The following is a 114,185-nucleotide window of genomic DNA, read 5'->3' on the forward strand; positions in this document are numbered from 1 at the left end:
TCCGCCGACGGGGTCGTCTTCGAGCTGGAGACGCTCGATCCGGGCGCGTGGGCCGCTTTCTGGCGCACCCTCGGCGCACCGGCGGACGCGGTACGGCACGGCTGGCGGCCCTTCCAGTTCCGGTACGCCACGGCCTGCGCGCCCTTTCCGCAGGAGCTGCACGCCGCGACCCGCGGCCACGGCTGGGAGCGCGTCCGGGAAGCGGCCCGGTCCTCCGGAGCCGAGGTGTGCGCCCTGCACCCGCTCACCGAACGGGCCGTCGAGTACGACGGGGCTCCGCCCTGGAAGCTGACGGCGCACGAGGCGTCGTACTCCGGATCCGGTGCACCACCGCCCGTCGACGCCCCGCTGGCCGGGCAGACCGTCCTGGAGGCCGGGCGCCGGATCCAGGCGCCGCTCACCGCGCATCTGCTGGGACTGCTCGGCGCCGAAGTGGTGCGGATCGAACCGCCGGGCGGTGACCCGCTGCGCGGCATGCCGCCGACCTGCTCGGGGGTCTCGGCCCGCTGGCTCGCCCTCAACCGGGGCAAGAAGGCCGTCGAGGTGGACATCAAGTCCGCCGCGGACCGCAAGCGGCTGCGCGCGATGGCGGCGGACGCCGACGTGTTCCTGCACAACTGGGCGCCCGGCAAGGCCGCCGCGCTCGGCCTGGACCACGAAGACCTGTCCGCCGCCAACCCCGCGCTCGTCTACGCGTACACCAGCGGCTGGGCCGACCGGCTGCCCGGAGCGCCGATGGGCACCGACTTCATGGTGCAGGCCCGCACCGGAGTGGGGGAGGCGGTGCGACCCACCGACGAGCCGCCCGTGCCGTCCCTGATGACACTGCTCGACGTACTCGGGGGGCTCCTCGGGGCCGAGGCCGTCCTCGCGGGGCTGCTGCTGCGCCAGCGCACGGGAGCCGGTGTGCGGGTGGACTCGTCCCTGCTCGGGGCGGCCGACGTACTGACCGCGCCGGCCCGGACCCGTGCGGCCCGGGGCCTCGACCCGCGCCGGCCGGCTGGATTCCGCCGGCCCGTGCCCACGGCCGACGGCTGGATCGCGCTGCCCGACCACGCGGCGCGCCCGTACGACGTGCGTCACCTGTCCGCGGCACAGGCGCTGGAGCGGCTGCATGAAAGCGGCACGGCCGCCGTCCCGGTCGTCACCGACCTCGCCGGCCTGCTCTCCTCCGGCCCGATCAGCCGCGACGCGCACGGCTCCCCCGCCGTTCCCGCCCCCTGGAGGTTCGCATGACCGTCGCCCTGCACGACCTGCTGCCCGCCACGCTGCGCCGTACCTGGGCCGTGGAGGGGACCTGCCCCGACCTGGATCTCTACAGCCTCTACCGTGCCCGTCAGATCGCCGACCCGCACCGTACGGCGGTCCTCGACGGCAAGGGGAAACTCTGTTACACCGCTCTGGACCGCAAGGCCCGATGTCTGGCCGCCGGGCTCTCCGGCCTCGGGATACACACCGGTGACGTCGTCGGCGTCCAACTGCCCAACGGCCGCGACGCCGTCATCGCGGACCTCGCGCTCGCCGCCCTGGGCGCCGTCGTGCTGCCCTTCCCGGTCGGGCGCGGACGGCGCGAGGCGGCCTCGCTGCTGCGCAGATCGGAGGCGGTCGCGGTGATCGCGGCAGCCGAGCACCGGGGCAACCACCATGCGGCCGACCTGCTGGCGCTGACGGATGAACTGCCCGCCCTGCGTACGGTCGTCTCCGCCGGGCCGGCGGGCACCGCACCGCAGGGAGCCGTCCCGCTGTCGGCCCTGATGCGCACCGACCCGAAGACGTTCGTGCCGGCCCGCCCCGATCCCGACACCGCCGCCCGCATCCTCGTGTCCTCCGGGTCGGAGTCCGAGCCGAAGATGGTGGCCTACTCGCACAACGCCCTGGCCGGCGGCCGGGGCAACTTCCTCGGCTCCCTCATCCCCGACGGGCGCCCACCGCGCTGCCTCTTCCTGGTGCCGCTGGCCTCCGCCTTCGGCAGCAACGGCACCCCGGTCACCCTCGCCCGGCACGGCGGAACCCTGGTCCTGCTCGACCACTTCACCCCCGAGGCCGCCCTGGAGGCACTCGCCGGACACGAACCGACCCATGTCCTGGGTGTACCGACCATGATCCGCATGATGCTCGACCGGATCGCGGAGGGCGGGCACGGGACGTTCACTCCACCGACGGCCGTGGTCGTCGGCGGCTCACCACTGGACGAGGCCACCGCGACCGAGGCCCGCCTGGCCTTCGGCTGCCCGGTCGTCAACCTCTACGGCTCCGCCGACGGCGTCAACTGCCACACCGGGCTGACGCACGGCTCCCCCGACGGCGACGGACGGCCCGGCATCGCCGCGGGACAACCCGACCCCCGGGTCGCCGACATACGGATCGCCGTCCCCGGCACCCGTGAGCTGCGGGAGGTCAGCGGGGGCACGGTCGGTGAGATCGTCGCCCGTGGCCCGATGACACCGCTGTGCTACGTCGCCGCCCCCGACCTCGACACCCGCTACCGCACCGAGGACGGCTGGGTGCGCACCGGGGACCTCGGTCTCATCGACGACGACGGCACGCTCCGGGTCGTCGGACGGCTGAAGGACGTGGTGATCCGGGGTGGTGCGAACATCAGCCCCGCCGAGGTCGAGGTCGAACTGGCCGCGCACCCGGCGGTCCGGGACGTGGTCTGCGTCGGCGTGCCCGACCCGCTGATGGGCGAGCGGCTTGCGGCCTGCGTCGTGCCCAGGGACGAGGCGGCGCCCACGCTGGAGGAACTGTGCGCCCACCTGGACACGCGAGGTCTGGAACGACGCAAACACCCTGAGCGCCTGCTGGTGCTGAGTGAGCTGCCCCTGACGCCGGCCGGCAAGCCGGACCGGGCGGTACTGCGGGAACGGTGCACGCCCCAGGCGGAGCGACAGCAGCAGCCCTTGGCTTCGGCCGGCTGACCCGCCGGACGACAAGGGCCGCTCGGAGTGTTCCCCGAGCGGCCCTTGTCGTCCGGTGCCTCGGATCAGGAGGCGTTCATCGCCTTCTCCAGCGTCGTCGCCGCGTTCTTGTAGACGGTCAGCAGATCCAGGTCCTTGTCCGGGTAGTTGACGATTCCCACCTGGCGCGCGCCCGAGTCGGGCAGCACGGTGCCGGCCGTCATGTGCACGTTGTCGAGCACCAGTTGCGGCTTCTTCTTGGACAGGTCGGACAACTGCTCGGCCGTCACGGCCTCGGGTCCGTACATGCCGACCACCTCGGCCCCGGCCAGCTTCGCCGACCAGGCGGAGTAGACCTGGGCGACGACGGTGGGCGCCTTGCCGTCCGGCCAGGCGCTCTTGAGGTCCTTCTGCAGCTTGCCGTACTCGGTGTCGAACGAGGTGATCCACCCGGCGGCGGTGTCCTCGGTGCCGAACATCTTGCCCAGCCGGGTCATCTCGGCCTTGGCCTTGTCCGCGTCGTTGTCGAGGTTGACCTCGACCAGTTCGGCGTCTCCTCCGGCGGCCTCCTTGAACTTCTCGGCGTACGGCTCGAAGGGGGCGTACAGCACGAAGTCGGCGTCCGCCACGGCCGCGAGATCGGAGGGTTTCGGGTCGTAGTCGGGGGCGTGCTGCACCGACTCCGGCACGATGACCGTGACGTCCTCGGCACCGGCGGCCTTGGCGAACGCCCCTTCCCAACTGGTCGTGGCGACCACGACCGGGCCGGTGCCCTTCCCCGCCGCGTCCGCGTCCGCGTCGGACGAGGAGGACGACGTGTCGCTTTCCCCACCGCAGCCGGTGGCCGTCAGCAGGAGGACCGCGCTGAAGCTCAGTGCGAGGAGGGGAGTGATGCGGACGCGGGTGCGCGCCATGAGCTGATTCTCCGTTCGGGTACGAGATGGACGGCGAGGACGACCACGCCGGCCGTGAGGACGAGGACGGGACCGGGCGGCCAGTCGAACCGGAGTGCGACCAGGAACCCGGTCAGGTTCACGACCACACCGATGCCGACCGCCCACACGGTGATGGACAGCAGGGAGCGGCCCAGCCGCCGGGCGGCGAGGGCCGGAAGAAGCGTCAGCGCGTCGACGAGGAGGGCGCCGGTGAGTTTGATGGCCCCGGCGACGGACACCGCGACCAGGACCAGCAGCACGAGGGTGAGCCGGTCGACCCGCACGCCCGAGGACAGGGCGAGTTCACGGTCGTAGAGGAGGAGCGCGATGTCTCTGCGACGCCACCAGAAAAGAGCCGGTACGACGACGGCCAGCACGACGAGCAGCCACAGGTCGGCGGTACCGACCGAGAGGATGGACCCCCAGAGCAGGGAGAAGGCGCCCGCCGCGTTGACGCCGGAGACGGCCAGCACGAGCAGGGCGGCGGCGATCGCCAGACTCATCAGCAGACCCATGGCACCTGACAGACCGTCCGGGGTACGGGCCAGCGGAGCGACTCCGGCGCCGGCGAGCGCGCAGGCCACCAGCGCACACAGCATGGGATCGAGCCCGGTCAGCAGAGCAACGGCGATGCCCAGGAGTGCGACATGCATCATCGCGAACCGCACCGGCATGATGTCGAGGCCGACGATGACGACACCGATCACCGGCAGTCCGACCGCGGCCACCAGCAGGGCGACACCCGCCCGTTGAACGGGCACGAGCTGCAGGAGCTGACCGACGTCGGCCGCGGCCAGGACGCTCACCGGACCTCCCGCAGACGTCCCGCGGCCATCTCCAGCACCCGGTCGCAGCGCTCGGCCAGAGCCCGGTCGTGGGTGACGACCACGACGGTCACCGGCAGGGAGAGCAGGACGTCGGCCGCCTCCTCCTGACCGGAGAAGTCGAGGGCGGCGGTCGGCTCGTCGGCGAGCAGGACGCCCGCCCCGGCCGCCACACAGCCGACCGCCCGCGCCAGGTACATACGCTGAAGCTGACCACCGGACAATGTGTGCAACGGCCGGTCGGCGAGATGCCCGACCCCGAGCTTGCCGGCCGCCTCCGCCGCCTCGGCACGCGCACCGCCGCTGGCCAGCAACTCGCTTGCCAGCAAGGGAAAACGTCCGGTCGCCGGCTTCTGCGGGATCCACGCGCACGCCCGTCGCCGCCACGCCCACTCGGCAGCACTCCCGGTGTCCCGGCCACCCACCAGGATCCGGCCCGCGACATGCCGGTGCAGCCCCAGAACAGCACGCAGCAACGTGGTCTTGCCCGACCCGTTGGTACCGGTCAGCGCCACCCGTTGCCCGCGCACGACGTCGAGATCGACGTCGCGCACGGCCTCGACCCGGCCGTGCCGGCACACGACGCCCGACATCCGGACATCCAGCCCTTCCATGCCACCTCCCTGCCTCCTCACAGCAGTCGGACGGGAGAGACGGACGGTTCCCGGGCGGGGCGAAGGATCCGCGACGGCAGCGGACTTGGCTTCCCGGACGGGCCGCGGCGCGTTCGGCCCGCGATGGCGGGGCTCGGGAATTGCGGCGCCATGGGCGCCGGACGGTGCTGGTCGAGAAGACGGTCACGAGCAGGACGTCATACAACCGCTGCGGTCGGGGGTCCGGCAGACCTGGCCCGCGCCGCGGTGGCCTTTGTCCCCTTCGGCCGACGCCTGGGGACTCGCATGGCCGAACCAGCGCCGGAGAAGCCACTGGGAGCGGCGGCCACCTGAGGGGAGCGCGCCTCGGCCCGGCGGGCACCGCAGACGGGCAGGTCGGACCACATGGGTAAGGCTGTGGTAGCTTCCGGACGCCAGTCGAACTCGTGGGCGTGTCCGTACACGTGCACGGGTCAGGGAATCCGGTGAGAGTCCGGAACTGACGCGCAGCGGTGAGGGTGACGGGCGGGGCAGCGAAGCCACTGGACGACGGTTACGGCCGGGTCCGGGAAGGCGTCCCGCCGGGGTGATCCCGAGTCCGAAGACCTGCTGGCACCCGATCGTCCGCACGGACCCCGCGTATGGGTCCCGACGCCTAGGAAGCCGCAACCGTGCACTTGTCACGTCCCGCCCATTGTTCCGTCCTGCTCCTGACCGGGGCCCTGCTGCTCACCGCGTGCGGTTCCGGCTCCGACTCCGGCTCGTCCCCGAAGTCCGGCGGCTCGGATGCAGGAGCCGTCACGTTCGACAACTGCGGGCAGAAGGTGACGGTCGAGGCTCCGCCGAAGAGGGCTGTGTCCCTGAACCAGGGCACCACCGAGATCCTGCTCTCCCTCGGCCTCGCCGACCGCGTGGTGGGAACCGCCACCTGGACCGACCCGGTCATGAAGGGACTGGAGAAGGCCAACGCCAAGGTGCCCCGGCTCGCCGACAACCAGCCGTCGTTCGAGCGAGTCCTGGACACCGAACCGGACTTCGTCGCCTCCTCCTTCACCTCCACCCTGAGCAAGGGCGGGGTGGCCTCCCGCGAGAAGTTCGAGGAGCTCGGCGTACCGACGTACCTGTCACCCGCCGACTGCGAGGGCAAGGACAACAGCGGCGACGGCGACGGCTCACGGACCAAGCCCCTGACCATGGAGACGGTCTACCGCGAAGTACGGGAACTGGCCCGGGTCTTCGGCGTGGACGAGCGGGGCGAGAAGCTCGTCGCCCGGCTGAAGAGCCGGGTGACGAAGGCCACGGCGGGGATCCGCGCCGAGGACACCACCGTCCTGTACTGGTTCGCGAACCAGGAGTCCCCCTACATGGCGGGCTGCTGCGGCGCGCCCGGCATCATCACCCACGCGCTCGGCGCGCAGAACGTCTTCGACGACAGCACGCAGGAGTGGCCCCAGATCAACTGGGAGACCGTCGCCGACCGCGATCCCGACGTGCTCGTCATCGGCGACCTCACGCGCAAGTCGCAGACCGCCGAGTCGGCCGCGAAGAAGATCGCGTTCCTGCAGTCGAACCCGGCGACGAAGAACATGAAGGCGGTGAAGGAGAAGCGGTACGTCGTGCTCAGCGGGCAGGCCATGAACCCGACGATCCGTACCGTCGAGGGCGTGGAGAAGGTCGCCGCGGCGCTGCGCGAGTACGGGCTCGCCGGATGAGAACCGCCCTGCGGTCCTCCCCGGTCCGCCCCATGCGGGGTGCCGTCCGGGTGGTGCGCGTCGTCGCCGGCCTGGGCGCCGGGCTGGCGGTGCTCACCGCGTCCGTCGCCGTGGCCATCACCATCGGTCCGGCGGACATCGCGGTGGGCGACGTGTGGTCGGTGATCGCCTCCCACCTGGGCTGGGGTTCGACGGATCTCACGCCGATCCGCGAGGGCATCGTGTGGAACCTGCGGCTGCCTCGCACCCTGCTCGCCGCGGTGTGCGGGGCCGGACTCGCCGTGTGCGGCGCGGTGATGCAGTCCCTGCTGCGCAACCCCCTCGCCGATCCCTTCGTCCTGGGCGTCTCCTCCGGTGCGTCGACCGGCGCCGTCGCCGTGATCGTCCTCGGCGCCGGCGGCGGCGTCCTGACCGTCTCCGGCGGCGCCTTCGTGGGCGCCCTGAGCTCGTTCGCTCTGGTGCTGCTCCTCAGCCACACCCTCGGCGGGACGACCGACCGGGTGGTCCTGTCCGGGGTGGCCGCGATGCAGTTGTTCTCCGCCTTGACCTCGTTCGTCGTGACGACGGCGGCCGACGCGGAGACCACCCGGGGCGTGCTGTTCTGGATGCTCGGCTCGCTCAGCGGGGCCGGCTGGACCGAAGTGGGGCTCTGCGCGGCCGTCCTGGCGCTCGCCCTCGTGCTGTGCCTCGGCTACGCACGCACCCTGGACGCCTTCGCCTTCGGCCAGAACGCCGCGGCCACGCTCGGGGTGTCCGTCGCCCGGACCCGGTTGGTGCTGCTGTGCGTGACCGCGCTGCTGACCGCCGCGCTGGTCAGCTCGGCGGGGGCGATCGGCTTCGTCGGCCTGGTCCTGCCGCACGCCGCCCGCGCCCTCGTCGGCCCGGGGCACGCCAGGCTGCTGCCGGTCACCGCGCTCGCCGGGGCGGTGTTCCTGGTCTGGGCCGACACCCTGGCCCGTACCGTCCTCGACCCCCAGGAGGTGCCGGTGGGCGTGGTCACCTCACTCGTCGGTGTTCCGGCGTTCGTCCTGGTCCTGTACCGCACGAGGAGGATGCGATGACGACCGGCACCGAGCGGCGGGACGCCGGTACCCGGCCGCCCGGCCGTGGACAGGCACCCGCCGGGCCGCACACCCTCGCTGCCGACCGCGTGAGCCGCACCCTCGACGGGCGGCTGATCGTCGACGGTGTGAGCCTCACCCCCCGGCCCGGCTCCGTGACCGGGGTGCTCGGCCCCAACGGCTCCGGCAAGTCGACGCTGCTGCGGCTGCTGTCCGGCGTCCTCGCCCCCGCCTCCGGCATCGTCACCCTCGACGGGCGTCCCCTCGGCGACTGGGGCCGCCGCGCCGTGGCCAGGCGCGTTGCCGTCGTCGAGCAGCACTCCGACACCCTCGTCGAGCTGACCGTTCTCGACGTCGTACGCCTCGGCCGCATCCCGCACCGACGCGCTTGGACCCCCGCCACCGCGGCCGACGAGGAAGCCGTGCGCAGCGCCCTTGAGCGCACCGGCCTCACCGGCCGCGCGGACCAGCCCTGGCACACGCTCTCCGGCGGCGAGCGCCAGCGCGTGCAGATCGCCCGCGCCCTGGCCCAGGAACCGCGCGAGTTGCTCCTGGACGAACCCACCAACCACCTCGACATCCAGCACCAGCTCGACTTGTTGAAGCTGATCGTCGAACTCCCCGTCACCAGCGTCGTCGCCCTGCACGACCTGAACCTGGCGGCCATGTACTGCGACCAGGTCGTCGTCCTCAGGGGCGGCCGGGTGGTCGCTGCCGGAACCCCGGGCGACACATTGACCGAGCCCTTGATCGCCGACGTGTACGGCGTACGCACCGAGGTCACCCGCTCCGGCCCGGGCGACCGGCCGCACATCCGCTTCCTGGGCACGGTGGCAGCGAACTGAGGGCGGCCCCAGGCCCCGAACGACGAGACGCGGCCCGTAGGATCGCGCGCGCAGCTGGTTCGCCCCGCCCTCCCCCATAGCCCTGAAGGCATGGGGCCCCCACGGCAGGGCGTCGTGAGAGGGAACCCGGTGGGACACCGGGACTGCCCCGCAGCGGTGAGCGGAAACGACCGCCGTCATACGCACTGGGTCCGACGTACCGGGCCTGGGAAGCGACGGCCGGCAGGAGCCTCGTACGACGAGACGTGCCCGCGAGTCCGAAGACCTGCCACCTGCCCGCGCACCCGTACTCGCATGCGGTTCCGCCCTTGTCCCGACTCGCGAAGGAGAGTTGACGTGGCCGACCGACATGCCACCCTGCCCACCGACACGAAGCACCCGGCCGCATCACGGGTGACGCTCGCGCACATCATGAGCGAACACGACACCAACCTGTACGGCACCATCCACGGCGGAGTGGTGATGAAGCTGATCGACGACGCAGCTGCGGCTGCCGCCGGACGACACGCCCACGGGCCCCCGGTGACCGCCTCTGTCGACGGGATGGCGTTCCTGGCCCCGGTACGTGCCGGCGATCTACTCACGGTGCACGCCGAGCTCGAACGCGCGGGAAGGACATCCCCATCGTGTTGTCAAGCCGCAACCGTGACGGGAGGTGAACTTTGATGGCACTGACCGTCACGGATCATGGCCCACAGGACGTTGAGGCGACGGCGTGCGAGCGCGAGCAGGGCCTGCTTGTGTCCCCTCCCCTCGCTCCGCTTGCGCCGGTAGTACGTCTTGGAGGCCGGGCAGGCCGGCCATCGCCGAGAGGTACATGGCCCACAACAGTCCGCGATGGTAGCGGCGGGGTCTGCGCAGGTTGCCGCCGACGCGGCCGGAGTCACGGGGCTGCGGAGCCAGAACGGCGAAACCCGCCAGGCGGTCGGCGCTGCCGAAGACGTCCATGTCTCCGCCGTGGTTGAGGTCGACCGCCCAGAGCACGTCGGTGGATATCGCCAGGACATCGCCAATGAGTTCCAGCAGTTCAGACCCGTCGTTCTGGACGCGGCGGGACAGCAGCCGGTCGCCGTCCGTGTTGATCACCAACACGGTCACCTCCGCCGGCTCGTCGTCACGTCAACCCAGCGGACGACCTCGCCGACGTTGGCCTATGCAGCGATCGAGTCACGTCTCCCAATGGGCGGTCGAGTCGTCGCGGGGCCCGGGGCGGCCATGTCTATCGAACCCGGAGCAGTTCAGTGAGCCTGGACCCCACCGGCAAGGACCAGGCCCGCTGGACCATGCCCTGGAAGACCGCCCTGAACGCCTTCGACATCACCTTCGACGGCCGCCTCTCCGCAGCCCGTCAGTCCCCCCAACCGCCCTGGTTGCACCGCTCGTTTCAGACCCCGGTGAGGGCCAGGAGGATCTGGCGGGAACTGAACCGTCAGGGCCACGAGGTAGCCCGCTGCACCGTCGAACGCCTCATGCGCGAGACCGGGATCACCGGCGCCGTGCACCCGGTCTTCATATCCCTTGGTGACATACGCAGGTTTCACTGGATCTCGGGGAAGTGACAAGCCGCCTTACGCATTCCCGAGCCGACAACCTGCAGAGAAGGCTGTTCGGTGCGGCAGACCGGCTGTGCCTTCGGGCAACGTGGGTGGAAGCTGCAGCCCGTCGGGGGCGCGGCCGGACTGGGCGGGTCGCCCAGAAGAATGATCCTCTCTCTACGACGCTCCTGTGCGGGATCGGGCAGCGGTACAGCCGAGAGCAGCGCACGGGTGTAGGGATGGGCCGCCGCAGTGTAAACCTCGTGCTTGTCACCGATCTCGACGATACGACCGAGGTACATCACCGCCACCCGGTCGCATACCCGCTTGACGACAGACAGATCGTGCGCGATGAAGAGGAAGGCCAGGTCGAGCTCGCGTTGAAGACGTTCCATCAGGTTGACCACTTGGGCTTGCACGGAGACGTCGAGCGCCGAGACGGGTTCGTCGGCGATGACGAGGCGGGGTCCGGTGGCCAGGGCTCGCGCGATGCCGACGCGTTGCGCCTGGCCTCCGGAGAACTGGTGCGGGTAACGGTCCAGATGTTCATCGCCGAGGCCCACCATCGCCAGCAGTTCCGCGGCCCTCAGCCGTGCGGCCCGTGCGGAGGAGCCCTGGACCAGCAAGGGTTCGGCGATGATACGGGCGATGGTCTGCCGGGGGTTGAGGGAGGCATAGGGGTCTTGAAAAATGATCTGCAGACGCCGGCGTACAGGCCTCAGTTCACGCGATGAGGCGTGTGTGATGTCCCGCCCCTCGAACTCGACTGTGCCGGCAGTGGGTTCCAGGAGACGCACAAGCATGCGTCCGGTAGTGGACTTCCCGCATCCGGACTCACCGACCAGGCCGAGCGTTTCGCCCCTCGCCAGGTCGAGGTCCACCCCGTCCACTGCTCGGACCGGAGCGGCGGCCCGGCCCCGGACGCGGCGGCCCGGGAAGGCTTTGGTCAGCCCGCGGACGGACATCAGGGGCGTCTCGACGGCAGCGGTCCGTTCCTCTGGACTCTGGGAGTCTCGTCGAGCATGGATCATCGGGTCTTCTCCTCCTGATCGTCTTCGCTGTGAGGCAGGGCGGGTCGGGGCCTCACGGCGGGGAGCAAGGGCAGGTGGCAGGACACCGATCGGCCGGAAGAGTGCTTCTGTGGCCGGGGCCGTTCCCCTGTGCAGCGGGCGCGGACCAGTTCTTCAGCTCTTTCTGCCTGAGGGCAACGAGGGGCGAAGGGACAGCCGGATATCGGGGCGGCAAGTGAGGGCGGACTGCCGGGGATGACGCGTAGCGGTGCATCATCGGGATCGTCCAGGCGCGGCAAGGATTCCAGCAAGCCGCGGGTATAGGGATGGGCAGGTCGCAGGAAGAGGTCATCGACCGGAGCTTGTTCAGCGGCCCGGCCGCCGTACATGACGAGCACGTCGTTGGCGACACGCGCCACCACGCCCAGGTCGTGGGTGATCATCAGGACGCCCAGCCGCCTCTCCTGCTGCACTCTTGCGATGAGTTCGAGGATCTGAGCCTGGACGGTGACGTCGAGCGCGGTGGTGGGTTCGTCGGCGATGAGCAGGTCCGGTTCGCAGGACAGGGCCATGGCAATCATGGCGCGCTGGCGCATGCCGCCGGAGAACTGGTGAGGGTACTCACCTGCCCTGCGGGCAGGCTCGGGTATGCCGACCTCACCGAGCATGTCCACAGCTTGTCGGCGAGCGGCTCGCCTGCGGGTGCCGAAGTGGTGCCGATGGGCCTCGGCGATCTGTTCGCCGACTGTGTAGGCGGGGTGCAGCGCGGACAGAGGGTCCTGGAAGACCATGGCCATCTTCCGCCCTCGCAGCCGGCTGAACTGATGATCAGTGAGAGGAAGCAGTTCCTGTCCGGCCAAGGTGATCGATCCACTGACCTGTGCCCGTTGGTGCAGGCCCATAACGGCCAGTGAGGTGACCGACTTACCGGAGCCGGACTCTCCCACGAGGCCCAGGGTGCGGCCCGCTTCGACAGTGAAAGAGACCCCATCGACTGCCTGGACCGTGCCGGCGGGGGTGTCGAAGGCGACCTTCAGGTCACGCACGCGCAGCAAGGGCACGCCGGGCTCAGTGGTGGACGGCATCATTTCCTCACCCTGGGGTCGATGACGGCGTACAGCAGGTCAATGACGACGTTGGCTGCCACGATGAAGAACGCGGCCAGGAGGGTGACGCCCAGGACAACGGGCTGATCGGAGCGCTGCAGAGCATCGTAGAAGAGGCGGCCGACGCCGGGGATGCCGAAGATGGACTCGGTGATGACGGCACCGGCGAGCAGGGCTCCGAGATCCATGCCGAAGATGGTGATCACCGGCATCATGGCGGAGCGCAGGCCGTGTTTGATCACTACGACGCGGCGTGGCATGCCCTTTGCCCGGGCAGTGCGGATGTACGGCTGTGTCATGGCCTCGATCATGGAGCTGCGGCTCTGGCGGGCGTACATCGCTGCGTAGAGGAGGGCCAGGGCGGTCCAGGGGAGCAGAAGGTTGGCCGCCCATCCGAACGGGTCGCTGCTTATCGGGATGTACGTGGGATACGGCAGGAGCCCTCCGATCCGGACCAGCCCGTAGATGAGCATGACCGCGGTGAAGTAGACGGGGAGGGAGGCGGTGGCCACGGCGCCTACCATCAGCGTCCGGTCGAGCAGTCCGCCTTTTTTGAGTGCGGCGGTCACCCCTGCGCCCAGTCCCAGGACGAGCCACATGCAGGCGGCGCCGAAAGCCAGGGAGGCGGAGACGGGGAGACGGTCCATCAGCAGGCTCCACACCGGCAGGGCGTTTTCGTAGGAGTAGCCCAGGCACGGGAAACCGCAGTGGATGGTGTGAGGGCCGCTGCCCAGGTCCCGGCCGGCGAAGATGCCGGTGAGGTAGTCACCGAACTGACGCCAGACGGGCTGATCGAGTCCCATGAAGTGACGTACCTCTGCGAGTCGTTCGGGACTGCATGTCTTGCCGCAGGCGGCAGCGGCGGGGTCGGCTGGGAGGAGATAGAAGATGACGAAGGTGACTGCGCAGATGGCGAGCAGCACCCCAGCCACGCCAAGAGCCCTGCGCGCCAGGTAGACGATCATTGCCGGCCTCCCTGGGGGTCGAGGATGTCGCGCAGTCCGTCGCCGAGCACGGTGAAGGCGAGGACGGCGAGAAAGAGGAAGGCGCTGGGGACGAGGAAGTACATCGGGTCCGTCTCGTAGTATGCGACGGCCTCGGCGATCATCTGGCCCCAAGATGACGTGGGTGGGCGTACTCCTACACCGAGGAAGCTGAGGGCCGCCTCGGTGCTGATCATGCCGGGGATCAGGAGGGTGGTGTAGGCGATGATGGGGCCGGCGATGTTGGGCAGCACCTGCCGGGTGAGGATGCGCCATGAGCCGGATCCGCAGGCGCGCGCGGCTTCGACGTACTCGCGGTGGCGCAGGGCCAGGGCTTCGCCGCGCACCACCCGAGCGATGCCGGGCCATCCGAAGACGCCGATGACGACTGTCATCAGTACGACACGGTTGACGTCCTGGGCGACGGACATCATCGCGATCATGAAGATGAGCGAGGGGAAGGACATGGTCAGGTCCATCAACCTGCTCAGCACGGTGTCGATGCGGCCGCCGAAGTAGCCTGCCACGATTCCTGCGGCGGTGCCCACACCGACGACGATCGCGGTGGCGGCGAATGAGATCAGCAGGGAGACCTGGGCGCCGTGCACCACTCGTGCGAACAGGTCGCGACCCGTGACCGGTTCCACGCCGAGCCAGTGCTCGGCGCTGATGCCGCCGAGGGGCCCCCGGGGCATCCCGCCGAGATAGGGGTCGATGGCATCAGGGTCGAAGGCGGTGGGTGACCATCCGCCGAGGCGGCTGAGGAGTGGTGCCGTGAGGGCGATCAGGACCAGGAGCGCGGTGGTGGCCAGGGCGATGCGGCTGCCCTTGTTCCGGCAGAGCCCTCGCCAAGTGGTCCGCCAGAGGTTGTCGGGCAGTGGTGCCGTGCCGGTCTGCACGGGAGTGTTGAGCGGAAGGGTCATTGCGGTTCGTCCGTGTCTCTCAGTCCCGGCTCTTTGCCGGGTCCTTGAGTCCGATCACCGCGAAGTCGAACTGTCCGGTCCAGGCCGCGTGTCCGAAGGCGCCTGCGATGTTGTCGCCGACCAGCAAGGGCTTGCGTTCCCACAGCAGGGGAACGGCCGGGGACTTGCGCTGGATCACGGGGTCGAGGTCGATCCATGCCTGGTTGGCGCTTGCGGCGTCGGACATCTCGGCGATCTCGTCCATGCGCTTCTGTACGGCTTCGTCGCGGAACTGGGAGACGTTGCCCTGGTTTCCCTTCTCCTTGATGGTTCGGCCGTCGAACACGAAGGGCAGGAAGGTGGAACCAGAGGGGTAGTCGGGACACCAGCCGCTGATGACCATGTCCGGGGCGTTCTTGGTGTCGCCGATGGTGTCGTAGTACACCGAGGGGTCGACGGTCTGGATCTTCAGACGGACATCGATCCGGGACAGGCTCTGCTGAAGTGCCTCAGCACGGGTCTTGTCCCCGGTCGAGACGGTGATGGTCGCGGAGAAGCCCGCAGGCTTGCCCCCCTCGGCGAGGAGCTTCTTGGCGCGGTCCACGTCCCCCGTGTCCGATGTGCCGTAGACCGGGTCAGCGACCTGATTGCCGGTCAGAGCCGGTGGGAGGTAGCCGGTTGCGACGTCGTTGAGGGCTGGTCCGCCGTTGGCAGTCACCTGTGCCTGCTTGTCGACGGCGTACTGCATTGCCTGTCGCAGCTTGAGGTTGTCGAAGGGCGGGCGAGAGGTGTTCAGAGCGAGCATGTCGGTGCAGCCGGTCCGTTCGGCAGACAGCCGTTTCTTGATCTCCGGCCTGGTGAGTACCTTGGAGATGCTGGACGGCTGCATGTCGGACCACTCGACCGCGGATGCGTCGGCTCCCTGGCTGGCGATGATCCGGTCATCGATCTGGCCGCCCTTCAGTCCCTGGACCACGACGATCCGGTCGGGGTAGGCCTTGCGTACCGGATCGGTGCCAGGGTCCCAGTGGGGGTTGCGGACCAGGACCAGCTTCTTGCCACGCGCATAGCTGTCGATCTTGTAGGGCCCCGAGGAGAAGGGGCGCAGGTCGTACTGGACACCCTTCTCCTGTGACTGGGGAACGGGAGAGAAGGTGGGCAGCGTGACCGTGTAGGAGAACTCGGCGACCGGTCTGCGCAGCGAGAAGACGATGGTGCGGTCGTCGGGGGTCCTGATCGAGTCCAGGTGTTTTCCTTGCAGCGGCCCGGCGTATCCCTCGACATCAGCCAGGTACTGCTGGGCGTAATCGGGGCCTCCCGCGAGGTCCGGGGCGAAGGAGCGCTCCACGTTGTACTTGATGTCGCGGGCCTTGATGGGGGTGCCGTCCTCGTACTTGAGGCCGGGCTTGAGTGTGAAGGTCCAGGTCCTGCCCCCGTCGGAGGACCTGCCCAGGTCGGTGGCGAGGTCGGGGACGATCTCGCTCCCCTTCTCCCCCGGTTCGGCCTTGAACGTGGTCAGGGTGCGGTACAGCAGCCGGGTGCCGAAGTCCATGGTGGGCATCACCCAGTTGCGTGCGGGGTCGAGGTGGGCGAAGTCCTGATTGGACAGCACGGTGAGGGTGCCGCCCTTCTTCGGGGTACCGCCGATGACGGTTCCGGTCGTGAAGTCCGGCCGGTTCGCCTTGGAGTCGTGGCCTGCCTGATCGGTACAGGCACCCACGACGACGAGGGACAGGGAGGCGCCGAGGGATGCGGCCAGGACGCGAGCGTTGCGGATCATGTGCCACTCCTTGCTGGAGGCGGTGGGAAGCACCGACACCTATGAGGTGTGACCCGTAACATAGTAATGTGAAATTTTATAGCCAAGGGGTAGGCCTGTCCGTTACCGAGCTGTGTCCTGCCTCGGATGTGCCGCCCTCTTCCCGCCCCGTTCTCGAAGGAGCTCAGTGCCGTCCGACGACATCGCCCGCCCGCACACCCGCAGTCATGATCTGCCCGTCTCCACAGCCCTGGACGTCTTCATGTCCGCCGGCTGGGCACCCTCCCCGCTCCCGCCGGACACCCGAGTGCCGGGACACGCCCATCTCCCCGCCCGCCGCGAGCGGCTCTCGGCCCGCTTTCCAGGTGAGCGGCTCGTCGTGCCTGCCGGGGTCCTCAAGGTCCGCTCCAACGACACCGATCACCGTTTCCGACCGCACAGCGCCTACGCCTGGCTGACCGGTCTGACCGGGGAGGACCAGCCCGGTCATGTACTGGTCCTCGAGCCGACAGGCTCGGAAGGGCACGAGGCGGTGCTCTACGTCCGCCCGCGCTCGCCGCGTGACAGCAGCGGCTTCTACCGCGACCGCCGTTACGGGGAGTTCTGGGTGGGCCGCCGCCCTGACCTCGACGAGACGACGATGATGACCGGCCTGCGCAGCGAGCACCTGGACGATCTGCCCACGACGTTTGCCGGTTCCCGACCGCCCACCCGCCTGCTGGCCGGGGTGGACCCGGTGCTGGAGGACCTGGCGTCCCCGGAGGGCCGCACCGAGGCGCGGGACACCGAGCTGGAGACTGTTCTGTCAGAGCTCCGCCTCGTCAAGGAACCTTGGGAGGTCGGCCAGCTGCAGCTGGCCATCCAGCACACCACCGCGGGTTTCGACGACGTGGTGCGGGCGCTGCCGCAAGCTCTGCGGCACCCCCGCGGTGAACGCTGGATCGAGGGCGTGTTCAACCTTCGTGCGCGAGCGGAGGGGAACGGGACCGGCTACGACACCATCGCTGCTTCCGGTGCTCACGCCTGTGTCCTGCACTGGATCCGCAACGACGGCGCGCTTGACCCCTCGCAGCTGCTGCTCCTGGACGCAGGCGTGGAGACCGACACCCTGTACACGGCGGACATCACGCGCACCCTGCCCCTGTCCGGTCGCTTCTCCGCTGCCCAGAGAGACGTCTACGACCTGGTCCTCGCAGCCCAGGAGGCCGCCATCGCCGTCCTGAAGCCTGGGGCCAGGTTCCGCGACTTCCACCGGGAGGCCATGCGCGTCATAGCCGAGGGTCTGCACGAGTGGGGCATCCTGCGCCTGCCACCCGAGAGGGCGCTGGACGAGGACAGCGGCCTGCACCGCCGCTACACGCTGTGCAGCAGCGGTCACATGCTCGGCATCGATGTCCATGACTGCGCACAGGCGCGAGCGGAAACCTACCTGGACGGAGTCCTGGAGGAGGGCCATGTCCTCACGGTCGAGCCCGGCCTCTATCTGCAGCCCGACGACGAGACACTGCCGCTGGAACTGCGAGGCATGGGGGTGCGTATCGAGGACGATCTGTTGATCACCGCGGACGGCGCGAAGCTTCTCTCGGACGCCCTGCCCCGCAACGCCGCCGATGTGGAGGAGTGGATGGCCCGGCTGCTGGAGAGCTAGCCGTGAGCTAGCCGGCCATCGCAACGAGCGCGGTCTCCGACAGGCCCTGCCCTGTCGGAGACCGCGCTCTGCCTGCCCTCCCCCGGCCGCTTGAAGCTGCTGAGCCACGAGGCATCCGCCAGGAAGCGCTACTTGGCGCGCAGGACCTCTGTGACTTCTTCGCCTCCAGGGGCCCTCAGGCGACAAGACTTCCGCACGTGACCGAACGTGCCACCAGGACCTATCACCGTGCGCAGTTGCTCGGACGCTGCCAGGAGACGATTCGCTCTTGCCATGTGACATGTCACCCTCCATATTGTTCCTGTCATGTCCCCGACGCCGGGCATCCGTCCAGACACAGGCAAGGGCCCGGGCCCGGCATCGGTCCCACCACATGGAGGTGCTCCGTGCACAGTGCTCCGTTACGGCTGTCAGGGCCGATAGCAGCAGTGGCTGCGTTGATCGCCACGCTCCTTCTCGCGCCGACGACCTCGGCCGCTGAGAACACCTCGGACCAGCCGGCCCCGAACGCACAGCAGAAAGCCGCAGTGACCCAACTGGTCGAGGACTACGGCATCCCGGTCGCAGAAGGACAACGCCGCATAGCCCGGCAGGACGAACAGACCGCTGTCATCACCGAACTACGCACGAAACTGGGCGAGCGGTTCGGCGGGGCCTGGGTGGACCACCAGGACGGCGGAAAGCTGAAGGTCGCAGTGACCGAGAAGGCCTCGGCCTCATCGGTGACCGCTGCGGCTTCAGGCAAGTCCCCGGTCGACACCGTGGTCGTCGATCGCAGCATGAGTGAGCTGCAGTCGATGTCGGCCTCGCTGAGCAAGCGGATCGCCAAGGCGAACAAGGCGGCGCAGCACGGCCTGCAGTCCGCGGTGGTGACCGAGAAGAACGCTCTGCGGTTGGATCTTCCGCGAGGAAAGAAGCTGACGGACGAGCAACGGCGCGTCGTGCGCTGGGCCGAGCGCACGTTCGGAGACGCGCTGGTCGTCGACAGCTACCGGCACGCGTCCCGGCCGCTGTACTGCGGCGGGCAGTACTCGTGCGATCCTCCGCTGCGCTCGGGGCTGGCCATCTACGGCGGCAACACCCGCTGCACCAGTGCGTTCATGGCCTATGACCGCTCCGGCTACTACATGATGACGGCCGGTCACTGCACCGAGGCCGCCTCCTACTGGGAGGTACCGACCTACAGCTACGGCTACCAGGGCGTAGGCAGCACGGCGAACCACCACTTCGGCTACTACGGCGACTACGCGATCGTCCGGATCAGCGACACCGCCTTCTGGCAGCCGCGAGGCTGGGTCTACACCACCCAACCCATCCGCAACTGGGACTACGACTACGTGGGTCAGTACGTGTGCAAGCAGGGCTCCACCACCGGCTACACCTGCGGGCAGATCACGGATGTCAACGCCACCGTCCAGTACCCCGGACGCACCCTGACCGGGATGACCTGGAGCACGGCGTGCGTGTCGCCCGGGGACAGCGGCAGTGGCGTCTACGACGGCTCGACCGCGCACGGAATCCTCAGCGGTGGTCCCAACAGCGGATGCGGCATGATCCACGAACCCATCAGCCGGGCCCTCTCCTCCCTGGGAGTCAGCCTGCTGGCCGGCTGACCCCCGCAATGACGCCGCCTCAGTAAGGCGAAGGCAGGAAGGCCAGCCTGGCCGAAGAGCGGCGAAGCCCAGGGCAGTTTCCCGCTCACATCAAAGACGAGAGTGCAATGTCACCTGTCGCATTGCACTCTCACCGGCCGTCCGGAGAAGTCGCCTCTCCCGAGCGCTTCTCCGGACGGCCGGGATGACCACCTGAGCCGTGTCATCCGCACGGCTGCTCCTTCTGGAGGCAGTGAGTGAAAAGAAACTTCGAGCGACCAAGCATCGCGAGGCTGGGCGCACTGATACTTGCGTTGTGCCTCGGGATAGGCCTGCTGTCAGCCCCGAGCTATGCCGCATTGAGCCGTCCGATCCAGACATCGGACGGCGAACGGGCGCACGAGGGCATACCTCCGCAGGCTTCGTTGCATGCGGCACTGGGAGAAGACCCCGAGCACGTGCACGGCAAGCCGCTGCCGGTAGAAGAACGGGCGCCGCTTTCATCGGCCACAGACGTGGTGCGTCGGGACTACGACAGCCCGGTCTCCCCTCCCCCCCTTCAAGAGGCCCTCCATGAACGAGTCTTCGGACAGGAAGGCTGCTGGTAAGGGGAAGGGAGCCGCCGCGGGCTGCAGCCCGGCAGACTTCACCAGCCGTTCGGGCAGCAGCCTGGTCAAGCAGGTCAGGACGTCCACGACCGAGTGCATCGACACGCTCTTCGACCTCAGCGAAAGCAGCGCGCAGCGGGCCTTCCGCGAGGACCGGATGACGAGCGTCGCCTACGCACTGCGGGACGGCTCCGCCGCCTACCCGGGTGACAGCAGCACCGGCATGACCCAGCTCCTGCTCTACCTGCGCGCCGGCTACTACGCGCACTGGCACGACGAGGCCACAGTGGGTGCTTACGGCCCGAAGCTGCGCACCGCCGTCCGTGCCGGTCTCGACGCGTTCTTCGCCAGCCCCCGTTCGCAGGACGTCACCGACGCCAACGGCGAGGTCCTGGCCGAAGCAGTCACCCTGATCGACAGCTCCGAGGAGAACGCCCGCTACCTGTACGTCGTCAAGCGGCTGCTGAAGGACTACAACAGCACGTACGACTCGTCCTGGTGGATGCTCACCGCGGTCAACAACGTCCACACCGTTCTCTTCCGTGGCCACCAGGTGCCGGGCTTCGTCACCGCGGTGTCTTCCGACCGGAGCGTCCTGAAGGCCCTGTACGGCTTCGCTTCCTCGCACAAGAACCTGCTCGGCACCGACCGGAGCTACCTCGCGTCCAACGCCGGACGTGAACTCGCCCGGTTCCTGCAGCACACCGCTACCCGGGAGACAACTCGTCCCCAGGTGGCCGCGTTGCTGGCCAAGAGCTCCCTCAAGGGCACCACTGCTCCGCTGTGGGTGGGCCTTGCCGAGATGACCGAGAGCTACGACAAGTCCAAGTGCAGCCTCTACGGCACCTGCAACCTCCAACAGCGCCTGGCGAGCAGCGTGTTGGTGATCAACCACACCTGCAGCGCGAGCCTGCGTATCCGCGCCCAGGAGATGACCTCGGCACAGCTGGCGTCCACCTGCCGGAGCCTGGCCGACCAGGATGCCTACTTCCACAGCATCGCCAAGGACAACGGGCCTGTCGCGGGTGACCGCAACACCAGCCTGGAAGTGGTCGTCTACAACAGCAGCACCGACTACCAGACCTACGCCGGGGCCGACTGGGGCATCAACACCAACAACGGCGGCATGTACCTCGAGGGGAACCCCTCCGCGGCCGGCAACCAGGCCAGGTTCATCGCCTACGAGGCCGAGTGGGCGCGTCCGGACTTCGAGATCTGGAACCTCAACCACGAGTACACGCACTACCTCGACGGCCGCTTCAACATGTACGGCGACTTCAACGCCAACGTATCGACCCCCACCATCTGGTGGATCGAGGGCTTCGCCGAGTACGTGTCCTACTCCTACCGCAACCTGCGCTACGACGCGGCCATCACCGAAGCCGGCAGGCGCACCTATGCGCTGAGCACGCTGTTCGACACGACCTACAGTCACGACAGCACACGTGTGTACCGCTGGGGCTACCTCGCCGTGCGCTACATGCTCCAGTCCCACCGCGCCGAACTGGACACCGTCCTCGGGTACTACCGCACCGGCAACTGGAACACTGCCCGCGCCTACCTCACCGGCAGCATCGGTACCCGCTACGACAGCGACTGGTACAACTGGCTGTCCCGGTGCGCAGCCGGCGACTGCGGGGGCTCCACCACCCCGCCGGGCAACCAGGCTCCCACTGCGGCGTTCGCGGTGTCCGTCAGTGGTCTGACGGCCAACTTCACCGACCGCTCGACGGACTCCGACGGGACCATCGCCTCCCGTTCGTGGAGCTTCGGCGACGGAACCACCTCCGCCACGGCCAACCCGGCCAAGACCTACACGGCGGCAGGCACCTACACCGTGACGTTGAAGGTCACCGACGACAAGGGCGCGACCAGCACCGCGACCCAGAGCATCGCCGTCGGCGGCGCGGACGCCACTCCCGAGTGCACCAGCAGCGACGGGCGGGAACTCGGCCGCAACTGCAAGCGAAGCAACCTGTCCGCGACTGCGGGGAACTACGCCTACCTCTACATCTACCTCCCCGCCGGCGTCCAGCAGCTGAAGGTCACCTCGTCCGGTGGCACCGGCAACGCCGATCTCTACTACAGCAACAGCACCTGGGCCACCACCTCCAGCTACACCAGCAGGTCCACAGGCGCAGGCAACAGCGAAACACTCACCATCACCAATCCGCCCGCCGGCTGGAACTACATCAGCCTGGCCGCTGCCGCGGACTTCTCCGGAGCGACGGTCAAGACCGAGTACTGAGCCCTGATCCACCGCCGACCGCCGGGGCGGGCGCGATCCTCGCGCCCGCCCCGGCTTCCTCTCATCGGGATCCCGACCGTCGGCCGGGTCGCCCGGTCGGCCTCATGGGAAGAGCTCGAGGCCGTGCGCCCCGTAGCCGAGGAGATCGTGGCCGCCGCAAGCACCGGCGACCTCATCGCCGACTTGAGATCAAACCGTCGTTTCCATCTCGGCCTGCTCGCCCTGCGGCCATTCCCGCCTCGTCGATACTGTGGCCGACGTGCGAAAGCGCTCCCGACCATACGGATTCTCTGAGCTCGCGGAAGCCGGGGCGCTGGTGGCCTCCGTGCAGGAGCACACCGCATTGCTCGACCTCATGCTGTCTGGCGACGCCGCAGCAGCTGGACTTCCCCCGTGACGTTGGACACTCGATGCTTACGCCGCGAGGGCGTTTCCTTGCTCGTACCGTTGCCGGATCTCCAGCGGCGTCAGGTAGCTCCATGCGGGTGCTTCCGTAGCCGCTTGCGGTTGTAGAAGATCCCGACAAAGGTGAAGATCTCGGCGCGGGCGGTGGCCCGGTCGCGCCAGCGGCGCACTCCACGTGCGACGTCATCGGAACAAGGTCGGTCCGAGCAAGCCGAAGAAGAGGCCAGGGCAGAGGCGGTTTATCGGCTCGCTGTGCAGGTTGAGGGCAGCCAGAGCGTCAAAACGAGCGGTTTCGCGCCCGCAGGCATACCCGCCTGCTGTGGGTCGGCTCCCGGGGCCGACCGAGAGAACGAGCTCACTTCGCCGGAAACAGACTCGCCAGCAGTCCGCTCCCCTGCGGAGCCAGTGACCAGCGTTCCCGGTCCGCCGCGAAGCCGGGGTCCGCCTCCTCAGCCGGAGCCGGCTCGGCAACCGGCTCCTGCGGCGTCCGCAGCGGCAGAACCGCCCAGCAGCGCTTACCGCGGGAAGTCGTCTCGGCTCCCCGTATCAGACTGAGGTCCTCGATCAGGGCGAGTCCCCGCCCGTACTCGTCGTCCACCTCTGTCAGCCGAGGCCGCGGGAGCTCCCGGCTGTCGTCGAGGACCGCGACGACGACCATGTCGTGCACCAGCGTCAACTCGACGGTCATGGGCCCGCCGGCGTGCCGCAGCCCGTTGGTGAGGAGCTCGGAGGTCACGAGTTCCACGCTGAAGCGGAGATCATCCTCGACCGGCCCTCCCCACCAGCTCAACGCGGTGGAGACGCGGTGGCGGGCGCGGTGAACCGCGGCCCCGGTCGCTTCGACGGTGAAGCTGATGCAGGTGTGAGGCATGATGTCGCTCCTCGAAGGCGGTGCGCTTCAGGCTTCCGCAGTCGCCTCTGCGGAACAACACGCAGGTCCGAGACTTGCACGGCGGTCAAACGCAAACAACCGGCCAGGCCATACCAGAGACTCCGGCTCACCCATAACCCTCGGACCCTCGGCCTGCTGGTCGACCGAAGGCGTCGGACCGTCTCGGATTTCCCACCCACTTCTTCGTGGCGCATAATGGACCTCTGTTCGCCCGGAGCGAGGTGCCTGCGTGGAACTTGAGCTGCGCCACTTGCGTGTGCTGTGCGCCATAGCCGACGCGGGGGGTGTCGGCCGGGCCGCCGCGGCGCTCGGGTACACCCAGCCGGCGATGAGTACCCAACTGCGCCGCATCGAGGGGCTGCTCGGCGCGGGTGTCTTCCTGCGAAGCAGCACGGGCGTGGAACTCACCGCCTACGGCGCCCAGGTCGTCGGCCGGGCCCGGGAGATCCTGGCGCTCTCCGACGATCTCGCGCGTCTGCGGCCGCCCCGCTCGTCCGGGACGACACGTCGGCTTCGCCTCGGTGCCATCAACACACCGGTGGTGCCCACCTTGCTCGACGTCCTCCGCGACGCCTGCCCCGATCTGACCGTCTCCGTCAGCAGTGTGTACGCCACCGGAGAACTCCTCGGCCTCCTTGAGGCCGGCGAACTCGACGTCGCCTTGGGGTGCGACTACCCTGGACTCCCTCTTCGTCACTCACCGAAGCTGGATCACCGGGCGATCAGGACCGTCCCGGTGTTCGTGGCCACGCCCGCAGACCACCCACTGGCGCAACGGCTGGAGGTGTCCTTGGCCGACCTGTCGGAGGACGCGTGGTTCGTCTCCGCGGACGACGGGGTGGGCTGGCCCGGCGCCTTCTACGACGCGTGCGGGGCCGCAGGATTCAGGCCCGCCGTCACACACGAGTTCCACATGCTCGACCAACTGCAGTCGATGATAGCCAAGGGGCTGGGGGTGGCCGCCGTCCAGCCCACCATGCGCCCGGTGGGCGGAGTGCTGGTCAAACCCCTCGTGGGGGATCCATTGTGGCAGCGGCATCTGCTCGTCTGGCGGCGGGACTCGGTCGAGGCGCCGGTCGTCGAGGTGGTGCACCACCATGCCGTACGCACCCACTGGCAGCTGCTGTCGCAGGCTCCGCACTTCCAGAAGTGGGTGACACGCGCCTACGCACCCGCCCGTCCCGCGAGCGGAGCCGGAAAGGCACTCCCCGGTACGGTCTGATCAGCCGACGTGTTCCGCTGCACTGCGGCATGCACGGCGTGCCACGCCCCCGTCGACGCTCCGCTGCGTGACGGACGAGCAGAGTACGGGAAGGACGCCGACCACGGTGATCTGCCCGCAGGTGTAACCGGTCGTGGAGTCCTGCTCGCACACGTACCGGCCGCCGTCGTCGTAGTCTCAGCCGGTGATGCGGGTCGACGGGTAGACCCATCCCGCAGCCGAAGAGGGTTCGGAGGCGTGCGCGTAGGTGCTGACCTCGCGGCCCTCCCCGAGAGTCCGCCTCACCCCACTCCACCACTGTGTGCTGGGCGAGGGTGAGGGTCATGCCCCGTGGCAGGTCCGGACGCCTTGTTGTCCTGCACCACCACAGCAGACTGCAGACCGTGGGCGGCGCCCTTGTTCCCCGCGGCCATAGGGTGGGCCAACTCTGCGGGCATGCTGTCGAGTTGCCGCAGGCTGCGGTCGACGACGACGGTGGTCGTCGTCGGGGGCCCGAGCCTGAGCGGGCCGGACCTCGACGGGGGCGGTGGCCGTCGACCGGGTGACGGCCACGGTCAGCCTGCCGCCGTGCTTCTGGTCGATCCAGGCTCCTGCGAAGCGGGAACCCAGGCGCTCACGCAGCGCTGTTGCGAGGCGCCGAGCCGCGGCGTGTCCTCTCACCGCTGCCGACGGCGGGTGTGGCGAGTGCGCAGGTGAGGCCGACGGACGCGATGAGGGACCTCATGGCTCGGCGGCGCCTGCGTGCGGGTGATGCCTTCACGCTCTGCCGCCTGGGAGGTCGGATGCCCGTGTGGGGGCGGGCGGTGTGTTCGCGGTCCGGGGCGACGGAGGTCTCCCCTTCTGCCGTCGCCCCGGACGCAGCCCGGGGCGGGGAGAGCCGCCCCGGGCCGTCGTGGGGGTCGTACCTTGGTGCGGGAAGCGTGGGTCAGTAGGCGGAACTCACGGTGACGCCGCTGAAGCTGCTCACGGCGTGCAGGCTGATGTAGTTGGCTCCGGCCGGCGGGTTGTTGATGGTCAGGGTGTGGTTGTTGCCGGATCCCGTCGCACGCTGCGTGTAGCTCGTGGTGCCGGGCCAGCCGCTGGTGCTGTAGTAGAGGTCCGCGTCGCCCGTCCCGCCGGAGGTGGTGATCTTCAGCTGGGTGGTGCCGGCCGGGACGTAGAGGTAAAGGTAGGCGTAGTTACCGGTGGTGGCGGACTGGTTGCCGCGTTGGCAGTTCTGGCCCAGTTCCCGGGTGTCTGTTCCGGTGCACTCGGTGCCGCCGCCTCCGCCGCTGGCTACGGTGACCGTCCTCGTTGCGGTGGCGGTGGCTCCCTTGTCGTCGGTGACGGTCAGCTTCACCGTGTAGGACCCGGCCGACCCGTACCTCTTGACGGGGTTGGTGGCCGTGGAGGTGGTGCCGTCACCGAAGCTCCAGGACCGGGAGGCGATGGTGCCGTCGGCGTCCGTGGACTGGTCGGTGAAGGTGACGTCCAGGCCCTGGACGGCGGTGGTGAACGCGGCGGTGGGCGCCTGGTTGCCGGGCGGGTTGGTGCCCCCGCCTCCGCAGTTGCCGGCCGCGCAGGCCGCCAGCCAGGTGTACCAGTCGTTGTCGTAGCGGGTGCCGATGGTGCCGGTCAGGTAGGAACGTGCGGCGTTCCAGTTTCCCGCGCGGTAGTAGCCGAGGACGGTGTCCATGTCGGCGCGGTGGTTCTCGAGCATGTACCGCACGGCGAGGTAGCCCCAGCGGTAGATGCGCGTGGTGTCGTGGCTGTACGTGGTGTCGAACAAGGTGCTCAGCGCGTACGTGCGACGGCCTGCTTCGGTCGTCGCCTCCGTATAGGGGAGACCGCGGTAGGAGTAGGAGACGTACTCGGCGAAGCCTTCGATCCACCAGATGGTCGGGGTGGTGATGTTGGCGTTGAAGTCGCCGTACATGTTGAAGCGGCCGTCGAGGTAGTGCGTGTACTCGTGGTTGAGGTTCCAGATCTGGAAGTCGGGCCGCAGCCACTCGGCCTCGTAGGCGATGAATCGCGGCTGGTTGCCGGCCGCCGACGGGTTCCCTTCCAGGTACATGCCGCCGTTGTTGGTGTCGATCCCGTACATGGCGCCGGCGTAGGTCTGGTAGTCGGTGCTGGAGTCGAAGACCACGACCTCGATGGTGCTGTTGTTGTCGTTCGCGACGGGGCCGTTGTCACGGGCCACGTTGTGGAAGTAGGCGTCCTGGTTGCGCAGGCTGCTGCAGCTGGAGGACAGCTCGCCCGAGGTCATCTGCTGCGCCTTGATGGTGATGCTGGAGCTGCAGGGGTAGGTCACCGTCAGGACGGCGCGGGCCAATTGGGCCTGGAGGTCGCAGGTGCCGTAGTAGGAGCAGTTGGCCTTGTCGTAGTAGTCGGTCATCTCGGCCACACCGACCCACAGCGGGGCCGTTCGGCCCTTGATGGAGCTGGAGTTGAGCAGGCCCGCGGCCAGGGGGCGGACCTTGGAGCGCAGTGGCGAGTGCTGCAGGAACCTGCCGAGTTCGCGTCCCGCGTTCGACGTGAGGTAGGACTGGTTCGTTCCCAGCAGCGCGAGGTGGCCGCTCGCGAAGTTGTAGAGCGCGTCGATCAGACTGGGGTCCGACTGCACGGCACTCACGAACGCGGGCACCTGATGGCCGCGGAAGGTCACGGTGTACACGTTGTTGACCGCGTTGAGCATCCACCAGGAGGAGTTCCAGGTGGAGTCGTAATCCGCCAGCAGGCGCTTGACGACGTGGATGTAGCGGGCGTTCTCCTCGGCACTGTCGATGAGCGTGACCGCCTCGGCGAGCGTCTCGCCGTTGGCGTCGTTGACGTCGCGTGAGCGCGGGCTGGCGTAGAAGGCGTCGAGCCCGGCGCGTATCGCGGTCTGCAGGCTGCTGCCGTAGGAGCCCACCGTGCTCGCGTTGTAGTAGTGGACGTAGTAGCCGGCGCGCAGGTAGAGCACGAGCTGCGGCATACCGGTGGAGGCGTTACCCGGGTAGGACGTCGAGCCGTCGCGCAGGGCGTAGGCGACCGAGGTCATCTGCGACTCGCGGAAGGCGTAGTAGGCGTCCGACCCGGTCAGGTTGAACAGGGTGTTGACGCAGTCGGTTGTAGACGCCTTGATCTGCTGGACCAGCGCGCCGCCGCTTCGGCTGGTGAAGTCGGAGACGTTGCACGCGGCGGCAAGTGCACGGGACTTGCCGGTCTTGCCGGCAACCGCCTTCTCCATCGACTTCGAGGGACGGACCGGCGCCTTCGCGGTCTTGCCGTACACCTCCTTGAGCGGGTCCTTGCTCGCGGCCAGTGGCGGAAGCTCGGACACCTTCGTGCGTCCGTGCGCGACGTGCTCCGTCTCGGCTGTGGGGGACTGCGCTACGGGTGGGGGTCCTGCGTCCTCCGGATCGTCCGCCGCGACGTGCGCGACGGAGCCGGTGTTCCCGGCTGCGCCGGCCGGCTGCGACAGCAGGCCCACGCTCATGGCGACGGTCAGGGCCAGCGGCAGCGCCGCCCCCAGACCTCGCCGTACCAGTGACTTTCTCACTGCGCCTCCCATGAGGGATCCGGCTGTGCGGAGCACGGCCGACTGAAGGGGGAGAGGGCGCGGGGAGCGGAGTGCCGCGCTGCCGCCGTAGGGGCAGACGGACGGCCTCTCGGTTTGGCATGACCACGCCCTGCACCACGGAACATGGCACAGGTGACATGCCACAGGGAATGGTGTCGAGGAGTAAGACCGTGGGCGGGACCGGTGCACGCGGGTCCGCGGCACCACCGGAGACGAGGCGGAATGGCTGCTGAAAGGGGGTGCCGAGCCCTGTCGGCCCTCTCACCGAACGGGGCATAACAGTTTCGCCGCGTCAGTCATAAGACATCGTGCCGGAAGTACCGTCGGGCCCCGAAGGACGCGATGCCTGCGCATACTTGGCCGACACTCTCTCCCCCAGGGGATCGAGATTTCCTGTTCGTCTTGAACTTGCGAGGACGAGCCTCATGAGGCCTATTCGCGCGCACATCCGCGCATCCGTCGTCACCCCCACGGTGATCGCCGCGACACTGGCAGCCGGTTTTCTGCTGTACCCGCCGGGCGGCCAGGAGGGCACCACCATCAGAGTCGGGACGACGGAACCTCCGACGTCACTGGACCCGGCCGGTGGTTACGACTCCGGCTCGACGGCTCTCTACAGCAATGTCTTCCAGACGCTGCTGACCCTTGACCCCGGAGTGACCAAGCCCGTTCCGGACGCTGCCGAAAGCTGCTCCTTCACCGACTCCGGCCTCCGCACCTACCGATGCCGGCTGCGGGATGACATCACCTTCCCCAGTGGACGCAGAATGACCGCAACTGACGTCACGTTTTCTTTCGAACGCGTCAAGAAGATAGATTCCGACGTGGGACCGTCATCCCTTCTGGACACCATCGAGACAATGGACGCCCGCGACCGGACCGTCACTTTCCGACTGACCGCACCGGACGCCACGTTCCCCTTCAAGCTGACGACCGGGGCGGGCTCGATCGTCGACTCGACCACGTACCCGGCTGACTCCCTGCGCTCGGACGGCCGGATCGACGGGACCGGACCGTACGGTCTCGTCTCCTACACGAAGGGCGAGAAGCTCTCCCTCTCGCCCAATCCTCGGTACAAGGGTGCCGCCGAGCAGACCGGCCAGCCGATCGAACTCCGCTTCTACGACACGCCCGACTCACTCGCCCGTGCCTGGAAGTCCCACCACATCGACGTCGCCCTCAGACAGCTTCCCCCCGAAATGCTCGCCGATCTGAACCCGAGCGATCCAGGGCTACGCGTGACGGAAGCACAGAGCGCGGAGACTCGAAACCTGTATCTCAACACCCGCCGCGGCAAGCCGTTCCACGACAGACGCGCACGTCAGGCGGTGGCCTGGCTGATTGACAGGGACCGGATTTCCCACGACGTCTACGACGGAACCGTGGGCCCGCTCTACTCCCTCATCCCGACGAGCATCACGGGCCACACCACCTCCTTCTTCGACAACTACCCTCACAAGGACACCGAAAGGGCGCGCCGACTACTCGTCGAGGCCGGTGTAGAAATCCCCCTGGCTTTCACCTACGGCTACGCAGCGGGACGCGGAGCAGCCCACGAAGAGGCCGCTGAGGTGAAAAGGCAGCTCGAGGCCGACGGGCTGTTCAAGGTGGCCCTCAAAGGATACGAGTGGCACGAATTCCAGAAGAGCTGGGCCGGGGGAACACTCGACGCCTATGCCGTCGGCTGGGTCGCCGACTATCCCGATCCCGACACCTTCGGCGGTCCTCTCGTCGGCACGGACGGCACCATGGCAACGGGGTACGGCAGCAAGGCCGTCGACCGGCTGATCACGCGCAGTCAGCGCTTCGCCGACCGGGGCGATGCCGAAGCCGACCTCGAAGCCCTTCAAAGGACCGTCGCCCGCGATGTGCCCGTCGTCCCGCTGTGGCAGGCCAAGGACTTCGTGGTGTCCGCGGAGGATGTGGGCGGCGGCCAGTACGCGGTGGACGGCACGGGGCTTCTGCGCCTGTGGCGACTGACCTGGGTCTGACAGCCCGGACCTGGATCGCAGGGCGCGCCGGGCGACATGTTCGGCAAGCGCCGCGTCCTGATCGTGTCGCTGCTCCCCCTCGTCGCGGGCTCCGTCGTCTGCGCGGTCTCCGACCGCCTGGTCCCGGTCGTCGTCGGCCGACGCTGCAGGGCCTGGCCACCGGTGGCATACCGGTCGGCATCAGCGTCCTATGTCGAGAACTTCTCCAACCGCAAGCGGCTACGGAAGCAACCGCATTGGGGCTACCTGACCCCGCTGGAGATCCGGCAGCGGCACGAGCAAGGACATGCCCTCGCGGCGTAGGCATCGAGTGTCCAACGTCACGGGGAAACTCCAGCCGCCACGGCACCACGGTCCCGGTCGCCCACCTTCCTGCGGCCATGCTGGGTGCGGATCCTCGGATCAAGGACACGGAACATGACTCGCCCGCCCTCGGCTGGGCACAGTTCGGAGGCAAACGGCAGGTCGAGGCGATCCTGCGAGGCCTCACCCGTAGCCTCGCTCAGCCGGGCCCCGCACCGGGCCCGGCTGAGCGGAAGCACGGGAGGGGCGGCCCGTCATCCGTTCGGCGGAGCCCTCTTGTGCGGCCGGCAGGGCTACCTCGGCCGCGGTTCGGGCGTGCCGTCGACGAGCCGGGGGATCCCCAGCGGGTTGTCGGCGCGCAGTTCCTCGGCGAGAAGGGCGTCGGGGAACGACTGGTAGCAGACGGGGCGGAGCCAGCGTTCGATCGCCAGGGTTCCGACGCTCGTCGTACCGGGCGAGCTCGTCGCGGGCCACGGTCCGCCGTGCACCATGGCGTGGCCGACCTCGACCCCTGTCGGCCAGCCGCCCCACAGGATGCGTCCGGCGAGCTCCTCCAGAATGGGCAGGAGGCGGGCAGCCGTCGTCAGGTCGGCGTCGGTGCCGTGGAGGGTTGCCGTCAACTGCCCCTCCATGTTCTCCAGCAGGCCGAGGAGTTCTTCGACACCGGACCATCGCACGATGAGTCCTGCGGCCCCGAAGACCTCACCGGAGAGGTCCTCATGGGAGGCATAGGTCGCGGCATCGCACTCGAGCACGACCGGGGCCGGTGCATACGGGCTCTCCCCGGGCTTTCCCTGCGCCAGCAACGAGACGCCGTCGACGGCCGCCCACCGTCTCGACCCCTCGATGTACGCCTCCGTGATGCCCGGAGTGAGCATGACCCGTCCTGTCGTGTCGGCCACCTCCCGGGCCACTGCCGAGCGGAAGGCGTCACCTGCCGCGCCCGTCGGCAGCAGCACCAGGCCGGGATTCGTGCAGAACTGGCCCGAGCCATTGGTCAGCGACGTCACATACGCGGCGGCGAGTGCGGCAGGGTCGGTCAGGGCTCCGTCGAGGACGATCACCGGGTTGACCGCCGACATCTCGGCATGGACGGGGATGGGCACGGGCCGGGTGTGCGCGGCCCTGACCAGGGCCAGGCCGCCTTCCCGGGACCCGGTGAATCCGACGGCCGCGATGCGTGGGTCGCGCACGAGTGTCTGACCGACTTCGGTGCCGCGGCCGACCAGCAACGAGAAGACGCCGGCAGGCATGCCGGTGCGCCGGGCGGCGGAGACGACGGCGCGGGCGACGAGTTCGCAGGTGCCCGGGTGCGCCGGGTGCGCCTTTGCTATGACGGGACAGCCAGCGGCCAGTGCGGATGCGGTGTCTCCGCCGGCGACGGAGAAGGCCAGCGGGAAGTTGCCCGCGCCGAACACGGCGACAGGGCCGACGGGCATCCTGCGCAGACGCAGGTCCGCTCGGGCGAGCGGCAGACGCCCCGGCAGCGCGGGGTCCACGCGCACACCGAGCGCGTCACCGCTGCGGACCAGATCGGCGAACATGCGCAGTTGTCCGCAGGTGCGTCCGCGTTCACCGGTCAGACGGTCCCGCGGCAGTCCGGACTCACTCGCCGCGAGGTCCAGGAGCCTGTCGCCGAGTGCCTCGATCTCCTCCGCGCAGGCGTCGAGGAAGGCGGCCCGGCGGTGCCCGGGCAAGGCGCGGTATTCGCGGGCGGAAGAGGCGGCCAGACGGGCCGCCTGCGCGACCTGGTCGGGTGACGCGTCACGCAACGGTGGGCCCAAGGGCTCGGACGTCGCCGCCTGAACGGCACGCCAGGGGGCGCCGGTTCCGGGGATGCCACGGCCGGCCACGATCGAGGTTCCAGTCAGGTGCACTGCTCTCCGTCTCCTGTTGCAGAAAAGTCGTACTGCCATTGGCGTTGTCTTCACGTCGGTCGGCTGTATAGCCTAGGCAATGGAATGTGACATTGCACAGGGGGAGGGTCGATGACCCTGAAAGTCGTCGTCGTGGGTGCGGGCGTGGTCGGCGCGGCGTGCGCCTTCCACGCCACGTCGGCGGGGCTGGACGTCACGGTCGTCGACCGCGGAGCCGTCGGCTCGGGGACGACGAGTCGCGGAGAGGGCAACATCCTCCTCTCCGACAAGGAGCCCGGTCCCGAACTCGAACTCGCTCGCCTGAGCCGTGCCCTGTGGGACGAGGCCGGCGAGGAGCTCGGGCCGGACTCCTTCGAACTCGAGCACAAGGGCGGACTGGTCGTCGCGAGCACGGCCGAAGGCCTCGCGGCGCTCGGCGGGTTCGCCGCGCGACAGGAGGCGGCCGGTGTCCGCGTCGAGCCGGTCGGTGAGGTGCGGGACGTCGAACCCCACCTGGCCCCCGGACTCCCCGGCGGCATCCGCTATCCGCAGGACGCGCAGGTGCAGCCCGTGCTCGCGGCGGCCGCCCTGCTGCGTGCCGCCGTGGAACGCGGCGCGCGCTTCCACCCGGGTGAGGTCACCGGCGCGGTGACCGGCCGGGAGGGCAGGGTGACCGGTGTACGGACGGCGGCCGGTGACGTCCTGCCCGCCGATGCCGTCGTGAACGCGGCCGGGACCTGGGGCGGTGAGGTCGGCCGGCGGCTCGGCGCGCACGTCGAGGTACTTCCCCGCCGGGGTTTCGTCCTGGTGACCGAACCGCTGCCGCCGATGGTCCGGCACAAGGTCTACTCGGCCGACTACGTCGCCAACGTGGCGTCGTCCGACGCCGGACTGGAGACCTCGTGCGTCGTGGAGGGCACGCGCGGCGGCACGATCCTGATCGGCGCCAGTCGGGAGCGCGTCGGCTTCGACACCACGATGAACACCGCCGTGATCACCCGGCTCGCCTCGCAGGCCTGCCGGTTGTTCCCCTTCCTGCGCGAGACCCATCTGATCCGCAGCTACCGCGGCTTCCGCCCGTACTGCCCGGACCACCTGCCGGTCGTCGGCCCCGACCCGCGGGCCCCCGGCGTCATCCACGCATGCGGCCACGAGGGCGCGGGGATCGGTCTCGCGCCCGCCACCGGTGCTCTGGTGACGGCCCACCTGCTCGGCCGTACCTGGCGCGGCGCCGATCCGACCGCGCACACCGGACTTCTGCCGAACCGATTCCTCACCTCTGGAGGTGCACCGGAGTGAGTGAGCTCATCATCGACGGCGAGCCACTGCCGTTCGTCGAGGGACAGACCGTCGCCGCGGCGCTCGTCGCCGCGGGTCGGCTGTCCTGGCGCACCAGCCGCGTCGGGCGCCGTCCTCGCGGAGTCTTCTGCGGGATCGGCGTCTGCTTCGACTGCCTGGTGACGATCGACGGCGCCGGCGGGCAGCGTGCCTGCCTGGTACCGGCGCGCCCGGGTATGACCGTCACGACCGAGGAGGATGACGATGAGTGAATCGACCGACCTCATCGTCGTGGGCGCGGGCCCGGCCGGTATGGCCGCGACGGTCACAGCTCTGGCGGGTGGGCTACGCGTGGTGCTGGTCGACTCGGGCACCGCCGTCGGCGGTCAGTACTGGCGGCACCCGCCGGAGCATGCGCGGGCGGCGATCCCCACCGACGACCTGCACCACGGACTGCGCGACTACCGCGCCCTGAGCCAGGCGTTGTCGGCGTACTCCCAAAAAGGCCGGCTGGATCTGCGCCTGGCGCATCATGCCTGGTCCGCCGTCCGCGAGGACGACGGATTCGCCGTCCACGTGGTCGACCGCCGGGACGCGCCGCGGGAGACCGCCGGAGCCCTGCGTGCGCCGAGACTGCTCGTGGCGACCGGGGCCTACGACCGGCAACTGCCCTTTCCGGGCTGGGACCTGCCCGGTGTGCTCACCATCGGCGGCCTCCAGGCACTGCTCAAGGGCGGCGGGGTCACGGCCGGGAGCCGGGTGGCGCTGGGCGGCACCGGCCCGTTCCTGCTGCCGGTGGCCGCCGGTCTCGCGGCGCGCGGAGTCGACGTCGTCGCGGTCTGCGAGGCCGCTCACCCGCTGGCGTGGCTGCGCCACCCCGGGCCGCTGCTGCGCAACCCCGCCAAGTGGACGGAAGGGGCACGGTACGGCGCCACGCTCGCTCGCCACGGCATCCGGGTCCACCCGCGCACGGCGATCATCCGCGCCGAAGGAGGCGACCGCGTCACAGCGGTCCGGATCGCCTCGCTGAGGCCGGACGGCAGCCCCCGGCCCGGCACCCGACGGCAGGTCGAGGTCGACGCCGTCGGTGTCGGCTGGGGATTCGCACCCCAGCTCGACCTGCTCGTTCCCCTCGGCTGCGCCCTCACGGACGCTCCGGACGGCAATGCGGTCGTCGCCGTCGACGGCGGACAGCGCACCACCGTCCCCGGTCTGTACGCCGCGGGGGAGACCTGCGGAGTGGGCGGGGCGGTACTCGCGGTGGGCGAGGGCCGTCTGGCCGCGGAATCCGTCCTCGCCGACTCCGGCGCCGCTCCCGTGCCGGGGCGCAGGCGGCTGTCCGCGGTGCGCTCCGCGGTGGCCCGGCAGCGCGGCTTCGCCCGGGCGATGGCCCTGGCCCATCCGCTCCCTCCGGCCTGGCCGTGGTGGCTGAGCGACGACACCGTGGTGTGCCGCTGCGAGGAGGTCACCGCGGGCGCGGTCCGCAGCGCCTGCGCCGGGGGCGGGGCCCACGACCACCGGCAGGTCAAGCAACTGACCCGCGCCGGGATGGGCTGGTGCCAGGGGCGGATGTGCGGCCCTGCCGTGCACTGCCTCACGGCCCAGGAGCGGGCCTACACGCCCGCAGAGCGGCTTGTCGCAACGCCCATCAGTCTCGGGGCGCTTGCCGACATCGATGAAGAAGAACACCGACAACTTCCGAAGGAGCACACATGACAGAGACCCGCATGCCCTGGCACGGCGTCATCGTCGCGACCAGCCTGCAGTTCCACGACGACCTCACCGTCGACTTCGACGCCTACGGTGAGAACGTCGCCTGGCTCGCCGAGCAGGGATTGCACGGTGTCGCGCCGAACGGGTCGCTGGGCGAGTACCAGACACTGACCTACGAGGAGCGCGACCGTGTCGTCGAGACGGCCGTGGCGAACGCCCCCGACGGGTTCACCGTCATGCCCGGTGTCGGGGCCTACGGCGGTGCCGAGGCCAGGCGGCACGCCCAGTTCGCCAAGGACGCCGGCTGCCAGGCCGTCATGTGCCTGCCGCCCAACGCCTACCGCGCCGACGACCGCGCGGTCCTGCAGCACTTCGAGCTGGTGGCCTCGGTGGGGCTGCCCGTCACGGCGTACAACAACCCCATCGACACCAAGGTGGACCTGCGCCCCGACCTGCTGGCCAAGCTGCACGCCGAGGGGTTCATCGTCGGTGTCAAGGAGTTCTCCGGCGATGTCCGGCGCTGTTACGAGATCGCCGAGCTGGCGCCCGGTCTCGACCTCATGATCGGTACGGACGACACCGTGCTGGAGGTCGGCATGGCCGGCGCCAAGGGCTGGGTCGCCGGTTATCCGCAGGTCTTCCCTTATGCCTGTCTTGCGCTGTACGAGGCGTCCGTCGGCGGCGATCCGGACACGGCCCTGCCGCTCTACCGTCGGCTGCACTCGGTGCTGCGCTGGGACAGCAAGACGGAGTTCGTGCAGGCCATCAAGCTCGGCCAGGACATGATCGGCCGGCGGGGCGGCGCCTGCCGCCCGCCGCGGCAGGCTCTGGCCCCGGAGACCGAAGCCGTCGTGCGCGCCGCCACCCAGGCCCTCATCGACGCCGGGGTGAACTGACGATGCGCTCGACCGTCTGCTACCACGCCGTCGACTCCCACACCGAGGGGATGCCCACCCGGGTGATCACGGGTGGTGTCGGTGTCCTCCCCGGGGGGACGATGTCCGAGAAGCGGCAGCGGTTCGTCGCGGAACACGACGACCTGCGCACCCTGCTCATGTGTGAGCCGCGCGGGCACGCGTCGATGTCCGGCGCCATCCTCCAGCCGCCGACCCGGCCGGACGCCGACTACGGCGTGCTCTTCATCGAGGTCTCCGGCTGCCTGCCCATGTGCGGGCACGGCACGATCGGCGTCGCGACGGTCCTCGTGGAGACCGGCATGGTCGAGGTGACCGAGCCGGAGACGCTGGTCCGGCTCGACACACCGGCGGGACTGGTCACGGCCCGGGTGCGGGTGCGCGACGGCCACGCCGAATCGGTGACCCTGGAGAACGTGGCATCGTACTGCCACGCACTCGACCAGGTCGTCGACGTCCCGGGATACGGGGCGGTGCGCTACGACATCGCCTACGGCGGCAACTTCTACGCGTTCGTGCGGACCGAGGATCTCGGTATCCCCTTCGACCGGGCGGAGAAGCAGCGGCTGCTCGACGCCGGACTGGCCGTCATGGACGCGATCAACAAGCAGAACCCGGTCTCCCACCCCGAGAACCCGGAGATCGACGTGTGCCACCACGTCTATCTCGAGGCGCCCGGATCGACGGCGGAGCACTCACGGCACGCCATGGCGATCCATCCGGGCTGGTTCGACAGGTCGCCCTGCGGCACGGGCACCAGTGCCCGGATGGCACAGTTGCACGCCCGTGGCCAGTTGCCGGTCGGCCGGGACTTCGTCAACGAGTCGTTCATCGGCTCCCGGTTCACCGGCCGCATCCTCGGTGGGACGACGGTCGGGGACCGCCCGGGCGTCCTGCCGTCCGTCACCGGCCGCGCCTGGATCACCGGCACCGCGCAGTACCTGCTCGACCCGTCGGACCCCTACCCGGCGGGCTTCAGCCTCTGAGCGTTCTCGTATGCCGCCCACGCGGCATACGAGAAGGCCAGACGTCACACAGCTGCTCAACTTCGCCCACGGCGATCTGTACATGCTCGGGGCGTTCGCCGGCTTCGCCATGCTCAGTGTCAGTGCCGGTGCACTCGGCGGCGGACTCGTCGCGCTCGTCGCCATCATGATCGTCGCGATGATCGCGACCGGTACCCTCGGCATGGTCATGGAACGGGTGGCCTACCGGCCGTTGCGGAGCGCGTCGAGACTGTCCGTTCTCATCACCGCCGTCGGCGCGAGTTTCGCGCTCGAGTACGGCATCGCGGTCGCGTTCGGCCCGACCCCGGAGGTGTACCAGATCGAGGTCCGGGGCGGCACGCTGAACATCGCCGGCGCGCAGATCCCCCAGGCGCAGCTCGCGATGACGGCGATCGCGGTCGTACTCATGATCGCTCTTGACACTCTGGTCCGGGCGACACGGCGGAGGTGCGACAGTGAACACCGTCCTCGACATCAAGGGACTGGAAGTCGCCTACGGCAAGGTGGAAGCCCTCAGGGGCTCGACCTCACCGTCCGCGAGAACGAGATCGTCGCCCTCCTGGGCAACAACGGCGCGGGGAAGTCCACGACCGTCTCGGCGATCTCCGGCCTCGTGAGGCCCCGGGCCGGCACCGTCTCGGCGTTCGGGGAGGACATCACGAGGGCGACGCCCTGGTCGATCGTCGAGCGGGGAAAGGAGAAGGACGTGTCGTGCGTCGGGCGGTCGAGGGCCTGACGGATGCTCCGACCGATCACTCCGCCCCCCGTCAGCCGTGGCCGGCCGGTGGCGATGGGATCAGCGGGTGCCCAGCTTCCGCACCGAGGAGGTGCGCTCCCCTGCCTTCTCCTGGTTCCGCGCCGCCCACAGGGTCCGGACGTGCGCAAGGTGATGACGCATGTGTTCCTCGGCCGCCGCGGAGTCCCCGGCCAGCATGAGGTCGAGCAGTGCGGTGTGCTCCTGCGCGGAGGCCACCAGCGCCCCGGCTTCCGCGAGTTCGGTCAGGCCGTAGAGCCGGGAGCGTTTACGCAGGTCGGCCACGGTCTCGACGAGGCGGGAGTTGCCGGCGAGGCCGAGTAGGCCGAGGTGGAAGCGGCGGTCCGACTCCAGGTAGCCGATGAGGTCGCCGGCGCGTGCGGCGGCCACGATCTCTTCGGCCACGGGGCGCAGGGCCTCGAGATCTTCCCGCGAGGCCGACCGGGTGACCCTGCCGACGGTCGGGATCTCGATGAGGGAACGGATCTCGGTGTACTCGTCCAGGTCGCGCTCGGACAGTTCGGTGACGCGGAAGCCCTTGTTGCGTACGGCCTCGACCAGACCTTCGCGCGCCAGGTCCAGCATGGCCTCGCGTACGGGCGTCGCGGAGACGCCGTACTCGGCGGCGAGGGTGGGTGCCGAGTAGATGATCCCGGGCTTCAGGTCGCCCGCGATCAGTGCCGCGCGGAGGGCGTTGGCGACCTGGTCACGCAGGTGCTTGTGCACCGAGATGAGTGTGCGGGGCTTCAGCTCGCTCATGGGTTCCCTCCGTGGATTTGTTGCCCCACTATACAATGTCACGTTGCTCTCCACGCGCCCCGTCCGTGCGACCGGTGGGGCCCTGGGCTCCCTCGCTGTGACGAGCTCAGGCCGACGCGGTGGGCAGAAGGGACACCGTTCGGGTGGAGGTGTAGAAATCCATCGTGGCGCGCTCCTTCTCGCGCACTCTGCGGGCATCCTTCTCCCGCTCGAAGGGGGGCAGGAACTCGGTACCGGTGGTCGGTGCGTTCACCCGCACCATCGCCGTGTTCAGGCGGTCCGCCATCGCAAGCGCCTTTTCCAGATTGCTCGTATGCAGTGAGGACACCACGCCGCGGCGGCACCTGCCCGCGACCCGGATCGCCTCGTCGAAGTCCGACGCCCCTGACAACACCGCGACGGGGCCATGGATCTCACGGCGGTTCAGGTCATGGTGTCCGGGCACATTCTCGAGCAGCACGGGGTCGACATACCAGCCCGGCGCCTCTCTCCGGCCACCCCGGGCATCCCCCGCCAGGAGGTCCGCCCCCGAGGCGAGAGCGCTGTCCGTGACGTGGACGACACGGTCACGGGCCATCTCGGAGATGACGGGGCCGCACACCGAGTCGGTCGCCTTCGGATCACGGGCGGGCAGAGCTTGCAGAGCCTGTCTCAACGCCTCGCGCAGCTTCGGCAGGACACTGTCCACGGCGATCACCCTCTTGGTGGCCGTGCGCTGCTGGCCCGCACAGCCGGCGACCGCGACGGCTATGTCGGCGGCGGCGCGTACCACGTCGGCATCCGGGAGGACCACGGCCGTGTTGTAACCACTCATATCCGCCTGAACGGGCACGCCCCGGGACGCCGCGGCGCGCACCATCGCAGTACCGACGGCGCGGGACCCGGTGAAGGAGACCACATCGGCCAGGCGGGCCACGGTGGCCCCGGCTTCGACGCCTCCGGGGGCGACCTGCAGGACGTCCGCGGGGAGAGCTCGCCCGAGGATCTCCGTCAGGCGCAGGGCGCACGCGGTGGCCTCCGGTGCGGGTTTGAGGACCACGGTGTTGCCGGCCGCGAGGGCCGGAGCCGCATTCCAGGACGGCGCGGCCAGCGGGAACTGCCAGGGGGTGATCAATCCGGCGACGCCGTGTGGACGCCGGCGAGTGAGCAGGAGCCCTGGTCCGGACGTCGGCTCGTGCACCGCTCCGGGAACGTCCTGTGGCAGCTGGGCGTAATAGCGCCAGATCGCCACGGCGCGGGTGAGTTCCTCGCGGGCCTCGGTCAGCGGCTTGCCGACTTCGCGGACCAGGAGCCCGGTCAGTTCTTCGTACGCGCTCTCCAGGGCGTCTCCGGCCCGGCGCAGGACCGCAGACCGCTCGGCCGCACCGGCGGCGAGCCATGTGGCTTGGGCGCGGGCGGCCCGCTGCACGGCTCGAGCGGCGGTGTCGGGGGTGCAGCCGTACAGCTCGACGAGCACGTCGCCGGGGTCGGCGGGGTTACGGGAGATGACCACGCTGTCGGCCGTCGGGGCGGGGTGGATGTTCACAGGGGGGCCTTCCGGGATGAAGTCATGACGCAGTGGGCCTCCGGACGGTCACAGGGGCCGCCTCTTCGGGCCGACATCGGTTCCGCAGCGGGTGCAGGAGGGGCCCCACCGACACACGTCGGACCGATGACGATGCCGCCGCGAAGCGCCTCACGAGCACCATGTAATATGTCACATGTCGAGGAGGCGCGTCCGCTGCTGGAACTGGGCTCGGCGGCGGCCGTGCGGGGCTCGGTCGTCGCGGGAGCCGGCCCCGCCGTCCTCAGCGAGCTCGCGGTGCGAGGCGACCTGGCCCAGGGGCGTCTGGTTCCGGTCGAGGTGGAGGGCGTCGACCTGCGCCGCTCGCTGCGCGCGGTGTGGCCTGCCGGCCGACATCTCGCCGGACCCCCCGCCGAGCTCCTCGCCGTCGCCGTTCACCGCGCCCGCCGTACCGGTCACGGGTGAACCGCTACCAGCCGGTGCCCGTGGGCACCCCGGCACCGCGTCCGCGAGCTCGCCCGTCCTGGAGGGCGCCGCCCTGCGGGACGGTCGGCCGTTCGAACCCCGCGTCCGGACCGGCCCCGACCGTGCCGTCCACGAACCACAGAGCATCCCGTACCCACGCGACCGGGACTGTGGAACGTTCTCGTTCGACAGTCCAGGGGGAAGGCAAGGCGGCCTGGCGGTGTCTCTACCGTGCGTCGTCGGCGAGTACCACGGACGCGGTGATCCGTTTGCCGACCGCTTCCTGGTGAACGCAGAAGGTCCGGGACACCGCCATGACGATCTCCAGTCCGTGCTGGCCGACCCTTTCCGCGTCGGCTGCATGGACCTCCGGCAGGGTGGTGTCGCTGTCCCACACGGTGATCTGGACGGCATCCTCGATGATCTCCAGGTCCAGCAGGCACGGGCCGGGCGCGTATTTACGGGCGTTGGTGACCAGCTCGCTCACGACCAGCTCCACCATGCCGATCGCCCGCACCGACACCGGCAGTCTGTGCTGCGCCTGCACCGATATGAGGAAGTCGCGGGCCATGTCACGGGCCTCGGCGATCTCCGCGCTGCCCTGGAAGGCGGCGGACGCCGCGATCGGCCGATCGACAAGCGGCTCCCGGCCCTCATTTCGGGCAGCAGTATCCACGAACCCGCCTCACTTCCGAAGCGCCAAGCGTTACCCAGCGCAGCTACCCCGGAAACCTCCAAGCAATGTCCGTCTTCGGTAACTTGCTGCATCGCGCAGACCGTGGGCAATCAGGGCTTGTCCCCGACACCACCTGGTGCCGGGGCAACCGACCCCGGGGAGTCGTTCCGCCAAGAGCTCCACCGGACTACGTCAGTTCGCTGAAGCGTTCGGTCTGTCGGGTGCGCCCGGCGACGATGATCGTGTCCCCCTTCTTCACCACCGTGGCGGCGGTGGCGTAGGTGAAGCCCTCGCCCGCCCGCTTGATCGCCACCACCGTGACGCCGTGCCGGGTGCGTACGTTGCTGCTGCCCAGGGGCAGTCCCACGATGTCGGCCGGTGCGCTCGTCTTGACCATGGCGAAGTCGTCTTCGAACTCGATGTAGTCCAGCATGCGGCCGCGCACCAGATGGGCGACGCGCTGCCCCATGTCGTGCTCGGGGTAGATGACATGGTGGGCGCCGATCTGGGTGAGGATACGGCCGTGCGCCTCACTGGTGGCCTTGGCCCACACGTCGTCGACGCCGAAGGAAATGAGCAGGGAAGCCGTCAGAATGCTGGCTTCCAGATTGGTGCCGATGCCGACGACGGCACGGTCGAACTCGTGAACACCGAGCTGCCGCAGCACCTCTTCCTTGGTTGAATCGGCGCGCACCACATGAGTGAGGGAGCCGGACAGGGCCTGGACCGTGTCGGGGTCTTCGTCGATACCCAGGACTTCGGTGTCCTCGTCGATCAACTCCAGGGCGAGAGCCCGGCCGAACCGGCCCAGGCCGATCACGGCGACGGAACTCGCCCGAGTGTCTCGGCGTCGGCTCCCTGCTCTGCTTCTCCGGACCGATGGCGTCTTCCGGGAGAAGAAAAGGCTAGCCAAAGACGGGTCGCTCCTCGGGCAGGTCGTACATACGGACACGTGAACGCAGGGCCAGAGCCGACGCCACCATGATCGGGCCGAGGCGGCCGATGAACATCAGCACGACCAGCAGTAGCTGATGCGCGGTCGGCAGACTGGAGGTGATGCCGGTGGTCAGCCCCACGGTGGCGAACGCGGAGATCACCTCGAACAGGACCTGGTCCAGGCTGATGACGGTGGAAACCATGACGGCGATCGTGGAGAGTACCACGGCGGCCATGGACAGCAGGACGATGGTCAGAGCCTGCCGCTGCACGTCGCCGTGCAGGCGACGGCTGAAGATATTGACCGTGCTCTCGCCGCGCACTTCGGCGTAGACGACGAAGAAGAGAACGGCAAAGGTGGTGATCTTGATGCCGCCGGCCGTGCCCGCACTGGCGCCGCCGACGAACATCAGGACGTCCACACCCAGCCAGGTCGCGGAGTTCATTCCGCTGATGTCGAGACTGTTGAATCCGGCGCTCCGGGGCATCGCGCCCCCTTGGAAGAAGCCGGCGAGTATTTTGTCACTCACGTCGAGCGGGCCGAGCGTGGCCGGATTCGACCACTCGATCGCCGTGACGAAAACGCTGCCTCCGATCAGAAAGGCGGCGCTGAAGAAGAGCACGATCTTCGTGTGCAGAGACCAGGTGCGCGGCCGGTGCAGACGGCGGCGCAGCTCCAGGAGAACCGGGAAACCCAGCCCGCCCGCGATGGCCGCGAAGGCGATGGGCAGACAGATCCAGGCATCAGTCGTGAAGAGCATCAGGCTGTTGGGATACAGCACGAACCCGGCGTTGTTGAAGGCCGACACGGAATGGAAGACCCCCAGCCACAGTGCCCGCAGCCAGGGTTCGTCGTAGCCGACCGCGAAGCGTACGGTCAGAACGAGAGCCGTGAGCGCTTCGAGCGACAGGCTGGTGGCGACCACGCCGGCGATCACTCTGCGCACGTCCCCCAGGCTGAGGGTTTTCGTCTCCGCCGCGGCCGTCATGCGCGCGCGCAGCCCGAGCCGGTGGGAGACCAGGACCATCAGCAGCGACGCGAACGTCATGATCCCGAACCCGCCCACCTGGATCAGCCCGAGGATCACGGCGTGTCCGAATCCCGTCCAGTAGGCCGGCGTGTCGACGACGGTCAGACCGGTCAGGCAGACCGCGGATGCGGCGGTGAACAGGGCGTCCGGCATGCCGGCCGCACCAGGCCCCTGACGAGCGAACGGCAGCATCAGCAGGACGGTCCCGACCGCGATCGTCGCGGCGAACCCCGCCACCACGATCTGCGCCGGGTGCCGCCGCCGTCCAAGGCGATCCATCACGCCACCTCCGGTGTGCCGCCCCGACTCACATCCGCCGATCTCCCGCCCGCCTGTCCTGGTGAGCCGGGTAGCCGCACTGCGTGAAAGACAGGGCGAAGCCCCCGGTGGACAGGTCCTGGGCCAGTAAAACCGTGCCCACCAGAGGCTTCGCGTGCCTGTCTACCCGGCCGGCCCGGAAGTGTCCAGTTCAGACCTCCGCTTCGTCCCGGCGCGTCCGAGGGGACTCCTCAGGTGGCCCGTCCGTGCTCACCCGGCTCCTGCCGGCTCCGTCATCGCGCCAGGCATGAGGCACCGGTGGCCGCTCGGCGCTGCGGTCTCGCCACCGCGACCGCGTGGCGCGAACGCGCCGCGCAGACGCTCGCGCCCGCAAGGCCGGCGGCACCGACCTCAGCGTCCTGCATCGGGTGCTGCACGAGCACGGCCCGACCGACTGGCGTGCCGGGGACACCCTGACGACTGGCTCCCGGGTCCTGGCGATCACCGGGCTCCGCCGCCCGACCCCGGTCGTCCGCACGACATCGCCACCGTCGTACGGCGCGGACTGCCGCCGCTGCGGGCAGGCGTGCGACGACCCGCTCGCCTCCCCCGCACGGTCGCCCCGGCGACCGCGCGGGCTCGGCCCGGGCGACGTTTCGCCCGTACCGGCCCGGTTACTCATGAAGCGTCTTATCCGCGTGCCTCCCTCTGCCCACGTGGACGCCGGAGGCAGCGTCATCCGTCGACGGGATCGGAACGGAGTGTCCATGGCCAGCACCAAGGTGGCCGACTACATCCTCCAACGGCTCCGCGAGTGGGACGTCGACCACGTCTTCGCCTACGCCGGCGACGGCATCAACGGGCTGCTGGCGGCATGGGGGCGGGCGGACAACGACCGTGCCTGATTGTGCCGATGTGCTCGGGCCGGGTGACCGTGCGGCACCCGGCGGCCGCACCTCTCGGGTGCGGGCGTCCACGATCACGTGCAGCCGGCTGGGCCGGCCCTCGCGGGTGCCGGTGAGGACCACCTCGTAGGCGAGGTGCTCCTCCTCGTCCGGTGCGAACACCACCAGCCGCGGCGTGGGAGGCCGGGGTGCCGGTGCAGGTCGGGTCGCCCGACTGGGCGGGGATGCTGATCGCGTCCCAGGCGGCCTTCGTCCTGTTGAACAGGTTGCAGGTGGCGTCGAGGTTCTTCGCGGCGGTCGGCGTCGCGGTGCGGTAGCGCTTGTGCGTCATCCTGCTGGTCCTCAGCAGCATGCCGCCGTAGAAGATCTTGCCCGCGTTCTGGATGCCGACTCCGGTGAGGGTGGTGTTGTTGCAGGTCGGACTGGTCGGCTTGCCGTCACCGGGGTCGGTGCCATGGTGTCGATGGACAGCGGGTCCGGGCCGTTCCACTCACTGTGGCCGCTGCCCGCGCGCACGTCGTCGTAGGAGTCGATGACTTTGCCAGTGCGCGCGTCGACGAAGACGTGCAGCCGGCTGGGGCGCATGTCCTTGGTGGTGCCGGTGACGACGGTCTCCCAGGCGAGCCTCGCCTAGTCGCCCCGCACCGACACAACCGGCTGCTGCGACTCGGTCCCTTCGGTCTTCTTCAGCTTCGCGCGGCTGGTGCGCACCGCCGAGGCGGCCTTGACCTTGGCCTCGGTGCCGACGGGTATCCGGACGTCGGACGCGGCGCGCACGTCGCCGTCGCCGTCGGCCAGGACCACGGCGTCGCCGCCGACCACGGGCAGACCTCGGTAGGTCCGCTCGTATGCGATCGAGTACAGCCCCTTGCCCCAGGGGGTGACCATGGTGCGGTCGTAGCGCTCGTCGGGTCCCTTGGCGAGGGCGTCGAATCCGCTGGAGGTGACCTTGTCCGCGGCGGCGACGGCCCGGTCGACGGGTTTCGGGTCGGCGGCCGAGGCCGTCGTGCCGCGGTCCGCGGCTGCCCGGGCGGTGGTGACGGCGGGCAGAGCCACCGTTCCCATGGCCACGGCCAGGGAGAGGCCGGCCACGGCGAGTCTTCGTTTCACCTGTACTCCTTGACGTTCGGTGTCATGGATGCGGTGCGGTGGGCCGGTCGGCCCAGGAAGACGACAGGGCTCCGCCGATGCCGTGCACGAGGGGCGATCTGTCATGCCCACAGCCAACAGCGGGCCACGTTCGCACCGAGCGCAGTCGCGGGCAACGGACTGGGCGGCTCTGCGGGGCAGCTGGCACATCTGGGCAAAGCCCTCGCAGCGGCGAAGCCGGTCGGGCTGCGCACTTTCCGCGGCGGGACCTCAGGAAACGGACGGAGGCCGGACGGCGAAGGGGCGCATCGGGCAAGGAACCGGCACACCGGGCCGGCGCGGCCGACACGCCGCGGACCGTCCCCGTCCCCCTGCCTGTTCCTGAGCCCCGGTCCGGTCCGTGGGCCCGCCCCGACCGGCTCTGTCCCGTTTGTCGTGGCCCGTGTGGGCACCCAGTGTGGAACCGATGGACTTGTGGGAGGAGTACCGATGACAGTCGTCCTCCGGCCGCGCGGCCGACGCGCTCTCGCGGCGGCCGCACTCGCCCTTGCGGTGACCGCAGGTGGATGTGGGGGGGATGACTTCTCCCTGCCGGACTGGAACGCGCCCGGTCAGAACGCCCGCGTCGGCGACATCATGATCCGGTACGCGCACGTGGCCGAACCGCAGGGCGAGCCGTGGCAACCGGGCGACGACGTCCCGGCATACGTGTGGCTCTACAACAAGGGCAAGGAAGCCGACAGGCTCGTGGGCGCCACCACTCCGAACGCGGCCTCGGTGGACATCGTCGACTCCGACGGCAAGCGGCTCGGGGACGGGGTGGACCTCCCAGCGAACACGCTCGTGGAACTGGAACCGGGCACGTCCCACCTGGTGCTGCGGGACGCACGCCAGGTGATCAGGGGCGGGGACTTCATGAAGATCACGATGCGCTTCGAGAAGGCCGGGTCGATCACCTTCGACATCCAGGCGCAGAGCCCCGCCTACGACGAAAGCCCCTCCCCCACCTCCTGAGCCAGCACGTCAGCCGTCGGTCGTGCACCACGTGAGGGCCGTGCGCCGGGCCTGTCAGAAGGTGCGAGCGGGAGCACCGGGCCGGTAGCCGTCTCCTTCGGAGAACTCGGCGGCGATCGCGAAACGATCGGCACGGACCAGCGTCTGCCGCCACTCGACGGCGCGCTCCCCGGCGTCTCTCCCCAGCCGGTCGATCGCGAACAGAGCGGTGGAACCCAGCATGCGAGTCGGGCCAGCTCTCCCCGTCCCGGCACGACAGCCCGGATGCGTTCCCATCCCCCGCTGACGCGGACGGCGCAGTGGCGCTCGAGCTCGTCGTAGAGCGATGTGCGGGTGAAGTCGACGCCCAGGAGCGGTCGGGCCACCGCCGCTGGCAGCCAGACCCGGTCGACGGCAAGGGGCTCCTCGTCGGCCAGTCGCAGCCGTTCGAGATGGACCAGCAGCGTGGACTCCTCGACCTCCAGTCGAGCGGCCACCACTCCGCCGGCCCGCTGGTCGAGGACGCGGACGCCACTGCGCTGGACCGCGCCGACGGCCTCCACGGCCCGGAAGAGGCTGTATGCCTCACCGACCCTGGGCTCCAGCGGACCGTCCGCGGCGAACCGCGAGAGCCTGCCGCGATGCGCCGTGACGATGCCCTGCGCCCGCAGTTGCCGGAGTGCCTCGCGCACCGTGCGCCGGCTGACCTCGTACTCGGTGGCGAGATCGTGCTCCCCCGGGAACGTCTCGCGGAACTCCCCGCCGTCCAGGGAGTGCTGGTCGCGGCGGCCGGACCGATCGGCTTCGTCGGACTGACGATGCCCCACATCGTTCGCCTGTTCGTCGGCGGCGACCACCGCCGGGTCCTGCCCACGGCGGCACTGGGAGGGGCGGTCTTCCTCGTCTGGGCCGACATCGCCGCACGGACGATCGCCGCACCGACGGAGATACCCGTCGGCGTGCTCACAGCCCTGTGCGGCGGTCCGTTCCTCCTGTGGCTGATGCGCCGGGACGCCCGGCGCATCACCGACCGAGGAGTGGCATGACCGCGACCGAACTGAGCGTCGACGGCGTCACGCTCACCGCCGGAGCCCGCAACCTGGTGCGCGACGTCTCCCTGACCGCCCGCGGATCGCTCCGTTCGAACTGGTCGATGCCGAGCTTGCCGAGTGCGGAGGGGCCCAGCAGCGGCTGCGGAAGCTGCCCGTGCGGGGCGTGGTCTACCTGCTGCCAGCCGCGGCCCTGTTCGAGGATTGCGGGTATCGCGAGGTATGGCGCAAGCTCACCGGCGCCCTGGTGCGGCTGCCGCTGGTTGAAGTGACCGCGACCGCGCTGTGGCACGCCCGCTGCCGGCTCGGTGTCCGCCCGGTGCGGGCCTTGTTCGACCTGCTCCGCGGACCCGCCAGCGCGATCCGTACCACCGGAGCACGCTGGAAGGGTCTGCTCGTCACCGCTATCGACGGCACCCACCTGGGCGTCGCCGACGACCAGCGGTCCGCGCCAAGCTGGGCAAGGGATCCAACCAGTACACGGCCGCCTCGGGATACCCGCAGGTCCTGCTGGTGGCCCTGGTCGCCTGTGGCACGTGCGTCACGGGTGGTGCGGCAAGTCGTCGTCCGCGAGCAGTCGACGCGTCGCTCCCGCCGCGAAGTCGGACACGGTCGTCAGATCGTCGCCCTGGTCGACTCTGCGGATGCATGCATCGACAACTGCCTGGACCACCGCCACGGTCAGCTCGGGCTGCGGCTGCCCCAGTTCGCGCACGACCCGGGCGAGCGCCTCGTGCAGCGAGATGTGCAGGCTCCTCACCCGCTCCCGCGCCGACGGCGAGAGGGAGCCGCGCGAGAGCGCGGCCCGCCAGCCGTGGGTGCCGCGAGCGGCCTGTTCGAGATGTCGCGACCCTGATCCTGTCGTTCCTGGCCACCCTGGGCGCCACCACCTTCTTCACCGTGACCGTCCTCGGTGACGACGGCAGAGGTCCTGGAGAATGGGAACTCCGCCCACCACATGCTGTTCAGCGGCGGATGAGCCCCAGGTCGGTCGCGGTGGCCACAGCGGCGGTGCGTGAGTCGGTTCCGAGTTTGGCGTAGATGCGGGCCAGGTGGGACTTGACGGTGCCTTCGGTGAGGTGGAGCCGCTGGCCGATCGTCTGGTTGGACAAGCCCTCGGCGACCAATGAGAGGACTTCGGTCTCACGTCGGGTCAGGTTGGTGGCGGGGGCGCGGAGCCGGTTCATGAGCCGGTCGGCGACGGCGGGGGCGAGGGTGGTCCGGCCGGTGAAGGCGGTGCGGACCGCAAAGGCCAGGTCTTCGGGTGGGACGTCTTTGAGGAGGTAGCCGGTGGCGCCGGCCTCGATGGCGGGCAGGGTGTCGGCGTCGGAGTCGTAGGTCGTGACGATCAGCACGCGGGGGGCTCCCGGACGGGCGGTGATCTGTGCGGTGGCCTCGGCGCCGCCCATTCCCTTGCCGAACTGGAGATCCATCAGAACGACGTCGATGTCGCCCTGGGCGGCGCGGGCGACCGCGTCCTCGGCGGTGGCGGCCTCGGCGACGACGGTGAGACCGGGTTCCGTCTCCAGAACAGCGCGCAGCCCGGCGCGTACCACCGGGTGGTCGTCGGCCAGGAGCAGGCGGATGGCGTGGTCGGTCACCGGTGGTCCTCGATCTCTGTGTCGGCGGGGGCGGGTAGGGGGAGCTGAGCGGCCAGGGCGGTGCCGCGTCCGGGGGCGGATTCGACGGTGAGGCTGCCACCGAGAGCGTGCATGCGGGCGCGCATGGCGGCCAGGCCGAAGCCGCCGCTGCCGGGGTCGGCGGCCGGTACCCGGCCGGGGTCGAATCCGGTGCCGTCGTCGACGACGTCGAGGGCGACATGATCGCCGAGGTGGCTGAGGGTGACCTCGACACGGGTGGCGCCGGCGTGGCGGACGGTGTTGGCGAGGGCGGATTGGGCGACGCGCAGCAGGGCGACCTCGTGTGCGGTGGGCAGCGGCAGGGGGTCACCGGTGAGGTGGAAGCGTGCGGTGACGGGGTGCCGGGCGGAAGTGGTGGCGCACAAGCGCTCCAGGGCGCCCGCCAGGGTGGAGTCCTCCAGGGCGGGCGGGGTGAGGGCGGCGACGAAGCGGCGGGCTTCGGCGAGGTTGTCCACGGCGGCCTGGCGTGCCTGGTCCACGTAGCGGGCAGCGGGGCTTTCCTCAGTGCCGGGCAGGGCGCGTTCGGCGGCGCGCAGGAGCAGTTGGATGCTGGACAGCCCCTGGGCGAGGGTGTCGTGGATCTCGCGGGCCAGGCGTTCGCGTTCGGCCAGTACACCGGCGGTGTGCTGGGCACGGGCCAGGTCGACGCGGGTGGCGGTGAGTTCCACGATCAGGCGACGGCGCTGTTCGCTCTCACGGAACAGTGCCTGGTATCCCCACACCACCGCGACGGCGACCGCGGCTCCCAGAGCTGGGCCGATCGCCATGGCGAGGCTGAAAGAGCCCTGATGGGCTGCGAAGCCGGTGATCGCCGCGAGGGTGGTCGTGGCCACGGCGGCCAGACCGGCGCGGCGCGGCAGCAGGTGGAGCTGGAGGAAGAACAGCGGGAAGGCGACCCAGACGGCGTCGGCGGACAGCGCCAGCAGCGCCAGCCAGCAGGCACCCACGGCGGCCAGCCACACTGCGGCGGCCCGCGGGGAGCGGCGGACGCGCGGCAGGGCCGGCCCGGCCGAGTACGCCACGGCGCACGCCGCGGCCACGACGACGGTCATCGCTGCGTGCGGCTCGCTATCGGCCACGGCCCGGCCCGCCGCCAGGACCAGGAGCGCGACGATCAGCAGGTGCAGGCACCAGGCCAGTGCACGGGTGGTCGGGGTCAGGGAGGGAGCGGTGGTGTTCACAGTCCCTCCAGCCTAAGGACGCACACCCCAACGCGGCCTCCATCGAAAGTTACAACTCGCGCGCCGTCCTTCGATCCGCCAAGTGCTGTCCTGAGCCAGATGTGTGCGCGGGGGGCTGACGGCAATGGTGGAGGCATACCTCATCCGCAGCCAGAAAAAGGCAGGCCAAAGCCGTGTTCGTCGCCTGGAGAGACCTGAAGTTCGCCAAGGGGCGGTTCGCCCTGATGGGGACCGTCATCGTGCTCATCACCCTGCTGGTCGGCCTGCTGTCCGGACTGACTGCCGGGCTGGGCCGGCAGAACGTCTCCGCCATCACCGGCCTGCCGGCCGACAGGATCGCCTTCCAGGCGCCCAGCGGCGGCCAGGACGTGTCCTACTCCAACTCCACCGTCATCGCCAAGCAGTGGCAGCAGTGGTCCAAGACGCCCGGCGTGGAAAGTGCCGAACCGCTGGGCATCACCACCACCAAGGCCACCGCCGGCGACAGGAGCACCGGGGTATCCGCCTTCGGCATCCAGCCCGGCTCCCGCCTCGCCCCGGACAGCGACAAGATCAACGGTAAGTCGGTGGTGCTGTCCACCACGGCTGCCGACGACCTCGGACTCAAGGCGGGGGACGCCTTCACCCTGGCCGGTGACCGGCTGACCGTAGCCGCCGTCAAGGGCGATGCCTCGTTCAGCCACACCCCAGTGATCTGGACCAGCCTCGATGTCTGGCAGGAGACCGCACCCCCCACCACCGGCGGTGACGGCCCGGCTGCGACCGTGATCGCCCTGACCACCACCTCCAACGCCGATCTGGCGGCCACCGACCAGGCCGCCGGCACCAAGACGCTCTCCAAGGACGACTCGCTCTCCGCGATCGGCTCCTACACCTCCGAGAACGGCTCCTTGCAGCTGATGCGCGGCTTCCTGTTCGCCATCTCCGCCCTGGTCATCGGCGCCTTCTTCACCGTGTGGACCATCCAGCGCAGCGGCGACGTCGCCGTCCTCAAGGCGCTGGGCGCCTCCACGGCCAACCTCCTCAAGGACGCACTGGGCCAGGCCGTCGTCCTGCTCGTCGGCGGCACCCTGCTCGGCACCGGCCTCGCCGCAGGTCTCGGGGCGCTCGTCTCCGGCAGCGCCGTGCCCTTCCTCCTCACCCCCACAACCGTCCTGCTCCCGGCCGCCGTGGTGATCCTCCTCGGCCTCCTCGGCGCGGGCCTGGCCATCCGCCGCATCACCTCCGTCGACCCGCTGACCGCCCTGGGGAGCGCCCGATGAGCCTTGACCTGACCGACATCACTCTCACCTATCCCGACGGCGACAGCCGACTGACCGCCCTCGACAACGTCACACTCGACGTCCCCAAGGGCAGCCTCGCGGCCGTGATCGGCCCCTCCGGCTCCGGCAAGTCCAGCCTCCTTGCCGTCGCCGCCACCCTCATCACCCCCGACACCGGCGCCGTCACCATCGACGGCATTCTCACCACCGGTATGAGCCGCGGCGAGCTCACCGATCTGCGCCGCCACAAGATCGGCATCGTCTTCCAGCAGCCCAACCTGCTGCCCTCCCTCACCGCCGCCGAACAGCTCCAGGTCATGGCCCAGCTCGACGGCCGCTCACCGGCCAAGGCCCGCACCCGCGCCCTCGACCTGCTCGACGCGGTCGGCCTGGCCGACCTCGCGGGCCGCCGCCCGCACCAGCTTTCCGGCGGCCAGCGCCAGCGCGTCAACATCGCCCGCGCCCTGATGAACGACCCCACCGTCCTCCTGGTCGACGAACCCACCAGCGCCCTCGACCACGAACGCGGCGCCGCGATCATCGACCTGATCACCCGCCTCACCCACCAGCAGGCCACCGCCACCGTCCTGGTCACCCACGACCGCACCCGCCTCACCGCCGTCGACCAGATCGCCGAAGTCCACGACGGCCGCCTCCATCTGCCCGCAGCAGCCCGCTGACCCTCCGACGCCCCCAGGCCCGGGGACGTGCCCCAGCACACCAGGGGGCACGCCCCGGCCCCTCCCCTCGTCCGCACTATGAGATGGCCTTCCGAGCGGCAGCCGGGTTCTGCCAGCATGCCCGCATGCAGCAGCAGCTGATTATCAGCGGCAGCGTGCCGGCACCGAGCCCGCAGGAGTAACCCTCCCCGGCTCACCACCCGCACGCAGACCTCTCGCACCTCGCGAGGGGTCTTTTTCGTTTTCCGGCCCCACCACGGCCCCCATAGACAAGGACCACCACCCATGGAACACACCCGGCTCACCGTCACGCTCCGGCCCGGCCACGGAACGCTCGCACGCCTTGCCGCCACCCTCAACAACCACCACGTGCTCGACCTTGCATACACCACCTCATCACCGGACTCGGCCACGGCCGTCGTACGCGTGCCGCGGTCCGACGCGCCGCGCGCACAGCACAAGCTGCGCAGACTCGTCGATGTGATCGACGTGTCGCTGGATCCCGCTTCGGCCCGCACTGCCGAAGTGCCAGACCTTCCCGCCACCCGCCGTCCCGCCGCCGGTGCAGCCCACCCGTGAACGGTTCGGCCGATGCCGCCCTGAGCGACGTGGTCCACTCCCGCACTGAAGACGCCGCCCTGTCCCCTTGGGCCCTGAACCGAGCGCCGGCCGGGGAGTGTGGCGGCCCCCGCTCGGTGTTCGGCCTGCCACTCCTGCTCGCCGTCGTCGTCCTCATCGAGCTCCGGCGCGTCCGGGTCGCACAGCGGACGCAGACTCCCGCCGACGAGGACGGAGCCGGTGAAGTTGTAGCGGCCGAGTATCTCCTTGTCTGGACACCTTCGGGTGATGCCGGACCCGGCGCCGTGGCGGTGGAGGTCTCGTTGAGCCCTCCGAGTGCAGGCTCGGGGAGGCCGGTGTGCGGGTGGTCAAGGAACGCGATGGCGGTGTCGTACGGCGGGTGCGGCTGGTGGACGGTGACGGCCGTGGGATCGACGGGTCTTGTCGCGCAACAGGTCGTGGACCTGCTGGGTGGTGCCGTCGGCCCTCACTTCGCGTAGTAGTCGTAGACGGTCTTGTACGGCGGGAAGTCGTGCGGTACTCCCACGGGATGCCGGTGCGGTTGACGTACAGGATCGCGTTGACGATCTCCCGCAAGTCGTGCACCCGGGCCGCCGTGCCGGGACCGGTTCGCCCGGCTCGCCAAGCGGTGAAGACCGGTTAGATCAAGGCCCAGCGGGCGTCGGAGACATCACTGCGGTACGGACGACGAGCACTCATCCCTTGGAAGGTGGACGCCGATCAGGCGCGCATCGACGTCGAGGTCGAGGCGATGCCCCTCGCGCCGGTCCGACCCGGAGGTCCTGTGGCGCAAGCCGCCCGTGCTCGCGACCGCCGCACTCCCGGGGACGACGCTTGGGCGCCTCGGCGGGCCGTCGACCGGGTCGCCGACGGCGTGGGCCGCGGCGGGCGCCGCCATCCGGAAGCTGCACGACGCGCCGCCGCTCAGGAAGCACCCGCCCAGCCGGTCGGCTGGTCGACTGGCCGGCCGCGAGCTCTACCACGTTGCGAGGCGCCCGGATGTCAGCCTGCAGACACATACGTCGATCGCACTAACAACACAGTCGGCGCGTTGACAACGTAAACAGATTGCATAATCCTCTTCAACCGGGACGGTATACGCTCCCTTGCGGGACGCATCCACCGCGTACAAAACGGGTGAATGGGGAGGGGTAAGTGGGGTTGGGGACAGTCGGCGGACGTTTCCGCATCACAGGCGTCGTCGGGCGCGGGAACATGGGCGAGGTGCACCGGGCCGAGGACCTGAAGGCCGCCCCGGACTCCCCGCACCGGCAGGTCGCCGTCAAGACCCTGCTGCGCAGCCGGACCGGGGGCGCGATCGACGCCTCGGGGTCCGGCAAGGAGACCGCCCGCTTCCGCCGCGAGGTGCGCATCATGCGCATGCTCTCGCAGGGGCACCCGAACCTCACTCTCCTGATCGACGGCGGCGTGGACGACACCGCGGACGGCGGCGGACTGCCGTACCTGGCGATGGAGCTGCTCGACGGCAGTCCGCTCGCCGACCTCATCGACGAGGAACCCCAGCTGCCGGTCTCCTGGGTCGCCGCCATCGGCGCCCAGATCGCGTCCGGGCTCACCGCCGCGCACACCGCCGGGGTCGTCCACCGCGACCTGAAGCCGGCCAACGTGATGCTGACCGGTGACGGCACCGTCAAGGTCCTCGACTTCGGGATGGGCTCGATCGTCGACGACCCCGACCAGACGCGCCTGACCAGCACGGGCGTCAGCCTCGGCACGGCCCGCTACATGGCGCCCGAGCAGTTCCGCGCCGAGCAGGTCTCCGCCTCGGCCGACCTCTATGCGCTCGGCTGCATCCTGTACGAACTGCTCATCGGCCGTCCGCCGTTCTCCGGCCGGACCCACTACGAGATCTCCGAGCAACATCTGCGGGAGCTGCCGCCCCAGCTGACGCTGGTGCGTCCGGATCTGCCCGCCGGTCTGGTCCGGCTGGTGGAGCGTCTGCTGGAGAAGGACGCCGAACACCGGCCGGAGAATGCCGCGTCGGTCCGCGAGGTGCTGGTCCCGCTCGCGCTCTCCCAGGACCCGACGGCTGCCCTGCTCGCTCCGCACTGGCAGGAGTCCGACCCGGTGGCGCGGCTGCGCGCCCTGCTTCCCGAGCGGGTCCCCGCCGTACCCGCGCCCGCGCCGCGCAGGCAGCCGCGTCTGCCGGAGGCGATGGACGTCTTCGGCATCCACGCCGACCTGATCACCGAGTACGAGAGCTTCACCAGGAGCGGCACGGTGATCCGGGACGCCCGGATCGAGGGCTTCGTCGCGGACGATCTGAGGGCGAAGTCGCAGTGGCCCGACCCGTGGCTGTCGCTGAACCCGTTCTTCGCGGACGGCGGCCAGGTCACCGACCTGGTGCGGGACGGCGTCCTGCACCCGAAGTGCGCGGAGATCTTCCAGGCCGGCAAGAAGGAGACCTCGTCGCGTCCGGACGGACGGCCGCTGACCTTCCACCTGCACCAGCGTCAGGCGATCGAGGCCGCGCAGGCCGGTGACTCCTACGTCCTGACCACGGGCACCGGCTCCGGCAAGTCGCTGGCGTACATCGTGCCGATCGTCGACCGCGTCCTGAAGGAGCGTGCGGCGGCGGGACCCAGCGCCGAGCGCCGGGTGCGGGCGATCGTCGTCTACCCGATGAACGCGCTGGCCAACTCGCAACTCGGGGAGCTGGAGAAGTACCTGCGCCACGGTTTCGGGAAGGGCCGCGAGCCGGTCACCTTCGCCCGTTACACCGGCCAGGAGTCCAGCGAGGAGCGCCGTGAGCTGCGCAAGAACCCGCCGGACATCCTGCTCACCAACTACGTGATGCTGGAGCTGATGCTGACCCGGCCGGACGACCGGGACAGCCTGATCCGCATGGCGGAGGGACTTCAGTTCCTCGTCTTCGACGAGCTGCACACCTACCGGGGCCGGCAGGGCGCCGACGTGGCGTTCCTGATCCGGCGGGTCCGTGAGGCCTGCCGGGCGTCGGAGTCCCTGCAGTGCATCGGCACCTCGGCGACCATGTCGACCGAGGGCACCTGGGACGACCAGCGGCGTGAGGTGGCCAAGGTCGCCAGGCGGCTGTTCGGCACGACGGTGGTGCCGGAGCGGGTCATCGGGGAGACCCTGGTCCGGGCCACCGACGAGGCGCCGGAGTCCGTGCCCGCGGAGCGGCTGCGGGTGCCTTCGGCGCCCCGGTCGTACGAGGCGCTGACGAAGGATCCCCTGGCGCGCTGGGTGGAGTCGCGGTTCGGTCTGGAGCGGGAGGAGGGCACGGGCCGGCTGCGCCGGCGTGCCCCGGCGACCGTCGAGGAGGCGGCGGCGGAGCTGTCCGCCGTGTCCGGTGTCGCCGAGGAGACGGTGCGCGAGGCGATCCGGACGACGCTGGAGGCGGGCGCGCAGGCCAAGAACCCGGTGACGGAACGGCCGCTGTTCGCGTTCCGGCTGCACCAGTTCCTGTCCAAGGGCGACACCGTCTACACGACGCTGGAGGACCCGCTCACCCGGCCGCTGACCCGCACCTATCAGCTGGAGCAGCCGGGCAGCGGCGGCAAGCCGCTGTTCCCGCTGGCGTTCTGCCGCGAGTGCGGTCAGGAGTATCTGACCGTCTGGCGCAGCGAGGACGGCGGCGCCTTCCGGTACGAGCCGCGCCGGGACACCTCCGCCTCCGGGGGCCGCGAGGGCGAGGGCTACCTGTATCTGGGCATGCCCGGGCAGGACTACGAGTGGCCGGCCGATCCGCAGAAGGCGGTGGACGACCGCCGGCTGCCGGAGTCGTGGCTGGAGCCGGACGCGAACGGCGGGATGACCGTCAAGAAGTCCTACCGCCCCCGTCTGCCGAAGCGCGTCGTCGTGGACGCCCACGGCAACGAGTCGGGTGAGGGCCTGGTGGCGGCGTTCGTGCCGGCGCCGTTCCTGTTCTGCGTGCACTGCCAGGTCAGTTACGAGCAGACGCGCGGCCGGGACTTCGCCAAGCTGGCCACCCTGGACCAGGAGGGGCGTTCGTCGGCGACCTCGCTGATCTCCGCGTCGATCGTGAAGTCCCTGCGGGCGGTGCCCGAGGACAGCCTGGGCAAGGAGGCGCGCAAGCTCCTCACCTTCGTCGACAACCGGCAGGACGCGTCGCTGCAGGCAGGGCACTTCAACGACTTCGCCCAGGTGACGCAGTTGCGCGGCGCGCTGTACCAGGCGGCGGTGCAGGCGGGTGAGGACGGGCTGCGCCATGACGACCTCGCCGAGGCCGTCACCGAGGTGATGGGCCTGACGCCCCGTGACTACGCGGCGGGCACGAACCTGCCTCCGTCCATGGAGAAGCGGGCGGCGAAGGTGTTCCGGGACGTCGTCGGGTACCGCCTCTACCGCGACCTGGAGCGCGGCTGGCGCATCACGATGCCGAACCTGGAGCAGACGGGTCTGCTGCGGATCGGCTACGAGGACCTGGACTGGGTGGCCGCCCAGCCGGACCGCTGGCAGTCCGCGCACGCGGTGCTGCGCGACGCCGACCCGCATCTGCGCGAGGAGATCGGCCGCACGCTGCTCGACCACATGCGGCGTGAACTGGCCATCGACGTGCAGTACTTCCGCGACGACTTCGACACCTTGCAGCGGGCGAGCGAGGAACGCCTGACCGGCCCGTGGGTGTTGAGCGACTCGGACCAGCCGACCGTCGGCACCGCCTACCCGTACGGTTCGCGGCCGGGCATGGAGCGCTCCGCGCTGTTCCTGTCGGCGCGCGGCAAGTTCGGCAAGTACCTGCGGCGGAATCTGCCCGCGCTCCGTGAGGCGTCGGCCTCCCTGGAGGACGTGCAGTGCGTCATCGAGGACCTGTTGAAGGTGCTGCGGGACGCCGAGCTCGTGCGCGAGGTGGAGGCGGTTCCCGAGCGCTCGGGGCCGGCCTTCCGCCGCCGCGCCTCGGAGAAGCGCCTCGGCTACCGGGTGGCGGCCGCCGCGCTGGTCTGGCGGGCCGGTGACGGTGAGCGGGGCGCGGTCGACCCGCTGGCGCGCACCTACAGCAGCGGCGAGGGACCGCGCGTCAACCCGTTCTTCCGCGACCTGTACCGCACGGCGGCGGCCGAGCTGGCCGGCCTGTTCGCGCGGGAGCACACCGCGCAGGTCACGCCGGAGGACCGGCTGGAGCGCGAGCGGCAGTTCCGCGACGCCGAACTGCCCTTGCTGTACTGCTCGCCGACGATGGAGCTGGGCGTGGACATCGCCTCGCTCAACGCGGTGATGATGCGCAACGTGCCGCCGACTCCGGCGAACTACGCGCAGCGCTCGGGACGCGCGGGCCGCTCCGGCCAGCCCGCGCTGGTGACCACGTACTGCGCGACGGGCAACAGCCACGACCAGTACTACTTCCGCTTTTCCCGGGACATGGTGTCGGGGCAGGTGGCCCCGCCGCGCCTGGATCTCGCCAACGAGGACCTGGTCCGCTCGCACCTCCAGGGCATCTGGCTGGCGGAGACCGGGATGGAGCTGGGCGCCGCGATCCCGCACGTCATCGACGTCGCCTACGACCCGGACGGCGACGACCGCCCCGACCCGCAGATGCCGCTGCCGCTGGTCGACAGGATCCGCGACCTGTCCCTGGACGAAGGCGCCCGCCGCCGTGCGGTCGTCGCGGCCCGTACGGTCCTCGCCCCGCTGATCGCCGACTTCGAGGCGACGACCTGGTGGTACGACGAGTGGATCGAGGACCGGATCGAGCGCGCCCCGGCGAAGTTCGACGCGGCGTTCGACCGGTGGCGGGACCTGTTCCGGGCGGCCGTCATCGACCAGTACGAGCAGAACAAGCGGGTCGTCGACCACACCCTCTCCCCCGGTGAGCAGAGCCGGGCGCGTACCCGCCGCCGGGAGGCGGAGACGCAGACGAACCTGCTGCTGAACCGCTCCACCGACAGCAAGTCGGTGATGAGCGACTTCAACCCGTACCGCTACCTGGCGTCCGAGGGGTTCCTGCCCGGCTACAGCTTCCCGAGGCTGCCGCTGGCCGCGTACATCCCGCGGTCCGGCAACCGCCGCAACGCCGACGGCGACTACCTGCAGCGGCCCCGGTTCCTCGCGATCCGCGAGTTCGGCCCCGGTGCGCTCATCTACCACGAGGGCGCCCGCTACCAGGTGACCCGGGTGCAGCTGCCGCCGGACGCCTCGGGCGACCTGGCGACGGCGGAGGCCCGCCGCTGTGACGGCTGCGGCTACCACCACGATGTCAGGGCCGGTTCCGACCTGTGCGCGATGTGCGGGGAGCCGCTGCGCGGCAAGCGCACGGGCCTGCTCCAGCTGCACACCGTGTACACCACCCCGCGTGAGCGGATCTCCTCGGACGAGGAGGAGCGGCGCAGGGCCGGTTTCCGTCTGGAGACGTCGTACGCGTTCCAGGACCACGGCGCCCGCAAGGGCCGTCTCTCCTCGCACGTGAGCGACGGGGACGGCTCGCCGGTCCTCGGTCTGGACTACGGCGACTCGGCGACCGTGCGCATCACCAACCTGGGCCGGGTCCGCGACAAGGAGGGCGAGCCGGACGGCTACTGGCTGGACCTGGGCGACGGCCGCTGGCTGAACGACCGGGCCGCCGCGGACGCCATCGAGGGCACCGGGATGCCGGTGGTCGACGAGGACGGCAACGAGAAGCGCCGCAAGAAGCGGGTGCTGCCGTACGTGCAGGACCGCCGGAACATCCTGGTGGTGACGCTGGACGAGCCGCAGCCGGAGCCGGTGGCGCTGTCGTTCCTGTACGCCCTGGAGCGGGGCATCGAGGCGGCGTTCGAGCTGGAGGACTCCGAGCTGACGGCGGAACTGCTGCCGCCGGACGACGGGCCGCGCCGCCGCATGCTGTTCACGGAGGCCGCGGAGGGCGGCGCGGGCGTGCTGCGCCGTATCCAGCACGAGAAGGACGCGCTCGCGCAGGCCGCCCGGACGGCACTGGAGATCTGCCACTTCGACCCGGACACGGGCGAGGACCTGGGCGGTCCTTCCGAGCAGGAGAAGTGCGCCCGCGGCTGCTACACCTGCCTGCTGACGTACGCCAACCAGGGCCACCACCGGCAGTTGAGCCGGCACACCGCCCGCCCGCTGCTGCTGCGCCTGGCGGGCGCCCGCACCGAGCGGGAGGATCGGGGCGAGTCCCGCAGCGAGGTGTTCCGCAGGCTCGTACCGGCGGCGGCTGCCGGCACGGGCGGCAGCACGGCGGCGGACGCGGACGCTCCCGCCGCTGCCGGGGGCTCCCCCGTGTCCGTGCCGACGCCGCTGGAGACGGACCTGGCGGCGCTCGTCGCGCAGGGCGATCTGGTCGGCTGGCTCAAGGCGAAGGGCTACCGGCTGCCGGACGCGGCCGACGTGTTCGTCGACGCGGCGGCGGCCCGGCCCGACCTGGTGTTCCGCCTGGACGGCGTCCACCTCGCCGTGTTCGTCGACACCGCGGACCGGCCGGCCGACTCCTCCCGTGACGTGGAGGCCGGTTACCGCCTGGAGGAGGCGGGCTGGGACGTGCTGCGCTTCCCTGCGGACGCGGACTGGGACGCCGTCGTCGAGCACCATGCCGCCTACTTCCATCTGCGCTGACCGTCCCGCGCCCCTGACGACCTCCCGACGTATCGACCCGAGGAACTGAGACATCCCATGAGCCTCACGTACACAGCCGGCTCGCTGGTCGCGGCCCGTGGCCGGGAATGGGTGGTGCTGCCCGAGAGCGCCCCCGACATGCTGGTGCTGCGCCCGCTGGGCGGGAGCGAGGACGACATCGCGGCCGTCTTCCCCTCGTTCGAGGAGGTGCGCCCCGCGGAGTTCGCCGCGCCGAGCCCGGACGACCTGGGCGACCAGCGCGCCGCCGGTCTGCTGCGCACGGCGCTGCGCATCGGCTTCCGGTCGGGCGCGGGCCCGTTCCGCTCGCTGGCGTCGATCGCCGTCGAACCCCGCGCCTACCAGCTGGTGCCGCTGCTGATGGCGCTGCGGCAGCGCACGGTACGGCTGCTAATCTCGGACGACGTCGGTATCGGCAAGACCGTCGAGGCGGGGCTGATCGCCAAGGAGCTGCTGGCGCAGGGCGAGGCGACCCGGCTGGCGGTGCTGTGCTCCCCCGCGCTGGCCGAGCAGTGGCAGGGCGAGCTGCGGGAGAAGTTCGGCATCGACGCGGAACTGGTGCTGGCGTCCACGGTGTCGCGCCTGGAGCGGAACCTGGAGCTGGGCCAGTCGCTGTTCGACCGGCATCCGTTCACGATCATCTCGACGGACTTCATCAAGTCGACCCGGCACCGTGAGGACTTCGTCAAGCACTGCCCCGACCTCGTCATCGTCGACGAGGCGCACACCTGTGTGGCCGCCGACGACCCCGCGCAGGGCGGCGCGTCCTCCGCGACGAACCAGCTCCGCTACGAGCTGCTGCGGAAGGTGTCCGCCGACGACGACCGCCATCTGCTGCTGCTGACGGCGACCCCGCACTCCGGCAAGGAGTCCGCGTTCCGCAACCTGCTCGGCCTGGTGCGGCCCGAGCTGGCGACGCTGGACCTGGAGACGCCGGCGGGCCGGGCGAAGCTCGCCGAGCACTTCGTGGCCCGCAAGCGCGCCGACGTGCGCGACTACCTCACCAAGGAGGACGGCCTCGCCGACGACTCTTTGGCGGAGCGGTCCGCGTTCCCGTCCGACCGCTGGACGAAGGACGAGCCGTACAAGCTGACGCCCGCCTACCGGGCGCTCCTCGACGACGCGATCGCCTACGCCGCGGACCGCGTCTCCGCGGCCGGCGAGCAGGGCAAGCGGGAGGCCCGCATCGCCTGGTGGTCGGTGATCGCCCTGCTGCGTTCCATGGTGTCGTCCCCGGCCGCCGCCGCCCAGACCCTGAAGACCCGCTCCGAGTCCGCCACCGCCCGCACCGCGCACGAGGCGGACGTGCTGGGCGCCCCGGTGGCCGCCGACTCCGCCGAGAACGACCGGCACGAGGGCATGGACGTCGCGCCCGGCGCCGCCGAGTCGGAGGACGCGGGCGCCCGCCTGCTCGAACTCGCTGGGCGTGCCGAGGAGTTGATGGGCCCGGCGGGGGACGCCAAGCTGAAAGCGCTGACCAAGCACCTGAAGGACCTGATCGGGCAGGGCTACAACCCGATCGTCTTCTGCCGCTACATCCCCACGGCCGACTATCTCGCCCAGCAGCTGGACGGCAAGCTCGGCAAGAGGACGAGGATCGCCGCCGTGACCGGCACGCTCTCCCCGCAGCAGCGCCTGGAGCGGATCGAGCAGCTCGCCGCCGAGGAGGGCGGCGACCCGTCCGTGCGGCGCATGCTGATCGCCACCGACTGCCTCTCCGAGGGCGTCAACCTCCAGCACCACTTCGACGCCGTCGTCCACTACGACCTGGCGTGGAACCCGACCCGTCACGACCAGCGCGAGGGCCGCGTCGACCGGTACGGGCAGAAGCGTGACCAGGTCCGCGTCATCACGATGTACGGCGAGGACAACGGCATCGACGGCAAGGTCCTGGAGGTGCTCTTCAAGAAGCACCGCCAGATCAAGAAGGACCTCGGCATCTCCGTCTCCGTCCCCGACGAGACCGCGAGCGGCGTCACGGACGCCGTCGTCGAGTGGCTGCTGCTGCACGGCCGGCAGGGCAGCCAGGAGAGCCTGTTCGAGATGGACGCCCACCAGGAGTCGTTCGACCGCATCGAGCGGGAGTGGACGTCGGCGGCCGAACGGGAGAAGACCTCCCGTTCCAAGTACGCGCAGCGGGCCATCCACCCGGAGGAGGTGGCCCGCGAGGTGGCCGCCGTACGGGCCGCGCTCGGCGGTGCGGAGGAGGTGCGCGAGTTCACGCTGGAGGCGCTGCGGGACCTGGACGCGCTCGTGCGCGATCCGCGGGACGGCAGCGGTGACTTCACCGCGCAGGTCGGCGGCACCCCGGCCGGGCTGCGGGACGCGCTCGCGGCCACGCTGGGCAACCGGCTGGTCGAGGAGGACCGCGAGATCCCGTTCCGCACCACGCCGGCGATCGGCCGCGGCGAGGCCGCCCTCGTCCGCACCGATCCGGCGATCGGGGCCGTCGCCTCGTACGTCCTGGACTCGGCGCTGGACGCGAAGGCGATGGGTCCGCGCCCGGCCCGCCGCTGCGGTGTGGTGACGACGGACGCGGTGAGCGTCCGCACGACGCTGCTGCTGGTCCGCTACCGATTCCACCTGACTCTGCCGTCCCGTTCGGGTGAGCGGCAGGTGGTCGCCGAGGACGCGCGGCTGCTGGCCTACGAGGGTCTGCCGCAGCGCGCCCGCTGGCTGGACGACGACACGGCCGCCGCGCTGCTCGGCGCCCGCGCCACCGCCAACACCCACGAGCTGGCCGCCCGCAAGTCCATCACCCGCGCGCTGGAGGGCCTGCCCGGCCTCGCCGACCACCTCACCGAGTACGGCACCCGCCTGGCCGCCGAACTCGACGCCTCGCACCGCCGCGTGCGCAAGGCCAACGAGGAGATCGTCCGCGGCCTGAAGGTCGTCCCGCAGGAGCCCGCCGACGTCCTCGGCGTGTACGTCTACGTGCCGCCCGCCGCCCCCGCCGCCTCTACCGTGTCCGGAGCCGAAGCCTGATGTCCGCCGCCGCCACCCGCACCGCCCTGGCCTTCACCGCCGTCACCACGGTCGGCGGACTCCTCCCCGCCGACATGCTGCTGCGCATCGCCGAGGCGCGGAACCTGCCGGGCACCAAGCCCGCCGACTACGGCCTGCCCGCGTCCGTCCCCGTGCGGGACGAGGCCGAGCGTGCCTGGGAGTACCTCAAGCCGCTGTGGCGCGAGCTGCGTGCCGCGCTGCCCTCGGACCCGGTCACGGGCGCGCCGTCCGCCGACCCGACGGGGCGGGCCGGCTCCGACTGGCTCGCCCAGTTGTTCCGCAAGCTGGACTTCGGTGCGCTGACGGAGGTCGGGGCGGCGGGGATCCCGGCCGATTCGGATGCGGAGAAGCGGTTCCCGGTGTCGCACCGGCACGGTCCGGCGCTGGTGCATCTGGTGCCGTGGAACCAGGAGTTGGACAAGCGTCCGGCGGCCGGTCAGGTCCCGGCGCAGTCGATGCTCCAGGACTGCCTGAACCGGACCGAGGCCCACCTGTGGGCGGTGCTCACGAACGGGCGCCGGCTGCGGCTGCTGCGCGACTCGTCGTCCTTCGCGACGGCGGCCTACGTCGAGTTCGACCTTGAGGCGATCTTCGACGGGGAGCTGTTCAGCGAGTTCGTGCTGCTGTACTGCGTGCTCCATGCTTCGCGGTTCGCGGTGCCGGAGGGGGCGGCGCCGGCCGGGTGCTGGCTGGAGAAGTGGCGGACGGAGGCCGTCACTTCGGGCGCGCGGGCGCTGGACCAGCTGCGGCTGGGCGTGCAGAACGCGCTGACCGTGCTCGGGACCGGGTTCCTGCGGCATCCGGAGAACGTGCGGCTGCGGGAGGACGTGGACCCGAAGGCGCTGCGGGATGCGTTGCTGCGGCTGGTGTATCGGCTGTTGTTCGTGTTTGTGGCCGAGGACCGGGACGCTCTGCTCGACCCGAACGCCAGTGAGCGGCAGCGGGAGGCGTACGAGCGGTACTTCTCGTCGGCGCGGCTGCGGGAGCGGGCCCGGCGGCGGCAGGGGACGGCGCACGGTGACCAGTACGAGGCGCTGCGGATCGTCCTCGACGCGCTGGGGAAGGAAGAGGGCCGTCCTGAGCTAGGGCTGCCCGGTCTCGGTGGTCTGTTCACGCACACTGAGGCTGACGCGCCGCTGGACGGGCTGAAGCTGTCCAACGAGTCGCTGCTGGCTGCCGTGCGGCACCTTGCGCAGGTGCGGGACCCGGGTGCGCGGCGGTGGCGGTCGGTGGACTACCGGCACCTGGACGCGGAGGAGCTGGGCTCGGTCTACGAGTCGCTGCTGGAGCTGGAGCCGAAGCACTCGGCGACGGACCGGACGTTCGAGCTGATCGAGGTCGCGGGCAACAGCCGGAAGACGACGGGGAGTTACTACACTCCGTCGTCGCTGATCGAGTGCCTGTTGGACACGACGCTGGATCCGGTCATAGACGACGCGGTCAAGCGCGGCGAGCAGCGGGCCACGGAGGCCGGCCGTCCTGACCCGGCCGACGACATCGTCGACGAGCTGCTGTCCCTGACGGTCTGCGACCCGGCTTGTGGGTCTGGGCACTTCCTCGTCGCTTCAGCTCGGCGTATCGCCAAGCGGGTTGCGTCGGTGCGGGAGCGCAACCCGGAGCCTACGGTCGACGCGGTGCGGCATGCGCTGCACGAGGTCGTCGCGCGCTGTATCTACGGCGTGGACCTCAACCCGATGGCCGTGGAGCTGGCGAAGGTGTCGCTGTGGCTGGAGGCCATGGAACCGGGTAAGGCCCTCGGCTTCCTCGACGCTCACGTTAAGCACGGCAATGGGCTGATCGGCGCGACGCCGAAGTTGCTGGCGGACGGTGTCCCGGACGAGGCGTTCAAGCCAATCGAGGGCGACGACCGCAAGTATGCGGCGGGCCTCATCAAGCGCAACAAGATTCAGCGCGGGGGCCAAGACGAGCTGACCTTCGACACGGACACCCTGCCCAGCAACGAGATCTACGCTGCCGAAATCGCTCGTATCACCACGGCCCCATCCGATCTGCTGATGCAGGTGCGGGCGCAGGAGTCCGCCTACCGTGCCCACAGGGAGTCGTCCGCCTACGCTGACGACCTGCACGCCGCCGACGCATGGTGCGCCGCGTTCGTCTGGCCCAAGCACGACGGCACCCCCGAGGCCCCGACCGACCAGGTGTTCCGCGCGCTACGGAGCCGCAACCGGTCCGGGGCACCGGAGGCTACCCATGCCAAAATCCGGGAGCTGCGGAAGCAGTACCGCTTCTTCCACTGGCACCTTGAGTTCCCGGAGGTGTTCGCGGTTTCGGAGTCGGGGGCGAGCGTCCAGCCGGGGACGGGATGGGCCGGCGGGTTCGACGCGGTGGTGGGGAATCCGCCGTGGGAGCGGGTCAAGCTCCAGGAGCAGGAGTTCTTCGCTCAGCGCTCCCCTGAGATCGCTGAGGCGAAGAATGCGGCGGCCCGCAAGAAGCTCATCGCCGCCCTGAGTAACGACCCGGACGGCATGCGCTTGTTCGCTGAGTTCGGTGCGGCCAAGCGTCGCGCGGAGGGCGAGAGCCACTTCCTGCGAATGAGCAACCGCTTCCCCCTGACGGGGCGCGGCGACATCAACACGTACGCGGTCTTCACGGAGACGGACCGTGCGCTCACGGGCCCTCGTGGCCGGACAGGCGTGATCGTTCCAACAGGGATCGCGACGGATGCGACAACGCAGTTCTTCTTCAAGGACCTAGTAACAAAAGGCCACTTGGCTGCGCTCTACGGTTTCGAGAACGAGGAAAAGGTCTTCCCTGGCGTTCACCACAGCGTTAACTTCGCCCTGTTCTGCATGACAGGTTCAGGTTCCCCCGACTCACCGATCTCCATCGCCTTCCGGGTTCGCCAGGTGGCGCAGATTACCGAGCGCGCCTACACCCTGACCGGCCGCGACATTCAGCTGCTCAACCCGAACACCGGCACATGTCCTGTGTTCCGCAACCGCCGTGATGCTGAGATCACCCTCGGCATCTACCGTCGCGTCCCGATCCTGATCGACGAGGCCAAGGGAGCGGCTGGCAATCCTTGGGACATCACTTTCATGACTATGTTCCACATGTCCGGCGACTCCCACCTCTTCCGCCCCGACGCGCAGAACGGCGAGACCTACGGCGATCTCCTTAAGGAGGGATGGGAGCTAGAGGGCAATATCCTGGTGCGTGGTGAGGAACGCCTTTTGCCGCTCTACGAGGCGAAAATGCTCCACCATTACGACCATCGCTTTTCCACCTATGAAGGCGCAACAGAGAAGCAGCTCGCGGTGGGCACGCTGCCCCGCCTTACACTCGACCAGCATCAAGAGCCAACCAACTCTCCACTGCCTCGCTACTGGGTTCCAGAACAGGACACCCCCAACGGTAAGTTCGACAAGCAGGGCAGGGAACAAAAAGATCCTGGTATCACTTCACGACTGACCGACAAGGGATGGAATCGCGAATGGGTAATCGGGTTCCGCAAGATCTGCCGGGCCTCGGATGAACGGACGCTGATCTCCTACGTCTTCCCGAAGGGTGGACTCGGCGACTCCGGAAATATTGTGCTGCCGAGTTGTTCTGCTTCACCATTCACCCTCTACGCGAACTCGATCAGCCTTGTATTGGACTATGCCCTCCGCCAGAAGCTGGGCGGAACAAACCTGAACTTCTTTCAGTTTGCGCAGCTTCCCTTTCTCGCTCCCTTCAACGCCGAAGCGCACACATCGTTCGTCCACCCTCGGGTCCTCGAACTCACGTATACCGCTTACGACATGACTCCCTTCGCCCGCGACCTCGGCGACACCGGCACCCCCTTCGTTTGGGACGAAGACCGCCGCGCCGTGATCCGCGCCGAGCTGGATGCCTTCTTCTTCCACCTCTACGGGATCAATCGCGACGACGCCGCCTACATCCTGGACACCTTCAACGTCACCCGCGACAACGACATGAAGGCACACGGCGAGTACCGCACCAAGAATCTGATCCTCGCCGAGTACGACCGCATGGCTGTCGCTGGCCTGACCCTGGAGAACCCGCTCATCGAGGGCGAGTCCGGTACCTACCAGTCCACCCTCACCCCGCCTCCTGGTCAGGGCCCCCGCCACGACTGACCCTCCCCTGGGGTGGCCCCGCCTGGTGGCCACCCCGGGGCCTGTCCCACCGCTCAACCAAGGAACAACGCACGTGGTACGCGTAAACCAGAGCAGCAACCCTCGGTCGGTCGTCGTCCTGAGCTCAGGTACGGATTGGCGTACCCGAGCCGCCGGGCAGAAGCGCAGCAGCGGGGCCGAGTCCGAGATACCTCGGAAGCAGCCCGCGAAGATCAGAGCCTTGCAGCAGGCCATCAGCCTGGCGAACATGGCCATCAACAAAAAGAACTGGAGTGCGGCGCGCTACGCGCTCAGCCGGGCCCGTGTCCTTGCCGACGCCCTTCCCGCCAACGTAGCGGTTTCGGAACGCGAGAGACTCGCAGCGGCCCGCAAGAGGTTCGCCGCGCGCAACACGCCGGCCGCGAAGAAAGCCAAGCAGGCGAAGGCGACAGCGACCAAGCGGGCGGGCGGCAAGAAGCCAGCCCCGAAGAAGCCCACGGCGAAGAGCACTGCCAAGCAGCCGAAGCCCGCGCCCGTACGCGACCTCGGTGACCGGTTCATCAACCGCGCGGCCCTCGGGTACGGCCCCACGAACGAGACGCGGTGAGGGCGTGCCACCCGCTACCCCAGCGGACGGCACGCCCCCAAGTCGTTCATCGCTCCGACGCGTACCGTACGAACTGCCCCCAGCCTTCACGGCCGACGGCGAAGGACGGGCGGGTCACGTCCTTGGAGTCCCGTACGTGGATGGCCTGCTCGGTGATCGCGACCTCCACGCAGCTGTCGCCCTCGCTGCCGCTGTAGCTGGACTTGAACCAGGCGAGTTCCGACGTACCGCTGCTCATAGCTCTCCTCGCAGTCGCTCCAACAGGTCCCGGGAGTCTGTGGGATTCAGGGCCTGCGAGCGCAGTGTGTCATAGCGCTGGCACAGCACGGTCACCTCTTTCGCGTCGGAGATCAACCGCCCGTTCTTCTGCCCCTCGGAGTAAGCAAGCCGCCGCCCCTCCAAGGTTTCCAGAATCTGCAAGGGCCCATCCAGACACGCATGCAACCGCGCCTCCACCGGCACCACCTGGAGCGTCACGTTACGCGGAGCCGTCAGCTCAAGGACGTGGTCCATCAGCCCGCGCATTGCCTCGGCGTCACCGAACTGCCGCCGGAACACGTGCTCCTCGACGATGAAGCTGAACGGCACCGTCGGCCGCTCCCGCATCATCACCTGCCGCTCCATCCGTGCGGCGAGCTGCACCTCCAACTCCTCGTCCGTCCGCAGCGGGATCGTGCCCTCGAACACCGCCCGCGCATACCCCTCCGACTGCAACAACCCCGGAACCAACCGGCACTCGTACGTACACAGGCTCACCGCCTCCCGCTCCAGCCGCGCCCACCGCCGGAACCACGCCGCGAGCCCCGCCTCCCCCCGCGTCAGATGCCGCGCGGCCTTCCGCAGCGCACCGGTGTTGCCCAGCGCCTCCTCCGCCCGCTCCACGAACGCCTCGTCCGGCATCCGGCGCCCCAACTCCACCGACTCGACCGTGTGTTTCGAGTACTGGACCCTCGCGCCGAGGTCGGCCCGGCTCAGCCCCGCGTGCTCGCGCAGCGCCTGGACGACGGCCCCGAACGTCCGCAGGCTGTCCGACGGATGCGGCTCCCGCTCGCACTCCCCCACCGGCCCCGCCGGAACCGCCCGCACACCGCCGGCGCTCCCGGCCGCCGCCTCCCCCTCGACCCCGACCACGTCCATCCGCCGCCCCTTTCCTCGCCTCCGCACCGCACCGCGGAGGCCGTCTCTTCCGCCGCCCGCGTCCACCCCAAGACTGGCGGATCATCAGACGTACCGTCCACTCTTCGTGTCCGTACGCTGACTCAGCGTACGGGGTGCCACACTCGTCCCCGCCCCCGTCCGACCGCCACTCTGAGGTCACGGAGATCCGGGACGAGCTGTCCGTATCCGCCGCTCACCTGCGGAAACACCAGGCGGCCCGCCCCCTCCGTGCACTCCCGCCCGCCATGGGCGGCGGCGGCCGGACCCGGCCGCGTCGGACGAGCTGGAAGGTGCAGTCATGCGGAACGGAACCAACCTCTACGCCCTCGACATCAGCGCGGCCTCGTTCACGAAGGCGTGCGGCGGCCCCTGCACCGAGGGGTGCGTGACCCTGGCCCGGATCGGTGAGGACGCCTGGGCGCTGGGCGACAGCAAGCGGCCGGACGCAGCGCCCCTGCGGTTCACCACGGAGGAACTGGACGCCGCCGGTATCGACCCGGTCCGCTTCGGCCTCGGCGCCTGACCCTCCTCCCTCTCCTCCCCTGTCGCCGGCCGGACCGGGTCCCACCCGCGTCCGGCCGGCGCTCCGCCCCGCCCTCCGGGAGCAACACGTGCACCACCACGCCTACCTCTGGACCGGCCCCAAGACGCGCTTCGACGACGAGGCCCTGCGGCGGCCCCCGCACCCCGATCCGCCCCCGGCCGGGAGCAGGCCGGAACTGATCGAGCGCTACCGCCAAGTCGCCGCGGAGTTCCGCACGTCGGACCTCCCGCCCCTGGAGACGGCGTACTGGCTCGTCAAGCCCCCCTCGCTGGTGCGGGGGACCTGGGAGGAGGCGAAGGAGGCGGCGGCCTGGCTGGGCGAGCGACTGGCCGAGTACGCCCCGCGGTTCGCCTCGGAGCACGACCGGGACACCGCGCGCCTGGCCCGGCTGGTGGACGCCGCGGCCGAACGGCTGCACGCGGGCGCCGACGTTTCGTACGGCCACTACCTCGAACGCCCGTCGTACCTCGCCCTCGCCGTGGTCACCTGCTCCCCCAACCGCGCGGCCCCCGCACTGACCTGCCCCTGCGCGTAGAGCAGACCCGACACCCGCACTCCTGATCGCGCTCCTCGGTGTGACCCCAGCAAGTTCCACCAAACGGGTGATCACATCTCAAAGACCGACGAATGTTCTTGCCTCGCGCATAGTTTCACGTCATGCCCAACGTCAGTCACGACACCCTGCACGGCTTCCTGCCGGGACGTCCGAAAGCGCTGAACCGTGCGCTGGACCTCCTGGACCTCGGGATCCCGCCCGGTGTCACCACCGAGACCCTCCCCACGGACGCGTCCGGTGCCCCGAAGATGTTCGCCCGACAGATGGACTCCGTGCTGAGGGTGGTCCCTCCCGACGGGCGCGATCCGTTCATCCTCCTGGTCGAGGCGCAGACCGGCGTCGAGGCGAAGAAGGAGACCTCTTGGCCGTACTACGTCGCGTACTTGCGTGACCGGTACAAACTCGAGGTCGTCCTGCTGGTCCTGTGCGTGGACACGGCGACAGCGGCGTGGGCGGCCACACCTCTGCGCACCGGCTTGGGACGCCCCACCCAGGTGACCGTGCCTCACGTACTGGGCCCGGCCAACGTCCCGCGGGTGAGCCGGATCGAGGACGCCCTGACGGACCTCGACTTCGCCGCGTTCTGTCTGTGGATCCACAGCAACGACCCGGACATCGAGGGCATACTGACGGTCATGGGCGAGGCCCTGGCCCAGGACTCGGACCGCGAAGCACGGGACGACCTGGCGGGACTGATCGAGGACGGCTTGGGCAGTGAACACGCCCGGAAATTTTGGAGGAACGTGATGGAGACCCTCTTCACCCCCAGGCGAGGCACCATCGTGGGCGACGCTCGCCTCGCAGGACGCGAGGAAGGACGCGAGGAAGGACGCGTGAAAGAGAAGGCCGAGCGACTGCTGCACCTGATGGATCGCCGCGGCCTCTCGCTGACGGAAGAGACGCGACAGCGCGTCACCGCCTGCGCGGACGCGCCGCTCCTGGATCTCTGGTTCGACCGCGCCATCGACGCCACCACCCTCGACGAGGTCTTCGCCGCCCCCTCCACCACCGACCGCGTCCCCGCGCCCGCCCAGAGCTCGGAGCACACCGAAAGCCCCACCAGGAGCTGAGGAGCCCGAGGCGCACGGCCAACTGGACACCATGGACGCGCTCCCGGCCGCGCCCCACTCCGGGGTGCGGCCCGCTCGGGGGCCGATCGCCACCGCCTCGTGAACACCTCTTCCGGAAGCGCACGGACGTCTGCCGTCACTCCGCGTACCGGGGCCGGCTGATGGACGCCCCCGCCGCACGCCTGCGCGTCGGGCGCCGACATCTCGTACGGCTGCTCCCTCGTACGCCCCGCGTACACCCTCGCCGTGGGGATGCGCTCCCCGACCGCGTGCTTCCCCAACGGCCCTGTGCGTGCGCTCGAATAGACCGGACGCTCCGGCTCCGTACGCTCACTCAGCGTACGGGGCTCGGTACTCGCCTCCGCCCGTCCGCGCCCGCCACGCTGACACCATGAACCAGGCAACACCCCACATCGGTGCCCCCGTCGGCGCCTTCACCCAGCTCCTGTCCTCCACACGGCGCGGCGCCCGTCTCGCGCGGCTCCTCGCAGTGACCGAACTGCGTTCCTGGGGCGTCTCGCAGGACCTCATGGAGCGTGCCGAACTCGTCGTCGCGGAACTGACCGCCAACGCCGTGCTGCACGGGCGCGTGCCGGGCCGCTGCTTCCGGCTCACGCTCGCCCTCGACCCGGTAGCCGGTCGCCTCCGTATCGAGGTCAGCGACGCCCGCGGAGACCTCCGTCCACTCCCCCGCCTCGCGGACACCGACCCACTCGGCACCACCGGACGGGGCCTGACCCTCGTCACCGCCCTCGCCGACCACTGGGACTGCGTCCCCTATCCACCCAGCGGCAAGACCGTCCGGGCGGACCTGCTTGACACCGGTCCCTGGCAGCACGGCCTCGATCACACCAAGCCGACCAGCCTCGGGATCAGTACAGGAGGTCCATGTCGCTGAACGGCGTTCTGGACCTTCCACTGACCTCACGGAACTCGTCCGGGTCGTAGTGGAGCCGGAAGGTGTGGGTGTGTCCGCCCCCGACCCAGTAGACGGTGATTGCGGAGAGCAGGTCACGCGCCGTCCGACGGGTGCGGGACCGGATCCCCTCTTCCTGGTCGAGAATCCAGTCCTCAACGTACTCCGGGAGGCTGAAGCTCAGCGTGTAGGCAGGTCCTTCACGGGGTTCGAGGAACCAGAGGGGATGCCCTGCGCTCCGCTCGCTCCTGCGCACGCGCACCGCGTGAGTGGGATGTGCCCGCGCGTATCTGAAGAAATGCTCGAGGTCGTCGGAGACGAGCCCGAGGACGAACGGAGCCGCGGGAAAGGCGAGTACGAGTCCGAGCGGCAGACGCTGCACGTCGGTCACCAGCGTGTCGAGCGGACGAGTCACCGCGGCGGAGCTGGGCACGGGACCCTCGTCCATGTCCAGCAGGTGGCGGCGTACGTAGTTGCGGATCCTGTACACGGCGGGCCGCTGACTCGGAGGCATCGACTTGGTCACGTCGTAGACCGCCTCGGCAGCGTCCGTCACCAGCTTGCACAGGGGGTTGAAGTCACGCAGCGACAGGTCGATGAGCGAGATCTGATGGGCCAGCGCGAACTCCTGCGCGTCCCGCGTGAACCCTGACGTCGAAAAGATCGCGTAACTGTAGTGGTAGCGCGTCCTCGGGCGCCGAGGACCCGCACCATTGCTCAGCGTGGTGACCTCGCCTGCGTTCAGGTCGTGCACTACACCGTGGCCGTTGCGTACGACACTGAGACCGACCGGAGAGCTGGTGAACTTGGCCTCGGCGAACAGACGGATCGGGAGCGAAAACGGAGGGACGTACGGGAACTCGCCCAAAGCGTCCGCCTGGTGCCAGGCCCCCCGTCCCCGGACCACCAGCCCGTGTTTGCGCTTTTCCAGCACCTTCCACGGAGGTCTGGCCGTGTCGTCCGCCTCCGTCAGGAGACGGTATCCACTCGATCTCAGCAACCAGGCGAGTACCTCTTCGAGCAGGTACCCCTTCAGCGTTCTCAACCCCACCATGCGGTGACCTTAAGCACCATCAACCTGATTACTCCTCAGAACGCCGGAACTTCGGGCAGGCTTCCCCGCCGAGCCACACGATCGCGCCGGAGCCGCGCGCCCTCGCCCTCCCTCCGCAGGGCTATGCCTCCACGGGCAGCGCGGGGAACACCACCACCGAGCCGTCCCGGTCGCGGGCGATCTCGATCGCCACGTCCGTCGGGCGGCCGTTGAGAGCGACGCGGTCGCCCAGGCTGCGAAGCTGGTACGCCGAACGCAGCAGCCGGTCGACCTCACCGGTCGTGAAGACGGGGCGCTTGCTGCTCGGGCGGGCCAGCTCCAGCGTCGACAGACGCAGCAGCACGGCGGCGATGCCCTTCTCCAGCTCCTCGAGACGCCGCTCGTCGTCCTTGAGAGCACGGACGAAGTTCTCAAACAGGTTGTCCGGCTCGCTTTGGGCTCGCTCCACCGCCTGGAGGACGTTGACGCGCCGCTTCAACGCGATGGCCAGCGAGGCCAGTTCGAGGTGAGTGCGGAACACACCTCCCTGTTCGTCGACGCCGGGGAACGCCTCGGTCAGCGTGCCCATCTCGGCGGGCTCGCCGGCGGGCAGCTTGTCGAGCGCGCCCTGCCAACGGGAGAGACGAATGTCGGCCTTGCTCAGGGCCGTGTCGATGGCATGCACCGCGGAGTCGAGGCCCAGCGAGACACCGAGCTTGCCCTGGTCGAGCAGGATGGCCGTGGCCTTGTCGATGGCGGGACGGCAGCCGTTGAGTACGCTGTGCTCGTCGTCGAGCTTGTCGGCCTGAAGCTGTTCCAGGAGGTCCGTGATGTGCTCGATGGCCTGCTGCCGCTTGCGGTCGGCGTGGGCGCTCACCCCGACGGCCACCGCCATGAGCACGAGCGGAGCGGCCACGGTGAGCACCGTGCCCCCCGCAGCCGCGGCGCCGGCGGTCGCGCCCGCGCCGCCGACCGTGCCGGCCGCTGCCGCTCCACTGACCGGCACGAACGTCGGCTTCGCGACGATCTGCCCCGTCGCCGAATTCACGAGGGTGCCGTAGAACCCGCCCTTCGACCCCTTAGGCGCCATCCAGCGGACCAGACCCTGCCCGAATTCTTCGGCGACCTTCGCCGGGACCACCACGCGGCAAAGCATCCCGCCGGAGGCCGTCACCTTGGCCGCCGCGGCGGACGTCTTGCCCGACTCGGTGATGAGCCGCGACAGGTGCTGCGCCAACGGGCTGGCGGCATCGAGCGGGATGCCACGGCCGCGGTCGAGCTTCTCGGGCAGCGGGTGCGCCTCCAGCGTGGCGATCGGCTGGTCGGCCAACGCGGCCAGCACCCCGCGCAGTTCGGTCAGCCGCTCGGGCGTCATCGGCCCGTCCCCGATGACGGCCGGCACCTGGACATCGCATGTCGCCAGCGTCCAGACCGGAACGTTCGGCGCCTTGCGGTAGTCGATCATCGTCCCCCCAACTCATCCCCACGTCAGCCTGCGTCTGACGTCCCAGCAGAACGGTATAGCTGAATCACCGCGCCGCGTGTCACTCGATCCGCATCGAACGCCTCTCGACACAGCCGGTCGGCGCAGCTCGCAAGCAACACCATGGAACACGCGATCTGTTGACACTGCCAACGAGTCATTCTAGCGTTGCCTGCGTACGCGGTGCTCGTCGAGGGAGGACGGTCCACTCGTCTGAGCCGTGGACAGAGTCGCACAGCGTGCCGCGAGTTGGGGGATGATTTGACGCGGAACCGGGTACGTCTCAGCGGCGGTTCGAGCTGGCAGACGGACTTCCGTCGCAGGACCACCGGGCGCCCCGTGCGCACCGCCATGGACGTCGCTCGCCTCCACCGGAACCTCAACCACATCCTCCTGGACCTTCAGCGAGCTGTGGAAAGACACGCAGTGGCCGAGGCGACCAGCCTCTACGGGTTGGCCTGGTCCCAGGTGTCCGAGGCGCCACCCAGCGAGACCAGGAAGCAGCGGGAGAAACTCCAGGCATTCAAGAAGGTACTCAACTCTCCGGCCTGGCAGGAGGAAGGGCACCGACGCGCGGCGACGTCCGATGCCCGGCAAGAGTCGCCGCCCCGGCAGCGCTCCAGGGTGCGTCCTGGTCGCCGTCCTGTCGAGAAGCGCGCGAATGATCATGCGCCGGGGCGTGAGGTGAAGCCTGCCAAGGAGACCGCAGCGAACCGCACGACCTCACCGCCGTCCGGTTCCGGTGCTCGGACACCGGTTCGTCGTGACGAGCCGCCCCTGCTGGGGACCGGTCAGCTGTCGGAGATCGCCACCGAGCTTCGCCCGCTGTTGGAACAGACTGCCCGCATGGGCGCGACCACCACCTGGTCCCGTATCAGCAGGCGCCTCCCCGGGCTGCCGCGACTTCACCGGGACGACCAGAGCGTCATTCTGTGGCTGGTGGACGAGGAGCGCCGTGAGGGCGAGCCCCTTCTCGGCGCTCTCCTCACGGTCGGCGACCGGCAGATGCACCCCCGTTTTCCGGTGATCGCGGAGCAGCTCGGCCTGCCCTGCTCAGGCCCTGCGGCGCAGCAACAGATGACGTGGAGCTACGAGGTGCTGAAAGTCCACCAGTATTGGCGGCATCGGCGCCGTGGGCGCGACTGAGACTGCCGGCTGCCGTCGAGCAGCCGCACCACCGGACAGATCGAGTGGAGTCATGGGAAATGACTGGACACGGCTCACCCAAGAGGCTGGGGAGCTGGGCGGGCCTGACGACTTACGAGGCGACTACAGGACGCAGGGACCGGTGGAGGCCACTGCCGGCATCCTCGCCCTCACCCTGGCCGGGGCGGGACTGAAGTGGGCCGTCGGCCGATTGCAGAGCCGGGACGCCGAGTCAGGATGCGAGGAAGCGGTCGAATCGACACCTGACGACGTACCGGAACTGCGACCGCCGCCGCGTTGTTCACCATGACCGGCTGATCCCACAGTCCGCCAGTTTCATCCACACTTCCCGAGGAGACCCCGGCCGATGGCCACCGTGCTGTTCAAGGACACGACCCACCAGGTAGCCGACCTGATCACCGACATCCGTCGCGGCGAGATCGCCCTCCCCGACCTGCAACGGCCCTACGTGTGGCAGCCGGCAAAGGCGCGCGAGCTGTTCGACTCGATGTACAAGGGATTCCCGGTCGGCTACCTGCTCTTCTGGGAGACCGGGATCGAGCCCGGCGCACGGCAGATCGGCGAAGGGGCCAAGCCGGAGGCGGCTCGCCGGCTCATCGTCGACGGCCAGCAGCGCCTCACCTCGCTCTTCGCCGTCATGACAGGTACGCCCGTGGTGAGGGAGGACTACCGCACCACGCGCGTTCGACTCGCCTTCCGCCCCTCCGACGACACCTTCGCCGTTACCGATGCGGCCATCGAGAGGGACCCCGAGTACCTCCCGGACATCAGCCTGCTGTGGGACACCGCCACAGGGCGTCGCAAGGTTATCCGTGACTTCCTCGCCCGCCTCAACGACAAGCGTCCCCTTACCGAGGCCGAGGAGGACCGAATCCAGGACGCCCTCGACCGGCTGCACGACCTGGAGAGCTACCCGTTCAAGGGGGTGGTGCTCTCGGCCGACATCGACGAGGAGCAGGTCGCGGAGATCTTCGTCCGCATCAACAGCGAAGGCGTGAAGCTCGATCAGGCGGACTTCATCCTCACGCTCACCTCCGTGTTCTGGGAGGAAGGGCGCCGTGACCTGGAGGACTTCTGCCGGCAGTCGCGGACTCCCGCTCTCCACAGTGCGTCGCCCTTCAACTGGTACATCAAGCCCAAGCCGCCCCAGTTGCTGCGTGTGGTCGCGGCCGTCGGACTGGACTCCGCCGTGCTCAAGCAGGTGTACGCGACCCTGCGCGGACGGGACGCCTCGGGGAAACTGTCCTCCGAGCAGCGCGAGGCACGCTTCGAACAGCTCCAGCAGGCGCAGCAGCACGTGCTCGACATCCAGCACTGGCACGAATTCTTCCTCTGCCTGGAACGCGCCGGCTTCCGCGGCGAGAAGATGATCTCCAGCCAGAACGCCCTGCTGTACAGCTACGCGCTCTGGCTGATCGGCCGCGTCCGCTACGACGTCCCCCTCGACCGGCTCCGGTCCGTCATCGCACGCTGGTTCTTCATGGCCCAGCTCACCGGCCGTTACACCGGGTCGGTGGAGTCCCAGATGGAGCATGATCTCGCCCTGCTGCGGGACGTCCCCCACGGCGACGCGGACGGTTACGCCACGACCCTCGACCGGGTCGTCCGGGAAACCCTCACCTCGGACTTCTGGACCATCACCCTGCCCAACACGCTGAACAGCTCCGCCGCCAAATCGCCCGCCCTGCTCGCGTACATCGCGGCCCTCAACATCCTGGACGCGGACGTCCTGCTGTCCGACGTGAAAGTGCGCACCCGGCTCGACCCGGCCATCCTCGCGCGCAAGGGCGTCGAGCGTCACCACCTCTTCCCCCGGAAGTACCTGCAGAACTCGCTCAAGATCACGACGAGCACGCGCATCAACCAGATCGCCAACATGGCACTGCTGGAGTGGAGCGACAACATCACCATCTCCGACCAGGCTCCGGCGCGGTACTGGCCCGCGCAGCTGACCGCCAAGGCGCTGCCCGCCGACGTTCTGGCCCGTCAGCGTCACCTGCACGCACTGCCGGACGACTGGCCGTCGATGGACTACGACACCTTCCTCACCGCTCGCCGTGCTCTGATGGCACAGGTCGTCCGTGACGCGTTCGGGCAGTTGGAGAGCGACTCCTACCGCCCCGTCTACAGCCCTCCGTCGATCGTGCCCGAGCAGCGCACGGCGGGCAGGCTGCCCTCCCGCCGGATCAAGTTGTCGGAACTCCTGGACGCCGGCTTGATCAGCGCGGGAACCGTCCTCACGCCCGCGTGGGAGGAGCACGAACAGGTGGCCGTCGTCGACGAGCAGGGCCGCATCCGGATCGACGAGCAGATCCACGACACCCCGTCCGGAGCCGCCAACGCCATCGGAGCGGGGACCAACGGCTGGACGTTCTGGCTGGCCGACACCTCTGAGGGCCAGGTGACGCTGGCCGATCTGCGCGCGGCTCTGTCCGAGGAAGACTGAGCTCGCTCACCCGCACACGTTGACGGTGTCAACGTGTAGCTTGTGCGCTGTCCGAGACAGACCAGCCCTTTCGGAAGGTCACCATGCCGCAGCCCGACCGCCTCCCCGGCACGCCCGACTTCCGCATCAAGCTGCCGCAGGACGGTGCCGAGGCGCGCGGGTACCTGCTGACGCGGTTCGGCGGCAACGGGACGAACACGTTCCTGCTGCGCGAGGGATCCCTCGTGACCGCCGAGGAGTGGCCGGGGCTCGGCCGCCACGCGCGCCGGTTCCGGGCGGAACTCCGCGCGGACGGCGCGCTCGTGGACGCCCCGGCCGCCTCCGGCCGGCCACAGGACGCGCCCGCGCGCTGGGTGGTGACGCGGGACATCGAGTGCAACTCCTCGTCGGCCGCCGCCGCGCTGGTGTACGGCTACGACGCCTCCGGCCCGGAGTCCTGGCGCACCGACGAGGGCCACCCGCTCTCCGACTACCAGTCCACCGGCTGGCGCCCCCCGCACAAGGCGTGGCTGGTGCGCGGCTCGAACGTCTCGGGTCACAACCTGGTGCGGCAGCAGTGGCTGAAGGAAGGGTTCGTGTCGCTGTCCGGCGCGCACCTGCCGCCGCTGGAGGAGTCCGACCCGACCAAGAGCGCGCTGCGCCGCTTCGTCGAGGAGGGCTACGAGGGGGCGGCCTCGTACCACCAGAAGCAGGGCCTGGTGGACGAGTTGCACGCGTTCCTGACGCAGATGCGCGTCGGGGACACCGTGGCCACCTACGACGACGACCGGCTGTACCTCGGCCGGATCACCGGGGACGCCGTGCAGGCCTCGTCGCCGGGCGGGCTGTCCAACCTGCGACGGCCGGTCACCTGGCAGTCGGACGGTCACGCGTACGACGAACTGCCCGGTGAACTGCGGCAGAAGTTGTCCGTGCAGCACGACGTGGTCGATCTGACCGGTGTCCTGGACGCTCTGGACGGGCTGGCCGGTGAGGCGGGCGGTACGGACGAGCCCGAGGTCGTGCAGACCCTTGAGCGGCCGGTGCCGAAGGAACTGACCCTGCCCGAGATCAGCGACGCGCTCGCCGGCGACCTCCTGGTCCACGACCGGGCGTGGCTGGAGGAACTGCGCGAGCTCCTGCTCGACGAGAAGCAGCTGGTGTTCTACGGTCCACCGGGCACGGGCAAGACGTACCTGGCGATGAAGCTGGCCGAGCACTTCGGCGGCGGCCCGGAGCAGGTCAAGATCGTGCAGTTCCATCCGTCGTACGCCTATGAGGACTTCTTCGAGGGGTTCCGGCCGGTGGAGGACCCCGAGACGCGGGAGGTGGCGTTCCGGCTGACCGCCGGCCCGCTGCGGGAGCTCGCCGACCTCGCCTCCCGCGAGGGCAACCGACACGTCCCGCACTTCCTGATCATCGACGAGATCAACCGCGCCAACCTGGCCAAGGTGTTCGGGGAGTTGTACTTCCTGCTGGAGTACCGGGACCGGTCGGTGCGGCTCACCTACTCCGGGGACGACTTCCCGCTGCCGCCCAACCTCTTCGTGATCGGCACGATGAACACCGCCGACCGGTCGATCGCGCTGGTCGACGCGGCCATGCGGCGCCGCTTCGCGTTCGTCGAGCTGTCCCCGCGCACCGAGCCGACCTCCGGGCTGCTCGCACGCTGGCTCGAACGAGAAGGCCGCGATGCTGAGCCTGCCCGCCTCCTCGACGCTCTCAACTCCCGTATCGACGACGCGGACTTCGCGATCGGTCCCTCGTACCTGATGAAGCCGGGCGTGTACCGCGACGGCGGCCTCGAGCGGACCTGGCGCACGAAGATCCTGCCGCTCCTCGAAGAACATCATTACGGTGAGGGCATCGACGTCGCCACGCGTTATGGTCTCGGCTCGCTGCGCGAGCGGCCGGCATGACGGCACCCGTGCCGGACGTGGTGCTGCACGAGTACGGGCCCGCCGTCTCCGTGCCGCTCGGCGCCGCGGCCGGCCGGGCCCTCGCCGGCTCCGGCGTACTCCAGAGCGCCACGCCGGACCCGGCCCAGGACGGTCACTGGCTGCTGCGGGCGGGGAACCGGGTCGGCGCACTCCGTACGCCCGGCGGTCCGGTGCTGCGGATCATGCCCAAGACCCCGGTGAGCCGGATCTTCTTCCTGCTCGGCTTCAGCCTCGACCCGGAACGGGCGTGGCGCGACGAACGGGAGGGCGTCGTCGACACCGGTGCGTACGACGACGTGGTGCCCGCGCTCGCCCACGCCGTGGAGCGGCGGATCGACGCGGCGCTGCGCCGGGGGGTTCTCCAGGGCTACCGGGAGGTGGAGGAGACGTCGCTGGTGGTGCGCGGGCGGATCCGCGAGGCCGAGCAGATCCGGCGGCACTTCGGCCGCACACCTCCCGTGGAGATCGCGTACGACGCCTACACCGCGGACACCGCCGAGAACCGCATTCTGCGCGCGGTCGTCGAGCGGCTGTTGCGGCTGCCCGGCGTTCCCGGCCCCGTGCGGCGGCGGCTGGCGCACCAGCGGGTCCGTCTCGCCGACGCGCTCCCCCTGGTCCGGGGACAGGAACTGCCGCGCTGGCAGCCCTCCCGCCTCAACGCGCGCTACCAGCCGGCCCTGCGGCTCGGCGAGGCCGTCCTGCGCGGCTCCTCACCGGAGCACCAGCCGCCGGGGGCGGATCCGCTCGCCGTGGACGGCTTCCTGTTCGACATGAACCAGTTGTTCGAGGACTTCGTCACCGTCGCGCTGAGCACAGCGCTCCAGGAGCAGGGGCTGGTCCCTCGCCTGCAGGACCGCCACCACCTGGACATCGCCGGCCTCGTACGGATCCGCCCCGACCTCGTGGTGCGCACCGGTGACGGCCGGACACCGGTGGCCGTCGTCGACGCCAAGTACAAGGTGGAGAAGGGCGACGGCCGCCTCAACGCCGACCTGTACCAGGCCCTCGCGTACGCCACCGCGCTCGGCCTGCCCGAGGCGCACCTGGTGTACGCGGCCGGGGGGCTGCCCACACGCTTCCACGAGGTGCGCGGGACCGCAGTGGGGACGGACGGGCGAGGAGTGCGGCTGTACCGGCACAGCGTCGACCTCGACTGTGAACCGCGGCAGCTCATGTCGGCCCTGCGCGAGATCGCCGGCCGCCTGGCCCGTGCCTGCTCCCCCCGCGTGACCATGGCCCCTCGTCCCGACGGAATCCCCGACGGAAAGGAAGACACCGTATGCCCCGGCTCGCCTTCGCCCAGAGTTTCTGGGACGGCTACGACACCCTCGAGAAACCGGTCCGGGCCGGAGTGCGCAAGGCCATGGCGAAGTTCCAGACCATGAGCGCCGCCGAACTCAACGCCGACAAGGGACTGCATCTGGAGTCGGTCGAGAACGCCCGTGACAAACGCATGCGCACCATCCGCATCACGGATTTCTGGCGCGGTGTCGTCCTGGCGCCCGACGACGGCAGCGACGTCTTCCTCCTCGTGAACGTGCTGCCGCACGACGACGCCTACACCTGGGCCGCGAAGCGCCTCTACAGCGCGAACTCCGCGACCCGTGCCCTGGAGGTGCGCAACGCCGTCGCCCTGGACGAGCTGACCCCGGTGTACGAGACCGCGTCCCGCTCCGCGTCCCGGCTGCTCTTCGAGCACGTCTCGGACGGCACGCTGCGTGAGCTCGGCATCGACGACCAGGTACTGCGCGCCGCCCGCTCCCTGGCGAGCAAGGCTCAGCTGGAGGCGTTCTCCACGCTCCTCCCGGAGGACCAGCTGGAGGTACTGCAGTATCTCGCCGAGGGGTTCAGCCCCGAAGAGGTGTACCGGGACGTCGTGGCCGTCCGCCGGCCCGCCGACGCGCCCGCCGAGCCGGTCGAGGACCTGGCCACGGTGATCGCCAACACCCCCGCGCGTATCCGTCTGGTGACGGGCCCGCAGGAGCTGGAGGAGGCCCTGGTCAAGCCGTTCGCCGCCTGGCGGGTCTTCCTCCACCCCTCGCAGCGACGGGTCGCCCACCGGACCTCCTTCGGGGGCCCTGTCCAGGTCACCGGCGGTCCCGGAACGGGCAAGACGGTGGCCGCCCTGCACCGCGTCAAGCACCTGCTGGGCCGCTCCGACGACAGCCGTGTGCTGCTCACCACGTACACGAACGCGCTCGCCGCCGGCCTGCGCGACATGCTCGGCCTGCTGCTCGACGAGGACGAGGAACTGCTGGCGCGGGTCGACGTGACCACCGTGGACGCCTTCGCCCACGGCGTGCTGCGAGGGGCGGCGGCGACCACGCCCAGACCGATCGGGGACCGGGAGCAGCGGCAGCTGTGGGAGAAGGTCGTCAAGCAGCTCGACCTGTCGTTCACCGCCCGTTTCCTGGCGCAGGAGTACCGTCACGTCGTCCTCGGTCAGGACCTCCGCGACCTCGGCGCCTACCTCGGCGCGAGCCGCCGGGGACGCGGCACCGGTCTCGGGCCTGCGCGCCGCAGGGAGGTGTGGAGCGGCGTCGAGCGTTTCGAACGGCTGCTGCGGGACCGCGGTGAGACCACGCACCTGGGGATCTGCGCACGCGCCGCTGATCTCCTCGCCGGGGGACCCGCCCCCTACGCCCATGTCGTGATCGACGAGGCACAGGATCTGCACCCCGCGCAGTGGCGAGTGCTGCGTGCCGCCGTGTCCCCGGGTCCCGATGACCTGTTCATCACCGGCGACCCCCACCAGCGGATCTACGATTCCCGGGTGTCCCTCGGGTCGCTGGGCATCGCCACGGCCGGCCGCAGCTTCCGCCTGCGCGTCAACTACCGGTCGACCGAGGAGATCCTCGCCTGGTCGGCGCGGCTCCTGGCGCCGGTCACGGTCGACGCGCTCGACGGCGACGGCACGGACTCACTCGCCGGGTACCGTTCGCTGCTGCACGGGCGCCACCCCCAGGCGCAGGGCTACGCCACCCGTCAGGAAGAGACGGAGGCCCTAGTGGACCGGGTGCGGGGCCTGCTGGACGAGGGTCTGGCTCCGCACGAGATCGGCGTGTGCGCGCGCTTCAACCTCTCCCTGGACGCCGCGGAGGAGAAGCTGAAGGCCGCCGGCATACCGGTGCTCCGCGTCAAGGGGCAGACCGCGCAGGGCACCGAGGGGGTGCGGCTGGCGACCATGCACGCGATGAAAGGGCTGGAGTTCCGGGCGGTGTCCGTCCTCGGCGTCGGCGAGGGCGCCGTCCCGTTCGCCCGGGAGATCACGCAGCGCGAGGCGGATGCTCTGCAGCACGAAGCCGACCTGCTGCGGGAGCGCTGCCTGCTGTTCGTGGCCTGCACCCGCGCCCGGGAGGCGCTGAGTGTGACGTGGAGTGGAGCTGCGAGCCCGTTCCTGGCACACCTGACCTGATGTTCTCGCGGCGCCCTGTCCTCACTTCTCCGGTGGTCGGGGCGCCGGCGGTCGGACCTGCCGCCGGCGCTGGTGATCGCAGCACAAAGCTGATCGCGGGTAGCAGGAGTTGAGCCGGCCGCCGATCGAGACCGGTTCTCCCCCGGTGTAGGCGACCAGCCTGGCCCGAGCGAGCTCCGCGACGCTGGTTGTGGCTCTTCCCAGTGAGTCCGGGCTGTCACCGGGCCCCGGCTGGGAGAAGTGCGGCGAGCCGGCTGACCTCTTCCGCCTGCGCCTTCCCCAGGGCGGCGTACTCGGCGCGCGGAGCCGTGGCAGCCGCGGGCGGCTCCTTGCGGAGGCCCGCCAGGTGCCAGGCGGCCTGTAACCCCCTTCGAGGGCAAGGGTGAGTTCGCCATACTGCCCCCATGCGGTGGCTGAGCGGAGCGGTCCTTGTCGGTGCTGCCGGGATGGGCGGATGGGGGTGGTGGCTCGGACAGCGGGACGGGCTCTCGTTCGTCCTGGACGCGGATCCCGACAGTGGCCGCCGCACGGTGCTGACGCCGGACGGGGTCGTGCCGTTCACGTACCCCGTCATAGCGTTCACGGTCACCCTGCTGGTCGCGGGAGCGTTCCGGTGGCGCCGGGACGACATCCGTATCGGTATGGGCGCCTGGCGGCAGCGTCCGGTCGCGCTCTCCCTCGGTGCGCTCGGCTGGGCTTCGCTGCCCTCGGATTGCGTGCTGCTCACGCTGCTCCTGCTCGATGCGGCGGCTGGTGTCCCGGCAGGGCGGACCCTCACCCGCTGGCTGCTCGCCGACCGTCCGTTGGCCTGGTTCGTCGGCTCGCTGGTCGCGATGCTGACCGTCTATCTCCTCGTCGCCGGTCCGTGGCTGACGGACCACTTCTCCCGTGCGCGGCGCTACTGGCGTCGCTTGACCCTGCTTCGCGCGCAAGGTGATCAGGACCAACTGTCCCGGGCAATCCTTGAGCTGAGTGAGGAGTTCGCCGAGCGGCCCTACCGCGAAGGGGTGCTGATCAGCATGCTCCTGCGTATCAACGCGGATGGGCCCCAAGGGGAGTTGCTCGACAGTGTGCTGCGCACCCTGGCCCGGATCACGCGTCTGAGCGCTCCGGGTCTGATGTTCCGGGTCAGCCCGCTGTGGGTTGAGCAGGTGAAGATGCGCCTGCTCTTCGCAGAGGCCCTGATGACCGAGTACAACCGTACGCAAGCAGGGCCGCACCTGGACACGGCACTACTGGTGCTGGAGGGCCTCCACCACCGGCCGCCGTTCCTCGCCGGCCGCGAGGCGCGTGCGGCTGTCGCCCTGACCCTCGCGTGGGCGCTGGGGCTGCGCCACACGAGGGACCCCGTCGCCGGTGCCGACGACCTCGACCGGGCTCTGGCCCTGGCCGGACAGGCCGCGCCGCTGCTTCCGCGGGAGGCGGCCGGCGGGGTCCTCGGCCGGCTTCTGGTCAAGCAGTACGAGCGGCAGGGGGACGGGGACGCCCTGGACCGGGCGGTCGAGGCGCTGCGGCCGGCCGGTCCGTCCGCCGCACTGATCCGGGCGCTGGTGCTCCGGCACGAGCTGACCGGACGTGGTGACGACCTGTCGGAGGCGCGCTCGACCGCCGAGGACCTGGCGGAGGGGGGCCTCGACGCAGAGGAGGGGCTGGCCATGCTGCTGTACACGGCCGTCCAGGTTCCGGACTGGACGGCCGGTCCGGAACGGGGGCTGGTGGTGAACGTGCTGGAGCGGGTGGACGCCCTGCCCGATGTGTCCTACCCGCTGAACATGATGGCCGCCATGCTCAAGGCCCAGCTGGCCGTGGAGGAGGACCCAAGGGCAGCACTCCGCTGGTACGAGGTCGCGCTGGCGGCGACCCAGCAGTACGCGTCGGTCGGACTGAGCCTCGACGACCGGAGGGTGGTGCTCGGCAGCCAGGCGGTGCCACCTCCCGTGTTCGCGGGCATCGCCCTGTCCCTGGGCCACGTCGCCTGGGCAGTGGAACTGCTGGAGACGGGCCGGACCGTCATCTGGTCGCAGACCCGCGGACTGCGACGGGCCGCCGCGCCGTCCGGGGCCGCGGACCGGTGGCAGGCGCTCCGCAGGGAACTGGACAGACCCGGTTATCCCGTGAGCAGACGCGACGACCTGCTGTCAGGGCACCACGCGGCCGGGGTCCGTGCCGAACGGGCAGCCCAGTGGGAGAAGCTGGGGGCAGGACAGTCTCTCGTGACGCGCAGGGACTTCGATGATCTCCGGGTCGCGGCGCGCTGCGGGCCCGTCGTCGTCGTCAACGTCAGTGACATCGGCTGTTCCGCGGTCGTGGTGACGGCCGACCGTGACCCCGTGCACCTTCCGCTTCCCGGCGCGGACCCGGCCCAGCTGACCGTCTGGGCGGGTGGTCTGCTTCTCCCCGGGCGCCGGGGCATGGCCGCCCGCATGCTCGGTCGTCACCTCTGGGACACCATCGCCGTACCCGTCCTGGACGTGGTCGAGCCGTATCTCGGTCCGGACCGTCGGATCTGGTGGTGCCCGACCGGTCCGCTGTCGGCGGTCCCGATGCACCTGGCCGGGTATCACGACCAGAAGAACGGCCCGGCGCTGATCGACCATGTCGTCTCCTCCTACACGCCCAGCCTGTGGGCGTTGCGGGAGTCCCGTGGGGACGCACCGGTCCCGGCACCTCTGTCCCCGCCTCCGGCGATGCTCGTCGCCTCACTGCGGAGGACCCCGGGGACTCACCCCGAACTCGTCCACGCGCAGGAGGAAGCGGCGATGGTGGCGGCCCGGTTCCCCGCGGCCACCGCACTGGGCGAGGAGAAGGCCACCGTCGCCGCGATGCGACGCGCCCTGCACACCCATCCGTGGGTGCACATCGCCTGCCACGGTGACGAGCACGGTCTGAAGCTGTATGACGGCTCTCTCGGTCTGGACGAACTGGCGGACATGAACCTGACGGGTGACCGGATGGCCTTCCTGTCCGCCTGCGTCACGGCTCTCCCGGACGCCCGGGCCAGGGACGAAGTGCTCCACCCGGCCGCCGCCTTCCACCTGAACGGCTTCTCCCACGTGATCGGGACCATGTGGCAGATCGACAGCGCGGACGGCCCGACGGTCGCGGACGACTTCTACCGTTTGCTGCTGACGGAGGGGTGTGAGCCCGCCCTGGCCCTCCACCACGCGCAGCGCCGCCTGCGTGACCAGGACCGGAGCAATCCCGTGCGCTGGGCGCCTTTCTCCCACATCGGCCCCTGAATCACCGCTGGACGAGGCAGAGTTGACTCATGCCGCCGCTCTTCAGACGACGTTCCCGCCGGGGCACACCACCGGCCGCCCCGCCGCCTCCCTACGATCTGAGCGCGCCCCCGGAGGATCCCGCACTGGCGCACGCCTGGTTCTGCGAGCGGTTGCCGCTGCTGCGTTCCGAGGCGGACCGCTACGGCTGGCGGACGGAACTGGAGGCCCAGGTGACAGCCGTCCAGGACGGCCGCCCGGCACCGGAGGCGCTGGCGGCGCTGCTGCTGTACGAGACCGGCACCCCGCGGGGCCCTGGCGAGATGCCGCTGCACGAGGTGTGGGACGCGTCCCCGGTCGGGCAGCGCTTCCACTGCCCCCGAGCCATGTGCCCGCCGCGTGGCCGTGGCGAAGACGCGCGCGAGCCGTGGTGTCACCTCGACGACCGGCCGCTGCACCCCACCACTCACCGGCTCGACTCCTAGACGGCGACGTCATGGACAGCCTTCTCAACGGTCTGGGCGGCAAGCTGGCCGAGCGGTGGGTCGCTCTGCTGGCCGTGCCCGGTCTGCTGTTCTCACTGACGCTGGCGCTGTCCTGGTGTCTGCACCCGCTCGGCGCGGCGCACGCCCTGGACCCGGCCCTGCTGAGCGACCGGTTGGACGAGAAGCCGTCGCGCTGGCTGGTGAGCACGCCGCACCGGCTGGCGCTCGCCGCGCTGGTGACGCTCACGGCGGCGATCTCGGCCGGCGTCGCTGCCGAGCTGAGCCGCCCCCTTGCCCGGCTGTGGCTGGGGCGCGGCCGGGTGAGCGGCGTTCTGCTCGCCGTCTTCCTCCGCAGACGCGTCCGCCAGGCCGAGAACGAGGCCCGGCCGGGTCACCGTCTCGCTCCCCCTTACCGCCCGGAGCGGGCGACGCGCATCGGCGACCACCTGCTGCTCGTCGAGAAGCGGGTGGACGTCCAGTACGGGGTGGCGCTCGCGAGGATCTGGCCCCGGATGTGGCAGCTGTGCGACGACAGCCAACGCGCGCCCGTCCAGCAGGCCTGGAACCAGTACACCGCCGCCTCGGTGCGGGCCGCGTGGTCCCTCGGCTACCTGGCTCTGGGGCTCCTGTGGTGGCCGGCGGGGCTGGCCGGGGCGGCGCTGTACCTGTCGGCCTGGACCGCGGCGCGCCGCGCGGCCGCCGAGCTCGCTGTCCTCGTCGAGGCACTGACCGATGTCAAGCTCCTGGAGCTGGCCTCGGCCCTGGGACTGCCGCTGCCGCACGGCCGGTTCACCCCGGCCGACGGGCAGGCGGTCGAGAACATTTTGGACAAGGGCACGTTCGTTGCGGGAAGTTCGGACGGCGGGGGTTCCTGAAGCAGGCCTGGCGCGTCGGCACGGGCCGGTCCGCCGGCGGGAACAGCCGCGGGCCGGGCCCGCCCCGGACACCGGCGGCGGCAGCGGACGAAGCCCTGCCGCAGCCGCCGGTCACCCGGGCGTGGTTCCGCCGGCTGTCGGGTCAGCCCGCCGCCAGCAGTTCCAGCGTGTCGATCACCCGGTTCGAGAAGCCCCACTCGTTGTCGTACCAGGCGACGACCTTGATGTGGCGGCCGTCGACGCGTGTGAGGGCCGAGTCGAAGATGGACGAGGCCGGGTTGCCGGTGATGTCCGACGAGACGAGCGGGTCGTCCGAGTACTCGAGGACGCCGGCCAGCGGTCCTTCGGCTGCGGCACGGTATGCCTCGAGCACGTCGTCGCGGGTGACATCGCGGGCGACGGTGGTGTTGAGCTCGACGATCGAGCCCACGGGGACCGGGACGCGGATGGAGTCGCCGGACAGCTTGCCGTCGAGGTTGGGCAGCACGTGGCCGATCGCCTTGGCGGCGCCGGTCGTCGTCGGCACGATGTTGACGGCGGCGGCGCGGGCCCGGCGGGCGTCGCGGTGCGGGCCGTCCTGCAGGTTCTGCTCCTGCGTGTAGGCGTGCACGGTGGTCATGAACCCGTGCTCGATGCCGGCGAGTTCGTCGAGGACCTTGGCCAGCGGGGCGAGCGCGTTGGTGGTGCAGGAGGCGTTCGAGACGACCGTGTGCGCGGCCGGGTCGTAGGCGTCGGTGTTGACGCCGTAGGCGAGGGTGACGTCGGCGCCGTCCGACGGTGCGCTGACGAGGACCTTCCGCGCCCCGGCGTCGAGGTGGGCGCCCGCCGCCTTGGCGGAGGTGAAGCGGCCGGTGGCCTCCAGGACGATGTCGACGCCGAGGGCGGCCCACGGCAGCGAGCCGGGCTCGCGTTCGGCCAGCACCTTGATGCGACGGCCGTCGACGACGAGGTCGTCCCCGTCGACGGTCACCGGGCGGCCGAGCCGGCCGGAGGTGCTGTCGTAGGCGAGCAGCCGGGCGAGCGCGGTGGGCTCCGTGAGGTCGTTGACGGCGACGACCTCCAGGGTGCTGTCGCGCTCCAGCAGTGCGCGCAGCACGTTGCGTCCGATCCGGCCGAATCCGTTGATGGCGATGCGAGTCATGTGCGGTGTCCCTTCCCTTCACCACCAGGCTCGCTCGTGGCTGGCGCCGCTGACAGTGGCGGACATGCCATGGTTCGAAAGGATCGTGCCAGCCGGGTCCGCACGGGTCCGGACGGGCCCCGGCGGGGGCCCGGGCGGGTCTCGGCCGGGGCCCGGGCGGGTCTCGGCGGGGGGGGTCCCGGCGGGTCACTCACCCCGGGTGAAGGTGCGCCGGTACTCGCTGGGTGTGGTGCCGAGGACGCGCTGGAAGTGCAGGCGCAGGTTCGCGCCGGTGCCGAGTCCGACGTCGGCCGCGATCTGTTCCACGCTGCGCTGCGAACGTTCGAGCAGTTCGCGGGCCAGGTCGAGGCGGGCGCGCATCACCCACTGCATCGGCGTGTAGCCGGTCTCCTCGACGAAGCGCCGGGAGAAGGTGCGCGGCGAGACCCCGGCCTGCCGGGCCAGCACGTCCAGGGTGAGGGGTTCGCCGAGCCGGTGCAGTGCCCACTCGCGGGTGTCGGCGAACCGCTCGCCGAGCGGCTCGGGCACGCTGCGCGGCACGTACTGGGCCTGGCCGCCGCTGCGGTAGGGGGCGGCGACGAGCCGCCGGGCCGCGTGGTTGGAGGCGGCCACTCCGAGGTCGCCGCGCAGGATGTGCAGGCACAGGTCGATGCCGGAGGCTGCGCCGGCGGAGGTGAGCACGCTGCCCTCGTCGACGAAGAGGACGTTCTCGTCGACCCGGACGAGCGGATGCCGGGCCTTGAGCGCCCGCGTGTAGTGCCAGTGCGTGGTGGCGCGTCTGCCGTCGAGCAGGCCGGTGGCGGCGAGTGCGAAGGCGCCCGTGGAGATGGCGGCGAGCCGGGCGCCGCGGTCGTGGGCGGCGATCAGCGCGTCGACGACGGGGCGCGGCGGGTCTTCGCGGTCGGGGAAGCGGTAGCCGGGGACGAACACGATGTCGGCCCACGTCAGCGCGTCGAGGCCGTGGGAGACGGCGTAGGCGAGGCCGTCGCCGCCGGTGACGAGGCCGGGTGCGGCTCCGCACACCCGCACCTCGTACGGCATGCTCGCGCGGGTGGTGAAGACCTGCGCGGGGATGCCGACGTCGAGCGGTTTCGCGCCGTCGAGGACGAGGACGGCGACGCGGTGGAGGCGGGAGGGTGGCACAGGGAGAGGGTACGTGGGGGGGGTGGGGCCGGGGGGGCGGTGGTGGTAGCGGGGGTAGTGGTGGTGGCCGGCCTCGCTACGGGCCGGGGACGTTCATGGCCGTCGGCGGAACGGGGCGAGGGTGGCGCGGACGTGGTCGGCGGCGCCCCAGTCGGGGTCGAACTGGGCGATGACGGCGAGGTGTTGACGGAGCTGGAGGATGGGCATCCGGGTGCGCCAGTCATCGTCGAGTCCGGTCAGTTCGGCGTACAGGCCGAAGAACGCGTGTGCCTCGGGCGGTGGCGCCGTCGTCCACAGGTGGGCGAGGTCGGTCTCGGCCCACGTGTACGACACGGCGGGGTCGATCAGCGCGGGCCGGCCGACGGGGCCGGCCATGACGTTCTGCGTCCAGAGGTCGCCGTGCGTCAGGCAGGCGGGGCGGGCGGGCAGGAGTTCGGGCAGCCGGTCGCACAGGTGTTCCAGGGCCGCCCGGTCGGCGGAGTCGAGCGTCTCCCGGACGCGTGGCTCGTGGAGCCAGCGCAGCAGACGGTGCCGGGCGAAGAACTCGAACCCGTCGTCGGTCCAGGTGTTGACCTGCCGGCGGCGGCCCAGCCAGTTGTCCCGGTGCCACCCGAACCGGGGGTGACGGGTGGTGGTGTGCAGGTGGGCGAGGGCGTGCGCGAGCTGCTCCCAGAAGGCCGCGGTGTCCCGTCTGGGGCTCAGTACGGACAGGGCGAGCAGGTCGCGGTCCGCGTGGACGATCCGGGGCGTGGTGATGCCGCCCGCCTCGCGCAGCACGGTGAGCCCTTCGGCCTCCGCGGCGAAGACGTCGTCCGACGGCGGCTCGGCGAAGGCCTTGACGAACAGCGACGTGCCGTCGCTGAGGTGTGCGAGGCCCGCGGTGGCGGCGAGGCCCCCGGTGACCGGTTCGACGGAGACGACGTCGGCCGGTCCGGCCGACTGGAGGCGTGCGAGGAGGAGTTCGAGGAGGAGGGGCGGTGTTCCGGTCACGGCTGTGGTCCTCTGCGCGATGTCACGCGTCCCCCAGGCCGAGCAGCCGGTCGTCGCTCCACCACTGCGGTGTCTCGTCGACGACGGGGGTGAGCTCCAGCAGTGTCACCTCGTGACGGGCCAGGACGAGGTCCACGTCGGCCCTCCCGCCGGTGACCGGCACGCTCCGGTGGGAGCGGGCGGGTTCGGCGGCCTCGCGCAGGGCGTCCAGGCGGCGCCGGTCGGGGGCGAGCGGCCGGCCCATCTCGCGCCAGGCGGCCCAGGGGTTGCCGGCGTCCTCGCTCACGGAGCGGCGCAGGGCGAAGGCGGAGCCCCGCGTGTCCGGGGTGCCGAGGGGCAGGGACAGCCGGACGGTGTGGCCGTCGACGGGTTCGCCGCCGCCGGGGTCCGCCGGTGCCCAGGCCAGGACGGTGACGCGTCCGTCGTCGTGGCGGGTCACCAGGTGGTCCTCGCCCCGGGCGAGGATCTGCTCCCCCATCGCGGCCATGAAGGCGTACAGGTGGTAGGTGGGCTTCTTGATCTGACGGTGCGCCAGCAGTCCGAAGCCGCCGTGGAACGGCGTGGTGGGGACGCCCACTTCCTCGAAGACGTCGCAGAACGTCCAGTACGAGAACGAGTCCGCGAGGTCGCCCCCGTTCACCAGGACGGGCGCGAGGTAGGCGGCGTGGAACGCGGTGTCGTGGACGGGGTTGTCCGGGCGGTAGGAGGAGTTGAACTCGGTGATGTGGAGCGGCAGTCCGGCGAGCCCGGTGCCCGCCAGCTGCCGCCGGGGGGCACCGAACTGTTCCAGCAGGGCGGACGCCGGCATGAGGGTCTGGTGGGCGCCGAACGGCACGGGCTGGACGGGGCCGGAGGAGTAGGCGTGGCGGCTGACGAAGTCGATCGGCAGGTCACGGGTGTCGACGAACTCGGCGAAGCGTTCGATCCACTCGTCCTGGTAGCCCGGCGCCAGTGAGGGCCCGCCGACCTGGAGTTCGGCGTCGACCTCCTTGACGGCCCGGGCGGTGACCTCGTAGAGGCGGTGGTAGGCGTCCTGGCCGGCGGACCAGAACGCCTCCAGGTTGGGCTCGTTCCACACCTCGATCGGCCAGCGGCGCACCTGGTCGATGCCGTAGCGGTCGACCAGGTGCCCGACGACGGCGCGGACGAGGGCCACCCATTCCTTCTCGTCGCGGGGTGGGGTGATGTTGCCCTTCCACCAGAAGACGGTGGCGTCGCCGGAGGCGAGCTGTGAGGGCATGAAGCCGAGTTCGAGGAAGGGCGCGATGCCCAGCTCCAGGTAGGTGTCGACGACCTGGTCGACGTAGGTGAAGGCGTGGCGCACGCGCCGCTCGCCGGCGTGTTCGTAGGGCTGGTGCACGCCCGCCCCGTCGCTGAGCAGGCCGTGACCGCGGATGTGGCGGAAGCCGATCTCCCGCTGCACGAGGGCGAGCGACTCGTAGTGGTCGCGCCGCAGTGCGAGGTCGAACCGGCCGGTGCCGACGCAGTGGCGCCAGGCGTCGGAGAGCCGGGCTGTCGGCTGCCGGGGGACGGCGATCCGCATGGGGGTTCCTTCGCTGCGGTGGGAAGCGGGCGGGGCACGCCGGGGCGGGCGGGTGGACCGGACCGGCTCTCGCTCGACGTGCTGCGCACCGTAGGGAGACGCCGAAAACGGTGTCAAGACACCTTGGCGGCCTGCCGGTCGGGCGTGCGGCGCCCCCGGGGGCCGGGGCGGGTGCGGCGGTGTGCGTATGGCCTTGTCAGCGCGCCTGTCCGTCATCACGAACGGTGTCGGTCGGGTCGGTAACGATTGGACAACTTGCGAAAACTCTTGGTTGCTCACCGTTCATTTATGGCGGTACACCTTGCTCCTACCTCAGCGACTGTTCATTAGTTTGCGCAAACTATCACTCAGCGCATCAGCACCACATCAGCAGCTCGACCACTGACAACAGAGCAGGGAGTTCCCACGATGACGAGGAGAACCCGCAGCGCGACGGCTGCCTCGATCGGCCTGTGCCTGGCACTCGCCGCGGTCGGCTGCGCCGGCGGAGACGACGGCGGCGGTTCGTCCGGCGGCCAGGGGACGGTGACTCTCTGGACGAACGCGATGGAGGGGCGCGGGGCCGAGTTCTGGCGGGACGCCGCGAAGGCCTACCACGAGCTGCACCCGGACGTGACGATCAAGATCCAGTCGGTCCAGAACGAGGACCTCGACGGCAAGCTGCAGAACGCGCTCAACTCGAACTCCGCGCCCGACATCTTCCTGCAGCGCGGTGGCGGCAAGATGCAGGCCATGGTCGACGCCGGCCAGATCAAGGAACTGGAACTGACCGACACCGACCGGGGCAACGTGGGAGAGGCGGCCCTCGAAGGCGTCTCGATCGACGGCAAGGTCTACGCGATGCCGCTCGACACCCAGCCCGAGGGCATCTACTACAGCAAGGACCTGTTCGAGAAGGCCGGTATCACCGCGCCGCCGACGACGATGGACGAACTCCAGGACGCCGTCGCGAAGCTGAAGGCGATCAAGGTGGCCCCGATCGCGGTCGGCGCCAAGGACGCCTGGCCGGCGGCGCACTGGTACTACAACTTCGCCCTGCGCGAGTGCAGCCAGGAGGTCATGCAGGAGGCCGCGAAGTCGCTCACCTTCGACGACCCCTGCTGGACCGAGGCCGGTGACGACCTCGCCGAACTCCTGGGCACCGATCCCTTCCAGAAGGGCTTCCTGACGGCGACGTCGCAGCAGGGCGCCGGATCCTCGGCGGGCATGATCGCCAACCACAAGGCGGCCATGGAGCTCATGGGCAACTGGAACCCCGGTGTCATCGCCGACCTGACCCCCGACAAGAAGCCGCTCCCCGACCTGGGCGGGTTCCCCTTCCCGTCGGTGTCCGGCGGCAAGGGCGACCCGACCGCCATCATGGGCGGCGCCGGCGGCTACTCCCTCTCCAAGAACGCGCCGAAGGAGGCCCTGGGCTTCCTCCAGTTCGTCGTCACCAAGGAGCAGCAGGAGGCCTACGCCGAGGCCTTCGACACCATCCCGGTGAACAAGCAGGCCCAGGGCGTCGTCACCGAGCCCTACAACATCTCGGCCCTGGAAGCCTTCAACAAGGCCGCGTACTCCATGCAGTTCCTCGACACCGTGTACGGCCAGAACGTCGGCAACGCCATGAACATCGCCGTCGTGAACCTCATGGCCGGCAAGGGCACGTCCGCCGACATCGTCAAGGACGTCAAGGCCGCCGCCGAGAAGGGCTGAGTAAGCAGACATGAGCGACACCCTGGGCACTGACACGGCCGACGGCCGCCAGTCGCAGGGCACGCCCGGAGCCGGGGACGCGGCCACGTCCGTGCCCCCGGCTCCGCCGCGAGCGGCTGCACACCGCCGGCGGCGTGCCCGGACGCGACTGGAGATCGCGGTCCTGTCCGCACCGGCCGTCATCACGTTCCTGGCGTTCGTGATCTTCCCCGTGGTGCTCGCCGGGTACTACGGCTTCTACCAGTGGAAGGGCTACGGAGAACCCACCGACTGGGTCGGCCTGAACAACTACAAGCTGATCCTCACCGACTCCGCGTTCCACGACGTGCTGTGGCACAACGGCCTGATCCTGGTGCTCTCCCTGGTCATCCAGGGCCCGCTGGCGATCGGCCTCGCGCTGCTGCTCAACCAGCGGATCCGCGGCCGCTCGACGATCCGTGTCCTGATCTTCGTGCCGTACATCATCTCCGAGGTCATCGTCGGCACCGGCTGGAGCCTGATGCTCCAGAGCAACGGCGCGCTCAACGACCTGCTCCGCTGCATCGGCCTGGGCTCCCTGGAAGCGGACTGGATCGCCGACCCGGACCTGGCGATCTGGACGCTGATGGGCATCATCACGTGGAAGTACATCGGCTTCGCCGTGATCCTGATGCTCGCCGGCCTGCAGTCGATCCCCGACGAGATCTTCGAGGCCGCGCAGATCGACGGCGCCTCCTACTGGCAGATCCAGCGCCGCATCACGCTGCCGCTGCTGGGACCGACGATCCGCATCTGGGCCTTCCTGTCGATCATCGGCTCGCTGCAGCTGTTCGACCTCATCTACATCATCTGGGGCCAGTACGTGTCGGGCACCGCCGGCACCTCGACCATGGCGATCTACATGCTCGCCCAGGGCCGCAACGCGGGGAACTACGGCTACGGCAGCGCCGTCGCGGTCGTGATGTTCCTGATCTCGCTCATCGTCGCGCTGATCTACCAGCGCCTCGTCCTGCGCCGCGACCTCAAGGGCGCCGTCACCGAAGGGACCGTGTGATGAGTGCGACGACCGCCCCCTCCCGGGCGTCCCGCGCGCCGGACCCGACGAAGTCCGCCGGCCGCCGCGACCGGCCGCAGAAGTGGGGCAGCCCCGTCACCTACTTCGTGGCGCTGCTCTTCGTCGGTGTCTGCGTCGCACCGGTGCTCTACATCGTGCTCGGCGGCTTCCGCACCAACGCGCAGATCACCACGGACCCGGCCGCGCTGCCCCGCCCCTGGGTGATCGGCAACTACGTCGGCGTGCTGAAGTCGTCCGTGTTCTGGGGGGAGTTCGCCAACTCCCTCATCGTCGCGGTCACCAGCACCGTCGGCATCGTCACGCTCGGGCTGATGGTCAGCTTCGTCATCGCGCGCTACGACTTCAGGCTCAAGGGCGCGATGTACTCGCTGTTCGCCGCCGGCCTGATGTTCCCCATGGTCATCGCGATCACTCCGCTGTACCTCGTCATCAAGGACCTGGGCCTCGTCGACAACCTGCTCGGCGTGATCATCCCGCAGATCGCCTTCGGCCTGCCGACGACCGTCATCATCCTCGTGCCCTTCCTCCGGGCCATCCCGAACGAGATCGAGGAGGCCGCCGCGATCGACGGCATGAGCCGGATCGGATTCTTCTTCCGCATGGTGGTCCCGCTGTCGCTGCCCGGTGTGGTCACCGTCGGCATCCTCGGATTCGTCGGCAGCTGGAACAACTACCTGCTGCCCCTGTACGTCCTCAACTCGCAGGCCAACTACACCCTGCCGCTCGGCGTCCAGGTGTTCTCCTCCCAGTACTCCACCGACACCGCGAAGGTGCTCGCCTTCACCTCGCTCGCCATGCTGCCCGCCCTGATCTTCTTCTCGGTCTTCGAGAAGCGCATCGTCGGCGGCCTCACCGGTGCCGTGAAGGGCTGACCCCCGTACCGGGCCCCGCACCGGGGCCCGCGACAGGACCGTCCCGCGCCTGCCCCTGCCATGCCCCTCGGCAGGGGCAGGCCGCTGACCGGCGTTCCCCCCGGCCGGCGAACCCCCGTGCCCCCGCGCCCCCGCGCCCCCCGAAAGGATCCGCATTGCCCCGCGTCCACATCGAGCTCGACCGGCAGGCCGTCATCGCCCCGGTCCGGCGCCGCACCTTCGGCTCGTTCGTCGAGCACCTCGGCCGCTGCGTGTACACCGGCCTCTACGAGCCCGGACACCCGACCGCCAACGAGGACGGGTTCCGCATGGACGTCGTCGCACTCGTCAGGGAGCTCGGCAGCACCACCGTCCGCTACCCTGGCGGCAACTTCGTCTCCGGGTTCCGCTGGGAGGACTCCGTCGGCCCCCGCGAACAGCGCCCGGTGCGCCGCGACCTGGCCTGGCGCTCCCTGGAGTCGAACCAGGTCGGCCTCGACGAATTCGCCCGGTGGCTCAAGCTGACCGACTCCGAGCTGATGCTGGCGGTCAACGTGGCCACCCGGGGCATCCTGCCCGCCCTGGACCTCCTGGAGTACGCCAACCACCCGTCCGGCACGGCCCTGTCGGACCTGCGCATCGCCAACGGCACACCACAACCGCACGACGTGCGCATGTGGTGCCTCGGCAACGAGATGGACGGCCCCTGGCAGACCGGGTTCATGACGGCGGACGACTACGGCAAGACGGCCGCCCGCACCGCCGCCGCGATGAAGCGGGCCGACAAGGACCTCGAACTCGTCGTCTGCGGATCCTCCGGCTCCACCATGCCGACCTTCGGCGACTGGGAACGCACCGTCCTCGAACACTGCTACGACCACGTGGACTACGTCTCCTGCCACGCCTACTACCAGGAGCACGACGGCGACCTCGGGTCCTTCCTCGCCTCGGCGGTCGACATGGACTACTTCATCGACACCGTCGTCGCGACCGCCGACCACGTGGGGCACAAGAAGCGCTCCAACAAAAAGATCAACATCTCCTTCGACGAGTGGAACGTCTGGTACCTGAAGGAGCACCAGGAGGCCGAGAAGGTCCACGACGAGTGGCGTCACGCCCCGCGGCTGCTGGAGGACACCTACACGGTGGCGGACGCCGTCGTCGTCGGCAATCTGCTGATGACGCTGCTGCGCCGCAGCGACCGGGTCACCTCGGCCTCCCTCGCCCAACTCGTCAACGTGATCGCGCCGATCATGACCGAGCCGGGCGGCCCGGCCTGGCGCCAGACCACGTTCCACCCCTTCTCGATCACGAGCCGGCTCGTCTCCGGCGAGGTGATCCTGCCCCTGATCGAGGCGCCGACATACGACACGGCCCGCTTCGGCGAGGCACCGCTCGTCGACGCCGTCGCCACCGTCGACGAGGACCGCGCCGCCGTGTTCCTCGTCAACCGCGACCTCGCGGAGACTGCCCGGGTCACGATCGATGTGCGCAGCCTCGGTTCCTCGCGCATCACCGAGGCGGTCACGCTCGCCGACTCCGACGTGTACGCGAAGAACACGCTCGCCCGGCCGGACCGGGTGACCCCGGCTCCGAACGCCGGCGCGGCCCTCGCCGACGGCATGCTCACCATCGAACTGCCGCCGACGTCGTGGTCGGCGGTCGCCCTGCGGTGAGCGACGGCGAGCGCCCCGTCCTCCAGGTCGTGGCGACAACACCGGAGTGAGAGCGGCCGGGCCTCGCCCGGCGGGTCACCGGCGTGGCGCCGTGGTGGCCCGGGCGGGTGCGGTGGAGGCCCGGACGACCAGCTCGGTGGCCAGTTCCATGCGGGCGGGTGACCGGGCGCCGCCGTCCTCGCCGCGGGTCTGCTCGATCAGGAGCTTGACCGCGGCGGCGCCCAGTTCGGTGCTGGGCTGGCGGACGGTCGTCAGGCCGGGGGTGATGTACTGCGCCTCGGGCAGGTCGTCGAAGCCGACGACACTGATGTCCTCGGGGATCCGCAGCCCGCGGGCGGCCAGGGCGTCGTAGATGCCGAGTGCCATGGAGTCCGCGCAGGCGAAGAGCCCGGTGATGCCGGGGTCGGCGTCGAGCAGGGTGTGGGCGGCGGTGGCCGCCTTGGTCCGGTTCCAGCCGCCGTGGGCCACCGACACCGTGGCCGGGCCGGCCGCCGCCGTGTCGGCCGCCGCGCGGAAACCGTCGACGCGGGCGCGGCTGAAGAGGTGGCGGGCGTGGCCGGCGACCACGCCCAGGCGCTCGTGGCCGAGGGACAGCAGGTGCTCGGCGGCCATCCTGCCGCCTTCCCAGTTCGCCACGCCGATGCTCGACACCCCGGACGGGGGTGTGCTCATGGGGTCGATCAGCACCACGGGGACGCCGGCGGCGAACAGGGTGCCGAACTGGTGCGAGGCGGGATCGACGAGCGTCCCGATCACGCCGAGGGCGCGTCGGCGCAGGACCCGCGACACCCAGTCGCCGTCCGGCTCGGCGAGCGTCAGCACGACGTCAAGGCCGGCTGCGGCCGCTTCCCGGCCGACGCCGGCGATCAGCAGGTTGGCCCAGGACCCCTCGAAGTGGGTGACGACGAGGTCGAGTACGTGGGTCAGGCCGGTCTCGTCCCGCCCGCTCTCGCTCTTGGCCCCGCCCCGGCGGGTGTAGCCGACGGCCCGCACGGCCTCCATGACCCGCGCGCGCGTCTCCGCCGAGACGTCGGTTCCGCCTCGCAGCACCTTGGACACGGTGGGCACGCTCGTACCGGCGGTCTGGGCCACCAGGGACAGTGTGGGGCGCGATCCGGCTGGTCGGGGGGGCATGGGGACAGATTATCCCAAGGCGTGGAAGGGCCCCCGGGGGCCCGGAAGGCGCCTCCGGGCGGGGCCGGACCGGCCGCGGACGGGGCCCTGGGGAGGCGGACCCCGCCCGCGTCCGCACGCCGGGCACGCGCACGTCATCCGGCCGGCGCCGGGACGTACTCGAACCAGTCGAAGGCGACCGTGCCGTCCGTGGCGTACATGCCGATGACCCGGCCGGTGAAGCCGGCGGCGACCTCGGTGGACAGGTAGCGTCCGTCCAGTTCGGCGAGCGGCGGGCCGTCCGGGGTGCCGGGTCCGCCGAGGTGGAAGGCGATGGTGTCGGGGCCCGTGGTCCCGCCGTCGGTGAGTCCGGGCGACGCGGGGACGAGGCCGGTCGTCCGGACCGTGACGGTGAGGGTCAGGGGGCCGGCCGGGGCCGGCCGGCGGGCGACGGTGCTGCGCAGCGGCCCGATCCGGGCGACGACGCGGACCTCGCCATCCCCGGCCTCGATCTCGTAGTGGTGGGCCTCGTCCAGGCGTACGCAGAGGCCGCCGCGGCCGGTGCCCGGGTCGAGCAGGGCGGTGACGCGGCAGTCGTGGTGCTGCTGGCGGCGGCCCACGAAGGTGTGGCCGGGGCTGTCAAGGGTGGGACCGGTCGCGTGGAGGACCAGATGGCCCGGGCGCTCGGCGAGGGACCAGGAGCCCTCGGGGCGGGCGAACGGCGAGATCCAGTGCGGGGCGAGAGCCGCCCCGTCGAAGTCGTCGCGGGCGGGCGGGGCGGGAACGGGATGCCAGGCACCGCCCGGCGCCGGGTGCCGTTCGGGGACGGGCGCGACGACGGGCCAGCCGTCCTCGTCCCACTCCACGGGGGTCAGGAACGTCTCGCGGCCGAGCACGTGCACGTCGGGGGTGAAGCCGCGGGGGCGGACGCCGAGCAGCACCATCCACCAGCTGCCGTCGGTGGCCTGCACCAGGTCGGCGTGGCCGGTGTTCTGGACGGGGTGGGCGCTGCCGCTGTGGGACAGCAGGGGGTTGCCGGGTGCGCCCTCCCAGGGGCCGCGCGGTGAGCGGCTGCGGGCCACGGACACGCTGTGGCCGCGTTCCGTGCCGCCCTCCGCGATGAGCAGGTACCACCAGTCGCCGATGCGGTACAGGTGCGGTGCCTCGGGGAACTTCAGGCCGGTGCCGGACCAGGTGGCGAAGGGCCCCTCCAGCACCTCTCCCCCGGCGGGGTCGATCCTGGCGATGTTGATGCCCCCGGCCGGGCCGGAGAAGGCGCACCAGCAGGTGCCGTCCTCCTCCCACGCGAGGTCGGGGTCGATGCCGGGCAGGCCGATCCACACCGGGTCGCTCCAGGGCCCCTCGGGCCGCTCGGCCGTGACGACGAAGGTGCCGCCGCCGTCGATGTTGGTGGTGATGACCCAGTAACGGCCGTCGTGGTGACGGATCGTGGGGGCGTAGAGCCCGCCGGACGCCTTGGCGCCGGGGAGGGGCAGCGGCAGTTGCGCGGGGCGGTCCAGCACGTTGCCGATCTGCTCCCAGTGCACCAGGTCCCTGCTGTGGAACAGCGGCAGTCCGGGGACGTACTCGAAGCTGGAGCACACCAGGTAGTAGTCGTCGCCGACCCGGCACACGCTCGGATCGGGGTGGAACCCGCTGATCACCGGGTTGTCGTACAGGTGCACGGGACGTGTTCCCTTCGGGGTGCCGGGCAGCGCCCGCTGCGGCACGACGGACGGCCGGCGAGGACGGCCGGCGAGGACCGCCGGCGAGGACCGCCGGTGAGGACCGCCGCCTGGACGGCGGCGGCCCTCGCGCTCAGCGGTGCTGTCCTCGCGCGGGACGTGTCAGGCGCGGGTCCAGCGCTGGTTGTTGCCGTTGGAGCAGGAGTAGATCTGGATCTGGGTGCCGTTGGCGGTGCCGGCGCCCACGGCGTCCAGGCACTTGCCGGACTGGACGCCGACGATGGAACCGTCGGAGTTCAGGCGCCACTTCTGGTTGTCGCCGCCCCAGCAGCTGTAGATCTGGACCTTGGCGCCGTTGCCGGTGCCGGCGGCGTCCAGGCACTTGTCGCCGTAGACCCTGAGCTCACCGGAACCGGTCAGCGTCCACTGCTGGTTGGTGCGGTTGTTGCAGTCGTAGAGCTGGACCTGCGTGCCGTCGGCGGTGCTCGCGTTGGGCACGTCCAGGCAGCGGCCCGAGGCCACGCCCTTGATTGCGGTGCCGTCACCGGGCTCCGGGTCCGGGTCCGGGTTGCCGCCGTCGGCGGCGTTGAGGGCGTTCAGCACGGCGCTGTACGCCTGCTTCTTGCTGCCGTCGTTGTTGAACAGCAGCGGCGTGTGCTCCGAACGCCAGGAGTCGCTGTCGCGGACGCCCCAGACGGTGACGCCGAGGCAGCGGGAGACGGCCAGGCAGTCGTTGACCACGGCGGCGTAGGTGTTCGGCGAGGCGCCCTGGATGTCGAGCTCGGTGACGGCCACGTCGACACCGAGGGCGGCGAACTCCCGCAGGGTGGTGCGGAAGTTGCTGTTGTAGGGGCTGCCGCTGTTGAAGTGCGACTGGAAGCCGACGCAGTCGATCGGCACGCCGCGCTGCTTGAAGTCCCGCACCATGCGGTACATGGCCTGGGTCTTGGCCCAGGTCCAGTCCTCGACGTTGTAGTCGTTGTAGCAGAGCTTGGCCGACGGGTCGGCAGCCCGCGCGGTGCGGAAGGCGACCTCGATCCAGTCGCTGCCGGTGCGCTCCAGGTTGGAGTCGCGCCGGGCACCCGAACTGCCGTCGGCGTACGCCTCGTTCACCACGTCCCACTGCGTGATCTTGCCCTTGTAGTGGGCCATCACGCCGTTGATGTGGTCGATCATCGCCTGGCGCAGCGCGCCGCCGCTGAGGTTCTGCATCCAGCCGGGCTGCTGGGAGTGCCAGGCCAGCGTGTGACCGCGCACCTCCTTGCCGTTCTGCACCGCCCAGTTGTAGACGCGGTCGGCGTTGGTGAAGTTGAACTGGCCCCGCTGCGGCTGGGTGGCGTCGATCTTCATCTCGTTCTCGGCCGTCACCGAGTTGAACTCACGGTTGGCGATCGAGGCGTACGTGGAGTCGCTCAGCCTGTTCGCGGCGATGGCGACGCCGAAGTAGCGGCCGCTCTGTGCCGCCGCGGCACCGAGGGTGCTTTCGGCGGCCTGAGCGGGCGACGGCGCGACGAGCGCGCCGGCCAGGCCGACGGAGCCGGCGACCAGCGCCAGCATCGCCGCGCGGAGTTTCTGCCGTACGGGGGGTCTGGCAAGGGCAGAGGAGCCCATGGCTGTGCCTCCAGGGGTAGGGGATGACGGGATCACCGGACGTCGCGGTCATGGGGCCCGGGGGAAGAAGTCGACCGGCACGGACGGGCCCGGTCGGCCGCCGAGGTGCACCGGGCGGCGGCGGTCCATCGGCCGTGCGGGCTGTTGCACGGCTGTGGTGCGGCTCGGGCTGCGCAGGGGCCTGCCCAGGGCAGGCCCGTTCGAGATTTCCGTACACGGTCGGTGTACCAGACAGGATCATTGAGTGATTGACAGTGCCTCGTCAACCCTTCGGCCTCATCAATTTCCGACTCCGACCCGAAACTTTCGAACAGACGCCCACGGAACCACGCTCACGGGAGCGGAGTGCCGCTCAGCTCACCACCTGCCAGTTTCCGGTCGACTCCGCGGACGGATCCGCCAGGCGGGAGGGACTGTTTGCGGTCAGGTCGGCCGCAGACCTTGACCGCGGAGCGTCGGCTTCCTAGCTTGTGGCGTCACACAACCGGGATCACTTTCGAAACATTCGACATCCGCCCCGCCCCGGAGCGGCTGCCGCTCCGCGGTTCGCCGGCCCCCCACCCCGCCCCAAGGAGGCCCCTCGATGTGGTCACGCCCCCTGTCCCCGGTCCGTCCCAGACGCTTACTCGGTGTCCTCGCTCCACTGCTCCTGCTGGCCACGTTCCTCGGCGCCCAGCCCGCCGAGGCGGCGACCGTCGACACGAGCGCCACCTACGTGCTGGTGAACCGCAACAGCGGCAAGGCCCTGGACGTGTACAACCGGGCGACCGGCGACGGTGCCCGCATCACCCAGTGGACGCGGAACGACCAGGCCCAGCAGCAGTGGCAGTTCGTCGATTCCGGTGACGGCTACTACCGCCTCAGGTCCCGCCACTCGGGCAAGGTGCTGGACGTCCACAACTGGTCCACCGCCAACGGCGGTTCGATCGTCCAGTGGTCCGACCTGAACGGCACCAACCAGCAGTGGCGGCTGGCCGACAGCGCGGACGGCCACGTCCGGCTCATCTCGCGCCACAGCGGCAAGGCCCTCGAAGTGCAGGGCGGGTCCACCGCCGACAACGCGAACATCGTCCAGTACGACGACTGGGGCGGGACCAACCAGCAGTGGCGGCTCGTCGAGGTCGGCGCCGGCGATCCCGGCACACCCGGCACGTGCGAGCTGCCGTCGAGCTACAGCTGGACGTCGACGGGCGCACTGGCGCAGCCCCGGCAGGGCTGGGTCTCGCTCAAGGACTTCACCGTCGCCCCCTACAACGGCCGGCAACTCGTCTACGCGACCACCCACGACACCGGGACGCGGTGGGGGTCGATGAACTTCGACCTGTTCACCGACTGGCCGGAGATGGCCTCGGCCGGCCAGAACGCGATGTCGGCGTCGACCGTGGCGCCCTCGCTGTTCTACTTCGCGCCGAAGGACATCTGGGTGCTCGCCTACCAGTGGGGCCGCACCGCCTTCTCCTACCGGACGTCGAGCGACCCCACCGACCCGAACGGCTGGTCGCCGGAGCAGGTGCTCTTCTCCGGGAGCATCCCCGACTCCGGAACGGGACCCATCGACCAGGCGCTCATCGGTGACGGCACGAACATGTACCTGTTCTTCGCCGGCGACAACGGCCGGATCTACCGGGCGAGCATGCCGATCGGGAACTTCCCGGGCAGCTTCGGCTCGACCTCGACGGTGGTCATGAGCGACACGACGAACAACCTGTTCGAAGCCCCGCAGGTCTACAAGCTGGAGGGCCAGAACCGCTACCTCATGATCGTCGAGGCGATCGGCTCGCAGGGCCGCTACTTCCGCTCGTTCACCGCCACGAGTCTGAACGGCTCCTGGACGCCGCAGGCCGCGACCGAGAGCAATCCCTTCGCCGGCAAGGCCAACAGCGGCGCCACCTGGACCAACGACATCAGTCACGGCGAACTGCTCCGCACCAACCCCGATCAGACCATGACCGTCGACCCCTGCCGGCTGCAGCTGCTGTACCAGGGTCGCAGCCCCGCCTCCGGCGGCGACTACGGCCTGCTGCCCTACCGTCCGGGCCTGCTGACCCTGCGGCGCTGACGGTACGACGGGGCCGACAGCCGGCCGGCAGCCAGGGGGAGCCGGTGCGGCGGGTCCGGCGGGTGGGCCGGACCCGCCACACCACCGGCCCCCGGCCGTGCGGGCGGGGGCCGGCAAGGCCCAGGGGGCGGAGAGCCGGTGAGCCGGAGAGCCGGTGAGCCGGAGAGCCGGAGAGCCGGAGAGCCGGAGAGCCGGAGAGCCGGGCAGGCAAGCCCCGGGGACCGAGGGATAGCAAGCCCCGCGGGGGAGCCTGTGAGCCGCGGGCCGAACGGTGGAGGCGGACGAGGGCCCCGGCCTCATCCGGGCGGCAGGCGGCGCCGCCCGGTCCGTCGAGCCGTGACGAAGGAGCGGACGACCGATGGACCGATGGACGGACGGTCAGTGACTGCCCCCGGCGCGGCGTTGCCGACGCCCCTGTCGGTACGCAGGTGGGGCCGCGGACGGCCCGTGATCGCCGGAGCGGTTCGCGTCACACCCGCGGGGAGAACAAGGTCACAACGTTCCCTCTGCTGCTCGCCTGTCGGCCTGCCCTAACATCCGAGCATGACGCTCCTGCCTGACGACGGACTCGGCCTGGCCGCCGAGTTCCCCGACGCGACCCACGAGCAGTGGCAGCACCTGGTGGCCGGTGTGCTGCGCAGGTCGGGCCGGGAGACGCCGGACGACGAGGCGGAGGACGCCCTGTCCACGCTGCTGGAGGACGGCCTGCGGGTGCGTCCCCTGTACACCCGGCGTGATGCCGCCCCCGACCCGGGACTGCCCGGCTTCCCGCCCTTCGTGCGGGGCGGGCGGGCCGAGGGGAGCCGGGTGGGCGGCTGGGACGTGCGGCAGCGCCACACGGTGGCCGATCCGGCGTCGGTGCTCGCCGACCTGGAGAACGGGGTCACCTCCCTGTGGCTGGCCGTCGGCGAGCCCTCCGGCCTCCCGCTCGGCGCGCTCGGTCACGCCCTCGACGGTGTCCTCCTCGACCTGGCCCCCGTCGTGCTGGAGGCGGGCTCAGCGTTCGAGCCGGCCGCGCGGGAGCTGCTGGCGCTGTACGAGGAACGGGGCGTCGCCGCGGACGCCGTGCGCGGCAACCTGGGGGCCGATCCCCTGGGCCACGAGGCCCGCACCGGCAGCGCCTTCGACACCGCGCCCGTGACGGAGCTGGCCCGGCTGTGTGCCGAACGCCACCCGGGTCTGCGCGTGCTGGCCGTGGACGCGCTGCCCTACCACGAGGCCGGCGGGTCCGCGGCGCAGGAACTGGGCTGCTCGCTGGCGACGGGGGTGGCCTATGTGCGCGACCTCACCGCGGCCGGGCTGAGCACGGCGCAGGCACTGGCGCAGCTGGAGTTCCGGTACGCCGCCACCGCCGACCAGTTCCTGACCGTCGCCAAGCTGCGTGCCGCACGCCGGCTGTGGGCGCGGGTGGCCGAGGTCTGCGGAGAGCCGCGGGCGGGCGGGCAGCTCCAGCACGCGGTGACCTCCTCGGTGATGATGACGCGCCGCGACCCGTGGGTGAACATGCTGCGCACCACCGTCGCCACCCTGGCCGCCGGGGTGGGGGGTGCGGACTCCGTGACGGTGCTGCCCTTCGACCACGCGCTGGGTCTGCCGGACGCGTTCGCCCGCCGGATCGCCCGCAACACCTCCACGATCCTCATCGAGGAGGCGCACCTGTCGAAGGTGATCGACCCGGCGGGCGGATCCTGGTACGTGGAACGGCTCACCGACGAACTCGCCCACGCCGCCTGGGAGTTCTTCCAGGACATCGAGAAGGCGGGCGGGCAGGCGGCCGCGCTGCGCTCCGGGACGGTCGGCGGACGGCTCGCCGAGACCTGGGCGGTGCGCAGCGCGAAGCTGGCGAAGCGGCGGGAACCGGTCACCGGGGTCAGCGAGTTCCCGCACCTGGCCGAGAAGCCGGTCGTCCGCGCGTCCGTGCCCGAACCGCCGGGCGGGGGCCTGCCGCGGGTGCGGCGGGACGAGGCGTTCGAGGCGCTGCGGGCCCGCTCCGACGCCCACCTGGCCGCCACCGGCGCCCGGCCGCGCATCCATCTGACCGCCCTGGGTCCGGCCGCCGCGCACACCGCCCGGCTCACCTTCGCCGCCAACCTCTTCCAGGCCGGCGGCATCGAGCCCGTTACCGAGGGCGGCTTCGCGGACAGCGGGGCGCGGGAGGTGTGCCTGTGCTCCAGCGACGCGCTGTACGAGGAGCAGGCCGCGACCGCGGCCGCCGCGCTGCGTGAGGCGGGCGCCGAACACGTGTTCCTCGCGGGCCGTCCGGGAGCGTACCCGGGCGTCGACAGCTACGTCTTCGCCGGCTGTGACGCCGTCGCCGTGCTCTCCGCAGCCCTCGACCGCATGGGAGTGTCCTGATGTCCATCCCCGACTTCTCGACGATCGGGCTGGGGACGCCGTCCGCCGGCGCCGGCCCCGACGAGTGGCGCGCGGCGGTGAAGAAGGCCGCCGACGGCGACGACCTGCTCTGGGAGACCCCGGAGGGGATCGACGTCAAGCCCCTGTACACCGGGCAGGACCTGGAGGGCCTGGACTTCCTGGACACCTTCCCCGGCGTCGCTCCGTACCTGCGGGGCCCGTACCCGACGATGTACGTCAACCAGCCGTGGACGATCCGCCAGTACGCGGGCTTCTCCACGGCCGAGGAGTCCAACGCCTTCTACCGCCGCAATCTGGCCGCGGGGCAGAAGGGGCTGTCGGTCGCCTTCGACCTGCCCACGCACCGGGGCTACGACAGCGACCACCCGCGGGTGACCGGTGACGTCGGCATGGCGGGTGTGGCGATCGACTCGATCTACGACATGCGCCAGTTGTTCGACGGCATCCCGCTGGACCGCATGACGGTGTCGATGACGATGAACGGCGCCGTGCTGCCGGTGCTGGCGCTCTACATCGTGGCGGCGGAGGAGCAGGGCGTACCGCCCGAGAAGCTGGCCGGGACCATCCAGAACGACATCCTCAAGGAGTTCATGGTCCGCAACACCTACATCTATCCGCCGAAGCCGTCGATGCGGATCATCTCCGACATCTTCGCGTACACCTCGCAGCGGATGCCGCGCTACAACTCCATCTCCATCTCCGGCTACCACATCCAGGAGGCGGGTGCGACGGCCGATCTGGAACTGGCGTACACGCTCGCCGACGGGGTGGAGTACATCCGGGCGGGGCGGGAGGCCGGCCTGGACGTGGACGCGTTCGCGCCGCGGCTGTCGTTCTTCTGGGCGATCGGCATGAACTTCTTCATGGAGATCGCCAAGTTGCGGGCGGCCCGCCTGCTGTGGGCCAAGCTGGTGCGGCAGTTCGACCCGCAGAACGCCAAGTCGCTGTCGCTGCGCACCCATTCGCAGACCTCCGGCTGGTCGCTGACCGCGCAGGACGTGTTCAACAACGTCACCCGCACCTGTGTGGAGGCGATGGCCGCCACCCAGGGCCACACCCAGTCGCTGCACACCAACGCCCTCGACGAGGCGCTCGCCCTGCCCACCGACTTCTCCGCCCGCATCGCCCGCAACACGCAGCTGCTGCTCCAGCAGGAGTCCGGGACGACCCGGGTGATCGACCCGTGGGGCGGCAGTGCCTACGTGGAGCGGCTGACGTACGACCTCGCGCGCCGCGCCTGGCGGCACATAGAGGAGGTGGAGCAGGCCGGCGGCATGGCGCAGGCCATCGACGCGGGCATCCCCAAGCTGCGGGTGGAGGAGGCCGCCGCCCGCACCCAGGCCCGGATCGACTCGGGGCGGCAGCCGGTGGTCGGGGTGAACAAGTACCGGGTGGAGACGGACGAGCAGATCGACGTGCTCAAGGTCGACAACTCCTCGGTGCGCGCCCAGCAGATCGCCAAGCTGCGGCGGCTGCGCGAGGAACGGGACGAGACCGCCTGCCGCGACGCGCTGGACGCCCTGACCCGGGCGGCCGGCGGCGAGGGCAACCTGCTGGAGCTGGCGGTGCGGGCGGCCCGGGCGAAGGCGACGGTCGGTGAGATCAGCGACGCCCTGGAGAAGGTGTACGGGCGGCACGCCGGGCAGATCCGTACGATCTCCGGTGTGTACCGCAACGAGACGGGCGAGTCGCCTGCCGTGGAACGCACCCGGACGGTGGTGGACGCCTTCGCCGACGCCGAGGGGCGCCGGCCGCGCATCCTGGTCGCCAAGATGGGCCAGGACGGCCACGACCGGGGCCAGAAGGTGATCGCGACGGCCTTCGCCGACCTCGGTTTCGACGTGGACGTCGGCCCGCTGTTCCAGACGCCGGGCGAGGTCGCCCGGCAGGCCGTGGAGGCGGACGTGCACATCGTGGGCGTGTCGTCGCTGGCCGCGGGGCACCTCACCCTCGTCCCGGCGCTGCGCGAGGCGCTCGCCGAGGAGGGCCGGGAGGACATCATGGTCGTCGTCGGCGGGGTGATCCCGCCGCAGGACGTGCCCGTCCTGCTGGAGATGGGCGCGGCGGCCGTGTTCCCGCCCGGCACGGTCATCCCGGACGCGGCCCGTGACCTGGTGGAGCGGCTGGCGGGTGCCCTCGGGCACGACGAGCTGTGAGCCGGTGACGTGATGGCCCTCGATCTGGACGCGTACGTCAAGGGTGTCCTCGACGGCAGGCGCGCGGTCGTCGCCCGTGCGATCACCCTCGTCGAGTCCACCCGGCCCCGGCACCGTGCGCTCGCCCAGCGGCTGCTGACGGAGCTGCTGCCGCACAGCGGGCGGGCGCGGCGGATCGGCATCAGTGGGGTGCCGGGCGTGGGCAAGTCGACGTTCACCGACGCCTTCGGCACGATGCTGACGGGGCTCGGACACCGGGTGGCGGTCCTGGCCGTCGACCCGTCGTCGACCCGCACCGGCGGGTCGATCCTGGGCGACAAGACCCGGATGGAGCGGCTGGCCGTCGACCCGGCGGCGTTCGTCCGCCCCTCCCCCACGGCCGGTACGCTCGGCGGTGTCGCGAAGGCGACCCGCGAGTCCATCGTGGTGATGGAGGCGGCCGGTTACGACGTCGTGCTGGTGGAGACGGTCGGGGTCGGCCAGTCCGAGACGGCGGTCGCCGACATGGTGGACTCCTTCCTGCTGCTCACCCTGGCCCGCACCGGCGACCAGTTGCAGGGCATCAAGAAGGGCGTGCTGGAGCTGGCCGACGTCATCGCGGTCAACAAGGCCGACGGCCCGCACGAGCGGGACGCCCGCGCGGCGGCGCGTGAACTGGCCGGGGCGCTGCGGCTGATGCACGGCAAGGACGCCTTCTGGACGCCTCCGGTGCTCAGTTGCAGCGCGCGCGAGTCGACCGGGCTCGACGCGGTCTGGGAACGGCTGGAGCAGCACCGGGCGTTGCTGGACTCCACGGGCCGGCTCGCCGCCAAGCGGCGGACCCAGCAGGTCGACTGGCTGTGGGCGATGGTCCGGGACGAACTTTTGGACCGGCTGCACGCCGACCCGGCGGTGCGCTCCCTCGCTCCCGGGCTCGAACAGCAGGTGCGGGACGGCGGGTTGACGGCGACCCTGGCCGCCGAACGCATCCTGGACGCCTTCACGGGCGGCGCGTCCTCCGCCGGACCGCCGGGCCCTGAGGCCGCCCCGGCCACACCGGCCACACCGGCCGCCCCGCCCGCTGCCGAGTGACCGGACGGGGCTCCGGCGTCGGCGCGTGAGCACTGCCGTGCGGTGCGACGGTCGTCGGCCGGCCGCTCAGCGTACGGACGTGTCGCGGCGCGCGGCTCGCCGGGGCGGGCGGTCGGCCAGCCCGCAGTCACCGCACTTCGAGCCGTTCGGCGCGCGGTAGTAGAGGCAGCAGCTCACGCGGCGGAACGCCAGGTCGGGGCCGGTGAGGACGCCGGTGCCCGCCAGGCGCCCGGTGTTCAGCAGTTCGGTCGTGAGAGCGGTGAGCGGTCCGCGTACGGCGGGCCGCAGGGCGAGCAGGGCGTGGGCCGCTCCGGCGAGCGCGGACGCCGAGTTGCCGTCCAGCAGGCGTGGGGCGACCTTGACGCGCAGTCCGTCGGCCAAGGCCGACAGGTGGCCGGTCACCTGCTCGTACAGGGCGCGGGCGGGGCCGCCGTCGAGCCGGTCGGCGTACCGGCCGGCGGGCCGTGGCAGCCGCAGGGCGGGGCCGTCGTCGGCCCGCTGGAGCCCTTCCAGGTCGAGGACGATGCCGTGCAGGACGGCACAGGCCAGGACGGGTGACCAGAGGCGGGCGGCGTGACCGAGCTGGGCGATGGAGACGTCGACGCGCGGCTCGGCGGTGCGGTGGAGGCGGGCGACCGCCGCGGCGAGGTCGGTGAAACCCGCCGCGTAGGAGCGGGCGACCGGATGCCAGCCGTCGTCCGGGCCGCCGGCCCGCAGATCGAAGAACCCGCCGAGGCCGGCCACGTCGTCCAGGGCCGCGGTGACGGACGCGGCCGGGGCACGGGCATCCTGCACGGCTGGGTCCTCCCTCTGCACTCCTGCGACGGTTCCCTGCATCATCCCATCCCGGGTTCTGCGCGCCGCCGGCCTGCCGGGGGCCGTGTAGCGGGCTGCGCCGGGCGGCAGCGGTCCCTGTTTTGTCTAGACCTCTTGCCCCGCCCAGGATCCGCGGGCTACGTTGCGCGCTGTTCGGCTCCCTCGTGATTCCCGCAACTCCCCTGACCGGCAAGGCTGGAAGGAGCATGCCCGCATGCAGGACCGAAGCCCGTCCAGACGAACCGTGATCGCCTCCGCGGCCGTGGTCGCCGCGAGTGCCACGGGTGTCGTGGGCGCGACGGCCACCCCCGCGGCCGCCCACCGGCGCGACCGGCGCCTGAAGAAGATCCTCTCCGGGATGAGCACCGAGGCGAAGGTCGGCCAGCTGTTCGTGCCGTACTTCTACGGCTCGTCGGCGACCTCCCCCAGCCAGTTCGACCAGGAATGCAACCTCAGTGAACTGGGCGTCCGCACCGTGGCCGAGCTCATCGCCAAGTACCACCTCGGCGGGGTCATCTACTTCCAGGGCTGGACGAACAACATCCACGACCCCCGGCAGATCGCGGACCTGACGAACGGTATCCAGCGGGCCTCCCTCGCCCTGCCCACCCCCGTCCCGTCGCTGATCTCCATCGACCAGGAGCACGGGGCCAACGTCCGTATCGGCAGCGGCGCCACCCAGCTGCCGGGGGCGATGGCGCTCGGTGCGGGCCGTTCGCTGTCCGACGCGCGCACCGCCGGGCGCATCTCCGGCACCGAACTCGCCGCCCTGGGCATCCACCAGAACTTCGCCCCGGTCGCCGACGTCAACGTCAACCCGGCCAACCCCATCATCAACATCCGCTCCTTCGGTGCCGATCCCCGCGAGGTCGGCCGCATGGTGGCCGCCCAGGTGACGGGCTACCAGCAAGCCGGCGTGGTGGCCTGCGCCAAGCACTTCCCCGGCCACGGCGACACCGGGCAGGACAGCCACACCGAGCTGCCCGTCATCACCCACACCCGCGAGGAGTGGGAACGCATCGACGCCCCGCCCTTCCGGGCCGCCATCGCCGCCGGCGTCGACTCGATCATGACCGCGCACCTCCAGGTGCCCGCGCTCGACCCCAGCAACGACCCGGCCACCCTGTCCCCCACGATCCTTCAGGGCGTGCTGCGCGGCGAACTCGGCTTCGACGGCGTGATCGTCACCGACGCCCTCAACATGCAGGGGGTGCGCACCAAGTACGGCGACGACCGCGTGCCCGTCCTCGCCCTCAAGGCCGGCGCCGACCAGCTGCTGTTCCCGCCGGACATCGACGTCGCCTACCACGGCGTCCTGTCCGCCGTCCGCAGCGGGGAGATCACCGAGGACCGGCTGAACGAGTCCGTCCTGCGCGTCCTGCGGGTGAAGGACAAGGCCGGTCTGCTCAGCGGCAGCCCCTACGTGTCGCGCAGAGAGGTCGACCGGGTGGTCGGCGCCCGCGCCCACCGCCTCGCCGCCGCCCGGATCGCCGAGCGCACCACCACCCTGCTGGTCAACCGGGGCAGGACGCTGCCGCTGCGGCGCCGGCACCGCAAGCTGCTCGTGGTCGGCGCCAGCCCGGCCTTCCCCACCGACGGCACCCGCACGACCGTGCCGGAACTGGCCAGGGCGTTCGACGAACTGGGCTACAGCACCACCCACCTCGCCACCGGCCGTACCCCCGACGCGGCGAGGATCGACGAGGCGGTGTCCGCCGCGCGGGGCCGGGACGCGGTGATCGTCACCACCGACAACGTCGGCGCGACCAGCACCCAGCGCACCCTGGTGACCCGGCTGCTCGCGACGGGCGTGCCCGTCGTCCACCTCGCCGTGCGCAACCCCTACGACATCGCCCACCTCGGCGACGTCCCCGCCTCCCTGGCCTCCTACTGCTGGACCGAGGTCGAACTGCGCGCCGCCGCCCGGGTGATCGCCGGCCGCGTCGGCCCGCGCGGCCGGCTGCCCGTGCCCGTCCCCCGGGCCGACGACCCGGAACGGATCCTCTTCCGCTCCGGGCACGGCCTGTCGTACGACGACTGACGCCGGTCAGCCCTCACGCCGGGCGCATTCGGCCCACACCGTCTTGCCGCCCGGCGGGCGTGGCTCGCAGCCCCACGCGTCCGCGAGGGCGGCGACCAGGAGCAGGCCCCGCCCCGACTCGCCGTCGGCACCCGCGGACGACACGGGCACGGGCCGGCGTTCGCCCCGCGCGTCCGTGACCTCGATGCGCAGGGTGGTGGCCGTCAGGGTCAGGGCGAGGCGTGCGTGGCGGCCCCTCACCCGGCCGTGCAGGGCGGCGTTCGCCGTCAGTTCGGCGACGAGGAGGCGGGCCGTGGCCGTGCATTCGTCGTCGTCGGCCTCCGGCCCGCCCCGCCGGTCCGTCAGCCACCGCTCGGCGGCGGGGGGGGGCGGGGGGGGGCCCCCCCCCCGGGGGGGGGCCCCGGGGGGGGGGGGGGGGGGGCCCCCCCCCGGGGGTGCAGGTGGGGTGGCCGTGTGAGTGGTTTATTA

At 70.4% G+C, this 114,185-nt stretch carries 81 protein-coding genes, 10 pseudogenes and 2 riboswitches (1 of these 93 only partly in view); of the genes and pseudogenes, 55 read left to right on the plus strand and 36 right to left on the minus strand.

The window, feature by feature from the left end; all coding sequences use genetic code 11:
- Both ACIRPP_RS09955 and ACIRPP_RS09960 read left to right on the plus strand, forming a co-directional pair.
- On the plus strand, positions 1–1,236 hold the 3' portion of the coding sequence (locus ACIRPP_RS09955) for a CoA transferase (protein WP_403639648.1). The gene continues 507 nt to the left of window position 1, outside the view; the window shows 1,236 of its 1,743 coding nt (coding positions 508–1,743); the start codon falls outside the window, past its left edge; it ends in the stop codon at positions 1,234–1,236.
- Complete coding sequence (locus ACIRPP_RS09960; RefSeq protein ID WP_403639650.1) at positions 1,233–2,918, plus strand: class I adenylate-forming enzyme family protein; 1,686 nt, start codon at positions 1,233–1,235, stop codon at positions 2,916–2,918. Before ACIRPP_RS09955 ends, ACIRPP_RS09960 begins: the two co-directional genes overlap by 4 nt.
- A 65-nt stretch (positions 2,919–2,983) precedes the next feature.
- Here the strand turns inward: ACIRPP_RS09960 and ACIRPP_RS09965 are convergent, their stop codons facing one another.
- Genes ACIRPP_RS09965 through ACIRPP_RS09975 form a run of 3 tightly spaced genes read right to left on the minus strand, consistent with a single transcriptional unit; the run spans position 2,984 to position 5,270 of the window.
- Entirely contained in the window at positions 2,984–3,811 is an 828-nt protein-coding gene (locus ACIRPP_RS09965) for a metal ABC transporter solute-binding protein, Zn/Mn family (RefSeq protein ID WP_403639653.1), read from the minus strand.
- Complete coding sequence (locus tag ACIRPP_RS09970) at positions 3,769–4,638, minus strand: metal ABC transporter permease (protein WP_384669892.1); 870 nt, start codon at positions 4,636–4,638, stop codon at positions 3,769–3,771. The genes ACIRPP_RS09965 and ACIRPP_RS09970 overlap by 43 nt, the downstream gene beginning before the upstream one ends.
- Entirely contained in the window at positions 4,635–5,270 is a 636-nt protein-coding gene (locus ACIRPP_RS09975; protein WP_403639656.1) for an ATP-binding cassette domain-containing protein, read from the minus strand. The genes ACIRPP_RS09970 and ACIRPP_RS09975 overlap by 4 nt, the downstream gene beginning before the upstream one ends.
- Before the next feature lie 414 nt (positions 5,271–5,684).
- Positions 5,685–5,878: riboswitch (cobalamin riboswitch) on the plus strand.
- A gap of 42 nt (positions 5,879–5,920) precedes the next feature.
- Here ACIRPP_RS09975 and ACIRPP_RS09980 point away from each other — a divergent pair.
- From ACIRPP_RS09980 to ACIRPP_RS09995, 4 genes and pseudogenes are all read left to right on the plus strand, one after another.
- Positions 5,921–6,961, plus strand: a complete 1,041-nt coding sequence (locus tag ACIRPP_RS09980) for an ABC transporter substrate-binding protein (RefSeq protein ID WP_403639659.1) — start codon at positions 5,921–5,923, stop codon at positions 6,959–6,961.
- A gap of 32 nt (positions 6,962–6,993) precedes the next feature.
- A complete protein-coding gene (locus ACIRPP_RS09985; RefSeq protein ID WP_164333372.1) occupies positions 6,994–8,022 on the plus strand; it encodes an iron ABC transporter permease in 1,029 nt (342 codons plus the stop codon).
- Positions 8,019–8,867, plus strand: coding sequence for an ABC transporter ATP-binding protein (locus ACIRPP_RS09990; protein ID WP_403639662.1), 849 nt, complete (start codon positions 8,019–8,021; stop codon positions 8,865–8,867). The genes ACIRPP_RS09985 and ACIRPP_RS09990 overlap by 4 nt, the downstream gene beginning before the upstream one ends.
- 117 nt (positions 8,868–8,984) lie before the next feature.
- Positions 8,985–9,134: riboswitch (cobalamin riboswitch) on the plus strand.
- A gap of 144 nt (positions 9,135–9,278) precedes the next feature.
- Positions 9,279–9,488 (plus strand): annotated as a pseudogene (locus tag ACIRPP_RS09995) (acyl-CoA thioesterase); the annotation flags it as partial.
- Between the two features lie 11 nt (positions 9,489–9,499).
- Here the strand turns inward: ACIRPP_RS09995 and ACIRPP_RS10000 are convergent.
- A pseudogene (locus ACIRPP_RS10000) lies at positions 9,500–9,824 on the minus strand (transposase); the annotation flags it as partial.
- Between the two features lie 443 nt (positions 9,825–10,267).
- Between ACIRPP_RS10000 and ACIRPP_RS10005 the strand changes: the two are divergent.
- Positions 10,268–10,366, plus strand: a pseudogene (locus ACIRPP_RS10005) (IS3 family transposase); the annotation flags it as partial.
- Between the two features lie 38 nt (positions 10,367–10,404).
- Here the strand turns inward: ACIRPP_RS10005 and ACIRPP_RS10010 are convergent.
- From ACIRPP_RS10010 to ACIRPP_RS10030, 5 genes are read right to left on the minus strand one after another with little or no spacing between them, the layout of a single operon-like run.
- Positions 10,405–11,433: an ABC transporter ATP-binding protein gene (locus tag ACIRPP_RS10010; protein WP_164333362.1), complete on the minus strand. Its 1,029-nt coding sequence runs from the start codon at positions 11,431–11,433 to the stop codon at positions 10,405–10,407.
- A complete protein-coding gene (locus ACIRPP_RS10015) occupies positions 11,430–12,497 on the minus strand; it encodes an ABC transporter ATP-binding protein (RefSeq protein ID WP_403640095.1) in 1,068 nt (355 codons plus the stop codon). The genes ACIRPP_RS10010 and ACIRPP_RS10015 overlap by 4 nt, the downstream gene beginning before the upstream one ends.
- On the minus strand, positions 12,497–13,483 hold the full coding sequence (locus tag ACIRPP_RS10020) for an ABC transporter permease (protein ID WP_164333361.1): 987 nt from the start codon (positions 13,481–13,483) through the stop codon (positions 12,497–12,499). The genes ACIRPP_RS10015 and ACIRPP_RS10020 overlap by 1 nt, the downstream gene beginning before the upstream one ends.
- Positions 13,480–14,424, minus strand: coding sequence for an ABC transporter permease (locus ACIRPP_RS10025; protein ID WP_164333360.1), 945 nt, complete (start codon positions 14,422–14,424; stop codon positions 13,480–13,482). The genes ACIRPP_RS10020 and ACIRPP_RS10025 overlap by 4 nt, the downstream gene beginning before the upstream one ends.
- A 19-nt stretch (positions 14,425–14,443) precedes the next feature.
- Entirely contained in the window at positions 14,444–16,183 is a 1,740-nt protein-coding gene (locus ACIRPP_RS10030) for an ABC transporter substrate-binding protein (RefSeq protein WP_164349092.1), read from the minus strand.
- Between the two features lie 166 nt (positions 16,184–16,349).
- On the opposite strand from ACIRPP_RS10030, the gene ACIRPP_RS10035 reads away from it, so the two are divergent.
- The 4 genes and pseudogenes from ACIRPP_RS10035 to ACIRPP_RS10050 form a co-directional block, all read left to right on the plus strand.
- Positions 16,350–17,810: an aminopeptidase P family protein gene (locus tag ACIRPP_RS10035; RefSeq protein WP_403639667.1), complete on the plus strand. Its 1,461-nt coding sequence runs from the start codon at positions 16,350–16,352 to the stop codon at positions 17,808–17,810.
- 527 nt (positions 17,811–18,337) lie between these two features.
- Positions 18,338–19,423 carry a S1 family peptidase gene (locus tag ACIRPP_RS10040; RefSeq protein WP_403639670.1) on the plus strand — a complete coding sequence of 362 codons (1,086 nt, stop codon included), beginning with the start codon at positions 18,338–18,340 and terminating at the stop codon, positions 19,421–19,423.
- Positions 19,424–19,975: 552 nt separating this feature from the next.
- Positions 19,976–22,258, plus strand: coding sequence for a collagenase (locus ACIRPP_RS10045; RefSeq protein WP_403639673.1), 2,283 nt, complete (start codon positions 19,976–19,978; stop codon positions 22,256–22,258).
- Positions 22,259–22,318: 60 nt separating this feature from the next.
- Positions 22,319–22,655 (plus strand): annotated as a pseudogene (locus ACIRPP_RS10050) (FCD domain-containing protein); the annotation flags it as partial.
- 363 nt (positions 22,656–23,018) lie between these two features.
- Here the strand turns inward: ACIRPP_RS10050 and ACIRPP_RS10055 are convergent.
- Complete coding sequence (locus tag ACIRPP_RS10055) at positions 23,019–23,534, minus strand: ATP-binding protein (protein WP_403639675.1); 516 nt, start codon at positions 23,532–23,534, stop codon at positions 23,019–23,021.
- 250 nt (positions 23,535–23,784) lie between these two features.
- On the opposite strand from ACIRPP_RS10055, the gene ACIRPP_RS10060 reads away from it, so the two are divergent.
- The gene (locus ACIRPP_RS10060) at positions 23,785–24,777 is read left to right on the plus strand and encodes a LysR family transcriptional regulator (protein WP_164333356.1); all 993 of its coding nucleotides are present in this window, start codon (positions 23,785–23,787) and stop codon (positions 24,775–24,777) included.
- A gap of 925 nt (positions 24,778–25,702) precedes the next feature.
- On the opposite strand, the gene ACIRPP_RS10065 is transcribed toward ACIRPP_RS10060, so the two are convergent.
- Positions 25,703–28,300, minus strand: a complete 2,598-nt coding sequence (locus ACIRPP_RS10065; RefSeq protein ID WP_403639678.1) for a collagenase — start codon at positions 28,298–28,300, stop codon at positions 25,703–25,705.
- A gap of 446 nt (positions 28,301–28,746) precedes the next feature.
- Between ACIRPP_RS10065 and ACIRPP_RS10070 the strand changes: the two genes are divergently transcribed.
- Together ACIRPP_RS10070 and ACIRPP_RS10075 are read left to right on the plus strand one after the other, a co-directional pair.
- Complete coding sequence (locus tag ACIRPP_RS10070; protein WP_403639681.1) at positions 28,747–30,312, plus strand: ABC transporter substrate-binding protein; 1,566 nt, start codon at positions 28,747–28,749, stop codon at positions 30,310–30,312.
- Positions 30,313–30,348: 36 nt separating this feature from the next.
- Complete coding sequence (locus tag ACIRPP_RS10075; RefSeq protein ID WP_203591638.1) at positions 30,349–30,615, plus strand: hypothetical protein; 267 nt, start codon at positions 30,349–30,351, stop codon at positions 30,613–30,615.
- 293 nt (positions 30,616–30,908) lie between these two features.
- Here the strand turns inward: ACIRPP_RS10075 and ACIRPP_RS10080 are convergent, their stop codons facing one another.
- The gene (locus ACIRPP_RS10080) at positions 30,909–32,387 is read right to left on the minus strand and encodes an aldehyde dehydrogenase (NADP(+)) (protein ID WP_403639684.1); all 1,479 of its coding nucleotides are present in this window, start codon (positions 32,385–32,387) and stop codon (positions 30,909–30,911) included.
- A gap of 216 nt (positions 32,388–32,603) precedes the next feature.
- Between ACIRPP_RS10080 and ACIRPP_RS10085 the strand changes: the two genes are divergently transcribed.
- The 6 genes from ACIRPP_RS10085 to ACIRPP_RS10110 are packed head-to-tail and all read left to right on the plus strand — an operon-like array spanning position 32,604 to position 38,119.
- Entirely contained in the window at positions 32,604–33,770 is a 1,167-nt protein-coding gene (locus ACIRPP_RS10085; RefSeq protein ID WP_403639686.1) for an NAD(P)/FAD-dependent oxidoreductase, read from the plus strand.
- Positions 33,767–34,021 (plus strand): (2Fe-2S)-binding protein, encoded by a 255-nt coding sequence (locus ACIRPP_RS10090; RefSeq protein ID WP_164333351.1) that lies wholly within the window; start codon positions 33,767–33,769, stop codon positions 34,019–34,021. The genes ACIRPP_RS10085 and ACIRPP_RS10090 overlap by 4 nt, the downstream gene beginning before the upstream one ends.
- A complete protein-coding gene (locus ACIRPP_RS10095; protein ID WP_239150665.1) occupies positions 34,014–35,465 on the plus strand; it encodes an NAD(P)/FAD-dependent oxidoreductase in 1,452 nt (483 codons plus the stop codon). Before ACIRPP_RS10090 ends, ACIRPP_RS10095 begins: the two co-directional genes overlap by 8 nt.
- On the plus strand, positions 35,462–36,358 hold the full coding sequence (locus ACIRPP_RS10100; RefSeq protein ID WP_403639689.1) for a dihydrodipicolinate synthase family protein: 897 nt from the start codon (positions 35,462–35,464) through the stop codon (positions 36,356–36,358). The genes ACIRPP_RS10095 and ACIRPP_RS10100 overlap by 4 nt, the downstream gene beginning before the upstream one ends.
- Positions 36,359–36,360: 2 nt before the next feature.
- Complete coding sequence (locus ACIRPP_RS10105) at positions 36,361–37,362, plus strand: proline racemase family protein (RefSeq protein WP_403639692.1); 1,002 nt, start codon at positions 36,361–36,363, stop codon at positions 37,360–37,362.
- A gap of 10 nt (positions 37,363–37,372) precedes the next feature.
- On the plus strand, positions 37,373–38,119 hold the full coding sequence (locus ACIRPP_RS10110) for an ATP-binding cassette domain-containing protein (protein WP_403639695.1): 747 nt from the start codon (positions 37,373–37,375) through the stop codon (positions 38,117–38,119).
- A 60-nt stretch (positions 38,120–38,179) separates the two neighbouring features.
- Here the strand turns inward: ACIRPP_RS10110 and ACIRPP_RS10115 are convergent, their stop codons facing one another.
- Both ACIRPP_RS10115 and ACIRPP_RS10120 read right to left on the minus strand, forming a co-directional pair.
- Positions 38,180–38,896 (minus strand): GntR family transcriptional regulator, encoded by a 717-nt coding sequence (locus ACIRPP_RS10115; RefSeq protein ID WP_164333347.1) that lies wholly within the window; start codon positions 38,894–38,896, stop codon positions 38,180–38,182.
- 106 nt (positions 38,897–39,002) lie between these two features.
- Complete coding sequence (locus tag ACIRPP_RS10120) at positions 39,003–40,421, minus strand: aldehyde dehydrogenase family protein (RefSeq protein ID WP_403639698.1); 1,419 nt, start codon at positions 40,419–40,421, stop codon at positions 39,003–39,005.
- A gap of 168 nt (positions 40,422–40,589) precedes the next feature.
- On the opposite strand from ACIRPP_RS10120, the gene ACIRPP_RS10125 reads away from it, so the two are divergent.
- A complete protein-coding gene (locus ACIRPP_RS10125; RefSeq protein WP_343239759.1) occupies positions 40,590–40,865 on the plus strand; it encodes a LysR substrate-binding domain-containing protein in 276 nt (91 codons plus the stop codon).
- A 226-nt stretch (positions 40,866–41,091) separates the two neighbouring features.
- On the opposite strand, the gene ACIRPP_RS10130 is transcribed toward ACIRPP_RS10125, so the two are convergent.
- The 3 genes from ACIRPP_RS10130 to ACIRPP_RS10140 all read right to left on the minus strand — a co-directional run bounded on the left by ACIRPP_RS10130 (position 41,092) and on the right by ACIRPP_RS10140 (position 43,787).
- Entirely contained in the window at positions 41,092–41,541 is a 450-nt protein-coding gene (locus tag ACIRPP_RS10130) for an ATP-binding protein (protein ID WP_403639701.1), read from the minus strand.
- A 187-nt stretch (positions 41,542–41,728) separates the two neighbouring features.
- The gene (locus ACIRPP_RS10135; RefSeq protein WP_164443960.1) at positions 41,729–42,361 is read right to left on the minus strand and encodes a TrkA family potassium uptake protein; all 633 of its coding nucleotides are present in this window, start codon (positions 42,359–42,361) and stop codon (positions 41,729–41,731) included.
- An 85-nt stretch (positions 42,362–42,446) separates the two neighbouring features.
- Positions 42,447–43,787 (minus strand): TrkH family potassium uptake protein, encoded by a 1,341-nt coding sequence (locus ACIRPP_RS10140; protein WP_403639704.1) that lies wholly within the window; start codon positions 43,785–43,787, stop codon positions 42,447–42,449.
- A gap of 746 nt (positions 43,788–44,533) precedes the next feature.
- On the opposite strand from ACIRPP_RS10140, the gene ACIRPP_RS10145 reads away from it, so the two are divergent.
- The gene (locus ACIRPP_RS10145; RefSeq protein WP_164443932.1) at positions 44,534–44,671 is read left to right on the plus strand and encodes a hypothetical protein; all 138 of its coding nucleotides are present in this window, start codon (positions 44,534–44,536) and stop codon (positions 44,669–44,671) included.
- A gap of 193 nt (positions 44,672–44,864) precedes the next feature.
- Here ACIRPP_RS10145 and ACIRPP_RS10150 read toward each other — a convergent pair.
- A pseudogene (locus ACIRPP_RS10150) lies at positions 44,865–45,781 on the minus strand (hypothetical protein); the annotation flags it as partial.
- Between the two features lie 468 nt (positions 45,782–46,249).
- On the opposite strand from ACIRPP_RS10150, the gene ACIRPP_RS10155 reads away from it, so the two are divergent.
- A complete protein-coding gene (locus ACIRPP_RS10155) occupies positions 46,250–46,774 on the plus strand; it encodes a copper chaperone PCu(A)C (RefSeq protein WP_403639707.1) in 525 nt (174 codons plus the stop codon).
- Positions 46,775–46,828: 54 nt separating this feature from the next.
- On the opposite strand, the gene ACIRPP_RS10160 is transcribed toward ACIRPP_RS10155, so the two are convergent.
- Together ACIRPP_RS10160 and ACIRPP_RS10165 are read right to left on the minus strand one after the other, a co-directional pair.
- Positions 46,829–46,996, minus strand: coding sequence for a hypothetical protein (locus ACIRPP_RS10160; RefSeq protein WP_362102644.1), 168 nt, complete (start codon positions 46,994–46,996; stop codon positions 46,829–46,831).
- Positions 46,997–47,055: 59 nt separating this feature from the next.
- A pseudogene (locus tag ACIRPP_RS10165) lies at positions 47,056–47,610 on the minus strand (GntR family transcriptional regulator); the annotation flags it as partial.
- Here ACIRPP_RS10165 and ACIRPP_RS10170 point away from each other — a divergent pair.
- From ACIRPP_RS10170 to ACIRPP_RS10180, 3 pseudogenes are all read left to right on the plus strand, one after another.
- Positions 47,518–47,799 (plus strand): annotated as a pseudogene (locus ACIRPP_RS10170) (FecCD family ABC transporter permease); the annotation flags it as partial. The pseudogenes ACIRPP_RS10165 and ACIRPP_RS10170 overlap by 93 nt on opposite strands.
- A pseudogene (locus ACIRPP_RS10175) lies at positions 47,796–47,882 on the plus strand (histidinol phosphatase); the annotation flags it as partial. The pseudogenes ACIRPP_RS10170 and ACIRPP_RS10175, both read left to right, overlap by 4 nt.
- Before the next feature lie 17 nt (positions 47,883–47,899).
- Positions 47,900–48,079, plus strand: a pseudogene (locus ACIRPP_RS10180) (transposase domain-containing protein); the annotation flags it as partial.
- A gap of 264 nt (positions 48,080–48,343) precedes the next feature.
- On the opposite strand, the gene ACIRPP_RS10185 reads toward ACIRPP_RS10180, so the two are convergent.
- The 3 genes from ACIRPP_RS10185 to ACIRPP_RS10195 all read right to left on the minus strand — a co-directional run bounded on the left by ACIRPP_RS10185 (position 48,344) and on the right by ACIRPP_RS10195 (position 50,623).
- Positions 48,344–48,562, minus strand: coding sequence for a hypothetical protein (locus tag ACIRPP_RS10185; RefSeq protein WP_403639710.1), 219 nt, complete (start codon positions 48,560–48,562; stop codon positions 48,344–48,346).
- Between the two features lie 205 nt (positions 48,563–48,767).
- A complete protein-coding gene (locus tag ACIRPP_RS10190; protein WP_164333338.1) occupies positions 48,768–49,403 on the minus strand; it encodes a response regulator transcription factor in 636 nt (211 codons plus the stop codon).
- Positions 49,400–50,623, minus strand: coding sequence for a sensor histidine kinase (locus ACIRPP_RS10195; RefSeq protein ID WP_403639714.1), 1,224 nt, complete (start codon positions 50,621–50,623; stop codon positions 49,400–49,402). Before ACIRPP_RS10195 ends, ACIRPP_RS10190 begins: the two co-directional genes overlap by 4 nt.
- A 173-nt stretch (positions 50,624–50,796) precedes the next feature.
- Between ACIRPP_RS10195 and ACIRPP_RS10200 the strand changes: the two genes are divergently transcribed.
- The 8 genes and pseudogenes from ACIRPP_RS10200 (at position 50,797) to ACIRPP_RS10235 (ending at position 68,408) form a co-directional block, all read left to right on the plus strand.
- Positions 50,797–51,885, plus strand: coding sequence for an ABC transporter permease (locus tag ACIRPP_RS10200; protein ID WP_384667221.1), 1,089 nt, complete (start codon positions 50,797–50,799; stop codon positions 51,883–51,885).
- Positions 51,882–52,565 (plus strand): ABC transporter ATP-binding protein, encoded by a 684-nt coding sequence (locus ACIRPP_RS10205; RefSeq protein ID WP_164333335.1) that lies wholly within the window; start codon positions 51,882–51,884, stop codon positions 52,563–52,565. Before ACIRPP_RS10200 ends, ACIRPP_RS10205 begins: the two co-directional genes overlap by 4 nt.
- Positions 52,566–52,850: 285 nt before the next feature.
- Complete coding sequence (locus ACIRPP_RS10210; protein WP_164333334.1) at positions 52,851–53,144, plus strand: hypothetical protein; 294 nt, start codon at positions 52,851–52,853, stop codon at positions 53,142–53,144.
- 751 nt (positions 53,145–53,895) lie between these two features.
- Positions 53,896–54,145, plus strand: a pseudogene (locus tag ACIRPP_RS10215) (hypothetical protein); the annotation flags it as partial.
- 214 nt (positions 54,146–54,359) lie between these two features.
- A complete protein-coding gene (locus ACIRPP_RS10220) occupies positions 54,360–60,695 on the plus strand; it encodes a protein kinase (protein WP_403640098.1) in 6,336 nt (2,111 codons plus the stop codon).
- Between the two features lie 57 nt (positions 60,696–60,752).
- Entirely contained in the window at positions 60,753–63,698 is a 2,946-nt protein-coding gene (locus ACIRPP_RS10225; RefSeq protein WP_403639719.1) for a DEAD/DEAH box helicase, read from the plus strand.
- Entirely contained in the window at positions 63,698–67,822 is a 4,125-nt protein-coding gene (locus ACIRPP_RS10230) for an Eco57I restriction-modification methylase domain-containing protein (RefSeq protein ID WP_403639722.1), read from the plus strand. Before ACIRPP_RS10225 ends, ACIRPP_RS10230 begins: the two co-directional genes overlap by 1 nt.
- A gap of 220 nt (positions 67,823–68,042) precedes the next feature.
- Positions 68,043–68,408 (plus strand): hypothetical protein, encoded by a 366-nt coding sequence (locus ACIRPP_RS10235; RefSeq protein WP_370405020.1) that lies wholly within the window; start codon positions 68,043–68,045, stop codon positions 68,406–68,408.
- A 46-nt stretch (positions 68,409–68,454) separates the two neighbouring features.
- On the opposite strand, the gene ACIRPP_RS10240 is transcribed toward ACIRPP_RS10235, so the two are convergent.
- Together ACIRPP_RS10240 and ACIRPP_RS10245 are read right to left on the minus strand one after the other, a co-directional pair.
- The gene (locus ACIRPP_RS10240; RefSeq protein WP_403639726.1) at positions 68,455–68,646 is read right to left on the minus strand and encodes a DUF397 domain-containing protein; all 192 of its coding nucleotides are present in this window, start codon (positions 68,644–68,646) and stop codon (positions 68,455–68,457) included.
- Entirely contained in the window at positions 68,643–69,545 is a 903-nt protein-coding gene (locus ACIRPP_RS10245; protein ID WP_403639729.1) for a Scr1 family TA system antitoxin-like transcriptional regulator, read from the minus strand. Before ACIRPP_RS10245 ends, ACIRPP_RS10240 begins: the two co-directional genes overlap by 4 nt.
- Before the next feature lie 319 nt (positions 69,546–69,864).
- Between ACIRPP_RS10245 and ACIRPP_RS10250 the strand changes: the two genes are divergently transcribed.
- The 4 genes from ACIRPP_RS10250 (at position 69,865) to ACIRPP_RS10265 (ending at position 72,634) form a co-directional block, all read left to right on the plus strand.
- Positions 69,865–70,089 carry a DUF397 domain-containing protein gene (locus ACIRPP_RS10250; protein ID WP_403639732.1) on the plus strand — a complete coding sequence of 75 codons (225 nt, stop codon included), beginning with the start codon at positions 69,865–69,867 and terminating at the stop codon, positions 70,087–70,089.
- Between the two features lie 88 nt (positions 70,090–70,177).
- Entirely contained in the window at positions 70,178–70,645 is a 468-nt protein-coding gene (locus ACIRPP_RS10255; RefSeq protein ID WP_403639735.1) for a hypothetical protein, read from the plus strand.
- A 122-nt stretch (positions 70,646–70,767) separates the two neighbouring features.
- Positions 70,768–71,736, plus strand: a complete 969-nt coding sequence (locus ACIRPP_RS10260) for a hypothetical protein (RefSeq protein WP_403639738.1) — start codon at positions 70,768–70,770, stop codon at positions 71,734–71,736.
- Between the two features lie 391 nt (positions 71,737–72,127).
- Positions 72,128–72,634: an ATP-binding protein gene (locus ACIRPP_RS10265; RefSeq protein WP_403639741.1), complete on the plus strand. Its 507-nt coding sequence runs from the start codon at positions 72,128–72,130 to the stop codon at positions 72,632–72,634.
- Here ACIRPP_RS10265 and ACIRPP_RS10270 read toward each other — a convergent pair.
- Positions 72,609–73,706 (minus strand): hypothetical protein, encoded by a 1,098-nt coding sequence (locus ACIRPP_RS10270; RefSeq protein ID WP_403639744.1) that lies wholly within the window; start codon positions 73,704–73,706, stop codon positions 72,609–72,611. The genes ACIRPP_RS10265 and ACIRPP_RS10270 overlap by 26 nt on opposite strands.
- 121 nt (positions 73,707–73,827) lie before the next feature.
- Complete coding sequence (locus ACIRPP_RS10275; RefSeq protein WP_403639747.1) at positions 73,828–75,150, minus strand: hypothetical protein; 1,323 nt, start codon at positions 75,148–75,150, stop codon at positions 73,828–73,830.
- Between the two features lie 444 nt (positions 75,151–75,594).
- On the opposite strand from ACIRPP_RS10275, the gene ACIRPP_RS10280 reads away from it, so the two are divergent.
- The 8 genes from ACIRPP_RS10280 to ACIRPP_RS10315 all read left to right on the plus strand — a co-directional run bounded on the left by ACIRPP_RS10280 (position 75,595) and on the right by ACIRPP_RS10315 (position 88,693).
- Positions 75,595–76,314 carry a hypothetical protein gene (locus ACIRPP_RS10280; RefSeq protein WP_403639750.1) on the plus strand — a complete coding sequence of 240 codons (720 nt, stop codon included), beginning with the start codon at positions 75,595–75,597 and terminating at the stop codon, positions 76,312–76,314.
- 367 nt (positions 76,315–76,681) lie between these two features.
- The gene (locus ACIRPP_RS10285; RefSeq protein WP_403639753.1) at positions 76,682–78,781 is read left to right on the plus strand and encodes a DUF262 domain-containing protein; all 2,100 of its coding nucleotides are present in this window, start codon (positions 76,682–76,684) and stop codon (positions 78,779–78,781) included.
- An 83-nt stretch (positions 78,782–78,864) separates the two neighbouring features.
- Positions 78,865–80,679: a DUF4357 domain-containing protein gene (locus ACIRPP_RS10290; protein WP_403639755.1), complete on the plus strand. Its 1,815-nt coding sequence runs from the start codon at positions 78,865–78,867 to the stop codon at positions 80,677–80,679.
- On the plus strand, positions 80,676–82,085 hold the full coding sequence (locus tag ACIRPP_RS10295) for an McrC family protein (RefSeq protein WP_403639758.1): 1,410 nt from the start codon (positions 80,676–80,678) through the stop codon (positions 82,083–82,085). Before ACIRPP_RS10290 ends, ACIRPP_RS10295 begins: the two co-directional genes overlap by 4 nt.
- Positions 81,980–84,115: a UvrD-helicase domain-containing protein gene (locus tag ACIRPP_RS10300; protein WP_403639761.1), complete on the plus strand. Its 2,136-nt coding sequence runs from the start codon at positions 81,980–81,982 to the stop codon at positions 84,113–84,115. The genes ACIRPP_RS10295 and ACIRPP_RS10300 overlap by 106 nt, the downstream gene beginning before the upstream one ends.
- A gap of 404 nt (positions 84,116–84,519) precedes the next feature.
- Positions 84,520–87,354, plus strand: a complete 2,835-nt coding sequence (locus ACIRPP_RS10305) for a CHAT domain-containing protein (RefSeq protein WP_403639764.1) — start codon at positions 84,520–84,522, stop codon at positions 87,352–87,354.
- Positions 87,355–87,383: 29 nt separating this feature from the next.
- Positions 87,384–87,818 carry a hypothetical protein gene (locus ACIRPP_RS10310; RefSeq protein ID WP_403639767.1) on the plus strand — a complete coding sequence of 145 codons (435 nt, stop codon included), beginning with the start codon at positions 87,384–87,386 and terminating at the stop codon, positions 87,816–87,818.
- Positions 87,819–87,829: 11 nt separating this feature from the next.
- Positions 87,830–88,693 (plus strand): hypothetical protein, encoded by an 864-nt coding sequence (locus ACIRPP_RS10315; protein ID WP_403639770.1) that lies wholly within the window; start codon positions 87,830–87,832, stop codon positions 88,691–88,693.
- 142 nt (positions 88,694–88,835) lie between these two features.
- On the opposite strand, the gene gap is transcribed toward ACIRPP_RS10315, so the two are convergent.
- The 4 genes from gap to ACIRPP_RS10335 all read right to left on the minus strand — a co-directional run bounded on the left by gap (position 88,836) and on the right by ACIRPP_RS10335 (position 93,510).
- Positions 88,836–89,834 carry a type I glyceraldehyde-3-phosphate dehydrogenase gene (gene gap / locus ACIRPP_RS10320; RefSeq protein ID WP_403639772.1) on the minus strand — a complete coding sequence of 333 codons (999 nt, stop codon included), beginning with the start codon at positions 89,832–89,834 and terminating at the stop codon, positions 88,836–88,838.
- Between the two features lie 186 nt (positions 89,835–90,020).
- Positions 90,021–90,977 (minus strand): GlxA family transcriptional regulator, encoded by a 957-nt coding sequence (locus ACIRPP_RS10325; protein WP_403639776.1) that lies wholly within the window; start codon positions 90,975–90,977, stop codon positions 90,021–90,023.
- Positions 90,978–91,070: 93 nt separating this feature from the next.
- A complete protein-coding gene (locus tag ACIRPP_RS10330; protein ID WP_403639779.1) occupies positions 91,071–91,967 on the minus strand; it encodes a fructosamine kinase family protein in 897 nt (298 codons plus the stop codon).
- A 22-nt stretch (positions 91,968–91,989) separates the two neighbouring features.
- A complete protein-coding gene (locus tag ACIRPP_RS10335; protein ID WP_403639782.1) occupies positions 91,990–93,510 on the minus strand; it encodes a xylan 1,4-beta-xylosidase in 1,521 nt (506 codons plus the stop codon).
- Between the two features lie 408 nt (positions 93,511–93,918).
- Between ACIRPP_RS10335 and ACIRPP_RS10340 the strand changes: the two genes are divergently transcribed.
- The 4 genes from ACIRPP_RS10340 to ACIRPP_RS10355 all read left to right on the plus strand — a co-directional run bounded on the left by ACIRPP_RS10340 (position 93,919) and on the right by ACIRPP_RS10355 (position 98,789).
- Positions 93,919–95,208 (plus strand): ABC transporter substrate-binding protein, encoded by a 1,290-nt coding sequence (locus ACIRPP_RS10340; protein WP_403639785.1) that lies wholly within the window; start codon positions 93,919–93,921, stop codon positions 95,206–95,208.
- Between the two features lie 10 nt (positions 95,209–95,218).
- Positions 95,219–96,241, plus strand: a complete 1,023-nt coding sequence (locus tag ACIRPP_RS10345; protein ID WP_403639788.1) for a carbohydrate ABC transporter permease — start codon at positions 95,219–95,221, stop codon at positions 96,239–96,241.
- On the plus strand, positions 96,241–97,134 hold the full coding sequence (locus ACIRPP_RS10350) for a carbohydrate ABC transporter permease (protein WP_403639791.1): 894 nt from the start codon (positions 96,241–96,243) through the stop codon (positions 97,132–97,134). Before ACIRPP_RS10345 ends, ACIRPP_RS10350 begins: the two co-directional genes overlap by 1 nt.
- Before the next feature lie 155 nt (positions 97,135–97,289).
- Complete coding sequence (locus ACIRPP_RS10355; RefSeq protein ID WP_403639794.1) at positions 97,290–98,789, plus strand: alpha-N-arabinofuranosidase; 1,500 nt, start codon at positions 97,290–97,292, stop codon at positions 98,787–98,789.
- A 75-nt stretch (positions 98,790–98,864) separates the two neighbouring features.
- Here the strand turns inward: ACIRPP_RS10355 and ACIRPP_RS10360 are convergent, their stop codons facing one another.
- The 3 genes from ACIRPP_RS10360 to ACIRPP_RS10370 all read right to left on the minus strand — a co-directional run bounded on the left by ACIRPP_RS10360 (position 98,865) and on the right by ACIRPP_RS10370 (position 103,198).
- On the minus strand, positions 98,865–99,923 hold the full coding sequence (locus ACIRPP_RS10360; RefSeq protein ID WP_403639796.1) for a LacI family DNA-binding transcriptional regulator: 1,059 nt from the start codon (positions 99,921–99,923) through the stop codon (positions 98,865–98,867).
- 134 nt (positions 99,924–100,057) lie between these two features.
- A complete protein-coding gene (locus tag ACIRPP_RS10365; RefSeq protein ID WP_403639799.1) occupies positions 100,058–101,587 on the minus strand; it encodes a glycoside hydrolase family 43 protein in 1,530 nt (509 codons plus the stop codon).
- 162 nt (positions 101,588–101,749) lie between these two features.
- Positions 101,750–103,198 (minus strand): endo-1,4-beta-xylanase, encoded by a 1,449-nt coding sequence (locus ACIRPP_RS10370; protein WP_403639803.1) that lies wholly within the window; start codon positions 103,196–103,198, stop codon positions 101,750–101,752.
- Between the two features lie 583 nt (positions 103,199–103,781).
- Between ACIRPP_RS10370 and ACIRPP_RS10375 the strand changes: the two genes are divergently transcribed.
- The 4 genes from ACIRPP_RS10375 (at position 103,782) to meaB (ending at position 110,860) form a co-directional block, all read left to right on the plus strand.
- A complete protein-coding gene (locus ACIRPP_RS10375) occupies positions 103,782–105,257 on the plus strand; it encodes a non-reducing end alpha-L-arabinofuranosidase family hydrolase (RefSeq protein WP_403639806.1) in 1,476 nt (491 codons plus the stop codon).
- Between the two features lie 543 nt (positions 105,258–105,800).
- On the plus strand, positions 105,801–107,612 hold the full coding sequence (locus ACIRPP_RS10380) for a methylmalonyl-CoA mutase family protein (protein ID WP_403639809.1): 1,812 nt from the start codon (positions 105,801–105,803) through the stop codon (positions 107,610–107,612).
- Positions 107,612–109,789: a methylmalonyl-CoA mutase gene (scpA, locus tag ACIRPP_RS10385; RefSeq protein ID WP_403639812.1), complete on the plus strand. Its 2,178-nt coding sequence runs from the start codon at positions 107,612–107,614 to the stop codon at positions 109,787–109,789. Before ACIRPP_RS10380 ends, scpA begins: the two co-directional genes overlap by 1 nt.
- Before the next feature lie 12 nt (positions 109,790–109,801).
- Positions 109,802–110,860 (plus strand): methylmalonyl Co-A mutase-associated GTPase MeaB, encoded by a 1,059-nt coding sequence (gene meaB, locus ACIRPP_RS10390; RefSeq protein ID WP_403639815.1) that lies wholly within the window; start codon positions 109,802–109,804, stop codon positions 110,858–110,860.
- A 66-nt stretch (positions 110,861–110,926) separates the two neighbouring features.
- Here meaB and ACIRPP_RS10395 read toward each other — a convergent pair whose 3' ends face one another.
- On the minus strand, positions 110,927–111,697 hold the full coding sequence (locus ACIRPP_RS10395) for a (2Fe-2S)-binding protein (protein ID WP_403640101.1): 771 nt from the start codon (positions 111,695–111,697) through the stop codon (positions 110,927–110,929).
- A gap of 193 nt (positions 111,698–111,890) precedes the next feature.
- Here ACIRPP_RS10395 and ACIRPP_RS10400 point away from each other — a divergent pair, with 193 nt between their 5' ends.
- On the plus strand, positions 111,891–113,717 hold the full coding sequence (locus tag ACIRPP_RS10400) for a glycoside hydrolase family 3 protein (RefSeq protein WP_403639818.1): 1,827 nt from the start codon (positions 111,891–111,893) through the stop codon (positions 113,715–113,717).
- Positions 113,718–113,723: 6 nt separating this feature from the next.
- Here the strand turns inward: ACIRPP_RS10400 and ACIRPP_RS10405 are convergent, their stop codons facing one another.
- A complete protein-coding gene (locus tag ACIRPP_RS10405) occupies positions 113,724–114,062 on the minus strand; it encodes an ATP-binding protein (RefSeq protein WP_403640104.1) in 339 nt (112 codons plus the stop codon).
- Positions 114,063–114,185: the final 123 nt, after the last annotated feature.

It is taken from the genome of Streptomyces sp. NPDC101219 (assembly GCF_044767675.1).
In the GTDB taxonomy this organism is placed as follows: Bacteria; Actinomycetota; Actinomycetes; order Streptomycetales; family Streptomycetaceae; genus Streptomyces.

What these genes read in the sequence shown, in the direction of transcription:
- ACIRPP_RS09960 (WP_403639650.1), top strand. Translation starts at nt 1,233, where the DNA reads ATGACCGTCGCCCTGCACGACCTGCTGCCCGCCACGCTGCGCCGTACC.
- ACIRPP_RS09965 (WP_403639653.1), bottom strand. Translation starts at nt 3,811, where the DNA reads ATGGCGCGCACCCGCGTCCGCATCACTCCCCTCCTCGCACTGAGCTTC.
- ACIRPP_RS09975 (WP_403639656.1), bottom strand. Translation starts at nt 5,270, where the DNA reads ATGGAAGGGCTGGATGTCCGGATGTCGGGCGTCGTGTGCCGGCACGGC.
- ACIRPP_RS09985 (WP_164333372.1), top strand. Translation starts at nt 6,994, where the DNA reads ATGCGGGGTGCCGTCCGGGTGGTGCGCGTCGTCGCCGGCCTGGGCGCC.
- ACIRPP_RS09990 (WP_403639662.1), top strand. Translation starts at nt 8,019, where the DNA reads ATGACGACCGGCACCGAGCGGCGGGACGCCGGTACCCGGCCGCCCGGC.
- ACIRPP_RS10010 (WP_164333362.1), bottom strand. Translation starts at nt 11,433, where the DNA reads ATGATCCATGCTCGACGAGACTCCCAGAGTCCAGAGGAACGGACCGCT.
- ACIRPP_RS10015 (WP_403640095.1), bottom strand. Translation starts at nt 12,497, where the DNA reads ATGCCGTCCACCACTGAGCCCGGCGTGCCCTTGCTGCGCGTGCGTGAC.
- ACIRPP_RS10020 (WP_164333361.1), bottom strand. Translation starts at nt 13,483, where the DNA reads ATGATCGTCTACCTGGCGCGCAGGGCTCTTGGCGTGGCTGGGGTGCTG.
- ACIRPP_RS10025 (WP_164333360.1), bottom strand. Translation starts at nt 14,424, where the DNA reads ATGACCCTTCCGCTCAACACTCCCGTGCAGACCGGCACGGCACCACTG.
- ACIRPP_RS10030 (WP_164349092.1), bottom strand. Translation starts at nt 16,183, where the DNA reads ATGATCCGCAACGCTCGCGTCCTGGCCGCATCCCTCGGCGCCTCCCTG.
- ACIRPP_RS10045 (WP_403639673.1), top strand. Translation starts at nt 19,976, where the DNA reads ATGAACGAGTCTTCGGACAGGAAGGCTGCTGGTAAGGGGAAGGGAGCC.
- ACIRPP_RS10055 (WP_403639675.1), bottom strand. Translation starts at nt 23,534, where the DNA reads ATGCCTCACACCTGCATCAGCTTCACCGTCGAAGCGACCGGGGCCGCG.
- ACIRPP_RS10070 (WP_403639681.1), top strand. Translation starts at nt 28,747, where the DNA reads ATGAGGCCTATTCGCGCGCACATCCGCGCATCCGTCGTCACCCCCACG.
- ACIRPP_RS10075 (WP_203591638.1), top strand. Translation starts at nt 30,349, where the DNA reads ATGTTCGGCAAGCGCCGCGTCCTGATCGTGTCGCTGCTCCCCCTCGTC.
- ACIRPP_RS10085 (WP_403639686.1), top strand. Translation starts at nt 32,604, where the DNA reads ATGACCCTGAAAGTCGTCGTCGTGGGTGCGGGCGTGGTCGGCGCGGCG.
- ACIRPP_RS10095 (WP_239150665.1), top strand. Translation starts at nt 34,014, where the DNA reads ATGAGTGAATCGACCGACCTCATCGTCGTGGGCGCGGGCCCGGCCGGT.
- ACIRPP_RS10100 (WP_403639689.1), top strand. Translation starts at nt 35,462, where the DNA reads ATGACAGAGACCCGCATGCCCTGGCACGGCGTCATCGTCGCGACCAGC.
- ACIRPP_RS10105 (WP_403639692.1), top strand. Translation starts at nt 36,361, where the DNA reads ATGCGCTCGACCGTCTGCTACCACGCCGTCGACTCCCACACCGAGGGG.
- ACIRPP_RS10110 (WP_403639695.1), top strand. Translation starts at nt 37,373, where the DNA reads ATGCCGCCCACGCGGCATACGAGAAGGCCAGACGTCACACAGCTGCTC.
- ACIRPP_RS10115 (WP_164333347.1), bottom strand. Translation starts at nt 38,896, where the DNA reads ATGAGCGAGCTGAAGCCCCGCACACTCATCTCGGTGCACAAGCACCTG.
- ACIRPP_RS10125 (WP_343239759.1), top strand. Translation starts at nt 40,590, where the DNA reads ATGTCACATGTCGAGGAGGCGCGTCCGCTGCTGGAACTGGGCTCGGCG.
- ACIRPP_RS10140 (WP_403639704.1), bottom strand. Translation starts at nt 43,787, where the DNA reads ATGGATCGCCTTGGACGGCGGCGGCACCCGGCGCAGATCGTGGTGGCG.
- ACIRPP_RS10145 (WP_164443932.1), top strand. Translation starts at nt 44,534, where the DNA reads ATGGCCAGCACCAAGGTGGCCGACTACATCCTCCAACGGCTCCGCGAG.
- ACIRPP_RS10155 (WP_403639707.1), top strand. Translation starts at nt 46,250, where the DNA reads ATGACAGTCGTCCTCCGGCCGCGCGGCCGACGCGCTCTCGCGGCGGCC.
- ACIRPP_RS10160 (WP_362102644.1), bottom strand. Translation starts at nt 46,996, where the DNA reads ATGCTGGGTTCCACCGCTCTGTTCGCGATCGACCGGCTGGGGAGAGAC.
- ACIRPP_RS10205 (WP_164333335.1), top strand. Translation starts at nt 51,882, where the DNA reads ATGAGCCTTGACCTGACCGACATCACTCTCACCTATCCCGACGGCGAC.
- ACIRPP_RS10210 (WP_164333334.1), top strand. Translation starts at nt 52,851, where the DNA reads ATGGAACACACCCGGCTCACCGTCACGCTCCGGCCCGGCCACGGAACG.
- ACIRPP_RS10220 (WP_403640098.1), top strand. Translation starts at nt 54,360, where the DNA reads ATGGGCGAGGTGCACCGGGCCGAGGACCTGAAGGCCGCCCCGGACTCC.
- ACIRPP_RS10225 (WP_403639719.1), top strand. Translation starts at nt 60,753, where the DNA reads ATGAGCCTCACGTACACAGCCGGCTCGCTGGTCGCGGCCCGTGGCCGG.
- ACIRPP_RS10230 (WP_403639722.1), top strand. Translation starts at nt 63,698, where the DNA reads ATGTCCGCCGCCGCCACCCGCACCGCCCTGGCCTTCACCGCCGTCACC.
- ACIRPP_RS10240 (WP_403639726.1), bottom strand. Translation starts at nt 68,646, where the DNA reads ATGAGCAGCGGTACGTCGGAACTCGCCTGGTTCAAGTCCAGCTACAGC.
- ACIRPP_RS10245 (WP_403639729.1), bottom strand. Translation starts at nt 69,545, where the DNA reads ATGGACGTGGTCGGGGTCGAGGGGGAGGCGGCGGCCGGGAGCGCCGGC.
- ACIRPP_RS10250 (WP_403639732.1), top strand. Translation starts at nt 69,865, where the DNA reads ATGCGGAACGGAACCAACCTCTACGCCCTCGACATCAGCGCGGCCTCG.
- ACIRPP_RS10260 (WP_403639738.1), top strand. Translation starts at nt 70,768, where the DNA reads ATGCCCAACGTCAGTCACGACACCCTGCACGGCTTCCTGCCGGGACGT.
- ACIRPP_RS10265 (WP_403639741.1), top strand. Translation starts at nt 72,128, where the DNA reads ATGAACCAGGCAACACCCCACATCGGTGCCCCCGTCGGCGCCTTCACC.
- ACIRPP_RS10270 (WP_403639744.1), bottom strand. Translation starts at nt 73,706, where the DNA reads ATGGTGGGGTTGAGAACGCTGAAGGGGTACCTGCTCGAAGAGGTACTC.
- ACIRPP_RS10275 (WP_403639747.1), bottom strand. Translation starts at nt 75,150, where the DNA reads ATGATCGACTACCGCAAGGCGCCGAACGTTCCGGTCTGGACGCTGGCG.
- ACIRPP_RS10285 (WP_403639753.1), top strand. Translation starts at nt 76,682, where the DNA reads ATGGCCACCGTGCTGTTCAAGGACACGACCCACCAGGTAGCCGACCTG.
- ACIRPP_RS10290 (WP_403639755.1), top strand. Translation starts at nt 78,865, where the DNA reads ATGCCGCAGCCCGACCGCCTCCCCGGCACGCCCGACTTCCGCATCAAG.
- ACIRPP_RS10295 (WP_403639758.1), top strand. Translation starts at nt 80,676, where the DNA reads ATGACGGCACCCGTGCCGGACGTGGTGCTGCACGAGTACGGGCCCGCC.
- ACIRPP_RS10300 (WP_403639761.1), top strand. Translation starts at nt 81,980, where the DNA reads ATGCCCCGGCTCGCCTTCGCCCAGAGTTTCTGGGACGGCTACGACACC.
- ACIRPP_RS10305 (WP_403639764.1), top strand. Translation starts at nt 84,520, where the DNA reads ATGCGGTGGCTGAGCGGAGCGGTCCTTGTCGGTGCTGCCGGGATGGGC.
- ACIRPP_RS10310 (WP_403639767.1), top strand. Translation starts at nt 87,384, where the DNA reads ATGCCGCCGCTCTTCAGACGACGTTCCCGCCGGGGCACACCACCGGCC.
- ACIRPP_RS10315 (WP_403639770.1), top strand. Translation starts at nt 87,830, where the DNA reads ATGGACAGCCTTCTCAACGGTCTGGGCGGCAAGCTGGCCGAGCGGTGG.
- gap (WP_403639772.1), bottom strand. Translation starts at nt 89,834, where the DNA reads ATGACTCGCATCGCCATCAACGGATTCGGCCGGATCGGACGCAACGTG.
- ACIRPP_RS10335 (WP_403639782.1), bottom strand. Translation starts at nt 93,510, where the DNA reads ATGCGGATCGCCGTCCCCCGGCAGCCGACAGCCCGGCTCTCCGACGCC.
- ACIRPP_RS10340 (WP_403639785.1), top strand. Translation starts at nt 93,919, where the DNA reads ATGACGAGGAGAACCCGCAGCGCGACGGCTGCCTCGATCGGCCTGTGC.
- ACIRPP_RS10345 (WP_403639788.1), top strand. Translation starts at nt 95,219, where the DNA reads ATGAGCGACACCCTGGGCACTGACACGGCCGACGGCCGCCAGTCGCAG.
- ACIRPP_RS10350 (WP_403639791.1), top strand. Translation starts at nt 96,241, where the DNA reads ATGAGTGCGACGACCGCCCCCTCCCGGGCGTCCCGCGCGCCGGACCCG.
- ACIRPP_RS10360 (WP_403639796.1), bottom strand. Translation starts at nt 99,923, where the DNA reads ATGCCCCCCCGACCAGCCGGATCGCGCCCCACACTGTCCCTGGTGGCC.
- ACIRPP_RS10370 (WP_403639803.1), bottom strand. Translation starts at nt 103,198, where the DNA reads ATGGGCTCCTCTGCCCTTGCCAGACCCCCCGTACGGCAGAAACTCCGC.
- ACIRPP_RS10375 (WP_403639806.1), top strand. Translation starts at nt 103,782, where the DNA reads ATGTGGTCACGCCCCCTGTCCCCGGTCCGTCCCAGACGCTTACTCGGT.
- ACIRPP_RS10380 (WP_403639809.1), top strand. Translation starts at nt 105,801, where the DNA reads ATGACGCTCCTGCCTGACGACGGACTCGGCCTGGCCGCCGAGTTCCCC.
- scpA (WP_403639812.1), top strand. Translation starts at nt 107,612, where the DNA reads ATGTCCATCCCCGACTTCTCGACGATCGGGCTGGGGACGCCGTCCGCC.
- meaB (WP_403639815.1), top strand. Translation starts at nt 109,802, where the DNA reads ATGGCCCTCGATCTGGACGCGTACGTCAAGGGTGTCCTCGACGGCAGG.
- ACIRPP_RS10395 (WP_403640101.1), bottom strand. Translation starts at nt 111,697, where the DNA reads ATGCAGGGAACCGTCGCAGGAGTGCAGAGGGAGGACCCAGCCGTGCAG.
- ACIRPP_RS10400 (WP_403639818.1), top strand. Translation starts at nt 111,891, where the DNA reads ATGCAGGACCGAAGCCCGTCCAGACGAACCGTGATCGCCTCCGCGGCC.